Origin of the sequence: Cobetia sp. 1CM21F (assembly GCF_023161745.1) — a bacterium.
Lineage (GTDB): Bacteria > Pseudomonadota > Gammaproteobacteria > Pseudomonadales > Halomonadaceae > Cobetia > Cobetia amphilecti.
This window is the reverse complement of the sequence record NZ_JALNTQ010000002.1, coordinates 285511-400853: the sequence shown is the minus strand read 5'-3', so window position 1 is coordinate 400853 and position 115343 is coordinate 285511. Positions and strand designations below refer to the sequence as shown.

101 protein-coding genes, 2 pseudogenes and 1 riboswitch (2 of these 104 only partly in view) are annotated in these 115343 nt (G+C 59.8%); of the genes and pseudogenes, 55 read left to right on the top strand and 48 right to left on the bottom strand.

The features are described from left to right. A protein-coding gene (locus tag MSG32_RS07365; RefSeq protein ID WP_248379004.1) for a drug/metabolite transporter crosses the window boundary here: on the top strand, positions 1-139 show its 3' end. 758 nt of this gene lie to the left of the window's left edge; the window shows 139 of its 897 coding nt (coding positions 759-897); the start codon falls outside the window, past its left edge; the stop codon is at positions 137-139. A gap of 117 nt (positions 140-256) precedes the next feature. On the opposite strand, the gene MSG32_RS07360 is transcribed toward MSG32_RS07365, so the two are convergent. Both MSG32_RS07360 and MSG32_RS07355 read right to left on the bottom strand, forming a co-directional pair. Beyond that, positions 257-1738, bottom strand: a complete 1482-nt coding sequence (locus tag MSG32_RS07360) for a mannitol dehydrogenase family protein (protein WP_248379003.1) — start codon at positions 1736-1738, stop codon at positions 257-259. Positions 1739-1877: 139 nt separating this feature from the next. Beyond that, positions 1878-3638 (bottom strand): hypothetical protein, encoded by a 1761-nt coding sequence (locus tag MSG32_RS07355; RefSeq protein ID WP_248379002.1) that lies wholly within the window; start codon positions 3636-3638, stop codon positions 1878-1880. 823 nt (positions 3639-4461) lie between these two features. Between MSG32_RS07355 and MSG32_RS07350 the strand changes: the two genes are divergently transcribed. From MSG32_RS07350 to MSG32_RS07325, 6 genes are all read left to right on the top strand, one after another. Beyond that, positions 4462-4857: an RcnB family protein gene (locus tag MSG32_RS07350; protein WP_043334027.1), complete on the top strand. Its 396-nt coding sequence runs from the start codon at positions 4462-4464 to the stop codon at positions 4855-4857. Between the two features lie 281 nt (positions 4858-5138). Further along, on the top strand, positions 5139-6233 hold the full coding sequence (locus tag MSG32_RS07345) for an ADP-ribosylglycohydrolase family protein (protein WP_248379001.1): 1095 nt from the start codon (positions 5139-5141) through the stop codon (positions 6231-6233). 837 nt (positions 6234-7070) lie between these two features. Then, on the top strand, positions 7071-7415 hold the full coding sequence (locus MSG32_RS07340) for a hypothetical protein (RefSeq protein WP_043334022.1): 345 nt from the start codon (positions 7071-7073) through the stop codon (positions 7413-7415). A gap of 66 nt (positions 7416-7481) precedes the next feature. Then, positions 7482-7820: a hypothetical protein gene (locus MSG32_RS07335; protein ID WP_248379000.1), complete on the top strand. Its 339-nt coding sequence runs from the start codon at positions 7482-7484 to the stop codon at positions 7818-7820. Positions 7821-7889: 69 nt separating this feature from the next. Then, a complete protein-coding gene (locus tag MSG32_RS07330; RefSeq protein ID WP_043332307.1) occupies positions 7890-8228 on the top strand; it encodes a hypothetical protein in 339 nt (112 codons plus the stop codon). 77 nt (positions 8229-8305) lie between these two features. Further along, positions 8306-8653 (top strand): hypothetical protein, encoded by a 348-nt coding sequence (locus MSG32_RS07325; RefSeq protein ID WP_043332305.1) that lies wholly within the window; start codon positions 8306-8308, stop codon positions 8651-8653. A 379-nt stretch (positions 8654-9032) separates the two neighbouring features. On the opposite strand, the gene MSG32_RS07320 is transcribed toward MSG32_RS07325, so the two are convergent. From MSG32_RS07320 to MSG32_RS07295, 6 genes are all read right to left on the bottom strand, one after another. Continuing rightward, positions 9033-10997 carry an ABC transporter ATP-binding protein gene (locus MSG32_RS07320; RefSeq protein WP_248378999.1) on the bottom strand — a complete coding sequence of 655 codons (1965 nt, stop codon included), beginning with the start codon at positions 10995-10997 and terminating at the stop codon, positions 9033-9035. Between the two features lie 23 nt (positions 10998-11020). Then, positions 11021-11920 (bottom strand): ABC transporter permease, encoded by a 900-nt coding sequence (locus tag MSG32_RS07315; RefSeq protein WP_248378998.1) that lies wholly within the window; start codon positions 11918-11920, stop codon positions 11021-11023. 7 nt (positions 11921-11927) lie between these two features. After that, complete coding sequence (locus MSG32_RS07310) at positions 11928-12872, bottom strand: ABC transporter permease (protein ID WP_054555884.1); 945 nt, start codon at positions 12870-12872, stop codon at positions 11928-11930. Position 12873: 1 nt separating this feature from the next. Further along, the gene (locus MSG32_RS07305) at positions 12874-14151 is read right to left on the bottom strand and encodes an alkaline phosphatase family protein (RefSeq protein WP_248378997.1); all 1278 of its coding nucleotides are present in this window, start codon (positions 14149-14151) and stop codon (positions 12874-12876) included. Next, positions 14151-15650, bottom strand: a complete 1500-nt coding sequence (locus MSG32_RS07300) for an ABC transporter substrate-binding protein (protein WP_248378996.1) — start codon at positions 15648-15650, stop codon at positions 14151-14153. The genes MSG32_RS07305 and MSG32_RS07300 overlap by 1 nt, the downstream gene beginning before the upstream one ends. 279 nt (positions 15651-15929) lie before the next feature. Then, positions 15930-16967: a LysR substrate-binding domain-containing protein gene (locus tag MSG32_RS07295; protein WP_052384372.1), complete on the bottom strand. Its 1038-nt coding sequence runs from the start codon at positions 16965-16967 to the stop codon at positions 15930-15932. Positions 16968-17220: 253 nt separating this feature from the next. Between MSG32_RS07295 and MSG32_RS07290 the strand changes: the two genes are divergently transcribed. Then, the gene (locus MSG32_RS07290; RefSeq protein WP_248378995.1) at positions 17221-18318 is read left to right on the top strand and encodes a TauD/TfdA family dioxygenase; all 1098 of its coding nucleotides are present in this window, start codon (positions 17221-17223) and stop codon (positions 18316-18318) included. Continuing rightward, positions 18315-18890, top strand: coding sequence for an HD domain-containing protein (locus tag MSG32_RS07285; protein WP_248378994.1), 576 nt, complete (start codon positions 18315-18317; stop codon positions 18888-18890). The genes MSG32_RS07290 and MSG32_RS07285 overlap by 4 nt, the downstream gene beginning before the upstream one ends. 16 nt (positions 18891-18906) lie before the next feature. Here the strand turns inward: MSG32_RS07285 and MSG32_RS07280 are convergent, their stop codons facing one another. After that, the gene (locus tag MSG32_RS07280) at positions 18907-19809 is read right to left on the bottom strand and encodes a LysR family transcriptional regulator (protein WP_043332286.1); all 903 of its coding nucleotides are present in this window, start codon (positions 19807-19809) and stop codon (positions 18907-18909) included. 226 nt (positions 19810-20035) lie between these two features. Here MSG32_RS07280 and MSG32_RS07275 point away from each other — a divergent pair, with 226 nt between their 5' ends. Next, entirely contained in the window at positions 20036-21022 is a 987-nt protein-coding gene (locus tag MSG32_RS07275) for a zinc-dependent alcohol dehydrogenase family protein (protein ID WP_248378993.1), read from the top strand. Between the two features lie 174 nt (positions 21023-21196). Next, positions 21197-22006: an SDR family NAD(P)-dependent oxidoreductase gene (locus MSG32_RS07270; protein ID WP_248378992.1), complete on the top strand. Its 810-nt coding sequence runs from the start codon at positions 21197-21199 to the stop codon at positions 22004-22006. A gap of 129 nt (positions 22007-22135) precedes the next feature. Here the strand turns inward: MSG32_RS07270 and MSG32_RS07265 are convergent, their stop codons facing one another. Beyond that, entirely contained in the window at positions 22136-23386 is a 1251-nt protein-coding gene (locus MSG32_RS07265) for a PAS domain S-box protein (RefSeq protein WP_248378991.1), read from the bottom strand. A gap of 475 nt (positions 23387-23861) precedes the next feature. Continuing rightward, entirely contained in the window at positions 23862-24854 is a 993-nt protein-coding gene (locus MSG32_RS07260; protein ID WP_248378990.1) for a LysR substrate-binding domain-containing protein, read from the bottom strand. A 210-nt stretch (positions 24855-25064) separates the two neighbouring features. Here MSG32_RS07260 and MSG32_RS07255 point away from each other — a divergent pair, with 210 nt between their 5' ends. From MSG32_RS07255 to MSG32_RS07215, 9 genes are all read left to right on the top strand, one after another. After that, positions 25065-26282 (top strand): aromatic ring-hydroxylating dioxygenase subunit alpha, encoded by a 1218-nt coding sequence (locus MSG32_RS07255; RefSeq protein WP_248378989.1) that lies wholly within the window; start codon positions 25065-25067, stop codon positions 26280-26282. Between the two features lie 400 nt (positions 26283-26682). After that, a complete protein-coding gene (locus MSG32_RS07250; RefSeq protein WP_248378988.1) occupies positions 26683-27858 on the top strand; it encodes a glycine betaine/L-proline ABC transporter ATP-binding protein in 1176 nt (391 codons plus the stop codon). Between the two features lie 33 nt (positions 27859-27891). Continuing rightward, complete coding sequence (gene proW / locus MSG32_RS07245; RefSeq protein WP_054555896.1) at positions 27892-28845, top strand: glycine betaine/L-proline ABC transporter permease ProW; 954 nt, start codon at positions 27892-27894, stop codon at positions 28843-28845. Between the two features lie 61 nt (positions 28846-28906). Further along, positions 28907-29932 carry a glycine betaine/L-proline ABC transporter substrate-binding protein ProX gene (proX, locus tag MSG32_RS07240; protein WP_209443776.1) on the top strand — a complete coding sequence of 342 codons (1026 nt, stop codon included), beginning with the start codon at positions 28907-28909 and terminating at the stop codon, positions 29930-29932. 298 nt (positions 29933-30230) lie between these two features. Then, complete coding sequence (locus MSG32_RS07235) at positions 30231-31568, top strand: MmgE/PrpD family protein (RefSeq protein WP_248378987.1); 1338 nt, start codon at positions 30231-30233, stop codon at positions 31566-31568. A gap of 268 nt (positions 31569-31836) precedes the next feature. Beyond that, a complete protein-coding gene (locus MSG32_RS07230; protein WP_248378986.1) occupies positions 31837-32727 on the top strand; it encodes a dihydrodipicolinate synthase family protein in 891 nt (296 codons plus the stop codon). 82 nt (positions 32728-32809) lie between these two features. Further along, complete coding sequence (locus tag MSG32_RS07225) at positions 32810-34081, top strand: FAD-binding oxidoreductase (protein ID WP_235506979.1); 1272 nt, start codon at positions 32810-32812, stop codon at positions 34079-34081. A 38-nt stretch (positions 34082-34119) separates the two neighbouring features. Beyond that, positions 34120-35625, top strand: coding sequence for an aldehyde dehydrogenase (locus MSG32_RS07220; protein WP_043332259.1), 1506 nt, complete (start codon positions 34120-34122; stop codon positions 35623-35625). Positions 35626-35715: 90 nt separating this feature from the next. After that, positions 35716-36828 (top strand): hybrid-cluster NAD(P)-dependent oxidoreductase, encoded by a 1113-nt coding sequence (locus tag MSG32_RS07215; RefSeq protein ID WP_248378985.1) that lies wholly within the window; start codon positions 35716-35718, stop codon positions 36826-36828. Between the two features lie 247 nt (positions 36829-37075). Here the strand turns inward: MSG32_RS07215 and MSG32_RS07210 are convergent, their stop codons facing one another. From MSG32_RS07210 to MSG32_RS07200, 3 genes are all read right to left on the bottom strand, one after another. Next, the gene (locus MSG32_RS07210; RefSeq protein WP_248378984.1) at positions 37076-38488 is read right to left on the bottom strand and encodes an amidase; all 1413 of its coding nucleotides are present in this window, start codon (positions 38486-38488) and stop codon (positions 37076-37078) included. A 135-nt stretch (positions 38489-38623) separates the two neighbouring features. Continuing rightward, the gene (locus tag MSG32_RS07205; protein WP_248378983.1) at positions 38624-40150 is read right to left on the bottom strand and encodes a sodium:solute symporter family protein; all 1527 of its coding nucleotides are present in this window, start codon (positions 40148-40150) and stop codon (positions 38624-38626) included. A gap of 10 nt (positions 40151-40160) precedes the next feature. Next, on the bottom strand, positions 40161-40400 hold the full coding sequence (locus tag MSG32_RS07200; RefSeq protein ID WP_107335026.1) for a hypothetical protein: 240 nt from the start codon (positions 40398-40400) through the stop codon (positions 40161-40163). A gap of 268 nt (positions 40401-40668) precedes the next feature. Here MSG32_RS07200 and MSG32_RS07195 point away from each other — a divergent pair, with 268 nt between their 5' ends. After that, entirely contained in the window at positions 40669-42861 is a 2193-nt protein-coding gene (locus MSG32_RS07195; RefSeq protein ID WP_192838066.1) for an OsmC domain/YcaO domain-containing protein, read from the top strand. Positions 42862-43010: 149 nt separating this feature from the next. On the opposite strand, the gene MSG32_RS07190 is transcribed toward MSG32_RS07195, so the two are convergent. Next, a complete protein-coding gene (locus tag MSG32_RS07190) occupies positions 43011-43952 on the bottom strand; it encodes a LysR substrate-binding domain-containing protein (protein ID WP_248378982.1) in 942 nt (313 codons plus the stop codon). 169 nt (positions 43953-44121) lie between these two features. Between MSG32_RS07190 and MSG32_RS07185 the strand changes: the two genes are divergently transcribed. Beyond that, positions 44122-44826 (top strand): SDR family oxidoreductase, encoded by a 705-nt coding sequence (locus MSG32_RS07185; protein ID WP_248378981.1) that lies wholly within the window; start codon positions 44122-44124, stop codon positions 44824-44826. 258 nt (positions 44827-45084) lie between these two features. After that, entirely contained in the window at positions 45085-45768 is a 684-nt protein-coding gene (locus tag MSG32_RS07180; RefSeq protein ID WP_054555908.1) for a type 1 glutamine amidotransferase domain-containing protein, read from the top strand. Between the two features lie 214 nt (positions 45769-45982). Here the strand turns inward: MSG32_RS07180 and MSG32_RS07175 are convergent, their stop codons facing one another. The 9 genes from MSG32_RS07175 to MSG32_RS07135 form a co-directional block, all read right to left on the bottom strand. Continuing rightward, entirely contained in the window at positions 45983-47038 is a 1056-nt protein-coding gene (locus MSG32_RS07175) for an ABC transporter substrate-binding protein (RefSeq protein ID WP_248378980.1), read from the bottom strand. 142 nt (positions 47039-47180) lie between these two features. Further along, a complete protein-coding gene (locus MSG32_RS07170) occupies positions 47181-49376 on the bottom strand; it encodes a TonB-dependent siderophore receptor (protein WP_248378979.1) in 2196 nt (731 codons plus the stop codon). A 398-nt stretch (positions 49377-49774) separates the two neighbouring features. Continuing rightward, positions 49775-51607: an allophanate hydrolase gene (gene atzF, locus MSG32_RS07165; protein ID WP_248378978.1), complete on the bottom strand. Its 1833-nt coding sequence runs from the start codon at positions 51605-51607 to the stop codon at positions 49775-49777. Further along, a complete protein-coding gene (gene uca / locus MSG32_RS07160; protein ID WP_248378977.1) occupies positions 51607-55446 on the bottom strand; it encodes an urea carboxylase in 3840 nt (1279 codons plus the stop codon). Before uca ends, atzF begins: the two co-directional genes overlap by 1 nt. A 220-nt stretch (positions 55447-55666) precedes the next feature. Further along, a complete protein-coding gene (locus MSG32_RS07155) occupies positions 55667-56377 on the bottom strand; it encodes an urea amidolyase associated protein UAAP2 (protein ID WP_248378976.1) in 711 nt (236 codons plus the stop codon). A gap of 90 nt (positions 56378-56467) precedes the next feature. After that, the gene (locus tag MSG32_RS07150) at positions 56468-57238 is read right to left on the bottom strand and encodes an urea amidolyase associated protein UAAP1 (protein WP_248378974.1); all 771 of its coding nucleotides are present in this window, start codon (positions 57236-57238) and stop codon (positions 56468-56470) included. Further along, positions 57222-58088, bottom strand: a complete 867-nt coding sequence (locus tag MSG32_RS07145; protein WP_248378972.1) for an ABC transporter ATP-binding protein — start codon at positions 58086-58088, stop codon at positions 57222-57224. Before MSG32_RS07145 ends, MSG32_RS07150 begins: the two co-directional genes overlap by 17 nt. After that, positions 58085-58909, bottom strand: a complete 825-nt coding sequence (locus MSG32_RS07140; protein WP_043332237.1) for an ABC transporter permease subunit — start codon at positions 58907-58909, stop codon at positions 58085-58087. The genes MSG32_RS07145 and MSG32_RS07140 overlap by 4 nt, the downstream gene beginning before the upstream one ends. Positions 58910-59017: 108 nt before the next feature. Further along, complete coding sequence (locus MSG32_RS07135) at positions 59018-60070, bottom strand: putative urea ABC transporter substrate-binding protein (RefSeq protein WP_248379660.1); 1053 nt, start codon at positions 60068-60070, stop codon at positions 59018-59020. A 149-nt stretch (positions 60071-60219) separates the two neighbouring features. After that, positions 60220-60328, bottom strand: a riboswitch (guanidine-I (ykkC/yxkD leader). Positions 60329-60641: 313 nt separating this feature from the next. Between MSG32_RS07135 and MSG32_RS07130 the strand changes: the two genes are divergently transcribed. The 3 genes from MSG32_RS07130 to MSG32_RS07120 all read left to right on the top strand — a co-directional run bounded on the left by MSG32_RS07130 (position 60642) and on the right by MSG32_RS07120 (position 63358). Next, positions 60642-61088: a hypothetical protein gene (locus MSG32_RS07130; protein WP_248378970.1), complete on the top strand. Its 447-nt coding sequence runs from the start codon at positions 60642-60644 to the stop codon at positions 61086-61088. 45 nt (positions 61089-61133) lie between these two features. Then, the gene (locus tag MSG32_RS07125) at positions 61134-61823 is read left to right on the top strand and encodes a hypothetical protein (protein ID WP_213114922.1); all 690 of its coding nucleotides are present in this window, start codon (positions 61134-61136) and stop codon (positions 61821-61823) included. Between the two features lie 296 nt (positions 61824-62119). After that, positions 62120-63358 (top strand): histidinol-phosphate transaminase, encoded by a 1239-nt coding sequence (locus tag MSG32_RS07120; RefSeq protein WP_248378968.1) that lies wholly within the window; start codon positions 62120-62122, stop codon positions 63356-63358. A gap of 79 nt (positions 63359-63437) precedes the next feature. Here MSG32_RS07120 and MSG32_RS07115 read toward each other — a convergent pair whose 3' ends face one another. Beyond that, on the bottom strand, positions 63438-63851 hold the full coding sequence (locus MSG32_RS07115) for a DUF6691 family protein (RefSeq protein WP_043332231.1): 414 nt from the start codon (positions 63849-63851) through the stop codon (positions 63438-63440). Then, positions 63848-64315, bottom strand: coding sequence for a YeeE/YedE family protein (locus tag MSG32_RS07110; protein WP_348983965.1), 468 nt, complete (start codon positions 64313-64315; stop codon positions 63848-63850). Before MSG32_RS07110 ends, MSG32_RS07115 begins: the two co-directional genes overlap by 4 nt. Positions 64316-64445: 130 nt before the next feature. On the opposite strand from MSG32_RS07110, the gene MSG32_RS07105 reads away from it, so the two are divergent. Further along, complete coding sequence (locus MSG32_RS07105; protein WP_043332228.1) at positions 64446-65357, top strand: LysR family transcriptional regulator; 912 nt, start codon at positions 64446-64448, stop codon at positions 65355-65357. A gap of 142 nt (positions 65358-65499) precedes the next feature. On the opposite strand, the gene MSG32_RS07100 is transcribed toward MSG32_RS07105, so the two are convergent. The 10 genes from MSG32_RS07100 to cadR all read right to left on the bottom strand — a co-directional run bounded on the left by MSG32_RS07100 (position 65500) and on the right by cadR (position 72759). After that, the gene (locus MSG32_RS07100) at positions 65500-66249 is read right to left on the bottom strand and encodes a 2OG-Fe(II) oxygenase (RefSeq protein ID WP_225347925.1); all 750 of its coding nucleotides are present in this window, start codon (positions 66247-66249) and stop codon (positions 65500-65502) included. Between the two features lie 263 nt (positions 66250-66512). After that, positions 66513-67301, bottom strand: coding sequence for a CmcJ/NvfI family oxidoreductase (locus MSG32_RS07095; RefSeq protein WP_156961859.1), 789 nt, complete (start codon positions 67299-67301; stop codon positions 66513-66515). Between the two features lie 183 nt (positions 67302-67484). Beyond that, the gene (locus MSG32_RS07090) at positions 67485-67805 is read right to left on the bottom strand and encodes a multidrug efflux SMR transporter (protein WP_043332225.1); all 321 of its coding nucleotides are present in this window, start codon (positions 67803-67805) and stop codon (positions 67485-67487) included. A gap of 14 nt (positions 67806-67819) precedes the next feature. Next, on the bottom strand, positions 67820-68272 hold the full coding sequence (locus tag MSG32_RS07085) for a multidrug efflux SMR transporter (protein WP_084589279.1): 453 nt from the start codon (positions 68270-68272) through the stop codon (positions 67820-67822). A gap of 189 nt (positions 68273-68461) precedes the next feature. Continuing rightward, entirely contained in the window at positions 68462-68878 is a 417-nt protein-coding gene (locus MSG32_RS07080) for a hypothetical protein (protein WP_248378964.1), read from the bottom strand. Then, positions 68879-69871 carry an NAD(P)/FAD-dependent oxidoreductase gene (locus MSG32_RS07075; RefSeq protein ID WP_248378962.1) on the bottom strand — a complete coding sequence of 331 codons (993 nt, stop codon included), beginning with the start codon at positions 69869-69871 and terminating at the stop codon, positions 68879-68881. Positions 69872-70046: 175 nt separating this feature from the next. Further along, positions 70047-70934: a PAS domain-containing protein gene (locus MSG32_RS07070; protein ID WP_248378960.1), complete on the bottom strand. Its 888-nt coding sequence runs from the start codon at positions 70932-70934 to the stop codon at positions 70047-70049. Next, entirely contained in the window at positions 70931-71860 is a 930-nt protein-coding gene (locus MSG32_RS18090) for a response regulator transcription factor (RefSeq protein ID WP_348983964.1), read from the bottom strand. The genes MSG32_RS07070 and MSG32_RS18090 overlap by 4 nt, the downstream gene beginning before the upstream one ends. Further along, positions 71857-72258: an ATP-binding protein gene (locus MSG32_RS07055; protein ID WP_248378958.1), complete on the bottom strand. Its 402-nt coding sequence runs from the start codon at positions 72256-72258 to the stop codon at positions 71857-71859. The genes MSG32_RS18090 and MSG32_RS07055 overlap by 4 nt, the downstream gene beginning before the upstream one ends. A gap of 93 nt (positions 72259-72351) precedes the next feature. Further along, the gene (cadR, locus tag MSG32_RS07050) at positions 72352-72759 is read right to left on the bottom strand and encodes a Cd(II)/Pb(II)-responsive transcriptional regulator (protein ID WP_007148576.1); all 408 of its coding nucleotides are present in this window, start codon (positions 72757-72759) and stop codon (positions 72352-72354) included. A gap of 95 nt (positions 72760-72854) precedes the next feature. Here cadR and MSG32_RS07045 point away from each other — a divergent pair, with 95 nt between their 5' ends. From MSG32_RS07045 to MSG32_RS07010, 8 genes are all read left to right on the top strand, one after another. Next, positions 72855-73751, top strand: a complete 897-nt coding sequence (locus MSG32_RS07045) for a cation transporter (protein ID WP_004364974.1) — start codon at positions 72855-72857, stop codon at positions 73749-73751. A 3-nt stretch (positions 73752-73754) separates the two neighbouring features. Next, positions 73755-74267, top strand: coding sequence for a signal peptidase II (gene lspA, locus MSG32_RS07040; RefSeq protein WP_003821921.1), 513 nt, complete (start codon positions 73755-73757; stop codon positions 74265-74267). Positions 74268-74288: 21 nt separating this feature from the next. Beyond that, positions 74289-75578 (top strand): ISL3-like element ISPpu12 family transposase, encoded by a 1290-nt coding sequence (locus tag MSG32_RS07035; protein WP_248378957.1) that lies wholly within the window; start codon positions 74289-74291, stop codon positions 75576-75578. Between the two features lie 27 nt (positions 75579-75605). Further along, positions 75606-75959 carry a glycine cleavage T C-terminal barrel domain-containing protein gene (locus tag MSG32_RS07030; protein ID WP_248378955.1) on the top strand — a complete coding sequence of 118 codons (354 nt, stop codon included), beginning with the start codon at positions 75606-75608 and terminating at the stop codon, positions 75957-75959. 351 nt (positions 75960-76310) lie between these two features. After that, positions 76311-77669, top strand: coding sequence for an ammonium transporter (locus MSG32_RS07025; protein WP_107335007.1), 1359 nt, complete (start codon positions 76311-76313; stop codon positions 77667-77669). 136 nt (positions 77670-77805) lie between these two features. After that, the gene (locus MSG32_RS07020; RefSeq protein ID WP_153635554.1) at positions 77806-77973 is read left to right on the top strand and encodes a hypothetical protein; all 168 of its coding nucleotides are present in this window, start codon (positions 77806-77808) and stop codon (positions 77971-77973) included. Positions 77974-78156: 183 nt separating this feature from the next. Beyond that, a complete protein-coding gene (locus tag MSG32_RS07015) occupies positions 78157-79089 on the top strand; it encodes a phosphodiesterase (protein ID WP_248378953.1) in 933 nt (310 codons plus the stop codon). Then, entirely contained in the window at positions 79086-79742 is a 657-nt protein-coding gene (locus MSG32_RS07010) for an HAD family hydrolase (protein ID WP_248378951.1), read from the top strand. Before MSG32_RS07015 ends, MSG32_RS07010 begins: the two co-directional genes overlap by 4 nt. A 258-nt stretch (positions 79743-80000) precedes the next feature. Here the strand turns inward: MSG32_RS07010 and MSG32_RS07005 are convergent, their stop codons facing one another. Beyond that, positions 80001-81410: an NAD(P)/FAD-dependent oxidoreductase gene (locus tag MSG32_RS07005; RefSeq protein WP_248378949.1), complete on the bottom strand. Its 1410-nt coding sequence runs from the start codon at positions 81408-81410 to the stop codon at positions 80001-80003. Positions 81411-82370: 960 nt separating this feature from the next. Between MSG32_RS07005 and arfA the strand changes: the two genes are divergently transcribed. Next, positions 82371-82550, top strand: a complete 180-nt coding sequence (gene arfA, locus MSG32_RS07000) for an alternative ribosome rescue factor ArfA (RefSeq protein WP_107335003.1) — start codon at positions 82371-82373, stop codon at positions 82548-82550. A gap of 64 nt (positions 82551-82614) precedes the next feature. On the opposite strand, the gene MSG32_RS06995 is transcribed toward arfA, so the two are convergent. Then, positions 82615-83814 (bottom strand): oxidoreductase, encoded by a 1200-nt coding sequence (locus tag MSG32_RS06995; RefSeq protein ID WP_248378947.1) that lies wholly within the window; start codon positions 83812-83814, stop codon positions 82615-82617. Positions 83815-83960: 146 nt separating this feature from the next. Here MSG32_RS06995 and MSG32_RS18085 point away from each other — a divergent pair, with 146 nt between their 5' ends. The 9 genes and pseudogenes from MSG32_RS18085 (at position 83961) to MSG32_RS06950 (ending at position 93613) form a co-directional block, all read left to right on the top strand. After that, entirely contained in the window at positions 83961-85169 is a 1209-nt protein-coding gene (locus MSG32_RS18085) for a site-specific integrase (RefSeq protein ID WP_248378945.1), read from the top strand. Next, positions 85162-87237: a hypothetical protein gene (locus MSG32_RS06985; RefSeq protein WP_248378943.1), complete on the top strand. Its 2076-nt coding sequence runs from the start codon at positions 85162-85164 to the stop codon at positions 87235-87237. The genes MSG32_RS18085 and MSG32_RS06985 overlap by 8 nt, the downstream gene beginning before the upstream one ends. Then, positions 87234-87854 (top strand): hypothetical protein, encoded by a 621-nt coding sequence (locus MSG32_RS06980; protein ID WP_248378941.1) that lies wholly within the window; start codon positions 87234-87236, stop codon positions 87852-87854. Before MSG32_RS06985 ends, MSG32_RS06980 begins: the two co-directional genes overlap by 4 nt. Beyond that, a complete protein-coding gene (locus tag MSG32_RS06975; RefSeq protein ID WP_248378939.1) occupies positions 87848-89920 on the top strand; it encodes a hypothetical protein in 2073 nt (690 codons plus the stop codon). Before MSG32_RS06980 ends, MSG32_RS06975 begins: the two co-directional genes overlap by 7 nt. Beyond that, on the top strand, positions 89920-90435 hold the full coding sequence (locus MSG32_RS06970) for a hypothetical protein (RefSeq protein WP_248378937.1): 516 nt from the start codon (positions 89920-89922) through the stop codon (positions 90433-90435). The genes MSG32_RS06975 and MSG32_RS06970 overlap by 1 nt, the downstream gene beginning before the upstream one ends. Positions 90436-90458: 23 nt before the next feature. Further along, positions 90459-90929, top strand: a complete 471-nt coding sequence (locus MSG32_RS06965; protein WP_248378935.1) for a flavodoxin family protein — start codon at positions 90459-90461, stop codon at positions 90927-90929. 357 nt (positions 90930-91286) lie between these two features. Further along, positions 91287-91658 (top strand): hypothetical protein, encoded by a 372-nt coding sequence (locus MSG32_RS06960; protein ID WP_248378933.1) that lies wholly within the window; start codon positions 91287-91289, stop codon positions 91656-91658. 314 nt (positions 91659-91972) lie between these two features. Then, positions 91973-92179: pseudogene (locus tag MSG32_RS06955) on the top strand (transposase); the annotation flags it as partial. A gap of 687 nt (positions 92180-92866) precedes the next feature. Further along, complete coding sequence (locus tag MSG32_RS06950) at positions 92867-93613, top strand: SDR family NAD(P)-dependent oxidoreductase (RefSeq protein ID WP_248378931.1); 747 nt, start codon at positions 92867-92869, stop codon at positions 93611-93613. Between the two features lie 291 nt (positions 93614-93904). Here MSG32_RS06950 and MSG32_RS06945 read toward each other — a convergent pair whose 3' ends face one another. Next, positions 93905-94366: a hypothetical protein gene (locus MSG32_RS06945; RefSeq protein WP_248378929.1), complete on the bottom strand. Its 462-nt coding sequence runs from the start codon at positions 94364-94366 to the stop codon at positions 93905-93907. 630 nt (positions 94367-94996) lie between these two features. Here MSG32_RS06945 and MSG32_RS06940 point away from each other — a divergent pair. After that, on the top strand, positions 94997-95905 hold the full coding sequence (locus MSG32_RS06940; protein ID WP_248378927.1) for a LysR family transcriptional regulator: 909 nt from the start codon (positions 94997-94999) through the stop codon (positions 95903-95905). 335 nt (positions 95906-96240) lie between these two features. Here the strand turns inward: MSG32_RS06940 and MSG32_RS06935 are convergent, their stop codons facing one another. Together MSG32_RS06935 and MSG32_RS06930 are read right to left on the bottom strand one after the other, a co-directional pair. Beyond that, complete coding sequence (locus MSG32_RS06935) at positions 96241-97482, bottom strand: MFS transporter (protein WP_248378925.1); 1242 nt, start codon at positions 97480-97482, stop codon at positions 96241-96243. Further along, positions 97475-98065, bottom strand: coding sequence for a 2-hydroxychromene-2-carboxylate isomerase (locus MSG32_RS06930; RefSeq protein ID WP_248378923.1), 591 nt, complete (start codon positions 98063-98065; stop codon positions 97475-97477). Before MSG32_RS06930 ends, MSG32_RS06935 begins: the two co-directional genes overlap by 8 nt. Before the next feature lie 195 nt (positions 98066-98260). On the opposite strand from MSG32_RS06930, the gene MSG32_RS06925 reads away from it, so the two are divergent. The 4 genes from MSG32_RS06925 (at position 98261) to MSG32_RS06910 (ending at position 101494) form a co-directional block, all read left to right on the top strand. Continuing rightward, positions 98261-99145, top strand: a complete 885-nt coding sequence (locus tag MSG32_RS06925; RefSeq protein WP_248378921.1) for a LysR family transcriptional regulator — start codon at positions 98261-98263, stop codon at positions 99143-99145. Between the two features lie 224 nt (positions 99146-99369). Continuing rightward, positions 99370-100035: a TetR/AcrR family transcriptional regulator gene (locus tag MSG32_RS06920; RefSeq protein ID WP_248378919.1), complete on the top strand. Its 666-nt coding sequence runs from the start codon at positions 99370-99372 to the stop codon at positions 100033-100035. A 250-nt stretch (positions 100036-100285) separates the two neighbouring features. After that, entirely contained in the window at positions 100286-101023 is a 738-nt protein-coding gene (locus MSG32_RS06915) for an SDR family oxidoreductase (protein WP_248378918.1), read from the top strand. A gap of 159 nt (positions 101024-101182) precedes the next feature. After that, positions 101183-101494, top strand: coding sequence for an EthD family reductase (locus tag MSG32_RS06910; protein ID WP_248378916.1), 312 nt, complete (start codon positions 101183-101185; stop codon positions 101492-101494). A gap of 266 nt (positions 101495-101760) precedes the next feature. Here the strand turns inward: MSG32_RS06910 and MSG32_RS06905 are convergent. Beyond that, positions 101761-102777, bottom strand: a pseudogene (locus MSG32_RS06905) (IS30 family transposase). A gap of 286 nt (positions 102778-103063) precedes the next feature. Between MSG32_RS06905 and MSG32_RS06900 the strand changes: the two are divergent. Together MSG32_RS06900 and MSG32_RS06895 are read left to right on the top strand one after the other, a co-directional pair. Continuing rightward, positions 103064-103942: a LysR family transcriptional regulator gene (locus MSG32_RS06900; RefSeq protein ID WP_043332196.1), complete on the top strand. Its 879-nt coding sequence runs from the start codon at positions 103064-103066 to the stop codon at positions 103940-103942. Between the two features lie 111 nt (positions 103943-104053). Next, positions 104054-104833 carry an NYN domain-containing protein gene (locus tag MSG32_RS06895; RefSeq protein WP_248378914.1) on the top strand — a complete coding sequence of 260 codons (780 nt, stop codon included), beginning with the start codon at positions 104054-104056 and terminating at the stop codon, positions 104831-104833. 88 nt (positions 104834-104921) lie between these two features. On the opposite strand, the gene MSG32_RS06890 is transcribed toward MSG32_RS06895, so the two are convergent. The 3 genes from MSG32_RS06890 to MSG32_RS06880 form a co-directional block, all read right to left on the bottom strand. Then, positions 104922-105164, bottom strand: coding sequence for a YdcH family protein (locus MSG32_RS06890; RefSeq protein ID WP_054555932.1), 243 nt, complete (start codon positions 105162-105164; stop codon positions 104922-104924). 120 nt (positions 105165-105284) lie between these two features. After that, complete coding sequence (locus tag MSG32_RS06885; RefSeq protein ID WP_348983978.1) at positions 105285-106082, bottom strand: enoyl-CoA hydratase/isomerase family protein; 798 nt, start codon at positions 106080-106082, stop codon at positions 105285-105287. A 300-nt stretch (positions 106083-106382) separates the two neighbouring features. After that, on the bottom strand, positions 106383-107570 hold the full coding sequence (locus MSG32_RS06880; protein ID WP_248378910.1) for a CNNM domain-containing protein: 1188 nt from the start codon (positions 107568-107570) through the stop codon (positions 106383-106385). Between the two features lie 374 nt (positions 107571-107944). Here MSG32_RS06880 and MSG32_RS06875 point away from each other — a divergent pair, with 374 nt between their 5' ends. After that, positions 107945-109027 (top strand): AraC family transcriptional regulator, encoded by a 1083-nt coding sequence (locus MSG32_RS06875; RefSeq protein ID WP_248378900.1) that lies wholly within the window; start codon positions 107945-107947, stop codon positions 109025-109027. 125 nt (positions 109028-109152) lie between these two features. On the opposite strand, the gene MSG32_RS06870 is transcribed toward MSG32_RS06875, so the two are convergent. The 3 genes from MSG32_RS06870 to MSG32_RS06860 form a co-directional block, all read right to left on the bottom strand. After that, entirely contained in the window at positions 109153-111132 is a 1980-nt protein-coding gene (locus MSG32_RS06870; protein WP_248378898.1) for a tripartite tricarboxylate transporter permease, read from the bottom strand. A gap of 176 nt (positions 111133-111308) precedes the next feature. Further along, positions 111309-112442 carry a tricarboxylate transporter gene (locus MSG32_RS06865; RefSeq protein WP_225347941.1) on the bottom strand — a complete coding sequence of 378 codons (1134 nt, stop codon included), beginning with the start codon at positions 112440-112442 and terminating at the stop codon, positions 111309-111311. Between the two features lie 183 nt (positions 112443-112625). After that, the gene (locus MSG32_RS06860) at positions 112626-113741 is read right to left on the bottom strand and encodes a 4-oxalomesaconate tautomerase (protein ID WP_248378896.1); all 1116 of its coding nucleotides are present in this window, start codon (positions 113739-113741) and stop codon (positions 112626-112628) included. 134 nt (positions 113742-113875) lie between these two features. Here MSG32_RS06860 and MSG32_RS06855 point away from each other — a divergent pair, with 134 nt between their 5' ends. Further along, positions 113876-114766: a LysR family transcriptional regulator gene (locus MSG32_RS06855; RefSeq protein ID WP_043332186.1), complete on the top strand. Its 891-nt coding sequence runs from the start codon at positions 113876-113878 to the stop codon at positions 114764-114766. A gap of 261 nt (positions 114767-115027) precedes the next feature. Then, on the top strand, positions 115028-115343 hold the start of the coding sequence (locus tag MSG32_RS06850) for a dipeptidase (protein ID WP_248378894.1). The gene runs 1526 nt beyond the window's last position; 316 of the gene's 1842 nt are visible here — the first part of the coding sequence; the start codon lies at positions 115028-115030; its stop codon lies off the right edge, out of view.

Sequence of the window (115343 nt, the reverse complement as noted above, 5' to 3'; positions counted from 1 at the left end):
CGTCGTGGCGATGCGTCAACTGTCGATCCCGCTGGGCGTGATGCTCGGGGTGCTCTGGTTGCGCGAGCGAGCGGCCATCGCCAAGTGGATCGGCATCGTCATCATGCTGGCGGGACTGTGGACCGTTGCGCTGGTGTGAGGAAAGGCGTGGCATGAGGCACAAAAAAAGCGAGACAGGCGGCTGCCTATCTCGCTTTTGTCTTTCTGCGGGCGCTGGCGGGGCATCACGTTGTCGTGAACCCCTTCACCGCCATGCTTACTTGGCGTCTGCCACCAGCATTTCCAGCGTGGCGCGCGCGCCGTTGTCGTGCAGGCTCTTCAGCGCTGCCAGGTAGGCGTCGCGGAAGCGCGGCTGATCGACCAGATCACCGAACAGTTCACGGTTGTCCAGGAAGGCAGTCGGCTCTTCGCGCTGACGGCTGGCACGCTCCATCAGCTCGTCCTTCAGCGGGTCGACCACGTCGATGGTCTCGCCTTGCTCATCCACGCCTTCTGCATAACGTGCCCAGCTGGCCACGACGGCTGCGGTACGACGCAGTTCGCCGTCGGTCTTGAGCTGTGCGTGTGCCACCGGGATCAGGAACTTCGGAATGCGGTCGGAGGTCTCGGCGCACAGACGCGCGAGGGTGTCCTTGACTTCCGGGTTGGCGAAACGCTCGATCAGCGTGCGGCAATGGGCGTCGAGATCGATACCCGGCAGCTGGGCCAGCGTCGGGCGAGCTTCCTCGTTCATGTAGCCGAGCAGGAAGTCGACGATCAGCGGGTCGTTGCAGGCTTCATGCGCGTAGCGATAGCCGGCCAGGTAGCCGAAGTAGCACAGCGCCTGGTGACCGGCGTTGAGCAGACGCAGCTTCATCAGCTCATAGGGCTCGACATCTTCCACCGGCTGCACGCCGGCATCTTCAAAGGCCGGGCGGCCATTGGCGAAGTGGTCTTCCAGCACCCACTGGGTGAAGGGCTCGCAGACCACCGGCCAGGCGTCTTCCACGCCGAAACGTGAGGACAGCTCTTCGATGTCAGCCGGCGTGGTCACCGGCGTGATGCGGTCGACCATGGAGTTGGGGAAGGGCACTTCGGCTTCGATCCATGCCGCCAGTTCTGCATCACGTGCACGCGCGTAGGCAGTGAACATCTTGTGAGCGACGTTGCCGTTGCCTTCGATGTTGTCACAGGACATCACGGTGAACGGGGCGACGCCACGCTCGCGACGACGTGCCAGGGCTTCGGTGATCAGGCCGAAGCTGGTCTTGGCTTCCCCCGGGTTGGCCAAGTCGTGCTGGACGTCGGCATTCTCGAGATTGAATTCGCCGGTGACCGGGTGGAAGTTGTAGCCCCCTTCGGTGACGGTCAGCGAGACGATGCGGATCGCCGGGTCAGCCATCAGCTCGATGACGGCCTCCGGAGAATCCGGGGCAAAGCGGTAATCGATGATGGAGCCCACCACGCGCGGCTCATAGTTGCCGTCCGGGTGCTTGAGTACCACGGTGTAGAGGTGGTCCTGCGAGGCCAGGGCTTCCTGCATGCGGCGATCACCCGGCATCACGCCGACGCCGACGATGCCCCAGTCCAGCGCCTTGCCCTGATTCATCAGCTCGTCGAGGTACATGGCCTGGTGCGCACGATGGAAACCGCCCACGCCGAAGTGGACGATACCGGCGCTGACTGCAGTGCGATCATAGTTCGGAGTGGCTACCTTGGCGTCCAGCTGAGTCAGACTGGCATTGGAGAGACGGGTCATGGGAGGTCTCCTGCCGCGTGTCGCGGTCGAGTCGAGATGGGTAAAGAAAGGGTAGGTCGTAACGGCCAGCGGCGAAGGTCACCCGTGTGATTCAGGCTTCCTTCGCCGCTGGCATGGCAGGGGGCTAGCCCCTGCCGACTCAGCTAGCGGTGGCCGCTTGCTTCGGGGACTGCTTGTTGAACAGCGCCTTGCTGCGCTGCAGCTCCCAGTACGCGAAGATGAAGTAGATGATCGTCGACCAGATGGTCACGTCATAGAACATCTCACGATTCGCTTCATAGCTGGCCAGGTCCGGGCTGCCGAACAGTACGCGCAGCGCGAGGACCATCGGCACCGCCAGGCCCAGCACCATCCAGACGGCCTTGATGGCCTTGGTCAGACCCGAAGTGTCCTTGACCGGTGCGTGGTTGGTGGTCTCGGCCTGCTTGGCGTGCAGGGCTTCGACACGCTCCTGGAATTCCCGCTCGGCCGCTTCGGCTTTCGGGTAGGAGTCGGCTGCACCGGCAGATCTGGCCATCAGGGTGTAGAGGATGATGGAGACGAACCAGGTCGGCAGGAACAGGTAGTAGAACGGGATCACGTCGACCATCTCGAGGCCAAAGCCGAAGATCAGTGACAGCGCCCAGGTCGCCAGTGCCGGCGTGTTGTGCTTCACGCCCTTGTAGCGCGCCCAGTAACGGCTGAAGCCGAGTTTCGGGAACAGGTGATGCTCAGCGAAGATGATCCCGCCGACCGGTACCAGCACCAGACCCGCATAGGTCAGCAGCGGCAGCATGCTGCGATAGACGAACGGGAAGCAGCTGAGCACGGCAACGCAGATACCCACGGCCAGCGTCGCCTTGTTGCGCGACAGGTTCGGCATCGCCGACTGGGCGGCAAGGCCCGCGCGGTACAGGTTGGCATTGGCGGTGGTCCAGCCTGCGACGACCACGATCACGAAGCCAGCGGCGCCAAGAGCGTGCAACGCCACTTCGCCCGGTTCCAGCACATCGATGCTGATACCGGCGACGGCAGCGGTGGCCGCGCCCATCAGGCCGGCGGAGATCCAGGCGACATAGTGGCCGAACATCATGCCGGTGCTGGTCGCAAGGCCGGAGCGCATGCGCTTGGCATAGCGCAGCAGCGCCATGTCGATCAGACCGAAGTGGGAGAAGGTGTTGGCCGCCCAGGAGAAGCCGATGACTTCCCAGATGCCGATGCCCGCTTCGCCCTGGGAGTTGATCCCGGTGAAGACGGTACTGCCGGCGACATCAATGAAACTCGAGAAACTGTTCAGGCTGGTTTCACCGGTGACGGACTCTGCCAGTTCCGGCAGCAGAACCATGCCGCCGACGGTGAACATCAGCATCAGCCACGGGGCACAGATGCTGGCGAATTCGGTCAGGGCGTTGAAGCCATAGACCGCGACCAGTACCACGATGGCCGCCACGGCCAGTGCCAGCAGGATGAACTCGAAGCTGGTGGGGTAGGCCTGGGTCTGGGCCGGAATGTCGAACAGCAGCCTGACCGCCGTGGCGGAAACGGTGATCATGGCCGCCGATATGGCGGTGAATATGACCACGTTTGCCCAGTTGTAGAGCCGTGACATCGAATCACCGGCAATACGGTGAAGATAGGTGAAGAGGCTCAGACGGGTCTCGATCGCGATTGGCGTCGTGATCAACCAGAAGCTGAGCACTGCGAGGCCATTACCGATCAGCAGGCCCAGCAGGATATCCCAGATACCGGCGCCGAGCGCCACGAAGGTGGCACCGATGACGAACTCGGTCGCGGCAACGTGCTCGGCGGCATAGAGACCGGCAAAGTGCGGCCACCGGTGCAGTTTATGACGTGGCACCGGCAGTAGCTCATCGTCCATATGGGCGATCTGCCGATCCAAATCTGGCGCAGTACTGGCCATGATTGGCTCCTGTTTTTTTACGGCTTGTCTTGCTGCTCCTACCCGAGATGTCACGCAGCCGCCTTGGCGATCCTGTCGGCGATGACGAGGGTAGATCGTCTATTATCGATCAAATGACTCAGGTGTGGTGCAAATGATCGGTGAATGGTCATCAAAACGCAAAGCCCGCGTGCTTGAACTTTGGGCTATGACCTCGAGTGATCATGACTATGGAAGTCAGGAAGGCGCTGAAGGCCGCATGAAATCTGGGATTGCGCGGGGGTGTCTCGATTCAATGACACGATTCAGCAGAATGAATTTTTCCGTTCTCACACCCCGTTCGGCGCCTGAAGCATTGTGTCCTGGCTAAAACGGCCAACGATCCAGGGCCAGATATCTCACAATTCTGAGGGTGGTCTTGCACCGATGTGGTGCGATCGGCGTACCCGGCATCGTCGCTTTCTTGCCATGCCTCAGCAGTCTCCTGATCGAGGCTCGAGGCCCGGGAGTCGAAAGGGGAAAAGGGATAACGGGAAGGTAAGCGGGGAGGGCAGCGGAGAGGGCAGCGGAGAGGGCAGCGAAAGTCGGGTCGCTGCGAGAGAGCACTATAGAGAGCGCTATAGAGGTGGCGACATATAAAGGTGGGTGTTGGTCAGTGGCGACATCGGTTTCGGCACAATGCGACGGAAAGTGCATGAAATAACGACAAAGAACGAGAAAAATGAGACATCTTGCGGCGTTCCCCAGTTCTCGCTAAGGTTGCGCAACACTGTTTCCTAACCAGGAAGCCCCAACATGACTCCCGGCGCTTGATTGGCGACGGGGCAAGGCGAGGAGGCCAGCCATGCGAACGCGCACACTGACCATTCTGATGATGATATTCACGCTGCTGGGAGCCCCGCTGGCTCAGGCAGGACCGCACGATAGAGGCCATGGGCATCATGACCGTGGGCATGGCCACCATGACCGCGGCCATCACGGCAAACAGCACAAGAAGCACCACAAGCAGCAGCGCCACCATGAACGCCGCCGTCATGAGGCGCGGCGCCATCACCAGTGGCGCCGTGGCGACCACCTGCCGCGTCATTACTACTCCGACAGCCGCTACTGGGTGAAGGACTGGCACCATCGTCACCTCTCAAAACCGCCGCGCGGGCATCGTTGGCTGAACATCGATGGGCGCTATGTGCTGGCGGCGGTGGCGGGTGGCGCGATCACGGCCATCATTCTCAATCGCTGATAAAGCAGTCAGCACACCGCGGGAAGTCACACCTGCATGAAGAAGAACGGCCGCCCCTGGGCGGCCGTTCTTGTATGAGGGTCTCTATCGTCGGGCTTGTCATCGGCGTTGTCATCGGTGCTGCCAACCTCACGCCTGCCGCTACTGAGCGCCCATCCAGTTCTGCCTGATTATGCGCACCATAGGTTGAGCCTGCTTTTCAGCAAATGCGCAGATGCTGATAGCGTAAGGCGTATTGAGGGTGGCTGACGCCACCTGAAGGTCACGCAGGGGAGAGGCGCATGATGCTTGAGATGACATCGCGGTTTCGTGGTTGCCTGTTGGGTGGTGCGGTGGGCGACGCCCTGGGGGCGGCGGTGGAATTCCTGTCGCACGAGGAGATCCAGGCGCGCTTCGGCAGTGATGGAATAGCCGACTATGCACCGGCCTATGGTGGGCTGGGGCGGATTACCGATGATACGCAGATGACGCTGTTTACTGCCGAGGGCCTGCTGCGCAGCCATGTGCGTGGCTGCTTGAGAGGCATCACGACGCAAAGTGGTCTGGTCAGCAGCGCCTACGAGCGCTGGCTTTACACCCAGGGCGAACGCTCGCGGAAGGGGGCCGAGCAGGAATGGCTGGACAGTGGCTGGCTGATCAAGCAACGCGAGCTCCATTCGCGGCGCGCCCCGGGCATGACGTGTCTGTCCGCGCTCAAGCAGATGCGTGCCTACGGTGACAGGGCGCAAAACGACAGCAAGGGCTGTGGTGGGGTGATGCGTATGGCACCTGTCGGCTTGTTCGCACATGCGATGGGAGCCTCCCATGAGATGTGCTTCGAACTCGGAGAAGAGGTCTGTGCGCTGACCCATGGGCACGTGACCGGGCAGCTGACCGGCGGCGTGTTGGCGGTGATGATCCAGTGTCTGGTGGCAGGGGATTCGATGGCACAGGCACTCGCGCATGCTCTGTGTATTCTCGAGCGCAAGCCGGGCTGTGATGACACCCTGCAAGCCCTGGAACAAGCCTGTGCCCTGGCCGAGTCCGAGACGTCGGCACCGGCCGCAGTGGTATTGCTGGGGCTGGGGTGGATCGCGGAAGAAGCCTTGGCAATCGCTGTCTACTGCGCGCTCACTGCTCGGAATTTCCGCACTGCAATTCAGCTCGCGGTCAATCACGACGGGGATTCGGATTCCACCGGGGCCATCACGGGCAATCTGCTCGGGGCGCAATGGGGCGAGGAGGCGATACCGAGTGACTGGCTGGCGCCCCTTGAACTTCGTGATGTGATCGGCGAGATCGCCAAAGACCTGCACGACTGCCCCCGCTGGGAGCTCTATACCGAGGGTGGTGGCAAGGATGAAAAGTGGGCCTGGGAGAAATACCCGGGTTATTGAGGCGCGGTGCAGCAGCATGAAAAAACGCGGAGCCATCTTCCAATGGCTCCGCGTTTTCGTGTCTGGACAACAGTTTTCATCGCCCGTTGCGATGCAAGGGGAGCGCAGAAGCGCAGGGAGTGCTTGAAACAGGTGACTTGAGAGGGCGTCCACGGGCTTCGTAAGCGGTTGATAATACTATGCTTATTACCAAAGTCGTAGATGAGTGTCTGTCCAGCTGGTCAGGTGAGTGACGCATTGGTTCGTGATTGGAATCAATGCTGTTCCAGTGGAGGGATATCTCGCGTGGCGGGTTTCGTCCACAATGCGCTCATTCCACATTGCACGAAACGGCAGTCTGGATTCGGTCGATGGCTGGCGCCTGTCAAGACGCCTTCCACTTTTTTGAAGATGGCATGCATCCAACCCGTTGGCGCAATCGTAAGACTCTACAAGCACAACGGTGAGGGTTTCAGCAGGGTAGAAAGACATACTGCTGACGTATGCCTTCCTCATGATCGCGACCAAAGTTGAAGTGTCAGGCAGCGGTACCGGAGCAGACCTGAGTGACTGATCGACATTCGATCACTGGCGACATGCACCTTCATGGTTGTACAGAAGTGATGCAAAAAGCTTGCAAGGGTTTTGCGTGGTGAGGGACTTCACCACTTACGGGTACCGAGGCAATGACAAGGCATCGCAATCTGGTTCTTTGATGGAAACAGTGAGCTGCCAGCGACACGGCTAGTGTGATAGCGCAATAATCATTAGTCTGTTAACAAGTTAGACGGGTGCAGCCGAGACTGCACACGACATCACAAGGGCAACATCGCCCAGGACAAGCAAAGGAAAATCATCATGAAAACTCTGAACCTCAAGACTCTGATCGCCGCCGCCGCTCTCGCTACCGTGAGCACTGCCTCCTTCGCAGCGGATGACAGCCCGGCCGCACAGCGTGTTCAGCAGTCCGTCAGCCAGGACGTCGTCGTCGGCACTGCCCAGCAGGCACCGACTGCCCAGGCCACCTTCGCCGATACCGGCATGAGCGTTGCCGCAGGTCGTGTCGAGACTGCCCTCAATCAGTCCGCCATCGAAGGCAAGGGTGTTGCCACCGTCAGCCGCGAGCAGGCCTTCGACAATGACGCCGGCAAGAGTGTCGCTGCTACCCGCGTTCAGCACGCTCTGAGCGACAGCAACGTCTGAGCCATTCAGCCGTCTTGCCCGGGCACTCACGCCCACTGACCACTTTGTTCATCGAGGAGATTCATCATGAAAACCATCAAGACTCTGATCGCCGCCGCCGCTCTCGCTACCGTCAGCACCGCCACCTTCGCCGCGGATGACAGCCCGGCCGCCCAGCGTGTCCAGCAGTCCATCAGCCAGGACATCGTCGTCGGCACCGCTCAGTCAGCCGCTACCCAGCAAGCCAGCTTCGCGGAAACCGGCATGAGCGTCGCGGCAGGTCGCATTCAGCAGTCCATCAGTGCCGATCGCATCCATGGTCAGTCGCACACCGTGGCCACTGCCAGCCAGGCATTCGATAACGATGCCGGCAAGAGTGTCGCAGCGACTCGCGTCCAGCATGCCCTGAACGACAGCAACGTCTGAACCATCGTCAAGCCTGACCTGGATTGCCGGGTCTGATCATCGCTTTGCTTTTTATCGAGGAGATACACCATGAACACTCTCAAGACTCTGATCGCCGCTGCCGCACTCGCCACCGTCAGCACTGCATCCTTCGCCGCCGACGATAGCCCGGCTGCCAAGCGCGTTCAGCACAACGTCAGTGACAGCGTCATCCATGGCTCTGCCCAGCAAGCTCCGACCGCCCAGGCGACCTTCGCGGAAACCGGCATGAGCACCGCTGCTGGCCGTTTCCAGGTGGCATCCGGTGACGACGAGATCCGTGGCCACGATCGCTCCATCCATCTGCAGGAATTCGATGTCGCCAATGATTCCGGCGATAGCGTTGCCGGCACCCGTGTTCGTCACGCCGTGAGCGACGTCAACGTCTGAGACGCCCGACGTCTGCGTCAGGCGCTTGCAGGCCAGGTGTCTGCACTGACATGACCTTTTTCGACAGGAGAACCCCCATGCAATCCCTCAAGTCTCTATTTGCCATTGCCGCATTGTCCGTTGCCGCCACTGGCGTGGCCTCTGCCAATGACAGCGAAGCCGATGCCCGTGTCCGTGCCACCCTCAGTGATCGCGTGATCATGGGCCAGGCACAGCCGGTGACTCAGCAAGCCGCACTGCATCACGATGACGCCGTGGAAACCGGCATGAGTGTCGCTGCCAGCCGCGTCCAGAAGTCCATCAGCAACGCCGGCATCCAGGGCACCACCCGTGCACTGGCGAGCGATTCGGCTGATTACGTCAACGATGCCGGCAAGAGTGTCTCTGCTACACGCGTCGAGCATGCCTTGAACGAAAGCGCATGATCTCTCGTCGGCGGATGAACATCCTCCGACTCTGCAAGACAGCCAAGGATGCCGATATGCCATCGACTTGCCCCTGTCAGTTGCTGAATGGACCCACTGACCATCGTGTCGCGTCATGATGGTCAGTGTCCCAGAGAAGAATACGTGAGAGAGAAGAACGCTTGAGCAAGTGTTTTGGCTGAGTGGAAGCCAGTGTGGAAATGCGCACTCGTCGTCAACTGCAGAGCCCTTGCTCAAACGCTTTCCTGTCCTGAATGTCCTGTCCCGACATTCCCTGCCCGCCATTGGTGGGCTTTTTTCGTTGCATGAAGGTAATCAGCAGCGATGATCCGCAGCTGGGACAGGCAGCCGAGAGAGGCAGTCGGGACAGAAAGCCGGGTCATGCCGCGACCAGCTTGGCCTCCATCAGGGTTTGCACATAGGGCGGCAGGTCCCCTGTGGCGAGGCTTGCGACATCTCCCAAGTGCTCGGTGCGGCCATTGCGCAGCACCAGTACGCGGTCCGCGAAATGACTGACCAGCCCCAGGTCATGGGTGACGAAGACCAGGCTCAGGCCGCGCTCACGCTTGAGGCGTTGCAGCAGACGAATGATGGCCGCCTGTACCGAGACATCCAGCGCCGAGGTGATCTCGTCACACAGCAGGATGTCGGGCTCGGCGGCCAGCGCGCGGGCGATGGCGACGCGCTGCTGCTCGCCCCCCGACAGCTGGCTGGGCAGACGGTCGAGATAGAGCGCGGGCAGGCGAACTTCTTCCAGCAGCGACTGGGCACGCTGGCGGGCGCCATCCCCCTTGAGATCGAACCAGCGAGACAGCACCGGTGCGAGGGATTCGAACACGGTCAGACGAGGATTCAGTGCCGTGCTGGCATGCTGGAAGATGTACTGGATCTTCTGACGCTGCACCGGACGCCGCTCGGCGACCAATCCCGCCAAGGACTCCTGACGCAGACTGAGTTGTCCGGAGACGGGGGAGAGCAGGCCGGCCAGCGCCTTGAGGATCGAGGTCTTGCCGCTGCCGGATTCGCCGATCAAGGCCAGCGTCTCGCCTTGCTGGAGCGAGAATGCCACATCGCTGACGGTGAGCGCCGGCGTTTCACCGCGCAGGCGCGCCAGCCAGCCGGGCATGCGATAGCACAGGTTCAGCGACTCCACGGCCAGCAGCGGCGCGACGTCCAGCGACGTGGCTGACTGCGAGTCGTTCTTTACGCGATCCGCCCGCTCATCGGTCGATGCGTTACTTTCCGCACTTTTCGCACTTTCTCCGCTCTCCGCATGCGCTCTGCCCACTGATTCATGACCTTCCAGCGCATGATGACAGGCGTAGCGACCTTGCCAGCTCGGCACGCTGTCACGGCACGTCTCACTGGCGCGCGGACAGCGCGGTGCGAAGGCACAGCCCTTGATGGTGCTTCCCACCAGGGGCGGCGTGCCTTCCAGCGCGGCGTCAGGTCGATAGCACTGACTGCCCGGCGTCGCGGCCAGCAGCGCGTGACCATAGGGGTGGCGCGGGCCATTCAGGAAGTCGCGAGTCGCGGCGACCTCCACCAGTTGACCGGCGTACATCACCGCGACGCGGTCACACAGGTGAGATACCGCGCCCAGATCATGACTGACGAAGACGATGCTCATGCCCAGCTCAGCGCGCAGCGAGGCCAACAGCGCCAGAATCTCATTCTGGGTGCTGGCATCCAGTCCGGTGGTCGGCTCATCCATCACCAGCACTCGTGGGCGTTGCGCCAGGGCCAGCGCCAGACTGGCGCGTTGCTGCTGTCCGCCGGAAAGCTGGTGCGGATAGCGCTGCATCAGCACTTCGGGGTGAGGGAGATGGACGCGTCGCAGCCATGCCACGGCCTGCTGTTCGCGTGCCGCCTTGCCTTTCACGCCCTGTGACAACAGCGTCTCGCACAGCAGACTGCCGAGCGTGAGGTGGGGCGTCATCGCCTTTTCGGCATGCTGGGACACCAGCCCGAGCCTGAGTTCGCCCAGCCAGCGCCCCGGTTGATGATGAAAGCTCAGCTGTTGGTGCTCGTCGTGAAGAGGGGCATGACTCGTAGAAGTAGAAGTAGAGGCAGTGGCAGAAGTAGAGGCAGGAGTGGAGCCAGAGGAGGGCGCAGGTAAGGCGATACTCACCTCGCCAGTGCGCATCAGGCTGCCCCGACGCAACAGGCCCAGCATGGCCGTGGCCAAGGTGCTCTTGCCGCTGCCGGACTCGCCCACCAGACCCAGAATCTCGCCCTGGCCCAGGCTCAGGTCGATACCGCGCAGCACGGGTCGCCAGGTCTGCTGGCGATCATGAAAGCCGATGTTGAGATCGCGAACGCGGATCACGGCGTTGTCCGTCATGGCGTCACCTTTGGAGTTCGGAATCATTCGGGGCGCCCCGCACGGTCGATGCCCAGTGTCTTGGCCAGGGTGTCGGCGACCAGATTGATGGCGATGATCAGGCTGGAGAGCGCCACGATGGGCGGCAGCACGGCCCAGGGCGCAAACGACATGAAGCCGCGGCCATCGGCGACCATCAGCCCCCAGTCCGGGGTTGGTGGGGAGACGCCGAAACCGAGAAACGACAGCGAGCTGAAGGCCAGCAATGCCCAGGACCAGCGCATCGCCAGCTCGACGAGGATGGTGTCGAGCACGTTGGGTTTGATCTCGCGCCACAGCAGGCGCATCAGGCTGTCGCCGCGCAGTCGTGCGGCCTGTATATAGTCAAGACACAGCACTTCGCGGCACGCCGTGACCATCACGCGCACCACCGCCACGCCATAGAAGATGCCCAGAGTCAGGATGAAGACCAGCGGGCCGGGGCCCATCACGCCGATGACCAGCAGCAGGAACAGTAGCCAGGGAATCGACAGCAGGGCGTCCACCAGACGCATGGCGATGTTCTCGACTCGCCCGCCGATGATGGCCAGCAGCATGCCGCAGGCGCTGCCCCATACCACGGCCAGCACGGCGGCCGGAAGAGAGGTGTAGATGGCCTCGCGGCCCCCGGCCAGGGTGCGGCTGAGGACATCGCGGCCGAGCTGGTCGGTGCCCAGCCAATGTTCGGCACTGGGGGGCAGCAGTGAGGCGAGGCTGTCGCCCGCGGAGATGTCATGGGGCGCCAGCCAGCGGCCAGCGACGGCCAGCAGAAGATGCAGGCCGATCAGCACCAGGCCCAGGCGGCCCTGGCGATTGGCCCACAGCAGCGCCAGGGTGTGTTGACCCGGCAGGCTGGCCATGGCTAGTCGCGGGCCGCGCGCGGTCGTCGAGGAAGAAGCGTTCATGAGTGACTCAGGCTGTCTTGAGTTTGGGATTGAGCACGATGACCAGCATGTCGGCGACCAGATTGCACAGCACATAGGTGACGGAGAGCACCAGCGCGCAGGCCTGCACCACCGGCATGTCGCGGTCATTGATGGCCGAGATCATCAGGCGCCCCAGCCCCGGATAGTTGAATACCTGTTCGACGATCACCACGCCGCCCAGCAGCCAGGCGATGGTCATGGCGGCCAGACTGATGGTCGGCAGCAGGGCGGCCGGCGCCAGATGACGGATCACCAGACGCCAGCGCGGCAGCTGGCGGATACGCGCCATGTTCATGAAGTCGCTGTCCATCACGCTGATGGTGTTGGAGCGGGTCATGCGCATCATGTGTGCCATGGCCACCAACGCCAGCGTGATGGCGGGCAGCCAGACACCGGGTAGCAGGTTCCACAGGCTCTCGTTGGCGCCGGCCACGGTGATGGCAGGGAACCACGGCAGCCAGATGGCGAAGGCCAGGGTCAGCAGGGTGGCGCTGATGAATTCCGGCACCGTCATGGCGATCAGCACCAGGCTGGAGAGGCTGGAGTCGATCCAGCTGTCGCGCTTGAGCGCCGCGATCAGCCCCAGCAGGATGGCCAGCGGGATGGCCATCACGGTCGCGATGCCGCCCAGCAGCAAGGTGTTGGCCAGACGTGGCATCAAGGTATCGCTGACCGGTGCGCGACTGGTCAGCGAGGTGCCGAAATCACCACTCAGCAACTGCCCCCACCAGCTGACGAAGCGCGTCGTCACCGGCGTGTCCAACCCAAGTTCGGCGCGACATTGGGCGAGATTGATCGGTGTCATGCTGCGTCCCAGATAGTTGACGCAGAAGTCGCCCGGCAGCATCTCGATCACCCAGAACACCACGCAGGCCACGAAGACCAGCGTGAAGCCGCCATACAGGCAGCGCTGCAACAGCATTGCCCACATCTCAGTTCACCTCTTGAAGATCACGTGCCCGCTGTGGCGTCGAAGCCTCACCGAGGGGCGGCAGGCCCAGCACCTGACGCAGGCGCGGGTGGAGGGCCAGTGACTCGAGCTCAAGGCGCTCGCCCGCAGTGATTGACGGGCTGTGCAGAATGGCGAAGCGCTGGTCCGACGTGGCGCCGGGGCCGAAACCGTGCGTGGAGACATAGCCGGGCGCTGCAATCAGCTCTGCGTGATGGGCATGCTTGCAGGCGGGTTCGAAGCTCATGCCCGGCGGCGCCTGATAGAGCTGGATATGCTTCACATCCGGGGGCAGGAAGTCGGCCGCCGCGAGCGGCGTGACGCCGAACTCGGCCAGGCGCGCGGCCTGCTCGCGTTGGCGTTCGTCATCATCACAGGCCACCAGCAACAGGCCACCATCACATTGCAGCGCGACACCCGGTAGAAGGCGGTCTGCCACCAGCGCCCGCTGGACCGGGGCATGACCATGATCGCTGAAGACACACAGGTGATAGGCCTCGCGCTTGTTGATGGCTTCAAGGCCGGCCAGCAGGCTGCCGAGCTGGGCATCGACCATCATCAGGGCCCCATCGACCAGGGCGTCATCATTGCCATGCACATGCAGGCAGTAATCGGGGGTGTTGAGTTCGAGCAACACCAGCTCTGGCGTTTCGCGCTCGATCAGCGACAGTGCCTCGTTGAGCAGTTGCTGGTCATTGCTCATCGCGCGCATCAGGGCGTCATTGCGGGCGTCCCAGTGATTCAGACGCGGCGCGGTCATGCCCTTGGCGCGCAGGTCGCCGTCCTCCCACCAGGGCGACAGATACCAGTCACAGCTCTCGGGGCGGGCCAGCCCGAAGCCGAGGCTGGCCACCCGCAGTCCTGCCGCGCGCGCGGCCTCGAGCAGGGTCTCGCCACGCAGGTCCTCGACCGCTGCTGGACGAAAATGCCCTGCAGTGGCGCTGGCGTCTGAGGCGTGACTGTCGCGATCCGTCTCAGTCCCTGTAGCAGACGCAAACTCCGTCTCCGTCTCAGCACCGGGGCAATGGATGCCGTTGGAATAGATACCGTTTGAGTAGATGCCGTGCACCTGAGCCGGTTGCCCGGTCAGGATGCCCGCTCGCGCGGGCATCGAATTGGCATTGGTATCGGCACCCAGGCGCTCGATCAGCAGGCCGTCTCTGGCCAGGGCATCGAGATGCGGCAGGCGCGCCCGCGTTTCGGCGAAGCGCTGACTGCTGATGCCGTCCATCAGAATCAGGATCAGGCCAGGGCGGGACATCAGCTCTCTCCCTGCTTGTCGACCTGGTGCCAGCGAATCGCGAAGTGCTCGACCGCCGGGATATGCACCTCACGCTTCATGACGCGGTTGTTGTTGAGGTGGAAGGGAATCAGCGTCGCGCCGGTCTCGGTCAGCAGCGCCTGGGCCTGGTGATAGAGCTCGGTGCGAGCTTCGTCATCCAGGGTGGCGCGCGCCTTGGCGAGCAGGGCATCGAATTCGGGATTCTTGTAGGCCGACTCGTTCCAGTTGGCCTCGCTCTGGAAGATCTCGTTGAGCACCTGGTCGGTCGGGCGCTGGCCCCAGGCCGCGGTGAAGGCCGGCTTCTTCATCCAGGCGGTGTTCCAGTAATCCGCCGCGGGCACGTTGTGCACATTGACGGTGATGCCGGCCTCGGCTGCCTGACGCTGGTAGAGCTCCGTCATCGGGCGGAAGTAGTTGTCGACGCCGCTGGTGTAGACGTCGATCTCCAGCCCATCGGCATACCCCGCGTCGCTCAACAGGCTGCGAGCGGTGTCGAGGTCCTGCGGGCATTGCTGCGCCAGCTTGTACTGATCGCCATTCCAGACCGGATTGTCACAGGTAATGGTGGCGCCGCCCTTGCCGAACAGCAGGTTGACCATCTCTTCACGGTCGACCACCAGACGCAGCGCGCGGCGCACGCGCACATCCTGGAAGACCTCGTCGTCGGCGCGGAACACCATGCCACGCCAGTCGCCGGTGGCGATGGAGTCGTAGTGGTAGGCCGGGTTGCTGGAGAACAGGCGCAGCTGCTGGGCGTTGACGCCATTCCAGCCCGACCAGTCAATCTGGCCGGCCAGCAATGCCTGGGTGCGGGCGTTGTCATCGGGAATGCCGATCAGGTCCATGCCATCCAGCTTCGGTGCGCCTTCCCAGTAGTCAGCGAAGGCTTCGAAGGTGGTGGTGCCCTGCGGATCGAATTCGACCAGCTTGAAGGGGCCGGTGCCGATGCCCTGCAGTGAGGTGTCGTCATCAAAGCCGACCGGCACGATCTTGGCGCGGTAATCCATCAGCAGAATCGGCAGGTCAGCATGGGACTGGCTGAGACGGAACACGATCTGGCCGGCTTCATTGACGCTGACGTCCTCGATGACTGACAGCGCGGCACGTGCCGGGGCATCGCGCTCGGGGTCGAGCAGACGCGTGAAGCTGTAGATGACGTCATCCGCGCTCAGCGCCTTGCCGTTGTGGAAGCTGACCCCGTCACGCAGCGTGAAGGTCCACTCATCGGCAGCGGGATTGGCCTGCCACTCGGAGGCCAGGTCCGACACCGGCTCGCCCTTGCTGCCCTGACGGACCAGGCGGCTGTAGATCAGCTGGTTGGCCGAGTAGAAGCGCGTCGGGGAGATGGGGTCCAGCGACTCCTTGCCACTGAACTCGACCCAATGCGGGGTGCGCAGTGTCTCGGCATGGGCCAGCTGGGGGACGGCCAGTTGGGCGAAGGCGGCAAGGCCGATGGCGGCGATCAAGGGCTTCTTCATGTCAGGCTCCAGGCAAGGGCAACGGTCAGGGGCGGTCGTCAGGTACGGTCATCAGTGACAGCAAGCAGGTTCCGCAAGACCGGGTCAGGCCGACAGGCAGGCCGTTGGATGGCTCGTGGCGCAGCCCGTCGGGACGGTCGAACTGCGTCAACGCTGTCGTCTTGAGGCGTCATCTTTGGCGCAGATGATGACGTTTCCGTGACAGATGCCGGCCGTTGGCCGTAACAAAAACTGCGACTGTGCCTTAGAAATTCTGAGGCTCGCGTCTTCCTGCCCGTGCTAGCGGGGCTGGGAGGGCATCTCGCTGGTGACAGGATTGGCCTGAGAGGTGTGCATGGTGCTGCGCAACCAGGCACAGAAATCGTTGACCGCCGGGGCATGGCGGCGTTCTGGAGATACCAGCAGGTACTGGCTGCTGGTACTGGGCATGCGCAAGGCGTGGGCCAGTTGCAGGCGTCCGTTCTTGATCAGGTCCATCACGAAGGACTGGCGGACGAGCAGGAAGCCGTGCCCCTCGAGCGCCGCGGCAATCGCCAGACTGGCATTGCCGAACTTGAGGCCGGCCGGCGGGATGTGGCCGCGAAACTTCTGCAGGCGGAACCAGTCCAGCCAGCTTTCGCGGTAGCCGATGCACTCGATTCTGGGCGCGCGGGCCAGCTCGTCGAGTGGACTCGCGGGCGAGGCATTGGGGGCGAGGGAGTGATGCAGGAAGGTGGGGCTGGCCACGACGACCCACTGCTCATCGGCCAGTTTCTCGTACTCGCGCCCGCACCAGCCGCCGTAGCCATTGATGATCTCGATATCGACGTCGGGCTGCTCGTCCGGGAGTACCTGGTTGTGCGGCAGCACCGTGACCTGGATGTTCGGATGCAGGCGCTGGAAGTCCTTGAGCCTGGGGATCAGCCAGTATTCGACGAAGCTGTGATTGGAGCGCAGTGTCAGGCTCTGTTGCTCATCGTGCTGGAAGAGGGTGGCGGTACCGCGCTTGAGGGTCTCGAACACGCCACTGACCAGCGGCAGATAGGCATGCGCCTCGTCGGTCAGCTCGATACGATTGCCGCGGCGCACGAACAGGCTGACCGCGAGGAAGTCTTCCAGCTGCTTGACGCGCTGACTGACGGCGCCCTGGGTAATGCACAGTTCGGCGGCGGCGCGGGTCAGGCTGCCGAGGCGTGCGGTGGCCTCGAAGGCGGTCAGGGCATTGAAGGGGGGCAGGCGCTGAGCGAGGCGCTGGGAAGGGTGATAGGCAGGACGCGACATGCAGAACTCCAGCTTGACTGAGCCAGTCGCCGCATCGGCGGCTGGTGCTGAAGCCATGACTGCAGATCCTGCCGCGGCACGCGGCCGGGCGCTCATTCTTGCAGCCGTGCATGACGATGACGTGACAGTCTGCGCGCATAAAAACTAAGGCTCGCCGCCAGAAAGTCTCGCTATGGTCACGGGTCTGCGTTCACTAGCATGGCGGGCATCCACTGGCGGATCGCTCGTTTGACATGAGCGCCAGCCACACCCGTTCGTCATGCCGTGCCTTGCGGCTTGTGATCGCACTCGACAGACAGGAAGACTCTGCATGCCTCGCCTCGCGTTTGACGCCGAACAGCTTCACCTGACTCTGGATGATGGCCAGACCCTTGCCCAGCATGTGCTGTGGCTGCAAGACCATGACCCCGCCCGTCGCCATGCCAATGGCCAGCGTCTGGACAGTGTGCTCGACCTCGACTGGGACGCCGCCATCAGCGAGGCGGCGCTTGAGGAGGGCGACGTCCTGCGAGTGACACTGAGCAATGCACGCGAGATTCGCTACGGCGTCGATGAGCTGGCCGCCTTGAGCACCGGCTTCCCCGATGAGCGCAGCAGCGCGCACAAGACGCTCTGGCAGGGCAGCGAGTTCTCGGTCGCCCGGGTCGAGTGGGCCGATGTCGTCGCCGGGGGAGAGGCACGTCGCAAGGCACTGGCCTGGGTCCGTGATACCGGGGTGGTGTGCCTGCGTGGCGTGCCTGTCGAGCCGGGCAAGGTGCTCGAGGTGATCGAGCAGTTCGGGTATGTGCGCGAAACCAATTACGGCAAGCTGTTCGATGTCCGCACCGAGGTCTCGCCGAGCAATCTCGCCTTCAGCAATCTCGGGCTCGGGGCGCATACCGACAATCCCTATCGTGATCCGGCGCCGAGCATCCAGCTGCTGCATTGCCTGAGCAACGAGGTGGAAGGCGGCCAGACCCTGCTGGTGGATGGCTTCGCCGCCGCCGAGCGCCTGCGCGAGCTGGCGCCCGAGAGTTTCGCGCTGCTGACGCGCACGCGGGTGCCGTTCCGCTTCCATGACGCGGACCATGCCGATCTCAGAAGCTGGGTGCCGTTCATCGAGACCGACCACAAGGGCAACATCCGCCAGGTGCGTTACAACAACCGCTCCATCGCCTCGCTGCCGCTGCCGCTTGAGGCGCAACGCGCCTTCTATCGTGCCTATCACGACTGGGCGCGCGTGATCGGTCAGCCGGAGCAGGCCACGCGCCTGCGCCTTGCCCCGGGGGACTGCCTGCTGTTCGACAACAGTCGCGTGATGCATGCCCGTACCGCCTTCGTGGCCGGTGGCAATCGTCATCTGCAGGGCGCCTACGCCGATCTCGACAGCCTGTATTCCACCCTCAATCTGCTGGAGAACGCCCGATGATCACGCAGCCTGCCAACGCCGAGGGCATCGTCGGCCTGATCGAGGACATCTTCGCCCTGCACGGTGCGGACTCCTATCTGGGCGAGGAGGTGACCATGGCCGAGCACATGCTGCAGGCGGCGCATCTGGCCGAGCAGCAGGGGGAATCCGAGTCGGTGATTCTGGCCGCCTTGCTGCATGACGTAGGGCATTACGCCAATGCGCTGCCGCCGGAGGTCTTGATGAACGGCCAGGACAATCGTCATCAGGTCAGCGGTGCCGACTGGCTGGCGCGCTTCTTCCCGGCCGAGATTGTCGAGCCGGTACGCCAGCACGTGGCGGCCAAGCGTTATCTGGTCGCGGTGGAGCCGAGCTATCGCGCCTGTCTGTCACAGGCCTCGCTGGATAGCCTGGCCCTGCAGGGCGGGGCGATGGAGCCGCACGAGGCCGCGGCCTTTGCCCAGCTGCCCCAGCTTGCGGCCATTCTCAAGGTGCGGCGCCTGGATGATGCCGCCAAGGTGGCCGGCATGCAGACGCCGGGCTTCGCTCACTACAAGCCGATGCTCCAGCGCTGGGTGCTGGCGGCGGGATGACGGGCTTTCCGGTGCCTCAGCCCTGTTGGACATCCCAATAGGGCGGGCTGCCGAAGTATTCGGAGAAGTAGTCCAGGAAGGCGCGCACCTTGGGGGCCAGCTGGCGGTTGCTGGGATAGACCGCCCAGATGCCGGTCTCGCTGATCAAGGGCGTCTCGGGCAGCACCTCTACCAGGCTGCCTTCGGCCAGGTGGCGGTAAATGCTCCATGTCGAGGACAGGGTGATGCCCAGGCCAGCAGCGCAGGCGTCACGAACGGCTTCGCCATTGTCGGTGCGGATACGCCCCTTGACCCGAATCGGCTCGACGCCGTTCTCGCACTGAAAGCACCACTGGTCCATGCCGATCAGGGTCAGGCATTCGTGTTCGTGCAGCATCGAGGGGTGCGTCGGCGTGCCATGGCGCGCGAGATAGTCCGGCGAGGCGCACAGAATGCGCTTGTCCGGTGCCAGGCGCCGCGCGATCAGGCTGGAATCCTTGAGGGCGGAGTTGCGGATGGCGATATCAAAGCCGCCCTCGACCAGATCGACGATGGTGTCGGTCAGGCGCAGGTCCAGTTCCAGATCAGGGCAGCGCTCGAGAAAACCGGCCAGGCCCGGCACCAGGTGCATGCGCCCGAAGGAGGCGGATGCGGTGATGCGCAAGGTGCCGCTGGGGGAGGTCGTGCCGATGCCGACGGCAGCCCGCGCGGCCTCGGCGCTGATCAGTACCTCCTCTGCATGGGGGAGAAAGGCACGGCCTTCTTCGCTCAGTGCCACATGACGCGTGGTGCGATGCAGCAGGCGCACCCCCAGACTGTCCTCGAGCTTGCGCAGGTGAGAGCTGGCGACGGCGGGCGACAGCCCCAGATCCTCGCCGGCCTGACTGATGCTGTTCACGGCGGCCAGACGGACGAACAGCTTCAGGTGCTCAAGATTCATGCGGGTGTCCTCATTTGCGTCGACGTGCGTGGCTCCCGATGGCGAGAGGCACGCCAGCAACGGCTTGGCGCAACGTTCGTGACGTCCACTACGCCCAATACGTCCACTACGCCCAATACATCCAATACTTTCAATAAAACCAATAAACTGATTGTAGTTTATCGCCGTTTATCATTCAGGCCCATGACAATTATGCTGGCTCCACATCCACGCAGGAGACAGACTCATGAAAGCGATGCTCGTCAAATCATTCGGTGGTCCCGAGGTGTTCGAAGCGGCGGAAATCGCCAAGCCCCAAGCGGCGGCAGGTCAGGTACTGGTGCGCATCGCCGCCACCAGCATCAACACCGTCGACACCATGATTCGCGAGATGGGCCCTGAGCTGCCGCTGTCTCCGGCACTGCCGGCGCTGCTGGGCATGGACTTCGCCGGTACCGTCGAAGCCGTGGGCGAGGGCGTCGAAGGCTACGCCATCGGGGATGAAGTCTATGGTTGTGCTGGTGGCCTGGCCGACCTTCCGGGCACCCTGGCCGAGTATATCGCCGCCGATGTCCGCCTGATCGCCCACAAGCCGAAGTCCCTGAGCATGGTGGAAGCCGCGGCGCTGCCGCTGGTCGGCATCACGGCCTATGAAGGCCTCAAGCGCGCCAACATTGAAGCCGGTCAGAAGGTGCTGGTTCACGGTGGTGCGGGCGGCGTGGGTCACATCGCCATCCAGCTGGCCCGTCACTTCGGTGCTGACGTCGCCTCTACCGTCGGCCGTGATGAGCACGAGGCGCTGGTCGAAGGGCTGGGTGCCAGTGCCATCAATTACCGCAATGAGCAGGTCGCCGACTATGTGGCCAAGCACACCGACGGCAAGGGCTTCGACATCGTGTTCGACTCCGTCGGCGGTGCCAACCTGCCGACCTCCTTCGAGGCTGCCGCGCTCAATGGCCATGTCTCGACGACCGTGTCCTTCATGGAAATCGATCTGTCCACCGCGCACTTCAAGGGCCTGTCACTGCACGTCGTCTTCATGCTGATCCCGATGCTGCATGACTTCCGTCGTCAGCAGCACCACGAGATTCTCGCCGACATGGCGCGTATCGCCGATGCCGGCGCGCTCAAGCCGATCATCGATGATCAGGTCTTCCCGCTTGAGGAAGTGGGCCAGGCCCACGCCCGTCTGGGCAGCGGCAAGGCAACCGGCAAGGTCATCGTCGAGGTCTGATGCCGAGACCTGCTGCTGAGGTCTGATGCCGAGGTCTGTTAGCGAGACCCGCCAGCCATCCAGGCGGCAGCATTTTGACACTGCGCTGGCACAGATGAACGACAGGGTGTGGCCATACGGCACACCCTGTCGTTCGCGTCTCAAGCGTCGTGTGACATTTCAAGGAGAGAGCGCATGAAAACCATCCTCATCACCGGTTCTACCGATGGCATCGGCCTGGTCACGGCCAAGGCTCTGCTGGAGCGCGGCCATCGCGTGCTGATCCACGGGCGCAGCGAGCAGAAGGTCAATGGCGTCGTCGCCGAACTTGCGGCGCTGGCAGGGGCTGAGCGTGTCGCCGGTTTCGTGGCCGACCTGTCCGACCTGGCCGCCATCGATTCACTGGCAAGCGAAGTGCTGGCGGCCAACGCCAGTCTGGATGTCCTGATCAACAATGCCGGTGTCTTCCAGGCCCCCAGCGTCGTGACGGCTGACGGTCTCGACCTGCGCTTCGTGGTCAATACCCTTGCCCCTTATCTGCTCACCCAGAAACTGGCTTCGGCACTGCGTCCGGTCGGGCGGGTCGTCAACCTGTCCTCGGCGGCTCAATCCTCCGTGGACCTGAAGGCCCTGACCGGAGAGGTCGCGTTCAACGACCACTACGCGGCCTATGCCCAGAGCAAGCTCGCGATCACCATGTGGACCCGCATGCTTGCCCAGGACTGGGAAGGCCAGGGGCCGATCCTGATCGCGGTCAACCCGGGCTCTCTGCTGGCCAGCAAGATGGTCAAGGAAGGCTTCGGCGTGCCGGGCAAGGACCTGGGCATCGGTGCCGATATCCTGGTGCGTGCGGCACTGGATGAGGAATTCGCCGGCGCCAATGGTCAGTACTTCGACAACGACGCCCAGCGATTCGCACCGCCGCACGCCGACGCACTCGATGATGCGCTGTGCCGTGAAGTGGTCGCGACGATGGAGAAGACGCTCGGCTCTCTGGCTGGCTGAAGCGCGCCGGGAACCGCTGTCACGCTGCAATATGACGCCCCGCTCATGCTGATGACCTCTCAGCGTGGGCGGGGCGTCGTCGTATGCAAGGGCATGCAACGGCTGGCGGATGGATAGCGCAGGCTAGCCTCAGAGGCGATCGATCGCGGCGCTGACCTGCCGGGCACCGGCCAGGATCTCGGCGATGACCGCCTGGGTCTGATCGACGCTCTGCTGGCCGGCTTCACTGTGGATGACGACGGTGTTCATGCGCTCGCCCGCCTGGCGGATCAAGGCCGTGTTGTCGCGCAATACCTTGCTGATCTGCTCGGCGGATTGCGTAGTGGCCTGTGACAGACGCCGAACCTCGTGGGCCACCACCGCAAAGCCTCTGCCATGATCCCCCGCGCGGGCGGCTTCGACCGCCGCGTTCAAGGCCAGCAGGTTGGTCTGCTGCGCAATGTGGGAAATGCTTTCGGCCATCTGGTTGATGCTTCTCACATGATGATTGAGCGCCTCGATGACCTGCCGCGCCGTCGCGACTTCCGTGCCGGCACGGGCGACATCCTCCACGGCGGCCGCCAGTTGTGTCAGCCCGTCAGCGGCGATGGTCTCCGTCTGCTGGGCGCTGGTGCGCGCGGCAGTGACGGCGTCTCGCGTGGCCTGATGCTGCTGCATCTCGGCGGTGATATCGCTGGCGAACTTGATGACGCGCACCACCTTGCCGCGGGCATCGAGCACCGGGTTGTAGGTCGCTTCCAGCCAGATCGGGCTGCCATTGGCCGTGACGCGCGCAAAACGCCCCTGTTTGAAGCTGTTGTTGGCCAACTCGCGCCAGAAGTCGGGGTTTTCCTCATAGAAGCTGTCAGCGCAGAAGCGACGATGATGCTGCCCGATGACGTCATGGGCCTGATACCCCATCACCTTGAGGAAGTTGTCGTTGGTCTTGAGTACGGTGCCATCCGGCGCGAATTCGATCACTGCCATCGAGGTGTTGAGCGCGGTGAGAATGGCGTCCTGACTGCTGGCGCTCTCGTGACGCTCACTGACATCGCGGGCAATCTTGATGATGTAGCGCACACGTCCGCGGCGAGTCATGACCGGCAGGTAGGTCGCCTCCAACCACAAGGTCGCGCCTCTGGCATCGCGTCGCTCGAAGGTGCCACCGCGTGAATGGCCGGCGGCCAGCTGTTGCCAGAAGTGTTGATAGTCAGGGGCCTGATGAACCTCGCTCGAGCAGAACATGCGGTGATGCTGCCCCACGACCTGATCACGGCGATAGCCCGTCGCTGACAGAAAGGCGTCGCTTGCGCCAAGAATGCTGCCATCCGGGCGAAAGAAGATGCAGGCAGTGTGGTCTTCCAGCGCACGGCGCAGGGCCTGGGCACGATCGAGCAGCATGGGAGAGTTCCTGGCAAGAGAGGGGAGGCATCAATCCGTCATCGACTGCGGACATCCTTGATGCGATTGTGCTGAAGTAATGTTTATTTACTGTTGAGTCCTCTATCGACACTGCTGCGTCGATCTTTAGTATCAAATTCCTGATGATGTGGGTATCAGGGTTCTCATCAATACGCTTGCCCCGCACGATTGCTCGGGCGGAGCGGCTGTAATGAGGGGGGCGGCTGTAATGAGGCGGCGGCAATGAGACGGATGCGATGAGGCAGAGCGTGGTCAGAAGAGATAGCGGGAAGGAATGGTTGGAAGGAATGACGGAGAGGGATGACCGGTAGAGATAATCGAGAGGAATGGTCGAGTGCGAGGGGCAAGAGAGAAGGACGATTGAGGAGAGCGATTGAGGAAAGCGAGGGAAGCCACCTGATGCAAAGGTAACGCTTGCCTGAGAGTCACGTCGCCGCGGTATCGCCCCCCCCCTTCACGAAACCGTGTGCTTGACGGCCTGGGAAGCGTGGGTGCCACTTTCGAGATAGAACCATTCGAGAAAGAGGTTGAGTGCTTCATCGTCGCGCTTGTCTTCACGATAGGCGAGGTAGTGACGAGTCTCTTCAAGCACGACATTCTGGGCAACGGGTTTGACCAATCGCCCCTTTTCGACCAGCGGCCCGACAAGGTGATGCCAGCCCAAAGCGATTCCCTGGTCGTCCAGTACCATTTGCACCAGCATGTTGTAGTCGTTGGAATTGAAATACTGCTGGCTATCAATGGCGCGATCTTCAATATCGATATTGTGAATGGATAACCAGACACTCCAATCGACATGCTCAGCGACCTGAGAGCGCCCGTAAGGGCTCAGGTTCAGCAGTTTTCCATCGCGCAACCCGTGTAGCGATTGAATCTCAGGATGGGCTTCAAGATAGCTCGGCGTACATACGGGATAAATCACATCATGAAACAAGGGGGTGGAGAGATAACCCTCTCTTATTTTCGACAACTTGGTAATGAAGATATCGGGGTAGACGCCTGGCTCCATGCTGAGGAAGTTCTGCGTCATGACCAGGTTGAGTTCGATATCCGGATGCTGATTGAAGAAATCCGGTAAGCGATGCGATAACCACAGTGCCGAGAATGCCGGCGAGCAGCACAGTGTCAGCGTGCTGCGGTTGGCGGCTGGGTCCTTGCGGATACGTTCTGCTGCCTGCGCAATATTGATGAAGGACAGCTGGGCCGCGTCAAAGAAGATGGACCCTGAATTCGTCAGTTCCACCGATCGGCCAACCCGCCTGAAGAGTGGTGTCCCCAGATAACTCTCGAGCTCCCGTATCTGCCGACTGATGGCCGCCTGCGTCACACACAGCGCTTCTGCCGCGCGCGTGAAATTCTGATAGCGCGCTGCCGCCACGAACGATCTCACCGCCCGCAGGGAGGGCATCTTGAGTAGCATCTGATCAGGGTCGGTGTGCTTTGTCATAACGGGAGGTCATCAGTTGTCCAGAGAAAAAGTCAATATCGCATAGGGACTTGCGCGCCTAGACTCGAGTTCGAAAGGGGAATTGAGCAGGTTCTGTCAGATTACCCGAGTGAGACTGCCGGCGACAATCGAAAGCTGGCAGCCGTGTGGCACCATGCCAGGCGCCCCACAAGGCACGACCAACAACAAGACACTAGCAGGAGACAACCGGTGACTCACAAGGCTCAGACACTCGACTTCGTTCAGCAACGTAAAGCGCGCCATGCACTCCCGAGTGAGCTCTATAGTGACGCTGATGTCTACCGGGATGATCTTGCTCATCTCTGGCACAAGGAGTGGATCTTTGCAGGCCACTCCTTTGAGCTGGAAAAGGCCGGCCAGTATCTGACGCTGCAGGTAGGAGATTATCCGATCGTGGTGGTACGAGGGGCGGATGGCGAGCTGCGCGCTTTCCACAACGCCTGCCGTCACCGTGGCTCCAAGGTCTGCCATCAAGACAGCGGCAAGGCAGCCAAGCTGGTGTGCCCGTATCACAAATGGACGTTCGATCTCGACGGGAAGTTATTGTTCGCCGGCAATATGGGGCCGGACTTCGATACCCGCGATCATGGGCTGTTGCCGGCACATTGCGAGACGGTAGAGAGCTACATCTTTGTCTGTGTCGCTGAAAGTGCTCCCGATTTTGCTCCCTTCCGTGACGCCATGACACCTTTCGTGGCGCCGCATCATCTGTCTGAGTGCCGGGTAGCGCATGAGTCCAATCTGATCGAGAAAGGCAACTGGAAGCTGGTGTTCGAGAACAATCGTGAGTGCTACCACTGTGATGGATCACACCCGGAGCTGTTGAACTCGTTTGTGGAGAACCTCTCGGTGGCAGGCGTCAGGGGTACTGAAGACCCGCAACTGGAGGCGTTCTGGGATAAATGTGAATCCGCCGGCTTGCCAAGTCGTATGGCGATGGATGCCGCCGGACAGTTTCGCATGACACGTATCCCGCTGTCTGCCAATGCCTCCAGCTATACCATGGACGGCAAGCCAGCCTTGTCTTCACGCCTCGATGAAAGCGGTGTGGACAATATTGGCGCGCTGCTTTATTTCCACTACCCCAATACCTGGAATCATTTCCTGGGGGACCATGCACTCAGCTTCCGGATACTCCCGTTGGGCCCCCAGGAAACCCTGGTCACGACCAAGTGGCTGGTGCCCAAGGGGGCACAGGAAGGTATCGACTATGACCTGGAGCATCTGACGCGAGTCTGGCTGGCCACCAATGATCAGGATCGCCAGCTGGTGGAAGGGACCCAGGCCGGTGTTTCATCTCCCGCCTATGAGCCTGGTCCTTATTCAGAGCTGGCCGAGAATGGCGTGTGTCAGTTTGACGATTGGTATTGCGAAACGATGCAGCGCCGGCTCAAGGGCGAATCATGACGCCGTCGTGAGACATTGACCGTCATATCGGGTAGCACATGCATAGGCGTGGATGGCTGATGTCATCGTTGCCGATTGCATCGTCTTCCTGTGGCAATGTATTTCTTTGACATTGCCTTCTGGGGCATTGTCTCTCTGTTACATTGCCTCAATATTGCCAGTAATCCATCGTAGCCTCTCCGCATTGTTCGGGAGAGGCTTTTCTTTTTCCAGGACGATTTTCTGTTTTCATAGCGAATTTCACTGCCTGACACAATGATAACCATGGGTCATCGATTCCTGCGCCTAAATGTTGTTGGACGCTAGTGGAGGCGAGGGATAACGTGAATGGTATGTCATGACACCTTCACGATTACCTGCGAAGGGGTCAGCCATCATTAATTACAATAAGAGGTGGGTAATGAATGCTGACGACGAAATACTCTCCGTAAAGAATGTCTACAAAGTCTTCGGTCAGCAGCCTGATGCTGCCATCAAGATGCTGGAAGAGGGCAAGACCAAGGAGGATGTCTTTCAGGAGACGGGGCAGGTCATCGGTGTCTTCGATGCCACCTTCTCGGTCAAGCGAGGCGAGATCTTCGTCATCATGGGTCTGTCAGGGTCTGGCAAGTCGACGATGGTGCGCCTCTTCAATCGCCTGATAGAGCCGACGTCCGGCAGCATCTTCCTCAAGGGGAAGGAAATCACCGGCCTGACGGACAAGGGGCTGCTGGATGTGCGTCGCAAGGACATGAGCATGGTGTTCCAGTCCTTTGCCCTGATGCCGCACATGACAGTGCTGGACAACGCCGCCTTCGGGCTGGAGGTATCGGGAGTCGTCGAAGAGGAACGCTGTGCGCGTGCACGTGAGGCGCTGTCCCAGGTGGGGCTGGCGGGGCATGAATACAGCTATCCGCATCAGCTGTCCGGGGGTATGCAGCAGCGTGTCGGGTTGGCCAGAGCGCTGACCAATGACCCTACCATATTGCTGATGGATGAAGCCTTCTCGGCGCTTGATCCCTTGATCCGGACGGAAATGCAGGATGAATTGCTGCGTCTCCAGAAGGAGCAGCAGCGCACCATCATCTTCATCTCACATGACCTGGATGAGGCCATCCGCATCGGCGACCGTATCGCCATCATGGAAGGTGGCTGTGTCGTCCAGATTGGAACACCACAGGAAATTCTCAACAATCCCGCGACTCCCTATGTGGAATCCTTCTTCAAGAGCGTGGACTCCTCCAAGGTGTTGAGAGCCGGTGATGTTGCGCGTCTTGATGCCGATATCGTGGTTCACCATCAGCAGACGCCCACGCAGACACCCACGCAGACACCGCCTTCCATCCCCTATGCCTACATGATGGATGATCAGCAGCAATTCATGGGAATCATCGACAATAGTCGCCCCGATGGAAGCGGCAAGGCGCTCACGTTGTTGCCCAGTGATGTCGAGACCATCGCCTTTGATACTCCGCTTCATGAGTTGCTGGGGCTCTCCGCGTCGTTGCCCTATCCACTGCCCGTACTCAATGCCGATGGCACCTTGAATGGCACGATCAGCAGGCAATCACTGCTGCAATCACTGAGCCGACATTAATCCTCATCACAATGCGACAAGGAGGGCAGACTCATGTCTGAGTGGACGATTCTGGATCCTTTCCAGGTACTGCATATTCCGCTGGGCGAGTGGGTAGAAGATTGCTTGAACTATCTCGTCAGCAATTTCCGCGGCGTCTTTCGTGCCGTGCGCTGGCCTATCGATCAGGTGCTCAACGGTATCGAGGGGCTGCTTCAGGCGGTGCCGCCGACGATCGGTATATTGCTCGGCGCCTTGCTCGGGTGGCAGGTCGCAGGGCGACGCATGGGGCTCTTCTGTGCATTCACCTTGATCCTGCTGGGGCTGATCGGTGTCTGGTCCGAGTCCATGACCACCCTGTCTCTGGTACTCACGGCCGTGTTCTTCTGCGCCGTGTTCGGCCTGCCGCTGGGCATTCTCTGCGCGCGCCATGACCGCCTGGAGAAGATTGCCAGACCGATACTGGATGCGATGCAGACGTTGCCGGCCTTCGTCTATCTGGTGCCAGTCGTGATGTTGTTCGGGATCGGTAACGTGCCCGGCGTGCTGGTCACCATCATCTTCGCCTTACCGCCGCTGGTGCGTTTGACCAATCTCGGGATTCGTCAGGTTCCTGGCGACAAGATCGAGGCGGCGCGTGCCTTTGGCTGCACGCCCGGCCAGATGCTGCGCAGAGTGCAGTTGCCCTTGGCGACGCCCACCATCATGGCCGGCCTCAACCAGACATTGATGCTTTCCCTGTCGATGGTCGTGATCGCCTCCATGATTTCAGTGGGAGGGCTGGGGCAGATGGTGCTTCGCGGTATCGGGCGTCTTGATATGGGGCTCGCCACCGTCGGGGGCATGGGACTGGTATTGCTGGCCATCTTCCTTGACCGCCTGACGCAGGCGATGGGAGAGCGCAGTGCCGTCGCGGGAGATCACCGTCGCTGGTTCCAGAAGGGGCCGCTGGGCATCTGCCTGGGGGTGATTGGCATGGGGAAATGGCAAGCACGCACCCATCCCTGAGTTTCATCATTTGCTTGAACCATGAAGTCGTCAGATCATCAACAACAACAGGAATACTCTCATGATGCCTTTCGCTCATTCTCGCCGGCAGCTGCTGTCCCGCACTCTGGCCGCGTCTTCCCTGGCGCTGTTCACAGCGTCTATGGCCCATGCGGCTGGTGACAAGCCCGGAGAGGGCGTGACGGTCACGCCGATATTTCCGACGATTTCCGAAGAGCATTTCCGGGGGCAGGTCGCCGTCCTGGGGCTCGAGGAGCTGGGCTATGAGGTCGAGCAGCCCAAGGAGACGGACTACCCGACCATGATGATGGCATTGTCCTACGGGGATGCCGATTTCACCGTGCACCTGTGGGATAACCTGCATGCCAGTTTCTATGACCGCGCCGGTGGCGATGACACCATGGTCAAGGCGGGCAGCGTGATGGAAGGCGTCATCCAGGGGTATCTGATCGACAAGAAGACGGCTGACAAGTACGACATCACATCGCTTGAGGACCTCAAGGACCCCAGCATCGCTGCGTTGTTCGATACCAACGAGGATGGCAAGGCCGACATGACGGGCTGCAACCCCGGGTGGGGATGTGAGGTGATCATCGATCACCAGCTCGAGGCATATGGTCTGGAGGATACGGTGACACAGAACCGCGGTTCCTACTTTGCGCTCATGGCTGACACCATCACGCGTTACCAGCAGGGTGAGCCGATCTTCTATTTCACCTGGGTGCCGCAATGGATCACGGCTGAACTGGTGCCGGGAGAGGATGTGGTCTGGCTCGAAGTCCCGCACACGGACCTGCCCGATGGCAACAATGATGTGAATACCCAGTATGAAGGCAAGAATCTCGGCTTTGCGGTGGATACCATCAAAGCGGTCATGAACAAGGAGTTTGCCGAGGAAAATCCGGCCGCTCGAGAGTTCCTTTCTCATCTCTCGATGAGCCCGAATGATGAAGCCGCGCAAAACCTCAAGATGCAGAATGGTGAGAGCAGCAAGGAAGATATTCGCCGTCATGCCCAGCAATGGGTGCAAGAGCATCGTGAGCAATTCGATGCGTGGCTTGCCCAGGCTCGCGCGGTCGCCGAGTAACGCCTTGCGGGCGCCGGTCTTGCCGGCGCCTTTCTCAGGGCGCCAGCGGGAAATTTTTTCAGGGCTTCAGCGGGAGCTTATTCAGAGGCATCGCGTTGCCGCAAGCCCTAGGGGTAGACCACGGCAGACTGGCAAGTTGCGCCTCACGTCGCCCATCAAGTCGCCCATCAAGTCACCCTCGAGTTTTCCTCATGCTCTCTCGGACGCCTCGGTGATCGTTGCCGGGGCGTCTGAGGTTTGCATGAGGGTCCTGCGCGCGCGGCGCCCTGATCTTCTATGACACGTGGAGGGTAATGCCTTGTCCTCACTTTATGCCTTTCAGCGAGATACGCATTTTCGCTCACTCCCCACCGCTACACAGCACATCGTCAAGGCGAGCCTGATCGATATTCTGGGGGTGGCAGCGGCGGCGCGTGAAACGCCTGCCTGCCAGGCAGCCAGACGTTACGCCCTGGAACATCATCCGGCGTCCCGGCTTGCCAGTCGGACATTGTTCAATGGTCAGGCGACACATCCGCTGGGGGCCGCATGGGCCGGCGGTTTCTGTGTCGATAGTCTCGATGCTCACGAGGGGCACTTCACCTCCAAGGGACATGCGGGCGCCACTGTGGTGCCTGCCTTGTTGGCGCTGGTGGATGCGTATCGTGAGCAGGGGAGGACGATCAGTGGCGAGGAGTTTCTCAGTGCCCTGTGCGTCGGTTATGAAACGGCCCTGCGCGCGGGAGTGGCACTGATGGCGACGGCACCTGAATACCATGCCTCGGGAGCCTTTTCGGGGCTCGGGGTCGTCTGTGCGGGGGCGCGCTTGCTTGGGCTGGACGAGCAGACCTTCCGCCATGCATTGGGAATTGCAGAGTACTTCGGGCCACGCTGTCCCATGATGCGGCTGATCGATCACCCCAGCATGCTGCGAGATGCACACGGCGCTGGTGCCTTCAGTGGCGTGAACGCGTTGCTGTTGGCGCAGGCGGGCATCACGGGAGCGCCGGCCGAAACCGTCGAGGATGACAGGGTGGCAGCCTGTTGGTCAGATCTTGGGACGCGTTGGGAGATCGACGCACAGTATTTCAAGCCCTGGCCCGTCTGCCGTTGGGCTCAACCGGCCTTGACCGCTGCCAGCGACCTGATGAAGGCGCATGTCGCGCTGCGTGCCGACACTATCCTGCATATCCGTGTCGAGACATTTCATGAATCCATGCGGCTGCAGGGGCATGCCCCCACCAATGCTGACGAGGCGCAATATGCGTTGGCCTATCCCCTGGCGGCATTGCTTCTGCGTGGTCAGCTAGGCCCGGATGAGTTCGATGAACGGGCGCTGCGTGATGAAGAGATTCTGGCGCTGTGTCAGCGAATCGAGATTGTCGAGGCCGCCGATCTTTCCGCCAGATTCCCGGACGAGATTCTGTCGCGTGTCCATTTCCGCCTCAAGGACGGGCGAGAGATCAGCAGTGACATAACCTGTGCCAGAGGGGACCCGCAGATGCCGCTTTCCGCCGAGGAATTGCGAGATAAATTCCGACGTTACTCCCACGGCGCTCTGCATGATTCACGCAGTGACGACATACTGACCCTCGTGGACAGTCTGGAGCATTCCGTCGACTGTCATGCGCTACTTGAGCAGGTGCTGGTCGCCTGATGTGATGACGAGCGATAGAAAACAACAGGCAACTTGCCTGGCGACATGCGGCCTTTCAGCATCAGTGGAAGGTCGCATGTCGCCTTTTCATTTTCTGACATCGCTCTCTGAAAAAGGAAGCGTACTGACGACTCATAACATCCGGTCATGATTAGTCGGGAGAAAAGGTTTCTTTCGCACTTCACGGTGTCTGTTTAGGCTACAGATATGCTGATGTGGTGAATGAAGCATCCCTCCAATAACAACTTGATCATGACAAGGTGAAAGCATGAACTTTGACGGTATCTGGACTCCGGTAGTCACTCCTTTCTCTGACGATAATCGTATCGAATTCGATACCCTGAAAGTCGTGCTGGAAAGCCTGATTGAGCAACAGGTGCATGGCCTCATCATCGGTGGCACGACAGGCGAGTATTACGCGCTGACCAGGCAAGAGCGCAAGCAGGTCTTCGATCTGGTGGCGGAGCAGGTCAAGGGCCGTATCCCCATCATGGCCGGCATCAATGCAACCACGACGGAAGAGAGTCTGGAGCTGGGCCTGTACGCCAAGTCCGTCGGCTTCGATGCGATTCTGGCGGCAGCCCCTTATTACTGTCAGCCGGCGGAAGATGAGCTGCTGCGTCATATCCAGCGGGTCGATGATGCGCTGGACATGCCGATCATGCTTTACAACTTCCCTGACCGTACCGGTGTGCCGATGACGCTTGCCTTGCTGGACGCGCTGAGCGAGCGACCCAACATCCAGGCCATCAAGGAAAGCACCGGTTCCATCGAGCGCATGCATGCGCTGATCAATGAGTTTGATGATCGCATTCAGGTCAGTTGCGGCATGGATGACCAGGCGCTGGAGTTCTTCGTCTGGGGAGCGCGCAGCTGGGTGGGCGGTGCTTCCAACTTCCTGGCGGCAGAACATGTCGCGCTCTACAAGGCCTGTGTCATCGACCAGGACTTCGTGGCGGGACGTCAGCTGGCAGCACGGATTCTGCCGATGCTGAACCTGCTGGAGCAGGGCGGGAAGTTCTGTCAGTACATCAAATACGGCTGTGAGCTGGCAGGACTGCCGGTAGGCACTGCGCGCGCCCCCCTGGGCGAACTCACTGACAACGAGAAAGCCACCTTCACGCGCCATTACGAGGCGTTGGTCGCTTATCGCGGCTGATGCCCACGGAGGGGGAGCCACTTCCATGCAGCTGAAATGCAATATTCTGCCCCAGGATGATGGGAGATGTGGATGGTATGACATGCTGCCTTCCCCTCCGCCTGCCACGCCCTTGCGAGGTGATATCAAGGCTGACTGGGTCATCCTGGGGGCGGGGCTTGCGGGACTAGCGGCCGCCAGGCGGCTGGCGGAGCTCCAACCTGATGCCAGCATCGCTCTGGTGGAGGCGCGTCGTGTCGGCTTTGGGGCTGCCGGGCGCAATTCCGGTTTCATGATCGATCTGCCCCATGATTTGAATTCCCACGATTACACCGGTGATAGAACCAAGGATCTCCAGCAGATCCGGCTCAATCGGGGGGCGATCGACTATCTCCGGGACATCGTTCAGCGCCATTCCATCGACTGCGATTGGCGTGAACAGGGCAAGTTGCATGGCGCGGTGGAAAAGCACGGCATCAAGGCGCTCGAAGCCTTCGCCAAGGGGCTGTCAGGGTTGAATGAGCCCTATCGGACACTGGATGCGGCAGAGATGAAAGCCGTGACCGGCACGAGTTTCTATCAGGCCGGTCTGCATGCCCCGGGCGCGGTACTGGTGCAGCCTGCCGCCCTGGTACGTGGTCTGGCTGCCGCATTGCCCGAGAACGTTCAGCTGTATGAGGACACTGCGGTGCGCAGTATCGAGACGGGGGCACGGCATGTACTGGTTACCGATCACGGCCGACTCCAGTCGCCGCGCTTGATACTGGCCAACAATGCCTATGCCTCGCAGTTCGGGGCGCTGGGGTTCAAGGGCAGCATCCTGCCGGTCTACACCTATGGCAGCCTCAGCCGCCAACTGCGACCCGATGAACTCGAGCGCCTCGGTGGCGAAGAGAGCTGGGGAGTGATTCCCGCTGACCCCATGGGTACGACGGTCAGGCGTATGGGCTTCGGGCGTATCTGTATCCGCAACTCCTTTGTCTATCGTCCTGATATCACCGCCGGCCGGCAGCACCTGGCTCGCGTCAAGCTGGCACATCAGCGCTCATTTGATCGTCGTTTTCCGATGCTGCCGGGCGTGGACATGGAATACACCTGGGGCGGGGCCCTGTGCCTGACGCGCAATGGCGGCACACCCTTCGGCGAAATCGCCCCCGGGGTGTTCAGCGCGGTCTGTCAGAACGGGCTGGGGCTCACCAGTGGCACGACCTCCGGCAAGCTGATTGCGGAATATGCCGTGGGTATCGAAAGCGAGCTGCTCGATATCATGCGCCAGATCCCCAAACCGGCGTCCAATCCTCCCGAGCCATTGCTGGGGCTAGGGGTGCGGTCGACCCTTGCCTGGAAGGAATGGCACGCCGGCAGTGAACTCTGAACACTCGATTTTTCTCCCAAGACACAAGGACAACAACAATGTCTGAGACTCTGAGCCGAGACACGATCGCTGAACAGATCGAGCGTCTGGAATATCGTCATCTGGCCTTCATCGATGGCCGCTTCGTGGCTGCGCAATCCGGCGAGACGTTCGAAACCCTCAACCCGGCAACAGGCGAGCTGCTGACCCATGTTGCCGCGTGCAATGGCGAGGATGTCGATCTTGCCGTCAAGGCGGCACGTCGCGCTTTTGAAGCGGGTGTCTGGTCAGGATTGGCGCCTGCCGAGCGCAAGGTCATCATGCAGCGCTTTGCCGATCTGATCGACGCGAACTGCCTCGAGCTGGCGGTGCTGGAAGCCCTGGAGGCCGGCAAGCCGATCAGTGAGTGCTACACCGTCGATATCCCGGATACCGCCAATACGATTCGTTGGCATGCCGAGGCGGTCGACAAGCTCTACGATGATGTGGCACCGACCTCCGGTGATACCGTCGCGACCATTCGCCGCGAGCCCCTCGGCGTCGTCGGCGCGGTGCTGCCCTGGAATTTCCCGGCCATGATGGCGGGTTGGAAGCTGGGGCCTGCGCTCATCACTGGCAATAGCGTCGTGCTCAAGCCTGCGGAATTGACCTCATTGAGCACCCTGCGACTCGCGGAGCTCGCCTTGCAGGCCGGCATTCCCGCCGGTGTCCTGAATGTGGTGCCAGGGCTTGGGCATGTCGCCGGCAAGGCCATTGGCCTGCACCCTGACATTGATCTTGCCGCCTTCACGGGCTCCACCGAGATCGGGCGTCGCTTCCTCGAATACTCCGCTGCCAGCAATCTGAAGCGTGTCGTACTGGAATGCGGTGGCAAGAATCCTCAGGTCGTCATGCCCGATGTCACGGACCTCAAGGAAGTGGCAAGCAATGTGTTGGCCGCCGCCTTCTGGAACATGGGCGAGAACTGCTCCGCCGGGTCGCGCCTCATCGTGCACCACTCACTCAAGGATGATCTGCTCGAGGAGATGCTGCTGCAGCTCGAGAGAGACTGGAAGACCGGTGATCCGCTGGACCCGGATGTCCAGCTGGGCGCGCTCATCGAACAGGCACACATGGACAAGGTGATGTCGCACATCTCCCAGGCCAAGGAAGCCGGAGTGACGGTGGCGACAGGCGGCATGCGCCTGCATGAACAGAGCGGCGGGTATTTCGTCGCCCCGACCATCTTCGATGATGTTCCTGCAGATGCCGCTATCGCCAGTGAAGAGATCTTTGGTCCCGTCCTGGCAGTCATTCCCTTCGAGACGGAACAAGAGGCCATCGCCATTGCCAATGACACCTGCTATGGCCTGGCGGCATCACTGTGGAGCAATGATCTGAACACCGTCTATCGCATGTCATCCGCGATCCGCGCCGGCACCATCTCGGTCAACTGCTTCTCGGAAGGCGACATCACGACACCATTCGGTGGCTACAAGCAGTCGGGGTTCGGGGGGCGTGACAAGTCGATCTACGCACACGACCAGTACTGTGAGCTGAAGACCACCTGGATTCAGCTGGGATGATTCAATCGCTGTCCGCCTGATCCCTCATCACTCTCGAGCGCCATCCTTTTTCTCTGAAAGGGGATGGCGTTCTCGCGCAGGAAGCCCGCCATGACTGTTCCCGCTACTGAGTTTCTCAACCCCGTCAACACCCAGACCTGGGCCAATGGCCGCCATCTGGTGCGCTGTTTGAAGGTCATACAGGAGACACGGGATGTTCGAACCTACTGTTTCAGCATGCAGCACCCGGTGCTGTTCTTCTTCAAGCCCGGGCAATTCGTCACGCTGGAGCTGGAGATAGACGATGAACAGGTCATGCGGTCCTATACCATCTCCAGTGCGCCATCGATTCCCTACAGCTTTTCCATCACGGTAAAACGTGTGGCGGGTGGGCGCGTCTCGAACTGGCTGCATGACAACCTCAAGGAAGGGGCCCTGGTCGCGGTCCATGGCCCGGTAGGGCAGTTCAACTGCATCGACCACCCGGCAGACAAGGTCCTGTTCCTGTCCGGCGGTGTGGGGATCACGCCAGTGATGTCCATGGCCCGCTGGTTGTTCAACATCAATTCCGAAGTCGACATGGTGTTTGCCCACAGTGCCCAGACGCCCAGCGATATCATCTATCGTGCCGAACTGGATTACATGTCCACGCGCATCGAGAACTTCAAGCTGCATCTCATCAGCGAGCGCAGTGAAACCGGCCAGATATGGGGTGGCTACCGAGGCTTCCTGACGCGAGAGATGCTCCAGTTGATGGCGCCTGACTTAATGGAGCGTGAAGTCTTCTGCTGTGGCCCAGCCCCATACATGAATGCGGTGCGTCAGATCCTCACCTCTGCCGGATTCGACTTTACCCATTATCACGAGGAATCCTTCGGTGCGACGCCAACGGCGGATATCGCGACCGCCGAGGATCATGCCGCCCAGGCGTTGGAGCGTGAAGAAGAGTCCGTGACAGGTGAGGGGCACTGGGTGACCTTTCTGGATTCGGGCAAATCCGTACAGGTCATGGAAGGCACCACGCTGCATGAAGCGGCGGCAAGTACTGATCTGAATATTGCCAAGGCCTGTGGCATGGGAATCTGTGGTACCTGCCGTGTGCGCGTTCTCAGCGGTGAAGTGGACATGCAGCACAATGGCGGTATCAGCGAAGAAGAGATCGAAGAGGGCTATGTATTGAGTTGCTGTACTACAGTCGTTGGCGATGTGCAGATTGAGTACTGACCGCGCTCTGGTGCTTCTCTATGACAGAGGGGACTTGCGCCATGCACTGGCGCAAGCCAATGGGCGCATCATCGCCTTGGCTCCCGAAGAAGCCTCCATGATCAATGGCGCCGACCTGCTGGTCGATGGCGGCTACACCACAGTCTGATGATCCGGCAGTACCCAGCAAGATTGCAGTAGATGTGAAAAGGCACTGTCGATGACAGTGCCTTTTTTGTGCTTCGTATCTCTTCCCTCGGTTCCATTGCTAGGGCCTGGGGTAGACAAGTCCAGGAAGCATCTCCTCAAGCAACATGGCAGCATGCATCACTTTCATGTCCTGGAATTTTCCTCCCACCAGATGCAGTCCGACAGGCAGCCCATTGTCATCCAATCCGCAGGGGAGTGATGCCGCGGGTTGTTGGGTCAGGTTGAAGGGGTAGCTGAACGGCGTCCAGTCCATCCAGTCAGCGTATTTCTCGCCGGGTGGGACGTTGTGCCCAGCGGCAAATGGTGAAATGGGCAGGGTGGGGGTAACAAGCAAATCCCATTGCTCGTGGAAGGATTGCATGTGCGCGCAAAGTGCAGTCCGCTCTCGTCTTGCCGCCAGATATTGCGACAAGGAAATGTGGCTGCCTCGCTCTGCAATATCCAGCAAGCCCGGGTCCATTTGATCTCGCTGGCTGTCGGTCATCTTTTCGACCACCTGGGTGGCACCCGCGAACCACAAGGTATTGAAGATATCGAGGGGACAGGCAAACCCGGGGTCTATCTCGATGACGTCAGCGCCCAGTCTCGAGAGTAGAGCGACCGCTTCGTCCACTCGCAGGCGTATGTCCTGTGCAACGTCGACATACCCAAGCGTCGGGCTGTAAGCGATTTTCCATCCTTCAAGAGACAATGGGAGTGGCGCATTCCAATCAATGCCATGTGGATTGCCGAGCAATCCGTCTCGGGCATCCGGTCTTGCCATGCTGGCAAGCATCAGGGCGCTATCGGACGCCGTCCGTGTCATCGGGCCCAGGTGTGAGAGTGTCGACATGGCGCTGGTCGGCCATTGAGGTATCCAGCCAAACGTGGGTTTCAGGCCGAAGGTGCCGGTAAAGCTGCAGGGAATACGGATCGAACCGCCCGCGTCACTTCCTTGATGGAGCATGCCCAGGTTCAGCGCGGCCGCTGCTCCAGCCCCGCCTGAGGATCCACCCGACGTCAGTGCGGTGTTCCAGGGATTGCGCGTCACGCCATGCAGGGGGGTGTCCGTCACTCCCTTCCAGCCGTACTCCGGTGAGGCTGTCTTGCCGAGAAAGACGGCGCCTGCCTTGCGCAGGCTCGCGGCGACGGGAGCATCGACGTCACTGCCTCCGTCGGGTGATGTGGTGGCGGAGCCGTATCGGGTCGGCATGTCCCGGGACAGCGTCAGGTCCTTGAGCGTTGTCGGTACACCGTCCAGCGGGCCGCAGGGCGAGCCGTTCATCCAGCGGGCTTCGGCGTCTCTCGCCGCCTTCATTGCCCCATCATGGGCGATATGCACGAAGGCATTGACCTTGGGGTTGAGCGTGTCGATACGTTCCAGACAATCCCGGGTCAGCTCGACAGGGGATAGCTCGCCCTGGCGAAATAGCATCAGGGCGTCAGTGGCGGTCAATTCAGATAATTGCGTGGGAAGAGAGGCTGGGGTCATGTCAGATCCTGTCCATTGGCTATCAAGTACCGGCTATCAGGTACTGCAATCAAGTACTCGCACGGGGACGTTCTTGGCACGTGAGATGTGCTCGGCAATGAAAAGGGCCTGCGCAATGCAGGCCCTTGTCGCTGGTCAGCGGGCTTCGATCACCTGAGGTGAGGGAGCCACATCATCTTCCAGCTGCTCCGGGTGATATTCCGCGGTGTAATCCCGACGCGCCTGCGCGAAGCGTTCCACCACATCGGCATCCTTGCGCTGCAAGGCGAGGCTGATGATGACGAAGGCTGACGCATTGAGGATCAGGCCCCAGATGCCGGCATGCAGGCCAAGCGGGTTGCTGACACTGGCGCCGTAGGACAGCCAGAGGACGGTCACGATACCCAGAATCAGGCCCCAGAAGGCCGCTTGCGGGTGTGCCTTGCGCCAGGTGATGGCACCCAGTGTCGGCACTATCAGCTGAGCGGTGCCCGCCAGTGCCGCGATCCCGATGGTGACGAGCAGCCCCGGAACGGTCAGTGCCAGGATGTAGGCCGCCAGAGAGAAGCCGACCAGAGACAGGCGCCCGATGTGGACGATGCGCTTCTGATCCGCTTGCGGGTTCACGTAGCGCTTGTAGATATCCATGGTGACGACGGTCGATACCGCATGGATCTGGGAGTTGGCGGTGGACATCGCCGCTGCCGCGCCAGCCGCCATGATCAGTGATGCCAGCAAGTAGGGTGCATAGTTCATCAGCATGACAGGCAGGATCTGGTCAGCATTCTCCAGGCCAGGCTCCAGCAGTACACCGGTATACCCCGTGAGTACCGAGCCGAAATAGGCGAAGGCGGCGAGCCCCAGCAGGAAGGGCATCAACCCGAACAGCTTGCCGCTTTTCACCGAATACATGCGCAGCCAGATCTGGGGACCCATGAAGGCGCCGATGGCCACGATCACGAACAGAGAGAACCACATGGAGTAGCCCATGTTGCCATTCGGCCCCGGCAGCGTCAGATGCGCGGGCGAGTCACTGGCGAGCTGCGCGAACATGCTGGTCGGGCCACCTGCCTGGCCGGCGATGTAGTAGCCCGCATACATCATGCCGAAGAACAGCAGCGCCCCGTAGATCACATCTGTCCAGGCGATGGCGCGAATTCCGCCGACCCACACATAGACGATGATGATGAAGTAGAACAGCAGTGCGGCCAGCCAGAAGGGCACGACGCCACCGGAGGCGACCTCGATCAGGTAGGCGCCGCCCGTCAACTGGATCTGCAGGTATGGCACGGTAAAGATCAGCGTGATGACGGCAACGAGGACTCTGAGTGCTTCACTGTTGTAGAAATCGCCCATCAGGTCTGACGGCGTCAGGTAGTCAAAGCGCTTGCCGAGATACCAGACGCGCTTGCCCACCCAGTAGTACATGAAGCCGAAGAGCAGGTTCCACGCAAGCGCGGTGAGATAGATCGGGCCACTGGTGTAGAAGGTGGCATTCGATCCCAGGAAGGCAAAGGCGCTCCACCAGGTGGCCGCCACCGTGAAGAATACGGCAATGCTGCCCATGGCCCGCCCCTGAACGAAGAAGTCTTCGCTCGTCGTCTGGGACTTGCGGGCCGAGACGAGCCCGACGATCAAGGGAATGATCATGAAGGCCGCGATGATCAAGATGCTTCCAGTCATGGTGAGCTCCTCAGCGCTTGCCGCCGGTGGAAGGGGCTCTGGCGCTACCCCAGTTGGTCAGGTAGGCATACAGGAACACGGCGGTGAGGAAGCCCCACCACACCAGGTTCCAGACGAGGAAGAACGGAACTCCCATCACCATGGGCTCGATCTTGTTGGCCATCAGCATCAATGGACTCTCGAGCATCAAGAATCCCAGCAGCATGCTGCCGTAGATGGCGACCTTGCGGGTCGTGAAGCGCTTTCTCATTGCATTCCCCTTTATTGTGGTTGGTGGGGCGGGTTGTGACCTGTCGTGTCGATGGCAGGGAACCAGGCATGGCAAAGCATCAATTATTGTATTTATACGTATAAATTAACCAATAGGTGACAATCCCCCTACCGTCAAGGAAGACACGGCGTTTTCGCTTTTCGCCTCACCCGCGACGCAGGCCCCCAAAATCTGGATAATGGCGGCCATCGCGTAGCCGTCAGACTGGCGAGCTGGCGCCCACACTCTTCACAGCGGTGCATCGTTCATGGAAATCAAGGTCAACTTTCTCGACAACCTGAGGCTCGAGGCGAAATTCGACGACTTCACGGTCATCACCGATCAGCCCATCCGCTACAAGGGTGATGGGTCGGCGCCGAGCCCGTTCGACTACTTCCTGGCGTCGTCGGCGCTGTGCGCGGCGTACTTCGTGAAGGTGTACTGCGTGGCGCGGGACATCCCGACCGAGAACATCCGCCTGTCGCAGAACAACATCGTCGACCCGGAGAATCGCTACAACCAGATCTTCAAGATCCAGGTGGAGCTGCCGGAAGACCTCTCCGACAAGGACCGCCAGGGTATCCTGCGTTCCATCGAGCGTTGCACGGTGAAGAAGGTCGTCCAGACCGGCCCGGGCTTCGAGATCGAGACGGTCGACAACCTCGACGAGGACGCCCAGGCATTGCTGATGGCGGAGCCGCCAGAAGGGCAGAGCACCTGGATCGAAGGCAAGGACCTGCCGCTGGAGCAGACCATCGCCAACATGACGGGCCTGCTGAATGATCTGGGCATGAAGATCGAGATCGCCTCCTGGCGCAACATCGTGCCGCACGTCTGGTCGCTGCACATTCGTGATGCCGCCTCACCGATGTGCTTCACCAACGGCAAGGGCTCGACCAAGGAGAGCGCGCTGTGCTCGGCACTGGGCGAGTTCATCGAGCGCCTGAGCTGCAACTTCTTCTACAACGATCAGTTCTTCGGCGAAGCCATCGCTGACAGCGAGTTCGTGCACTACCCGAACGAGAAGTGGTTCCAGCCGGGCCCGAATGACGAGATCCCGGAAGGTGTGCTGGATGACTACTGCCTGGAGATCTTCAATCCGGATGGCGAGCTGGGCGGCTCCAATCTGATCGACACCAATTCCGGGCGTGCGGATCGTGGCATCGTGTCCCTGCCGTTCACTCGCCGTTCGGACGGTGAGACGATCTACTTCCCGTCCAACCTGATCGAGAACCTGTATCTCAGCAACGGCATGAGCGCCGGCAATACTCTGCCGGAAGCCCAGGTGCAGTGTCTGTCCGAGATCTTCGAGCGTGCGGTGAAGCGCGAGATTCTCGAGCAGGAACTGACCCTGCCGGACGTGCCGCAGGAGGTGCTGGCCAAGTACCCGGAAATCGTCGAAGGCATCGAGGCGCTGGAAGCCCAGGGCTTCCCGATTCTGGTCAAGGACGCCTCGCTGGGCGGCCAGTTCCCGGTGGCCTGCGTCACCTTGATGAACCCGAAGACCGGCGGTGTCTTCGCCTCCTTCGGCGCGCACCCGAGCTTTGAAGTCGCCATCGAGCGCAGCCTGACCGAGCTGATGCAGGGCCGCAGCTTCGAGGGGCTCAACGACTTCATGCCGCCGACCTTCAACTCGCTGGCCGTGTCCGAGCCGAACAACTTCGTCGAGCACTTCATCGACTCCTCGGGTCTGGTCTCCTGGCGCTTCTTCAGCTCGAAGACCGACATCGAGTTCGTCGAGTGGGACTTCTCCGGCAGCAATGAAGAAGAAGTCGCCAACCTGTTCGGCATCCTCGATGAGATCGGCAAGGAGTCCTACATGGCGGTGCATGAGGATCTCGGTGCGCCGGTGTGCCGTATCCTGGTGCCGGGCTATTCCGAGGTCTATCCGGTCGAGGACCTGGTGTGGGACAACACCAACATGGCGCTGGATTACCGCGAGGACATCCTCAATCTGCATCGTCTCGATGACGAGCAGCTGGCGGACCTGGGCGAGCGCCTCGAAGAGAGCCAGCTTGATGAACACATGGACATCAAGACGCTGATCGGCATCGAGTTCGACGAGAACACCATCTGGGGTCAGCTGACGATTCTCGAGCTGAAACTGATGATCAACCTCGCGCTGGGTCAGCACGAGGACGCGCTGGATCGCGTCGAGATGTTCCTGCAGTACAACGACAATACCGTCGTGCGCGGCCTCTATTATCAGGCCATGAAGGCGGTGCTGGAGATCACGCTGGATGACGAGCTGGAGCTTGAGGACTACCTCTACAACTTCCGCCGCATGTTCGGGGAAGACACCATGGCTGCCGTGGTGGGCTCCGTGCAGGGCGAGGTTCGCTTCCATGGTCTGGAGCCGACCAACATGCAGCTGGAAGGGCTCGATCGCCACCTGCGCCTGATCGAAAGCTACCAGAAGCTGCACGCCCATCGTGCTGCCCTGGCGGCCAAACAGGCCTGATGCTCGCCTGTTGAATCCCGTGGCATGACAAGAACGGCCCCTCACTGGATGGTGAGGGGCCGTTTTCGTAGCCGGGCGCTTATTTTCTGTGCTCATGGCACATGGCACATGGCACATGGCACATGGCTCAGGGCTCAGGGCTTCAGGGATCAGCGCAGCACCTGCTGCCCCTCCGCCAGACGCTGACAGCATTCAATGATCTGCTCGCGGATCCAGCGATGCGCGGGGTCCTTCTGATAGCGGCGATGCCAGCTCAAGTGGAAGGGGAAGGAGGCGAAGGCGATCGGCGGTGCCACACGGGTGACGGCGAATTGGCGGCAGAAATGCTGGCATAGCCCGGTGGGCAGGCTCGCGATCAGTGGCGAGCGCTCCAGCAGGGAGGGCACGGCCATGAAGTAGGTGACCGCCAGAGCCACCTCACGCTTGAGCCCCTGACCCTCGAGCTGCTTGAAGATGCCGCTTTTCAGGCGGGTATGGGGCTGTACCAGCACATGGGCGTGGTGCTCGAAATCCGCCTTTGTCATGCGGCCTTCATCATCCAGACGCTCCAATAGCGGATGCCCGTTGCCGACCAGACAGTCGATGCCTTCCGTGATCACTTCCCTGACCACCAGATTCTCGGGCGGATCGACCTGACGCCCGAAGGCGAGGTCCGTCGTGCCGCTCATCACGCCGGCTTCGCTCATGTCCTGCGAGAGACGGCGTACCTGAATGGTGATGCCCGGCGCCTGTTCACGCAGGATCGTCGCCAGTTGCGGCAGGATCAGCACCTCGAAGTAGTCGTTGGCGGCGATCTCGAAATGTCGGCTTTCGGTGGTGTGGTCGAAGTGCCGCTCGCTGTTGATCAGACCATCGAGGTCGGTCAGCGCCGCCTCGATGGTCGGGAACAGGTGATCAGCCTTCTCGGTAGGGCGCATGCGCTGGCGGTCGCGGATGAACAGCGGGTCATTGAACAGCTCGCGCAGCCTGGAGAGCGCCGCGCTCACCGAGGGCTGACTCAGGTGCAGACGCTCGCCGGCGCGCGTGACGTTCTGCTCGAGATACAGCGCATGGAAGGTGCGCAGGAGGTTGAGGTCGTAGTTGAGCTTCATGATGACTACCAGAGCAGGCGGAGTGTCGCGGCTGCACTCGGGCGAGTGAGCACTATTTGTCTGGATGATAGCAGCTATCTGTACTATCGATTATCACGATGGCAAGTTCAGGCGGTAGGGTAGTGATCAGAACACGACGAGTGATCCTAGCGACCTACAGGAGTGAGCCATGAGTGATGTGAAGCGGACGCAAGCCGAAGAGGAAAAGATCGTACTGATCACCGGTGCCTCGAGCGGTATCGGTGAGGCCACCGCGCGCACACTGGTGAAGGCCGGGCACAAGGTCGTCGCGACCGCCCGTCGCAAGGAGCGCCTCGATGCGCTGGTCGAGGAGCTGGGCAGCGACAAGGTGCTGGCGATTGCCGCCGATGCGACGGACTACGATCAGCTCGCCAAGGTCGTCGAGCAGGCCGTGGCCCAGCATGGCCGTCTGGATGTGGCGTTCGCCAATGCCGGTACCGGCGTCAGCCAGGCAGGCACCGAGAACGGTGATCCCGAGGAGTGGAAGCGAGTCATCGACATCAACATCAATGCGCTGCTGTGGACCGCCCACGCGACCCTGCCGCACCTGAGAGAGAGCAAGGGCCACTTCCTCCTCACCAGTTCCGTGGCCGGCCGCGCCAATCATGCGGGCTCCATCTACAGCTCCAGCAAGTGGTTCGCCTACGGCTTCGGCCAGAACCTGGCGATGGAAATGGCCGAGTGGCAGGGCCGCTGCACCACCATTACCCCGGGCATGGTCAATACCGCCTTCTTCGATGAGCCCAAGCCGGACAAGCTTGACCCGCAGGATGTGGCGGATGCCGTGCTCTACGCCATCAGTGCTTCGCCGCGTGCCAATATCCGCGAAGTGCATCTGATGCCGACCTATTGAGCCGGTTGCCGGCATGCGAGTTGGCAAGTGTTTGGGTCGATGTGCACGCTGGTGCAAGACAACTATTTGTGTGTGCGATAGTGGCTATCCGGACTATCGATTATGACGATGGTGGCGTGAGCAGTAAGCTTCATTCAACACAGGGCGAGCATCATCTGGTGACCATCACGTAGCGAGCATCACGTGGTGACCATCACGTCGCCGACATCTTTCGTGAAGTGACCGTTGCGGGCTATCCCGCACGTTGAGGAGAGCATCATGAGCAAGGTTCTGGTAGTAGTGACATCCCACGATACGCTGGGTGACACGGGCAAGAAGACAGGCTTCTGGCTGGAAGAGCTGGCGGCTCCCTACTACGTCATGAAGGACGCCGGCATCGAGGTGACGCTGGCCTCTCCCAAGGGCGGTCAGCCGCCGCTGGATCCGGCAAGCCAAGGCGAGGATTTCCAGACGGATGCCACGCGTCGTTTCGACAAGGATGCCGCTGCTCAGCAGGATCTTGCCACCACCGCCGTGCTGGCAGACATGAAGGTCGAAGACTTCGACGCCATCTTCTACCCGGGTGGCCACGGCCCGCTGTGGGATCTGACCAACGACGCGGATTCCATCCGTCTGATCGAGCAGTTCCATGCGGCTGGCAAGCCGGTCAGCTCCGTCTGCCACGCCCCGGCAGTGCTTTTGAACGCCCGCAAGCCTGACGGCACTCCCTTCGTGGATGGCGTGCGTGTCACCGGCTTCACCAATGGCGAAGAAGAAGGCGTTGGCCTCACCAATGTCGTGCCGTTCCTGGTCGAAGATGCTCTGCAGCAGAAAGGCGGCATCTATGAGAAGAAGGCCGATTTCACCTCCTTCGCGATTCAGGATGGCCTGATCATCACCGGTCAGAACCCGATGTCTTCCGAAGGTGTCGCTGAGCTGCTGATCGACAGCCTCAAGAAGTAGATCGGGCGAGTCAAGGCTCCATGAAAAACCCCGCGACCGGGTCACCGGTCGCGGGGTTTTCGTCTTTCAGGTGGCGGGTCTCATCTGCGCCTGCTTGGTTCAGTTGTTCTGAGTCAGTCGCCTGAGCCAGTCGCCTGTTTCAGTAGAACGAGTCAGTCGCCTGTTTCAGTAGAACGAGTCAGTCGCCTGTTTCAGTAGAACACGCCAGTCACCATCAGCCATTCGAGGCTTTCGCTGCCCGCGCAAGCTGGGTCACGTAGGCATCGAGCACTTCCGGCATCGAGAGCGGTGTCGGGTTGGCCGCCGTGCCCATCGGATCATTCTCCAGCAGGATGACCCTGTCGTTGCTGAAGGTGGGCAGGTCATTGTCCGCAAGATGCTGGTTGAGGCGCTCAATCAGCGCCTGGCCGCCATAGGTCAGGATGATATCGACGTCGGCCAGTTCCGCCAGTTGTTGCGGGGGCACTCGCCCGCCAATCTTGCCGTCGCTGGCACTCGCCGTCACGAAGGACGGGGAGGTCAGCCCCAGCTCGGCAAGGAAGCGCCCCCGGGCATCGTTATCGTTGTAGAAGGCGATCCGGGTCGGGTCTTCGGGATCGATATAGCGCAGGGTGATGGCCGACTTGCCCTTGATCTCCGGGTGGGTGGCGATGTTCTCGGCGACCTGGGCCTCGAGACGCTCGATCAGCGCTTCCCCTTCGGCGGCCATGCCCATGCCGGCACTGTCGAGGCGAATCATGTCGCGCCAGCTGGAAGACCAGCGCGGGCCGGGGCGCGCCACGACCGGCGCGATCTTGCTGAGCTTCGCGTAATCGCCTTCGCTCAATCCTGAATAGGCGGCGAGGATGACGTCCGGCTGGCTGGCGGCCACGGCCGCGAAGTCGATTGTCTTGCCCTGATCGAACAGGTTGGCCGAGTCGGCCCCCAGCGCTTCCAGGCGCGCCTTGACCCACGGCATCATGCCGTCGCCGTCATCATCCCCGAAGTCCTGACGGGGAAAGCCCACCGGCACCACGCCTAGCGCCAACGGCACTTCATGATTGGCCCAGGCGACGGTGGCGATACGTTGCGGCTTGTTCTCGATGACGGTAGTGCCGAAGGCATGTTCGATCGTGAGCGGATACTGCGCCGTTGCCTCGGCGGAGGCGGCAGATGTTCTGACAGATGACGTGTGTGCAGTCGCTGACTCGTGTGCCTGTACGGCCGGCGTGAGGCAGGCAGCCATGACGGTGGTCAGGCCGATGGCGCAGGAAAGTCGCGTGAGTCGCAAGGGAGACTCCTTATGTGATCGGCTGGCGGCAGACGCCGCTGGCCAGAGACGAGGTGACAGCCCCTGGCGGGGAGAGGCTGTCGGTGGGTAGGCAAGCGTTACGTGTGGAGACGAGTGTCCTGTCGGCAGGGCGGGCCCATGCTCAGAAGTCGTAGGTCATGCTCAGCAGCGCACTGCGCGGCGCGCCGTACAGGTACTGGCTGTAGAAGCCCTGCTGCGTGTAGTACTCCTCATCGAAGAGGTTGGACACGTTGAGCTGGGTGCTGAAGTTGTCATTGAAGCGATAGCGCGCCATGGCGTTGGCGAGGAAGACATCGCCCTGGCCGACCTTCTCGGTACCGGTGGGCGTGTCGGTATCCTTGTAGGTATCCCCCTGCCAGGTGCCACCAGCGCCCAGCGTCAGACGCGACCAGTCGCCGGGCAGCTGCCAGGTGGCGTAGACCTTGGCCTGCTGGCGCGGATAGCTGGTATTGAGCTGGGTGCCATCGGAGTCCTCGGCGTCCACCAGTGCGTAGCTGGCGGAGAGATTGATGCCCGGCGCGACTTCACCGGCCACTTCCAGTTCGAAGCCTTCGACCACGGCGCCGTCTGACTCGGTGTAGGCCTGATCGGTGGTGCCGGCGACATAGACGCCGGGGATCTCGACGGCCAGATTGTCCTGCTCGCTGCGGAAGACGGCGAAGGACACGTCAGCGCGGTCCTCGAACAACGCCGCCTTCAGGCCCGCCTCATAGCTGGTGCCCTCGAGCGGGTCGAGCAGGGCGCCATCGGGGGCACGTTCGCTCTGGGTATTGAAGATCTGCGTGTAGCTGGTATAGGCGGTGAGGTTGTCGGTAATGTCGACGATCAGACCGGCATAGGGCGTGAACTCGTCGTTGTATTCATAGCTGCGCTCGCCACGGTAGTCCTGGTCGATCTCCCAGTCGGTCAGGCGGGCGCCGATGATCAGGTGCACGGGGTCGGCCAGCGAGAAGCGCGTCACGGCGTAGAAACCGCTCTGCTCGGTTTCGGTGTCGTCGGTCAGGCCCCATTCGCCCCATTCCGGCTCGGCCAGCGCCGGGTCATCGCGATCGGTGAAGCTGCCCAGTGCCGGCACGGCGCCCGCCGGGGTGCGGCTCCAGATCTCGTACTCTTCCTTGAGCCGCATGTAGCCAAAGCCCAGCTGGTGCTCACGACCGAGCAGCTCGAAGGGCCCCTCGGCGCTCAAGTTGAGGTTCTTCTGGGTGCGATCACCGCGATAGTCGACCAGATACGAGGTCGTCGGTACCTGACGATTGCTGTCGTAGTAGAGGATGCCGTTGTCACGATCCACATAGCCGCCACGGTAGTTGTAGGTCAGCCCGTAGTTGGCATCGCCATGACTGTAGGCGGCGGTCGCCTTCCAGCCGTTGGCGAAGTAGTGGGTCAGGTCGGCGAAGCCACGCGTGTTCTCGGTGAAGAAGTGCGCCCATTCGGTATTGTTGGCGACCGACTGGTCGAAGTCGGTGCGCGTGCCGTCGGTGTAGTAGAGCGGCACGCCCAGATAGGCGCCATCCTGGTCATAGCGCTGATACTCGACCCCGACGTTCAGCTCGGTGTCAGGCGTCAATTCGGCGGCGATCACCCCGTAGAGGGTCTCGCGGTCATTCTCGACATCATCCATGAAGCTGTCGGAGCGGTCCTTGGCGGCCACGAAGCGCACGCCGACCTTGCCGGCATCATCCAACGGCGTGCTGACATCCACCACGCCACGCCGGCGGTCCCAGCTGCCGACTGCGCCTGTCACGCTGGCCGCGGCTTCGTCCAGCGGCTTCTTGCGCACGAAGTTGACGGTGGCGGACGGGTCGCCGACGCCTGTCATCAGGCCGGTGGCCCCGCGGACCACCTCGACGCGATCATAGATGGCGGTGTCCCACTCGGCGTCGCCGAACGGCCAGAAGCTGCTGGTGTTGCTCTGTTGGCCATCGAACTGGAAATTGCGGATGGTATAGCCGCGTGACTGGAAGCTGGCGCGGGTGCCGTCCAGGCGATTGGAGGACACGCCCGGCAGGCGGTTGATCGCCTCCGTGGTGCTGGTCAGCGCCTCATCATCCATCTGCTGGCGGGTCAGAAAGCTGACAGACTGCGGTGTCTCGCGTGGCGACAGGGTCAAGCCATTGGCGCTGGTGCTGGAGTCGACCGTATACGCCTGAGTCTCTTCCGTGGTGCCGCCTTGCGCCTCGCCGACGATGGTCATCGCCTCAAGCGTGCGAGTCTCATCCGCGATAGCGGTGGCACTGAGCAGTGACGAGGTCGCGAGCGCAATGGAGAGGGCGAGTGGCGAGCGAGTGAAACCTGGACGGCGGAGTGAGTGAGCCAAGACTGCGTTCCCTAGTTGTTTATAATAATCATTATTATTTACCCGCTGGCGGCACTTTTGTTTTGCGAAATGCCAGACACGCTTTGCGGGATGCCAAGAATGAAAATTTCGGGGAACTTCATGAGCCCGGCGTGGTGCTATCGGGCGATGGGTCTGGTCATGCGGCAGGCCTGAGACAGCCACCGGACCACTTATACAGGCCATGCATGCGGGCCGCGCGTTCCACACATTCAGGCCACGCACGCAAGCGTCATACTGAAACGCCCCGCGACCGTTCATCCGGTCGCGGGGCGTTTCGTTTCAGATCTGTTGCTCTTTGTCTTGTGGTGCAGGGCGGGCCAGGGGTTACGGGTCAGGGGTTACGGATCAGAGGCTACGGATCAGAGGTTACGGCGCGCTCACTCGCGCTCGACCCACGCCTTCCAGCCGCCGTACTCGCTGATGTCCGTCATCGGCACGCCGCTGTCAGCGGACACCGAGCAGATGAAGCCTGCGACCCAGCGGCCATCTTCGAGTTCGATCTGGCCCAGCCCCAGCGGGAAGGGGATGCCGGCGAGGAAGCTGCCGACGCTGCCGATGGGCAGAGACCAGATCTCCAGCGCGATGCTGGTGCCGTTCTGCGGGGCACGCAGCATGGCCGGTTTGGCGGGTGTCGCGTCATCCAGTTGATAGAGGCGGTAGCTGGGTGCGCTGTGAGTGCGCGCGACCAGACGGGCATCGCGCTGGGCGAGCTGATGATTGAGCGGCATGCCGCTGAGGTGTGCGCCGCAGACGGCGATCTCGAGTCGGCCATTGGCCGCCGCGGGCAGCTGGCTTTCCGCGAGGCGCGCCTGAGGACGGGCGACGGCGCTGGCACCCAGCGGCAGCGCGAATTCGTGCTCGAGCAGACGCGCGATGCTGAGCAGTTGCAGGTCTTCGAAGGCCGGCGCGAACAGCGTCACGCCCCCCGGCAGGCCCTGGCGATTGAAGCCCACCGGCACGGCCAGCGCGCTGAGATCCAGCAGGTTCATGAAGTTGGTCCAGGTGCCCAGCTCCGAATTGACCGCGATCGGCGCCTCGGCCAATTCCGCCTTGGTGGGCAGGCGCGGCGTGGTCGGCGCCAGCATCACGTCCACCTGCGCCAGCAGCGCCTCGGCCTGACGGCGGTATTCGGCCAGCTGATAGCGCGCATCGAAGGCATCGACGGCCAGCGGCGTGGCACCGCCAAGGGTGATCTCGCGGGTCACCGGGTGCAGCGCCTCGGGGGTGTGCTCGATCAGCTCGCGCACCGCGTGATAGCGCTCCGCCACCCAGGGGCCTTCATACAGCAGGCGCGCGGCGGCCAGCAGCGGGCTGCAATCCAGCTCGACCAGCTCTGCCCCCAGCGCCTTGCACTGGCGCATCGCCGCTTCCATGTAGCCGCTGTAATCGCTGTCGGTATGCCACTGAGCACGCGGCGGCACGCCGATGCGCAGACCAGTCAGGTCGGGCAGCACGCCATAGGCCTGGCCGTGAACGCTGAAGTCATGCTCGCGCGCCCAGCGGTTGTCGGCATCGAACTGTGCGGTGACGGACAGCACCTTCGCGGCATCATCGCAGCCCAGCGCGAAGATGGAGATGGTATCCAGCGTCGCGCAGGCCGGCACCACACCACCTGCACTGAGCAGGCCAAGCGTCGGCTTCACGCCGACCAGATTGTTGAAGCAGGCCGGAACCCGCCCGGAACCCGCCGTGTCAGTGCCCAGCGCGAAGCTGACCTGGCCCTGGGCGGTGACGACGGCGGAGCCACTGCTGGAGCCACCCGGCACATAGGCGGGGTCGAAGGCATTGGCCGGGGTGCCGTAGACCGGCAGGGCGCGTTCACCGACCAGCCCGGTGGCGAACTGGTCCAGATTGGTCTTGCCCATCGGAATCGCGCCTGCCGCGATCAACTGCTTGACCACGAAGGCATCATCGCTCGGCGTGTAGGCAAATTCCGGGCAACCGGCGGTGGTGGTCACGCCGGCGAGATCGATATTGTCCTTGATCGCGAAGGGAATGCCGTAGAGCGGCAGCGACTCGGGCGCCACGTCGTCCAGACGTGCCAGATAGGGTTCCAGCTGCTGTGCTGACAGGCGGGTGATCCAGGCGGCATCGGTCTCGGCCTGCGCGGCCAGCAGCTCGTCCACCAGTTGGCGCGGCGTCATCTCACCGGCCTGATAGGCCTTGCTCAGCGCCGTGATGCTCAGGTTGAGCGGGGTATGGGTCATCATCACAGCGTCTCCTCGGAGGACAGGGTCGATCGGGCGTTGTCTGATGCGCTGGCATCAGCGGAATCCGTGGTTTCCACGGCGGTCGACAGCACGATCAGTGGTTGGCCGGGGGCGACGCCGCTGCCTTCCTTGATCGGCAGGCGCACGACACGGCCAGCGGTGTGGGTGCGAATCTCGACTTCCATCTTCATCGACTCGACCAGCGCCACCACCTGGCCGGCCTCGACGTCATCGCCCTCGGCGACTTCCAGCTTCCACAGGCTGCCGGTGACCGGTGTCTCGATGCCCAGCTCGTCATCACTCAGGCTGTCGGCTTCCTGCACCTCGTTGATCTGATCCTCGAAGGTGAACTGGCCGCGCGCATGCCAGTCGTCGATTTCCTGCTGGAAGGCCGCCTGGCGGCGTTCACGGAAGGCATCGGTCTCGGCCTGGTGTTCGGCGATCTGCGCCTGATAATCGGCGAGACGGAAGCGGGTCTTCTCGATCTTGAGGTCGTAACGCCCCTGCGGATGATCACGACGGATCTGCTCGAGCGCTGCATGGCTGACCGGATGGAAGCGCAGCTGATCGAACACGCGCAACAGCCACGGGGTGGTGAAGTGTTCGGTGCGGCGATAGCGATTCCACATCTGCAGCGTGCGGCCGACGAATTGATAACCGCCCGGGCCTTCCATGCCATACACGCACAGATAGGCGCCGCCGATGCCCACCGAGTTCTCGGCGGTCCAGGTGCGTGCCGGGTTGTACTTGGTGGTCACCAGGCGCTGGCGCGGGTCCAGCGGCGTGGCCACCGGCGCGCCGAGATAGACATCGCCGAGGCCCATCACCAGATAGCGGGCGTTGAGCACTGTCTCGCGCACCGCCGCCTCATCGGCGAGGCCATTGATGCGGCGAATGAATTCCAGATTGCTTGGGCACCAGGGCGCGTCCGGGCGCACCGAGCGCTGGTACTTGTCGATGGCCTGCTGACACGCCGGGTCATCCCAGGACAGCGGCAGGTGCACGGTGCGGGCCTCGATCTCGATATCCTCGACATCCTTGAGCGCGACTTCGGCCTGTTCGAGATGCGCCATCAGCGTCTCGAGCGTCAGGCAGCGCGGGTCGTAATGCAGTTGCAGCGAGCGAATGCCCGGGGTCATCTCCATCAGGCCTGGCAGCGGGTGCTCCTTGAGCCACAGCATCCAGGCATGGGCGCGGAAGCGCAGCGCGATATCCAGCTCCATCTGGCCGAACTCGATCAGCAGGAAGTCATCCCCCGCGCGGCGATAGACGATCTGCTCACCGCCTTGCTCGGCGCTCAGGCGCTTGAGCACCGGCGAGTCATCGGGGCGCGGACGTTTTGCGGCGATGGCGCTCAGCGTGGCACCGCTGGTCTCCGTCAGGTGCTGTTCCAGAGTGCCGAGCTGGCCACTGGCGAGGGCGGTGATCACGGCGTCCTGTTGCACCTCGATGGTGCGGGATTCCTCCAGAGTCAGCGCGACGAAGCGGATGCGATCGCCGGCGGCCAGCTGGCCCAGCTTCCAGCGCTCAGCACGCACCACGGTGGCCGGACACACGAAGCCGCCCAGCGACGGGCCGTCCGGGCCGAGGATGACCGGCATGTCGCCGGTAAAGTCGATGGTGCCGAAGGCGTAGGCGTTGTCATGGATATTGGAGGGGTGCAGACCGGCCTCGCCGCCGTCGGCGCGCGCCCACTGCGGACGCGGGCCGATCAGGCGTACGCCGGTGCGGCTGGAGTTGTAATGCACTTCCCAGCGGTGGCCGAAGAAGGTGCTGATGTCGTCTTCGGTGAAGAAGTCCGGCGCCCCGTGCGGGCCGTAGAGCACGCCGATCTGCCATTCGCGGCCTTGTGTCCTGTCTTGAGCGTTCCCGCCTTGTTCATCCGCGACCAGGCCAGCGCCCTGCGGGATCAGCGCCTCGGGCAGCCGGGTCAGGGCGGGCGGGGGGCACTCGGCGAGATCGGCCAGCGGCAGGGTGTCGCCACTGCGCAGCGCACGGCCGGCATGGCCGCCGAACTGGCCCAGAGTGAAGGTCGCGCGCGAGCCCAGATACTGCGGGCAGTCGATGCCGCCGGCGATCAACAGATAGCTGCGCGCGCCGGCAGCCACCTTGCCCAGACTCAGGGTGCTGCCAGCGGCGATCTCATGCACCTGCCACAGAGCAAGCTCGTGAGTCGCGGCGTCATCAGCGCCGTCTTGCGGTGCTGAAACGGACAGCGTGGCGGGCAACGGCGCGCCGGCCAGCACCACGCGCGTGGCGCGGTGGAAGTGCAGCGTCGGGCCATTGAGGGTGATCTCGAGGCCTGCGGCATCGGCGGCATTGCCCAGCAGCGCATTGCCGAGACGGAAGGCGTAGTCATCGAAGGGGCCGGAGGGCGGCACGCCCACATCCCAGTGGCCCAGGCGACCCGGCATGTCCTGCACGGTGGTCAGGGTGCCGGGGACGAGTACCTCGAAGGTCGGCGCGGCCCACTCGAGGCCTTCCAGCCAGCGGGTGTAGATCTCGACATTGATGAAGCGCGAGTCTTCCAGCAGGTGCGACAGCCACTGACGGTTGGTCTCGATGCCGTAGAGGCGAGAGGCCGCCAATGCCTTGGAGAGATCGCCGCGCGCCTGCTCGCGGGTTGGGGCGTGCACCATCACCTTGGCCAGCATCGGGTCGAACCAGGCGGGGACCTCGAAGCCGGCCTCGATGGAGTGATCCACCCGCAGCTGGCTGTCGTCGGCGAGGGCGGCGGTCACGGCGTCATTGGCGAACTCCCACTCGGTGAGCAGGCCGCTGGAAGGGCGGAAGTCGTGCTGCGGATTCTCGGCATAGACACGTGCCTGCATGGCGTGGCCGCGGGGTGTGAGCGGCGCGACCAGCTCGCGCAGATTGCCCAGCTCACCGGCGCCCAACTTGAGCATCCAGGCGACGATGTCCACGCCCCACACCAGCTCCGTGACACCATGCTCGACCTGCAGGCGCGTATTGACCTCCAGGAAGTAGAAGGCCTGACGCTCGGCGTCATAGATGAATTCGACGGTACCGGCGCTGCGGTAATTGACGGCCTCGCCCAGGCGGATGGCGGTGGCGATCATGTCTTCGCGAACGTGCTCGGGCAGGTTGGGTGCCGGGCATTCCTCGATGACCTTCTGGTGGCGGCGCTGACTGGAGCAGTCGCGCTCGCCCAGCGCGATCACCGTGCCTTCTCCATCACCGAACAGCTGCACTTCCAGGTGACGGGCGCGGGCGATGTACGCCTCGAGGAAGACGCCACCATCACCGAAGTTGCGCTCGCCGAGGCCCTTGACCGAATCGAAGGCGCGGCTGAGAGAGGCTTCGTCGTCACAGACCTGCATGCCGATGCCGCCGCCGCCGGCGGTGGACTTGAGCATCACCGGATAGCCGATACGGGCGGCCTCGCTCAGTGCGCTCTCGACGTCGTCCAGCAGGCCGGTGCCGGGCACCAGTGGCACGCCGGCGTTCTCGGCGATGGTGCGCGCTTCGTGCTTGAGGCCGAAGGCGTGGATCTGCTCGACGGTCGGGCCGAGGAAGACCAGGCCGGCGGCGTCACAGGCCTGGATGAAGCGGGTGTTCTCGGACAGGAAACCATAGCCCGGGTGCACGGCCTGAGCGCCACTCTCGCGGGCGATGGCGATCAGCTTGTCGATGTCGAGATAGGTCTCGGCGGCAGCACCTTCGCCGAGGCTGTAGGCTTCATCGGCCTCGCGCACGAAGGGGGATTCACGGTCGGCTTCTGCGTAGACGGCGACACTCTGGACACCGAGGGCACGCAGAGTGCGCTGGATTCGGGTGGCGATGGCGCCACGGTTGGCAATCAGGACCTTGTGGAACATGACGGAGTCATCCTTCCGGCGGCGGGTCGTCCCGCCTTCAAACTGTGAGCTGCCGGTCGTCCGGTAGCCGGGCAGAGCCTGGAGGGCTGACGAGTGATGCAAGAGAGATGACATCGTCAGGTGGGGCTCGGCCGTTTCTTGTCGTATGCGTGTTCGAAAGCTTCGCTTTCAGCTCGGCGGCTCAGCTCGGCCGATCAGCTCGGCGGATCAGCTCGGCGGATCAGCCTAGCGGCGAGTCGCTGATGCGGATGGCGACCGGTGTCGGGTCGTAGCCATTGCAGGGGTTGTTGAGCTGCGGGCAGTTGGAGAGCAGCACGTAGACGTCACGCTCGGCGACCATCTCGACGTACTTGCCCGGGCCGGACAGGCCGTCCTCGAAGCTCAGGCCGCCATCGGCGGTGACCGGCACGTTCATGAAGAAATTGATGTTGTGGCCGATGTCGCGCTTGGTCAGGTCGTACTTCGGGTAGCGGGCGATGGCCAGCATCCAGTTGTCGCGACAGGAGTGCATGTGGCGCTTCTCCAGGTCGTAACGCACGGTGTTGGACTCGCTGGAGCAGGCGCCGCCCAGGGTGTCATGCCGACCGCAGGTATCGCCGGTGATGGTCAGCAGCGCCCGGCCACGCGTGGAGTAGAGCACCGTGCCGGTGGTCAGGTAGACCTTGCCCTGCTCGCGCACGGTGTCCATCGCGCTGTAGCGCTCGGCGGTGTCGTCGGCTGAGAAGAACAGGGTGTCGGCGGCCTGATTGCCGTGCAGGTCGGTGATGCGCAGGTGCTGGCCGGCGCGGACCAGGCCGATGAAGTGATCGCCGGCCTCGATGGTGCGCTCAAGCTCGCGCGGCTGCTGTGCGGGGTCGGCGTAGCTCAGCGGGGCGCCGTCCGTCGCGGCCGGGGTGTGGGCATGGGGGGGTTCAAGTGTCGAGGTGCACATTGGGATGTCCTTTGTCCTTGTCATCTGGGGCGTCGTTTCCAGTTGCCACGAGCCAGTCGGCGTGGCCTCCGTCTGCTGTCGGGGGACGCCTCAGCCCGCCAGGTGATAGAGCTGGTTGTTGGCGTAGGCGCGGGCATTCTCGGGGCGCGACAGATAGCAGGCGTCGTGCTCATCCATCGGCGTCGCGGTGCCGAAGGTCATGTCCACGCCGCGCAGCGGATAGTCCTCGGCGGGGTCCAGCGGATGCGGACAGGTGTGCAGCATGACGAGGGTGTCCATCTCGAAGCGCAGGGTGACGCTGTTGCCGGCGGCGCAGTGGTCCGCGACGTAGTGCAGATTGGCGTCTTCATCGGCGCGCACGCGGGAGAACAGGTTGAGGTTGGCGCACAGGTCGCGCTCGCTCAGGCCGTACTTGGCCATCTCGATCAGCAGGCTGTCGTGGCCGCTGGGCGTGAAGTCATTGAAGGCTTGCTGATAGGCCTTCTTGTGCCAGCCCTTGGCGGCGAAGTGATGCTCCATCAGGTTGCCGCTGGCGCTGTCATGCCAGCCGAGATCGTCCTGGATGATGGAGGCGAAGATACGGCCCATGTCGGAATACAGGCAGTGGCCTTCGGTGAGGCGGAAGGTGTGCTGACCCTTGAGGGTATCCGGCAGGTTGAGGCGCTCAAGCGTATCCAGCGGGTTGTACATCACCAGGCCGACATTGGCGTTGGCCTCGCTCGCGGTCAGCTTGAGCGCACTGCCACGCGGCATGCGCATCGACCAGTGATGGCCGCCGGGCAGATGGGTCTTGTACTTTGCAGTAAAGCTCGCGGTAAAGCTGGCGCGGGCGGCGGTTGCGGCATCAAGCGGTATGTTCATTGAATTGGCCTCCGGTGAGAGTGGCTTGGGAAACGGAGTGGGCTGGTGTCGTCAGCGCTTCGTGCTCGGGCGTCGGTTGGCCAGAGCCCGGTGGGTGAGCGCTCGGCTGCTGGGACGACGCCTTGGTCTTGCTACGCTCGGTGGGCAGGTCATAGGTGATGGTCGAGCCATAGGCCTGCGGGGCCTGCGCATCCACACGCACCTTGTCGAACACCCAGACGCGCGAGCCCAGCTCGAAGGCTTCCTTGAGGTCATGGGTGATCATGAAGATGGTCAGCTGCTGTTCTTCCCACAGGCGCAGGATCAGCTGGTGCATGTCCTTGCGGATGCCCGGGTCCAGCGCGCCGAAGGGCTCATCCAGCAGCAGGATGCGCGGCTTCATCATCAGCGCCTGGGCGATGGCGAGGCGCTGCTGCATGCCGCCGGACAGCTCATGCGGGTACTTGTCCAGTGCGTGGGACAGGCCGACTTCCGCCAGACGCGCTTCGGCGGCGACCCGGGCTTCACGGCGCTTGGCCCCGGACAGCTTGCCGGTCAGCGGGGCACGTGCCAGCTCCTCGGCCATGATCACGTTGCCCAGCACGGTGAGGTGCGGGAAGACGGAATACTTCTGGAAGACGATGCCGCGGTCCGGGCCCGGCTCGCCGGGGATGGGCTTGCCATCGAGCAGCAGCTCACCGCGCGAGACGCCCTCGGTGCCCAGCAGCAGCTTGAGGAAGGTGGTCTTGCCGCAACCGGAGGCGCCGACCAGGGTGATGAATTCTCCGGCCTCGACGGTCAGGTTCATGCGTTCCAGCACGACCTGCTGACCGTAGTGCTTCTCGAGGCCCTTGGCGTGGATCAGGCTCATGATTGGCTCTCCTCAGCGTGGTACCAGGGGAAGGCGCGGGTCGAGACGAGCACCAGCAGACGGTCGAGCAGGAAGGCCAGCAGCGTGATCCAGGCCACGTAGGGCAGGATGACGTCCATCGCCAGATAGCGACGCACCAGGAAGATGCGGTAGCCGAGGCCGTCTTGGGCGGCGATGGCTTCCGCGGCGATCAGGAACAACCAGGCGCTGCCGAGTGCCAGGCGCGTGGCGCTCAGAAGGCGCGGGGTCAGCTGGGGCAGCAGTACGCGGGTCAGCACCTGCCAGGAGCTGGCGCCCAGCGTCTGGGCCTTGATCAGCTGCTCATCGGGCAGGCGCAGGGCCTGATTCTGCAGGTCGCGAATCAGGAAGGGCGTGATGCCGATGACGATCAGCGCGATCTTGGCCAGCTCGCCGGTACCGAAGGCGATGAACAGGATCGGCAGAATCGCCATCGGCGGAATCAGGGACAGCACGGTAATCAGTGGTGACAGCTTGGCGCGCAGCAGCGGCAGGCCACCGGTGAGCAGGCCGACGGTCAGGCCGATCAGCGCACTGATCAGCACGCCGGCCAGCAGGCGTTCGAGACTGGCGAAGGTGTCGGTCCACAGCGGCAGATCGCCGGTGCGCACGTTGACCTCGGTGGCCAGTCGCGAGAACGACTCGCCCATGGCGGCGAAGGACGGCAGCAGGCGGTCATTCGGGTTGTCGAGCAGTCGCTGGTTGGACTGCACGATGTAAAGGATGGCCAGCAGCGCGAAGGGCAGGCCACCGAGCAGCCAGCGGCCACCACGGGAGGGTGTCAGATTGATCAGGCGTTTCATGCGCGGGCTCCACGGGTGCGAACGAGGGTGCGGTCGAGGGAGGCGGTCGGTTCACGTTCCGCGAGGCAGGCTGCCCCGCGGAGCGTGTGCGGCATCCACCGCGTGGCGTTACTGGCTGTCGGCCAGTGCGGCGGTGTAGCTCGGGTCGAAGCGCAGCATCACGTTGCCTTCATTGCCGATGACGCCGGCGGGGGTCTCGATACCGATGAAGCCGGCATCCGGGGCGCCTTCGCCCAACAGGCCCTGCGCGAAGCTGAAGTCGGCGATGTGCTGCATGGTGTCCTTGAGACTCGGCGCATTGAAGGCGGCCACGGCCTCGGCGGGGGTGTAGTACATGTGGGTCGCGGCCAGCTGGGACTGATAGCCGGCGAGGTCGGTGCCGGCGGCATCGGCCATCTGGGAGAGGGCGTCTTCGTCACCGGCCTTCATCTTCTCCATCACCTCATACCAGGCACCGACCAGCGCGTGGCCGAAGTCCGGGTTGTCCTTCAGCGTCTGGGTGTTGACGACCATCAGGTCGAGAATCTCGCCGGGAATGTCGCTGGAATTGAAGACTTCGGTGTAGCCGGGCATCTCCTTGAGGGTGGCCAGCTGCGGGTTCCAGGTCACCACTGCCTGGGTGTCGGTGTTGCTGGCCAGCGCCACGATGTCGGCATCGCCGGTATTGGTGGTGGTGAGATCGCGCTCGCTCATGCCGACGCTGTCCAGCGCGCGTGCCAGCAGGTAGTGGGAGACACTGAATTGCACCAGATTGACCTCGCGGTCCTTCAGGGACTCGATGGAATCGCCATCGCGGACCATCACGCCGTCGTTGCCATCGGAGTAGTCGCCCAGAATCAGCGCGGTGGAATCGACGCTGCTGGCGGCGGGGAGGGTGAGGGCGTCCATGTTGGTCATGGCGCAGCCATCGACATTGCCGGAGGTGTACTGATTGATGGACTCGACGTAATCGTTGACCTGCACCACATCGATATTGATGTCGTACTTCCTGGCCCACTTGTCGACGATGCCCTGGGTGTCCGCGTATTCCCAAGGCATCCAGCCGGCATACACCGACCAGCACACGCTGAAGGAATCCTGCGCCATGGCCTGCGGGCTCAGCGATGCGCCAAGCAGCAGGGCGCCGGCCAGCGCAGCACGTCTGGAAGCGTTTCTGGAAATGGCAGATGAAGCAGATGAGACAGCAGCGGATGACACCTGGGCGCTGGCATCCGAGGGGGAAGTCGCGGACTGGGAAAGGCGAGTGAGCTGGGGCATTGTCGTTATCTCCGGCGGAAAAAGTGAGAGGCGCCGACCTTTACAGGCTTTGCGTCTCCCGGGCTTTTGTCCCGCCGTGTAACCCCCAGCTTGGAGGTCGAGTGCTCTCGGACCAGTCGTGACGGCTATCAGCCAGTCACCGGAACCCTAGCGCTCCATTGGTGTAGATTTTCGATTGTTGTATGCCTATCGGTGCCTCGATGAATGTCTAGCAGGAAGTGTGCCGGAGAGATTTTTTCCATATAAAACAATTGCATATAAGATTTCGCGCAACACGGATATGCATATCGAAATCGTACGCTGCACCAATTTGATGAATTTCTCCGTCTCTTGCACCTTGGTGAAGTCAGTCGAGAGTGAGTGCTATCCAGTGGCCAGTGAGAGAAATCCAGAGATATTTTTAATACACAGTTGGTTGTTTTCAAAATATGGTAAATATAATATTTGATTACCTTGGATAATTGATGACTAAATCGTGGATAAAAATAAACTCAAAAGCTTGGTAGGCGACTTATATAATATTGTTAATGAGCTGGAAGAAATGTTCCCCGGGCGACATTTCACTCCGGATGGCCATATGGTAGGGAGTCTAGGAGAGTGTCTAGTTGCCAATGCATATGATCTAGAGCTTTTGACTGCTTCCAACAAAGGGTATGACGCTATCGCCAAATGCGGTACCAAGATCGAAATCAAGGCAACACAAGCGAAATCAGTTGCATTTCGCAGTGAGCCCGAGCATGCAATTGTGATTAAGATTTTACCCGATGGTAGCTTTGAAGAAATCTATAATGGCCCTGGGTCATTAGTCTGGCAGCAGTTTTCTGAAAAGAAATTACCTAGTAACGGGCAGTTTCAGATTTCTCTTGCAAAACTGAAAGTGATGAACAATTCAGTCCGTTTTGAAGAGCGTATAAGGCCGTAATATAAATGCATTATGCATATGTAAACCTTCTATGAGTAGTTGATCATGGCACTTTCACAGATGCAGATCATCCAATCCTTGGGTGAGGCAATGGCCTGGTTCGAGCGAGAACTGAACTGGGGCGTGCCGCCGACTGAGCTACGTCATCTTTGCGGACGCATTGGTGAGCTTTACGCTGCATTGATCACCAATGGTCAGATGGCGACCGAGGTGAATCAGCGCGGCTATGACGTGGTAAGCGGTGACGGTGAGCGAATCTCGGTCAAAACCACTGCGATGATGGGCGGTGGGGGCAATGTTGCTTTCAATCCCCGTTCGTTGGATGAAGTGGAGCGCATCATCATCCTGCGTATCAATACAGAAGAGATGCAGATCGAGAAGTTGCTGGATGCCACAGTGGAAGAGGCCCGGTCGCTGATGTCGCCGGAGCGCGCGGGCAAGCAGAGTATCTCGTTGTCTCGATTGGCCAAGACTACGAAGCCACGCAGCGAGCTGAAAGCCGTGCGTGAAGTCATGTTCGCGTCTTGTCTTGTTCGTGAGCTTGAGAACGGCAGCATCGAAGTCGAGCGTGATGATGGTCAGGGGATGCAGTCAGTGAGCCCTGTTCAGCCAGTGCTGCGTGAATTGGCAAAACAGTTGAATCTGCCGCTGGTGAATGGCAACGGCAATCCGCACAACACTCGTCAGCTGGGTAGCCTGGTCATCAGGGAGATTGCTCAGGAATCTACTGGATGATTCAGCTTTGAATGGGATTCAAGACGCCGGCCAATGGCCGGCGTCTTCGTGTCATGAGCAGTTTATTTATCTGCTTTACCGAGCGCTCACAATGCAGTGCGCGACTTCCCCGAGGGGTTGCCCTTGCCGCGGCGCATGGTTGCGCGATCCGGCGCGTCGTTTCGTTGTGCCTCTCACCAAAGTCTTATACGTTGGTGGTGCTTTATTAGCACATACAAAAACAACGGCTTGCTCCCGATTGCCCGTGTGGCTTCACACGAGGGGGAAGGGCAGCAGCGATAGACAAAGGACACACGATGACAGACGTAGTCGAGAAGGATCTGCAGGAGTCTTCTGTGGTTCAGGCGGTTGAGAAGGGCTCTCCATCATCGCGTTCGCGTCGTGGTTTCCTGGGCATGAGTGGGGCGGCAATTGCCGGGGCGGCGTTGGGTCAGTTCCTGCCGGGGATTCCCAGTGCCTTGGCCAAGGAGACGGCACCTGCGGCGGCGGTGCTCAAGCCTTCCGCCAAGTCTCCGGTGCGGCTCAACTACAACGAGAATGCGCTGGGTATGGCACCGTCTGCACAGCGTGCCGCAGCGGCATCCATCCCGCATTCCAATCGGTATCCCTTCGCCCTTCTGGGCAAATTGCAGTCCCTGGTGGCGACTCATCACAAGGTGCCGAGCGAGAGCATTCTGTTCACGCCGGGCTCCTCCGATGCGATCCGTGCCAGTGTGCTGGCCCATGCGACTCCCGATACCCAGCTGGTGATTCCCGAGCTGACTTATGGCGATGGCGCCCTGTATGCCGGCTTCTATGACCTCGCCATTCGCAAGGTGCCGTCCTCGCGCGAGGACTGGTCATTCAAGATTTCCGACATGAAGCAGGCCGTGGCCGACCACTCCGGCCCCTCCATCGTCTATCTGGTGAACCCCAACAACCCGACCTCGACCATCATTTCCAGTGATGAACTGGAGGCCTGGGTCAACGACAGCCGCGACGATACGCTGTTCATCATCGATGAAGCCTATGCCGAATTCGTCAATGACCCTGCCTTCCGCTCCGCCGATCATCTGATTGCTGGTGGCGCCAAGAACATCCTGCTGCTGAAGACCTTCTCCAAGATTCACGCCATGGCTGGCCTGCGTGTCGGCTACGCCGTCGGCGATGTCGATCGTCTCGAGCATGTCTCCCACTATGTCGAAGACGATGCCATGACGCTGTCATATCCTGGCGTGATGGCGGCGACGGCCTCCATGCAGTCACCGGAGTTTCTGGTCCACAGCAAGCAGAGCAACGATGAAGCGCGCGCCATCTTCACGGCGACGCTCGACGAGCTGGGCTGGGAGTATCTGCCGGGGCAGACCAACTTCGTCTTCCACCGTATCTCCAGGCCGCTGAAGGAATTCCAGACCGCGATGAAGGAACGCCACGTGCTGATCGGGCGTGCCTTCCCGCCGGCGGATGGCTGGTGTCGCATGTCACTCGGCACGCCGGAGGAGATGCACTATGTCGCTGCCGTGCTGCGCGAAATGAAGGCCAAGGGCATCGTCTAGTCGTGACGGACTCCCATGTAGGAAGACGCAAACGCCCGCCATTTGGCGGGCGTTTGCGTTTCAAGGCGGGGTTATCAGATCAGCTATTGCGCGTCAGGCGGGTGGCCAGCCACCAGCCCAGTAGCATCGTCACCAGAAAGCCCGCCAATGGCAGACTCATGGCGCTGCTGGAGACGATGGCAGGCCCGGGGCAGTAGCCGCTCAGCCCCCAGCCGATACCGAACAGCGCCGCGCCGAGCAGCAGGCGGCCATCGATATCGCGGCGCGTGGGCAGTTGGAAGCGCTCGCCCAGCAGGGGAGTGCCACGCCGCCAGACGAGTCGATAGCCGAGGAAGGTGGTGATGACGGCACCGCCCAGCACGAAGATCAGCGTGGGGTCCCAGTCTCCGGCCACGTCGAGAAAGCCGACCACACGTGCGGGGTCGGTCATGCCGCTGAGTGTCAGCCCGAGGCTGAAGACCAGCCCGGTGAGAAAGCCGATGACCGTTTTCATGGTGACTCCCCCAGCAGATGTTGGCTCACGAACACCGTCAGCATGGCCACAGTCACGAACACCACCGTAGCCACCAGCGAGCGGGGGGAGAGACGCGCGATACCGCAGACACCATGACCACTGGTACAGCCGCCGCCGATGCCTGTTCCGATACCTACCAGCAGACCGGCGAACATCATGCTCAGCACCCCGCTGGCGGGATTGCCGATCAGCGCATCCGTGCTTGCGGCCACATTGCCCCAGTCAAGATTGAGCAGCAAAAGCAGCAGCGGGCCGCTGATCAACCCGAGCACGAAGGCGAGACGCCAGCGGCGGACCTGGCCTGATTCCAGCAGCGCACCGCGCGTGATGCCACTGATACCGGCGATACGTCCCAGCAAGGCCATCAGCATCACTGCCGAGAGACCGATCAGGACGCCACCGGCGAGTCCTTTCATGCTGCTTATCATGTCCATGTCGTTCATCCTCGTGTCGCGGTCATCCTGCGGTGCGTCGATGATATGCTCGTGGCTGGCGAGCGCCAACCGGTTGTCTGGCCGCTTGGCTGTACGACAAGGACGCCGACCTTTCGATGGAGGGCACAGCAGGAGCACCATGAACGAACTGACCCAACGCCTGCGCACCTTTCTCAAGGTGGCGGAGCATCAGAGCTTCAACGTGGCGGCGCGGGAGCTGGATATCGCCAGTTCCACGGCGACGCGTCACGTCAATCATCTGGAGCGCCAGCTGGGCGAGCCGCTGCTGGTGCGCACCACGCGCCATGTACGGCTGTCGCCGGCCGGCGAGCGCGCCCTGATCCGCTTTCGCGCCATTCTGGCCGAGGTGGACCAGCTGGAGGATGAGCTGGAGACGCTGAGTGAGCGGGTCGCGGGGCCGCTGCGCATCTCGGTGCCGTGGCGCTATTCGCGCCTCTATCTGGCGCCGCTGGTGAGCGAGTTCATGCAGTGCTATCCCGAGGTGGCGCTGGATATCGTCAGCAGCGACCAGCGGGTGGACCTGGTCGAGGACCACTTCGACGTGGCCCTGCGCATCGGCCATCTGGAAGATTCGAGCCTGATCGCGCGCCATATCAGTGATCAGCGCTTCGTGCTGGCTGCCGCGCCGTCCTACCTCGCCGCCCAGCCGTCTATCCATCAGCCACAGGACCTGGAGCAGCACCGTCTGCTGACCTTCAGCTATACCACCGCCAATCATCACTGGCGGCTGGTGCAAGGCGATCGGGAGCATCGCATCTCGGTGCGCGCCCGCGCGCTGCGCACCAACAACGCCGACATTCTCACCCAGGCAGCTCTGGGGGGCGCCGGCGTGGTGGTGCAGCCGCTCTGGGCGATTAGGGAAGAGCTGGCAAGTGGCCGCCTGCTGCCGGTGCTGGAGGACTTTCAAGTCACTTCATCGGATTTCGACACCGGTATCCACGTCGTCTTCGCGCGCGAGAATCAGCACAACCCGCGCGTACGTGCCTGGGTCGACTTCCTGCTCGCCCGCCGCGAGCGGCTGTCCTGCTGACAAGCCCTGTGAACGACACGCAGGAAAACACGAAGGGCCCGGTCTCGAGAGATCGGGCCCTTCGTGTTTTCAGGCTGCGCGCTGGCTACTTACCAAGCAGCATCTACCAAGCGGTGCCTGGCCACTGCTCATCAGGCAGCCATCAATAGAGGATATCGCTGCGGATGATGTACTTGGCACCGTCGCGGATCGGCTCGCTGGCATGCACGCAGTGCTGCGGGTGCGAGCCATGCGGGAAGCACAGTACGCCACCCTTGGGCGTGGAGACCGATACCTTCTGGATATCATCCTGCGACTGGGCCGGCTTGCCGGGGTCGCGACGGCTGACCAGAAACTCGGTGCGCCCGCCGGTATAACCATCGCTGAGGAAGATGAGGAAGGTGTACTGGCTCATCAGGCCCGGATAGGCGTCCTGGACGATCTCGCCATTGATGACGCGACTGCCCGGCCAGGCACCATCGGTGTGCGGCTTGAAGAAGTCGCCGGCCTCGTAGCGATAGACGCGAAAGCGCGCATTGATGCCCTTGGCGCCTTCGCCCTGGATCTGCTCGGTCACCAGCGGCGCCGAACGCTGCCAGATGACCTGATCGACCGCTTCACTGACGACCCAGTTGACGTTGTGGTTGTGGCGTACCGAACGCGGCAGGGAGACGGGCGCATCTTCCTCGAAGCCCATTTCCTCCAGGGCGGCGACGAAGTTGTCGGCCTCGGCGGGTGTCAGCACATTGAGCAGCTGGAAGGCACCCGGGACACCCTCGACTTCCTGACGGACCACCTCTGGCGCCGCGTCGGCCTCGAAGAGATCAGACACGTCGCCGTTGTCGGTCCAGATGGGCAGGGGCGTGGGAGAGAAGCCGCGTTCGTGGCGGACGACATGGAAAGACAAGCTCATGGCAAAGCTCCTGAATGACGAAGAATGTGAGACGAGAATCTGGTGGCCGCCAAGCGGTGGCCGCCAGGCCTGCAAGGAGGGAGGCCTGGGCGACGGTCATCTGGTGGCGAGTGCCGATAAGGTCGGGCGAGGGGCGGGCGAGGGGCAGCAACCCGGATGGGCCAGGTGTCTGCCATCTCGACCGCGGCGCTCAGCCGCCACCAACCAGTCATTTTCAACCAGCCGCCACCGACCAGCCGTTATCAACCAGCGGCCGTGACACCTCAGTCGGGATAGCGGACCAATACCCGCGTCTCGAGACTGGTGCGTGTCGGCGCATCGTCGGGCGTATCGAGCAGCTCGGCCGCGGTATGCGCGACCGGCGGCTTGCCGGCGCTGTCGAAGGCATTGAAGACGATGGCTTCGTCGGGGCGCATCTGTGAGGCGAAGTACCAGCGGTGAGCCGGATTGTGCACGAGGCCCTGGATCTGGCCGCAGCGGTCCGGATAGAGGATGTCGATGTTGACCCAGTCCTCGTGTTGCACGCTCTGGGTATCGGCGAAGGCCAGCGGGTCACGTGCGACGGCCTGCTCGACCGGCTGCCAGACATTGACGATGCCGTAGTGGCCGCTCAGCCACTGCTCCGCCTGCTCGGGCGGGAGCAGATCGCGCACGCGCTGCGGTCCAGAGCGCGGCGAGTAGTCGACATGCACATGCTGCGCCGGCACGCGCTCACCCTCGAAGCCGCGCAGGGTGTGGTCGAACACCTGCACCTCACTGACGCCGAGCTGCTGCTTGAGCAATGCCTCGATGGCCGGTGTGTGCAGGCGATCGCGCACCTTGGCATCGCGCACATCGACGGCAAGTTCGGGCGTGTCGAGAAACAGCAGCCCCTGGCAGGCGAAGCTGGGCGGTGTGGCGCGCAGGTCCTGCAGCCTGACACCGCGGCGGTCATGCTCCGGCTCGATACGGCGACCGGTCTCGCCGTTCGGGTCCACCTTGATCTGCAGGCCTTCCGGGCGGTCGAGCTGATAATTGACGAACGCCATGCGGGTAGGGACGGGCGCTGACATGAACGAGACCTCCTTCACGATGGGTTGTCAGAGGATGCCGCAGGACAGGCACTCAGGCGGGTGCCTGCGGTGCCGAGTCCAGGAGGCTGGTTCACGAGGCTAGTGCACTGGCGCGGGCAGAAAAAGGCGCCTGTCGGCAATTGGTTATTGCACATATGGCAATAATCAAGCGCCGACCGACGCTCAATGCCCGCCGGACAGGTGCAGACCAGCGATGGACAGCACGATGACGCCGATGCAGGCCATGCGGCGAAACGAGAAGTGCTCGCGCCAGAACAGCACGCCGATGATGGCGCTGACCACGGTCCCGATGCCGGAGAACACGGCATAGGCGATGCCCAGACTGATGGTGTCCATGGCCAGATACAGCAGGCTCAAGGAGGAGCTGAAGCCCAGCGCGACCAGCAACACGCCCATGCGGCGGTGCTGATTGGCGTACTGGTTGAAACCGGTGACGCCGACGACTTCACAGCAGCCGGCGGCGATCAGATAGACCCAATCCATGACGTCACTCCTGGTCATTCACTGAGGGTGGTCTGCGGTGTGGCACTCGCGCGAGGCTGCTTGTCGGCAGGCGCGCTGGGGGCCGTCTTGAGCACGATGATGCCGATCAGCATCAGCACCACGAAGCCCAGCGTGGACCACTGGAATTCGAGATCGAAGAACAGCAGGTCAGCCACCACCGTCCCCACCGTGCCCAGGCCGACGAAGATGGCGTAGGTGGTGCTGGCGGGCAGTGTCTTGGCGATCTGGGTGACCAGACTCAGGCTGATGATGACCAGCAGCACCGTCAGTGCCCATTCCAGCGGACTGTCGGCGACTTTCAGGCCCGTGGCCCAGCCGATTTCGCACAGGGTCGAGATCAGGAAGTAGAGCGTGATGCGCATGGTGATCGGGTGTCCTTGTGGGGTGTCCTTGTGGGGTGTCGAGAAATACGGCGTTTCATTACCTGTGAGAGACCTGCGTTTCATCAATATCCAACAACCAATACCAGTCTATATGAGTTTTTGTTGATGTTTTGATGCAGGAAAAGGCGGAGGGAGCCCCTCCGCCTGTTGTCCCTCCACCTGCTGCCTGGCAAGTCGTTGGCGCAGCCTTGTTTGGCCAGAGCTCCTTTGAACAAGAGCCCCTTTGAACACGAGCCCTGGTGACCAGGAGCGTCAGGAGGCCAGCGGCGTGGTCGTCGCCTGAATGTCTGATTCCGCATCGGATGGTGTCGCGGCCTCGGCCGGCTGGGCCAGATAGGCTTCCAGCGAGTCATCCATCGCCTCCAGCCACGGCGTGTGATGCCTGGGCGCCAGAGTGCCGGTCATCAAGGAGCGATAGCCGTGATCGCGGAAGGTCATGATGTTCTCGTGCTTGTGATGCTCCCATTCTAGGAAGGTACGATTCACGCCATCGATATCGAAGCTCGGGTAGTCGGTCTCCTCGATCAGCGATTTCACGTAATCGCCCTGGAAGAGAATCATGTCCTCATCACTTTCCAGCGTTTCCTCGCGGGCCCGCCACGCCAGACTGTCTGCACGCATCGCGTCCAATGACGGCAGGGGCAGGGTGCCGAGAATCGCATCACGCACTCACCAGGCCTGGGCATCGAACATGTTGAAGGTGTACCACTGGTCCTGCATGCCGAGATAGAACAGGCGCGGATTCTCTTCCCACGCCACCCCCTTGTAGAGCCCCCGCGGCCACATGCGGTTCTGGGTCTTGAGGCGCAGCGACTCCTCGAGGAACGGGAAGTGGTGCAGATAGCCGGTGCACAGGATGATGGCATCGACGCGCTTGTGGCTGCCGTCACTGAAATAGGCGGTATCGCGATCGACCTTCACCAGCAGTGGCTTCTCTTCCCAGTTGTCCGGCCATTTGAAGCCCATCGGGGCGGTGCGATAGCTGGTGGTGATGCTGCGCGCACCATACTTGTAGCACTGCGAGCCGATGTCCTCGGCGGAATAGCTGCTGCCGAGCAACAGCAGGTCCTTGCCCTTGAATTCCAGTGCATCACGGAAGTCATGGGCATGCAGAATGCGGCCATTGAAGCTCGAGAAACCGGGGAATTCCGGCACATTAGGCGTCGAGAAATGCCCGGAGGCCACGATGACGTGATCGAATCTTTCGCTGGTCACCAGATCGAGCGCCTGGTCATGCACGCTGACCGTGAATTGCTGGCTGGCATCATCGAAGGTGACCTGGCGCACCGGGCAACCGAAGCGGATGTACTTGCGCACGCCGGCCTTCTCGACGCGACCCTTGATGTAGTCGAACAGCACCGCGCGCGGCGGATAGGAGGCGATAGGGCGCCCGAAATGTTCTTCAAAGGAGTAGTCGGCGAATTCGAGACATTCCTTGGGGCCATTCGACCACAGGTAGCGATACATGCTGCCGTGGACCGGCTCGCCGTGGGCATCCAGTCCGGTACGCCAGCTGTAATTCCACAGACCGCCCCAGTCATCCTGCTTTTCGTAACAGACAATCTCGGGAATCTCGATGCCCTTGTCGGCGGCGGATTGAAAGGCACGCAATTGAGCCAGGCCACTGGGTCCTGCACCGATGATCGCGATACGTTGGGTCATGGATACCTTCCTGTTCTTGTTGTGTCTTCATGCGTTATCCGAGGCTTCAGGACGTGGTGACGTCGTGAAACACTGACAACGAAACAGGCTAGCGAGATGTGCTCCGGCTGCACATTGCTCGGAAAGGGTAGCCATAAAGGGGTACATCAGTTCATGTCTCAGTTCATGTCTCATTTCATGCGTCAGTCGATGGCGGTACGCCTGGAATATCCGAGGTGTCGACGGCGAAGATGATGCCCTCCACCGCCAAGGGCGTGCCATCCTGTGAATAGATGCCATGGCCCTTTTCCTGCACCCGGATGACCTCGCCTTTGCGATGGCGAATGCGGTAGGCAAGGGTGAAGGGAGTGCGGGCCTCAAGGGCTGCCTGCACCTGATCCCACACGCGGTCGGCATCTTCGGGATGGATCATCTCGCCGTAGGTGAGGGAGGGATGGTCGAGCAGTTGCTGGGGGCTGAGGCCGGTGATGGCCAGGCAGCCGTCACTGATGTATTCCATCGACCAGTGGCGGTTGTTGCGCGCGCGATAGACCATCGCGGGCAGCCCCTTGATCAGCCGTGTCAGGCTGCGCAGGTTGGCGGCGTCGATCTGCTCCTGCTGCACGCGCTCGCTGATGTCATGCAGGGTGAGTGTGGCGGGCCAGGGCGAGGCCAGCGAGAGCGACTGGCTGCGCACTTCACACCAGCGATAGTGGTGGTCCGCCCCCATGATGCGCAATCGCCAGCAGTCAGGGCGTTCGCGGCGCGAAACGTGGCGGGCGAGCATGTCCCAGCGCGATTGATCCGCGGGGTGCAGGGCATCGCGCAGGCGCTGCGCTGCCGTGCCGTGCCCGTCCGCTCGAGTGGCGGGTGGCATGTCTTCCCGTGGGTCGCGCGATTCGTGTCCGCTCAGGGACTGCCAGCCGCGCGAGGCATACAGCAGCGTACTGTCGGCATTCACCACCAGCACGGCATCACTCAGCCCATCGAGAATCGCCTGTGCGCTGAAGGTCGAGGCAGTCGAGGCAGTCGAGGCGGGCGAGGCAATCGAGGCGGAGGCGAACTGTTCGAGAAAGCGTATCATCGCAGGCTCTCCTTTTTGGCCCGGGTCGTATCCTGTTCGGCGCCTGTCGCGTCCTCGGCGAGCGCTCGGCTGGCATCGCTCGCGGGCGTCAGCGGGTGAGCGTAGACCCAGGCGGCCAGCTCCAGTCGCGAATGCAGGTTCAGCTTGCGCAGCAGATTCTTGACGTAGACCTTCACCGTGCTGTCACTGATGCCCAGCTCGCGGGCAATCAGCTTGTTGCTGAGGCCGCGCCCGATCCATTTGAGGGTATCGCGTTCACGCTCGGTCAGGCCTTCGTACCATTCAGGTGCCGTGGGCCAGTCAGGTGTCGTGGGTCGGTCGAGAGCGGCGGCCCCGTCGAGCGTGGGGCCAGCAGGGGGATTCGCCACAGCTGGCAGCGCCTCAGTCTGCTCCTGCTCCTGTTTATGCTGCTGTTTATGTGTCTGTGCTTGCGAGTGTTGTTCGCGCTGGCGGTGGTCCTGCTGCAGACGCCGGGCGAGCAGCAGCAAGGTCTCTTCCTCCAGCCCCAGCTTGCCGTCGATCACGGCCTGCAGGCGCTCGAGAATGCGTTCGGGGTCGGTGTCCTTCATCAGGTAGCCATCCGCCCCTTGCTGGATGGCATCCAACAGGTGGCGGCTGTCATCGGAGGCGGTCAGCAGCACTACCTTGAGAGTGGCATCACGCTGCTTGAGATGGCGCATCAGGGTCAGGCCATCGAGCTGCGGCATCTGCCAGTCGACGATCACCAGCTCCGGGGCCAGGGTGGGCAGGGCGTCGAGCAGATCGGTGCCGTCATCGAAGTCGGCCACGACCTCGAACAGGCCACCTTCACTCAAAAGCTCAGCCAGCCCACGCCGAAACAGCGGATGGTCGTCGACGAGCACGACTCGTGTCGGGGGTGTCGAGGGTGTCTGGTGTGTCGAGGGCATCTGGCGAGTCACGGTCATGTGTCGTGGCGCTCCCAGCTCAGTGTCACGCGGGTACCGCCATGGCGGGGTTGGGTGATGGCGAAGTCGGCCCCGAGCTGGCGTGCGCGATCCTGCATGATGCCCAGCCCGAAATGGGCGGGGGCGACGTCGGCGGGGTCAAAGCCGCAGCCGTTGTCCTCGATGGTCAGCAACACCCGCTCCGCTGGCTGAGGCCCTGAAGATTGATGAGGCCCTGAAGACTGATATAGCAATTGCAGGCGCAGGTGGGGGGCTCGAGCATGGCGCACGCTGTTGGTCATCGCTTCGCGCACGATGAACATCACCTGCAGGGCCTGGGCATCGGGGAGGTGCAGCGACTGGATGCGGTTGTCGAGCTCGAACACCATGCTTGAGCGTGTCTCGAATTCCTCGATCAAGTTGTCGGGTAAGCGGATTAAATGGTTGATCTTACCTTTGCATGAGAGTGAGACAGACCGGCATCTCATCGGATTATCTGGTTGATGCTTCACCTACTGCTGGTGCATGTTTCCTTCGCTAATTCCAGCAAGAACCCCACACGCCTCAACTTCCCGGTCATCGTTGCAACTCGCTCTCAGTGAAACGAGTTGTTTCTCAAGCGCTTGCAGAGCGGTTATCTGCGACCGCACATGAGAGATGTGATCATCGAGCAAGGTGTTGACGGCGGTACAAGGCTGATGAGGGTCGTCCTGATAGCTCTGTAGTTCGTGAATCTCAGCCAGTGACAGGCCCAGGATTCTGCAGCGACGGATGAAGGCCAGCCCCTCACCATGCTTCTCGGTATAGACACGGTAACCGTTGTCCTGCCGATCAGGCGGCGGCAACAAGCCCTGCTGTTCATAGAAGCGGATCGTCTGTGTTTCGACCCCTACCAACTGCGCCAACTGACCAATGCGCATCAGCCTCCTCCCCAACGGATTCTTTACTCTATTGACCTTATAGTAGCTTTATAGTTTTAAATGGTACCACAACATTGTTCAAGTGGAGTCGTATCATGAGCAAATCCTGTGGTGGCGCCTGTGGCGGTGATGCAACGTCCGCAGCGGATACCGATATACAGGCCTCCTCCGAGGCGCCAGGGAGATGGGTCAGTGTTTATGCCGTGCCGAAGATGGACTGTCCATCAGAAGAACGAATGATTCGCCTAGCCCTGAACGGCTTTGAGGAGATTCGGGCGCTGTCCTTCGACTTGTCGAACCGCCGGCTGAAGGTCGTGCATGACGGCGAGGTCGAGCCCGTCACCTCGAAACTGAAGACCTTGGGGCTAGGCGCCTCGCTTCAGGAAACCGTCGCTGCAAATCCGGAGACCATCAAGGCCGCCGAGTTTTCGGCAGCTTCTGCTAAGCAAGAATCCGGGACCCTGCGCTGGTTGCTCGGCATCAATGCACTTCTGTTCGTGGTGGAAATGACTGCCGGTCTGATCGCCCGGTCCACCGGCCTGATTGGAGAATCCCTGGACAATTTTGCCGATGCGGCGGTGTACGGGCTTGCCCTTTATGCGGTTGGACATAGCGTGAAAATGCAGGTACGTGCCGCGCATCTTGCTGGTGTACTGCAACTGATCTTGGCTGTGGGCGTGCTCGTAGAGGTGGTGAGACGCTTTGTATTCGGTAGTGAGCCTGAATCGCTGGTGATGATGGCTATCGCATTCGTCGCATTGATTGCCAATACCAGTTGTCTGCTGCTCATATCCAAACATCGGGAAGGCGGGGCGCACATGAAGGCAAGCTGGATATTCTCGGCCAACGACGTGGTGATCAACCTGGGGGTCATCACCGCCGGCGCCCTGGTCGCGTGGACCGGTTCCAATTATCCGGATCTGATTATCGGCACCATCGCGGGGGGCATTGTACTTAACGGTGCCAGACGCATTTTGGCGTTGAAGGGTTAAATAATGCTCATTATTGGCAAAAAGCTCTCGCCGTATGCCCTATTGTCCATATCGGGCCTGCTGGCAGCGTCTGATCAGGCTGTAAAGTGGCTGGTGCAGCAATCAATGGCCTATGGCGAGTATGTTTCGGTGACCCCGTTCTTTAACTGGGTGCACCTATGGAACACCGGTGCCGCATTCAGTCTTTTTGCGAATGGTGGAGGCTGGCAGCGCTACTTTTTTATCGGAATCGCGGTAGTGGTCTCGATTTTTCTGATCAAGCTGATCCTTGAAAATCGTCATAAAGGAGAAGCCATCGCTTACAGTCTTATCCTCGGTGGCGCCATGGGCAACCTGATTGACCGGGTCTTTCGCGGCTATGTTGTGGATTCCTTTGATTTCTATTGGCGAGACTGGCATTGGCCGGCCTTCAACCTGGCTGATATTGCAATTGTCCTCGGTGCCTTACTTTTCGTTTCCAGCAGCTTGTTGGGTAAAAAAGCAAACACCAATGCCGAGTCGGATGGATCTGACTGACACCTACGCCTATACAACACCATGACCGAACTTCCCGACAACATCCTTCACCTGCCGCAATACCAAGTACTGGGCTGCAAATCAACCGACGACAAAATGCACTTCCAGGTGGACGTGCCCGATCCCATCGCCTGCGAGGAATGCGGCGTGCAGGGTGAGTTCGTACGGTTCGGCAAGCGTGACGTTCCCTATCGTGATCTGCCCATCCACGGCAAGCGGGTCACTCTCTGGGTGGTCCGCCGCCGATACACCTGCCGGGCCTGCAAGACAACATTCAGGCCCCAGCTACCGGAGATGGTGGACGGATTCCGTATGACACTGCGGCTGCATGAGTACGTGGATAAGGAATCCTTCAACCACCCCTACACCTTTGTGGCGGCACAGACCGGCCTGGACGAGAAGACGGTGCGCGACATCTTCAACGCCCGCGCCGAGTTCCTGGGGCGCTGGCACCGCTTCGAGACGCCCCGCATCCTGGGCATTGACGAGCTATACCTGAACAAGCGCTACCGCTGCATTCTGACCAACATTGAGGAGCGAACCCTGCTCGACCTGCTGGCCACCCGCCGCCAGGACGTGGTGACCAACTACCTGATGAAGCTGAAAGACCGGCAGAAGGTCGAGATCGTCAGCATGGACATGTGGACCCCCTACCGGGCAGCGGTCAAGGCTGTGCTGCCCCAGGCCCGTATCGTGGTCGATAAGTTCCATGTGGTGCGCATGGCCAACGATGCCCTAGAGAGAGTGCGCAAGGGCCTCAGAAAGGAGCTGAAACCGTCCCAGAGCCGGACTCTCAAGGGAGACCGGAAAATCCTGCTGAAACGCGCTCACGAAGTCTCAGACCGGGAGCGCCTCATCATGGAGACCTGGACAGGCGCGTTCCCGCAACTGCTGGCCGCCTACGAGCACAAGGAGCGCTTCTACGGCATCTGGGACGCCACCACACGGCTCCAGGCAGAAGCCGCCCTGGACGAGTGGATAGCCACCATCCCGAAGGGCCAAAAGGAAGTCTGGAGCGATCTGGTCAGGGCAGTGGGAAACTGGCGCGAAGAGACCATGACCTACTTCGAGACGGACATGCCCGTCACCAACGCTTACACGGAGTCCATCAACCGACTGGCCAAGGACAAGAACCGTGAAGGGCGCGGTTACTCCTTCGAGGTGATGCGGGCACGAATGCTCTACACCACGAAGCACAAGAAGAAGGCACCGACTGCGAAGGTCTCTCCTTTCTACAAGAAAACCATCGGTTACGGACTGCCGGACTTCGCAGAGGAACTCAACTACGGAGTCGATCTATCAACCATCTGAGGGTGGTATCAGATTGATGGGGTGAAGGTGCCCCATCAACCATTAAATCCGTATATCCATGATTTCGTCGGGAGGGCGGCGCTGCAACGCGAGACACCGGAATCACGCCACCGCGTGATGGGGCTGAAGATGCACAGCAGCGAGCTGGTCAGCCATGGCGACCTCGTCTACCACGGCCGCTATCCGGTGGGCGTGGTCACCAGTGCCACCCAGTCGCCGCTGCTCGATCGCTCCATCGCGATGTGCCGCCTGGCACCGGACTTCGCAAGCCCGGGAACCCAGCTTGAGATCGGCCAGCTGGATGGCCATCAGAAGCGCCTCGCCGCCGAGGTGGTGACATTGCCCTTCCATGACCCGGAGCGCCTCAAGGTACGTAGCTGATCTCACTGCAAGGCGGGGGGCATGAGAGATGAGTCGCGAGCAATGACTTGCGCATATGCAGCGCCCTGCAAGTCATCTCACGGTGCATGCCGTGGCCGGCATGCCTCAATAACGCCCATCCTCCTCGCAGGGAAGGCTTCATGGGCTTCATATCTGAAGAGGAGTCCTCGGTTTCAAGAATGATGCAGTAAAAACAACGAATTGCTGAGGGTGGCCAATCAGGGTCATCTGGCATGTCGCTTGCTTTATCCAGCAGGTCCCCTTGAAAAACAACAACAACCCCCGGACGGGCAGTGCCGCTTGCACAGTGAAGCGCGCTGATCCACAGGCTCCGGTAAAGGAGAAAAGACGATGGATGAAAAGACGTTGCAAAGCATATTGGATATGCATCAGGCGATGAACATCGAGGTGTTCTATTGGTGGTGTACCGCCATCATGTTCCTGATCCACGCAGGCTTCCTGGCCTATGAGATCGGTGCCTCACGTTCCAAGAATGCCTTGGCATCCGGCATGAAGAACGTGCTGACGCTGGCCTCGATCATCCCCGCCTTCTACTTCGTGGGCTGGTGGATCTACAACGCCTTCCCCAACGGGCTGATCCCCATCGAGGCGTCCGCCGCTCTGCCGTGGAGCGCGAGCATGCGTCCGGACGCCGATGACATGGGCACCGGCATCTTCTTCGCCGCCTTTGCCCTGTTCGGCGCGACCACCGGCTCCATCCTCTCGGGGGCGGTGATCGAACGCATCCGCCTGGGGGCCTTCCTGATTCTGGCGGTGATTCTCGGTGCCGGTGTCTGGATCATGGCGGGCGCCTGGGGCTGGCATCCGGATGGCTGGATGCTGCACAAGCTGGGCTACCACGATGTCGGCGCCGCCGGTGTGGTGCACGCCGTGGCCGGCTTCTTCGCGCTGGGCGTGCTGCTCAATCTGGGCGCGCGCATCGGCAAGTACAGTGACGATGGCAAGCCGCAGGTGATCGCGCCGCACAACATGCCGATGACGTTGATCGGCCTGATGCTGATCATCGTCGGTTTCTTCGGCTTCCTCGGTGGCTGCATCATCTTCAACACCGGTGACATCGGCTGGACCACCATCTACGGCAATCGCACCAACCTTTCTGCCTTCGCCTTCAATACCCTGATGGGCTTCGGTGGTGGCGTGATCGGTGCCTATCTGTCCTCGCGTGATCCCTTCTGGACCATGTCCGGTGCGCTGGGCGGCATCATCACCGTCGCGGCGGGACTGGATCTCTACAACCCGGGGCTGGCCTTCGTGCTGGCGGTCACCGGTGGCGCCCTGATGCCGAAGATCGGCGCACTGCTCGAGAAGCGTGGCCTGGATGACTCCGTCGGCGCCTTCGCGGTGCATGGCTTCTGCGGCTTCTACGGCGTGGTACTGGTGGGCATCTTCGCGGCCGGCTTCCCGAATGTCGGCGAAGGCGTGCCGGACGTTTCCTTCACCGGCCAGCTGACCGGCGCGGTGGTGATGGCACTGACGGGCTTCATTCCGGGCTGGGGCGTGGCCTATCTGCTCAAGAAGTTCAACCTGCTGCGCGTGCCGCCGCATGTCGAGGTACTGGGGCTGGACCTGTTCGAAGTCCCGGCCAAGGCCTATCCGGAAAGCCTGTCCTCCGAGACGAGCTCCAGCGTGCCGGCACGTTCCGGTGGGGTGGTCGCGGCGCCGATGGACAAGCGCCCGGACATCAGCTGAGCTCTGGTAGCTGAGCCCCGGCGCACATCCTGAAGGGGCCGGTCTGTCGAGATGATGTCGAGATAAGCGCTGACTGGCCCCGTTATTGCAGTACTGGTAGACCCAACCGATATCCGCTTTCGCAAGGAGTCTTGCAATGGAAACTGTCGATACTGTGGTACACGCTGGCAACTACGCCTTCTTCTTCAGCAACTCTGGTGCCGTGGCGGTGTGCCTGCTGGTTGCCGCTGGCGTCTGCATTGCGCTGAGCGCCAACATCCTGCGCCACGAGAAAGCGTCCTTCGAGAGCAAGAAGACGCCGTGACCCTCCGGGCATCAAGACCGGCATATCAAACGCCGCAGCGCTCAGCGCTGCGGCGTTTTTGATAGGTGCCATTGCACCCGATTGGCTTTGCGCGAAGAGAGTGTGGCGTGCGTCACGCAGTCGTCACCTGAGAGCTTGATAATGGCGGCCCCTCATGGTGGCACTCATGGAACGCGCGATAGCATGAAACTGATTCATCTGACCGACACCCATCTGGTCGCTCCTGACAAGCGACTTTACGGGCTGGACCCACGTGCACGGCTGGCGGCTGCCGTTGCTGATATCAATCTGCACCACGGCGATGCTCAGGGCGTGATCATCAGCGGTGACCTGACCGATCGCGGTGAGCCGGCCGCCTTCCAGGCGCTGCGTGAGGTACTGGAAGAACTGTCGATGCCGTATTTCCTCGGCATGGGTAATCATGATGCGCGTGAGGCTCTGCAGGCCGCCTTCCCGGAGCTGCCCTGCGATGACGGAGGCTTCGTGCAGTATGCGCATGCCTTCGGCCCCGGCGCTGATGATTGCGTGCTGGTGATGCTCGATTCGGCGGTCGCGGGGGAGCATGGCGGTCTGCTGTGTGAGTCCCGCCTGGCGTGGCTGGATGCCTGTCTGGCGGCGCATCACGATCGCCGTATCCTGCTGGCGCTGCATCATCCGCCCATGGCCCTCGGCATCCGCTATATGGACGACATCCGCTTGCAGAATTCACAGGCGCTGCATGACGTGATCCAGCGGCATGGCAACGTCGAGCACTTGCTGTTCGGGCATGTGCATCGTCCGGCCAGCGGAGTCTGGCGGGGGCTCTCGTTCTCGACCCTGCCGGGCGTCAATCATCAGGTCGGGCTGGATCTGGTCTCCGCGGCGGATTGTCTCGCCGGCAGTCATGAGCCGCCGGCCTATGGCGTGCTGGTGATAGGCGAGGAGCAGATCGTCAATCACCTGCACCTCTACATGGATGACAGTCGCCGCTATTTCTTCCACGACACGCTCGAGGCCGCCCAGTCGCTGGAGGCGCTCGATGAATTGATCGCTCTGCAGCGCGATGAGCGGATTCCGACTCGCGAGCGCGAGCCGTTGAGCAACACCTTGCAGGCAGCTGAGGCAGCAAAAGAATGAACAAAGCGTTATATGTCTTTGATTTTGATGGTGTGATTGCCGACAGCCTGACACTGTGTCTCAAGGCCTGCGCACATGCGGCGCGTCTGGAAGGGCGGACGATCGTGCTGGAACGCGATAGCTGGGAGTCGCTGGACAACGTGACCTTCGAGGAGATGGCCCGTGTGCAGGGCTTCACGGGCGAGGCCGTCGCGCGCTTTGCCGCGCATGTCTTTGCCTACACCCGCCAGGCGACGCCGCCGGCGGTCTTCACCGGCATGCGCGAGGCCTTGTCGGCACTCGCCGAGCAGGGCGACGTCATGGTGCTGTCGGCCAATCACAGCGAGATGATTCGTGCCACGCTCGCCGCCGCCGGCCTGTCGGACTACGTGTCACAGGTGCTGGGCGGTGAGATCGCGGGCAGCAAGGGGGCCAAGCTGGCGGGTCTATTGGCAGCGCCGCAAGTGGCGGTGGAGCGCAGCTGGATGGTGGGCGACGCCGTCAGCGACATTCGCGCCGCGCACGAGGCAGGGTGTCGTGCCGCTGCGGTCAGCTGGGGATGGCAGAGCCCCGAGCGGCTGGCCAGCATGGCACCGGAGCGGGTCATCACGCAGCCTCAGGCGCTGATATCACTTTGCGATGTGCCAAGCAGCGACAGTCGCGAAGCGGTATAGAGCCTGAGCAGGGCCTGCCGCAAGTTTCAGGCCTTTGCGCACGCTTGCTCTGATTCACTCATGCTCTGGTTCACTCATGCACGTGTGAGCTGCTGCACGAGTGAGCTGCTGCACGAGTGAGCTGTTGCACGTGTGAATTGATAGAACGATGCCGCCGAGTCGTGTCACGACTCGGCGGCATCGTTGCCTGACGGATCAGGAAGCTCGTCGTCTCAGGCGGCTTGCTCGCTCAGACGGCTGCTGACTGAGACGGCCTGCTCAGGCGTCGTCAGTCGCGAGCTGCGCGGCGGTGGCTGTCTCGCCGCCTGCTGGTCTGGCGCTCTTGTCGGGCTGCGCCAGGAAGGCTTCCAGCGAATCATCCATCGCGTCGAGCCAGGGCGTGTGATGGCGCGGGGCCATGGTGCCGGTCATCAGCGAGCGGTAGGAGTAGTCACGGAAGGTCATGATGTTGTCGTGCTTGTGGTGCTCCCACTCGAGGAAGGTGCGGTTGACGCCGTCGATATCAAAGCTCGGATAATCCGTCTCCGAGATCAGTGACTTCACGTAATCGCCCTGGAAGAGGATCATTGATTCATCGCTGTCCAGTGTCTCCTCCCTGTCACGCCATGCCTGACTATCCGCCTGCATCGCCTCGCGGCTGGGCAGCGCGATCTCACCGAGAATCACGTCACGCACCCACCATGCCTGGGCATCGAACATGTTGAAGGTGTACCACTGGTCCTGCATGCCGAGGTAGAACATGCGCGGATTCTCTTCCCAGGCAGCGCCCTTGTAGAGACCGAACGGCCACATGCGATTGCCCGTCTTGAGGCGCAGTGGCTCATCCAGGAAGGGGAAGTGGTGGAGGTAGCCGGTACACAGGATGATGGCATCGATCTTCTTGCTGCTGCCATCGCGGAAATAGGCCGTGTCGCGGTCCACTTTCAGCAACAGCGGCTTCTCTTCCCAGTTGTCCGGCCAGGCAAAGCCCATCGGGGCGGTGCGATAGCTGGTGGTGATGCTGCGAGCGCCATACTTGTAGCACTGTGAACCGATATCTTCGGCAGAGTAGCTGCTGCCGATCAGCAGCAGGTCCTTGCCCTTGAATTCCAGCGCGTCGCGGAAGTCATGAGCGTGCAGAATACGGCCATTGAACTGCGAGAACCCCGGGAATTCCGGCACGTTGGGGGTCGAGAAGTGACCCGATGCCACGATGACGTGATCAAACTGCTCCTGAACGACCGCATCGGCCTGCAGGTCATGGACACTGACGGTGAACTGCTCGCGGGTGTCGTCAAAGCTGACGTGGCGCACCGGGCAGTTGAAGCGGATGTACTTGCGCACGCCTGCCTTCTCGACCCGACCCTTGATGTAGTCGAAGACCACCGCACGTGGCGGGTACGAGGCGATGGGATGGCCGAAGTGCTCCTCGAAGGAATAATCCGCGAACTCCAGACATTCCTTGGGGCCGTTGGACCACAGGTAGCGGTACATGCTGCCGTGGACGGGCTCACCATTCTGATCGAGACCGGTGCGCCAGCTGTAATTCCACAGGCCACCCCAGTCACTCTGTTTTTCAAAACAGACTATTTCGGGAATATCGATACCCTTGTCAGCGGCAGATTGAAAGGCGCGCAGCTGTGCCAGGCCACTCGGCCCTGCGCCAATGATCGCAATGCGTTTTGTCATGGATATTTCCTGTTGAGACTGTAATGAGACGTCATGTTCCGTGAACCCCGAGTTGCGGGATTTCGTGTTGACCAGGTGCTTTTTCCTATGTAGTGGAGCGCGATAATAATGAGCGTTATCCAGCGCTTGGGTGGCATGGAAAGGTAAGGAATCCAGTTGACTGGCCACCTGACATTTCGCTGAAACTGAACACGGAAGCCGTATTTTTCTTGCCTTGAGAGCAATCTACTGCTCGCGGAACGTGAGGCATCCTCGCAGAAATGATGCGCCATCTCAAATGTGAGGCATTGATTCTGAGTGTATGAAGTGTACACGATCACGAGGGTGTTTAGACTTTAGTGGTAAGATTATATCGGGTTGTGTCACTTTGGAAAGGCCAAGCGCAAGGGTGCGATTTATCGGCTCATGGCTTGGGTGGTTTTCTTTTAAGTTGTTGATTTGTATGTATGTTTTTGAAATTGTGGCGGTGGTTTGCCATGGCGTTATCTGGCTTGTTTCCATGTGGAAAGAAAAGAAGATTGCCGTGTTGCAATGTCGATTCGAAGGTGGATGATTTTCTGCCTGTTCAAGGCATGCTGAGTCAAGCGGATGGAGGGCTGAAATGATCTACTGGTCAAGCAGGTGGGGGCTCGTGATTTTGAGATTTTGCGTAAATAAGGGTGTGAGGAGGATGGAAAAGGGGTGTCACAGTAGTGAGTGGTGTGTGAATGGAGAAAGAGACGGGGTCAGGAGGGAAAAGGGCGCCAGATTATCGAATGATCCTCGCTGGAGGATTTGCTGGAGGTTCTTCTAAAGGAACTGCTGGGCTATTCGCAACTATACGCAGAACTATACGCAGAACTATTCGCGGGGCTATTCACTCACCAGGCCAGCGACGAGGGGGAAGCGGAGGTTGATCACTCTGCATGCCGAAAGGGCGTATACTGGGCCGGTGACAGAAAGTCCACAGGAGAAGACACCATGACCCACAAGCGCAAGGTGCAGGACAACGCGCTCAAGGCGGTGCTGCGTACCCCGATGTTCAAGCAACGCGTGGTAAAGGCGCGCAAGGGCAAGGGCAGCTATCAGCGCCAGGGCAAGTCGCAGGGAAACAGGGGCGGCAGTGAAGCGCCTTCAGTCAGTGTGCACAACGCTGCCTGAAGACGCTTCATTGGTGCGGTTTCCCACGACCTGACTTGCATCACCGCAAGGGACTGAAAGCGACTCAGTTCGAGAAGTGCGCGTTCCAGGTCTCTGCACGTGCGGCGTCGCGGGCTTCATAGTCGGCCAGCACCGTCTCCAGTTCGCCCAGTGATTCATGCTCACGATCCTCGCCCAGCTGGGTCAGGCGCAGGGTATACCAGGCTGTCACCCCGCCTTCAGGCGGCGTGCTGAAACGCGGGAATTCTGGCGCGGGGTATTCTCCGGCCTGCCAGAGAGCGGGCAGTGACGGGTGCAGCGCCAGTGGGCGGGCCAGGCCGACGAGGTCGACGGCGCCCTGTACCACGGCGTCTTCGGCCTCGGCGAGTGTCTTGAAGCCGCCGGTTGCCATCAGGGGCAGAGTCGTTACCTCGCGTGCACGCTTGGCGAATTCGACGAAGTAGGGGCCGCTGGCACTGGCATCCGACGCGGAGCTGGCGCCGGGGAAGTAGGTGCCGCCACTGATATCGATCAGATCGATGGGCAGCTCATCGAGCGCTGCTATCACCTGCAGCGCTTCGGCTTCCTCGAAGCCGCCTTGCAGTTGGTCGCTGGAGTTGAGCTTCACCAGTACCGGGTAGTCGTGGCCAACGGCCTCACGCACGGCAATGATCACCTCACGCATCAGGCGCATGCGCTTGTCGAGGCTGCCGCCGTAGTCATCCGTGCGCTGATTGAAGAGGGGAGACAGAAACTGGCTGAGCAGGAAACCGTGTGCCGCATGTACCTGTACCCCGCCAAACCCGGCTTCACGCGCCAGGCGAGCCGTCGTTGCCATGGCGCCAGGCAGTGCCTTGATGGCCGCCAGGCTCATGGCCTCGCAACGTAGCCCGGGAATATCCAGGGCACTGGGGCCGTGCGCCGTGCTGGTCGGTGGGTAGGCCATCGCACCGGCGTGGCCGAGCTGCAGCCAGAGGTCTGCACCATGCTGTTGACCGCGCTGGGCCAGTTGCGTGAAGGCCGCGAGATCGGATTGCGCGTTGAGCACCAGATTGCCCGGTTTCTCGGCATGGTGGTGGTCAGGCTGTACCTCACCGACCAGCGACGCCGCCACGCCACCCTCTGCCCAGCGCTCGTAAAGGCGCAGCTGTGGCTTACTGGGATGCCCCGTGCCATCGCCGAGAGAATCCGACATCGCAGCCTTGACGATTCGGTTGGCGAGCACCCGGCCGCTTGGCAACGTGAAAGGAGTGAACAGGGCGGAGGCTGTCGGCTGGTCTGTCATGGTGGCGATGTCTCTCTTGGTGCGCGTTAAGTAAAAGATGTGGCAAGGGATATGCCGAGCAATGTTTTCCTTATACACATCTATTCTTTGAAATTCGTTGCCCGCCTGCCTGGCTTGTGCTGTTATACAAAGAGACATTGAAAAATGTGGGCAATTATATGTCTCTTCGAGTCGAAAAATTGACCTTGAGCTATCACGGTCATTTGCTAGACCCGCTTTGGGTGATTCTTGACCAACAGTCCGCACCACCAATTCTGCCGTTGATGTTCTCGACTCACCTATCCCGGCATGGCGTCGTTTATGAGGCTCGAGAGATTTCTGATGAATCATCTCGTAGGCGAATCAGCTCGTTGATTGAGCGGGATGTTTCGGACACAACAATACGTTCTTACATTTACTGCCTGTCTACATTTCTTGGCTACTTGGAGGAATGTCGAGCTCATCAACAAAAACCGGGACTGCATGCCTCTCCAGCATGCAGCGAACGATTCGTAAATCATTACATAAACCAGGTTTTAGCAAAAAGGCTTGACTCATTTCACTCACTTAACGTTCATCGATCTGCACTGTCAGCTTACTACCACTGGTTAGACTACATGGGCATCTGTCCTCATTTAAAGTTAAGGATTGACAGAAAAACCCGGCAGTTAATGGCTGAAAAAAACAACAAACAGCATTATATACAGTACGTTCCTCGCTACAGGCGCAACGAATTGCTAAATACCTGTGAGACGTTGGCCGAAAAGCTGATGATGCGGATGGGCTTCGAGGTCGGACTTAGAACCTCGGAGCTGATGGGGCTACGCGTTGCCGGAAAAGACAGCCTTCTCTCATTATTCGAACAACTAAACAACAATGATTTCATCCACGTTAATCAGTTTCGCTATAGGCTGGCAGGACGATACACAAAGGGCTCCAAATCACGTTGGATCTATTTTGACCGACTCCTATTACAGGATATGAAGCGCTACTATGAAACGGAGCGCCAATGGCTCATCGACCAGACCGGTAGTGAAGACACCAGCTTTTTTCTGAGAACCGATCAACGATTTATCGGTACCGGTATTGGTGAAGAGCAGGCATCACGGGTATTCAAGAAACGTGCGAAATCGGCAGATCTGAATCCTCTCCTAAGCTTTCATGACCTGCGACATACCTTCGCCACCGAACTGTTTCACGCCGAGCTGGCCGGCCCCGATGGTCGGGAAACCCGCTCTGAGTCAGCAGCACTCATCGTGGTTGCGCAGCGGCTTGGTCATACCATTGGCAAGAGTGGGCAGGCTCCTTCAGTAACCACCTTGTATATTCGCATGCGGTTGCAGATGCTGGAAATGGAGGAAATGGTGTATGGATGACATCGACCCCGTAGTGAAAAACATGCAAGGCTATGCAGTTGAAAATAAATTGGTTTTTTTTGAAAAGATCATACCCCAACAATCTTGTAGACTATCACAACAACAAAAAAGAATCCCTTATAAAACTTACGCCGGAACGACCAAGATCATTGAGCTAAAAAAACAAAGCAAATACAGCAGAATTATTTTCAATGCATGTGCTTTCGGACTACAAAGTGACTGGTTCTCCAGACTCGGAGATCGTTCTAAACACAGGTACCACGATAACATTAGGCGTTTTTTTGACTGGATCAACGAATCAGGCTACAAAGCGGAAGGCAAAAACCGTTACAACGTGCTGAAAGATTATGAAGCTTATTTGATGAATGACAAAGAATTGAAGCACAGCACACTGAGCCTCATTAACACAATTCTCAGAGAAGCTTTGGCCTGCACCTCTTTAACAAGCGAAGATCACGATTACATTCGGACACTAACGTCATTATCTAAACCTTCAAAAAGCACTGAGCAACAATCGGTGACACTCTCCCGGTGGTTAAACTTACCATGGTTACGTGCTATTCTTGGAGAAGAAGCGTATTTACAGCTGGAAAGTCCGCGCCTGTTGTTTAATAGCTTTCGTGTAACTATCGCCACTAGCTTACTGTGGTTGCTGGAGCAGCGAGGCCGCTGGGAGAAATCGTGCCCGATTGACTTCGCCCCCTCTTACAAGTGTTGGTACTACGATTGGAATCGATTGCTGTTGAAACACATCGGAGAGTTCAATTCTCAAGATGAAGCCGAAGATGAGTTCTCCCAATTGCTACTGATAGATTTAATTGTGCCAAATGCACAAAGTGTTGTAAAAAACCGACTGGACAAATATGGCTCACAGGATCTTCCGAAAAGTATAACTTATGGAAAGAACAAAAACCCTCCCTGGCAAAGACCAGTATTCTTCCACCCAAGCTATCAGACACAATACTCACCTGTCGAGGAATTGCTTTGTGCTTGGTTGGTGGCATGTGAGGCAGTCCAACCTTCCGATATACCGAAGTTAAAAACCAGCAATTATGCCTGTGAACGCAACCGCTTCGGCCGATTAATCGCGATGGAGTGTACTTATTACAAGGGGCGAGCGGGCACAACCAAACAACCTGCCATACTCATGGGTAGCGACCCTTGGACGAAGGCAATGGATAATTATATGACTGGTTTGTCCATGCCATCCTTGTTCAGGACAAAAATCGCCGAACAACAAAAATTTCCAGCCTTAGATCACACACATAATGCCATGAGTCTTCTTGTGAAAGTCTGGAAATTACCAAGCTTCCAGAGGACACTCAACACCAAACTTGAATTATCCGACGCCACATCAGTTTTCTCTCGTGCCATGCTGGCACTAGAGCTGGGAAATGAAAACTACACCCAATTTTATAAACGGACCAGAAAGAGTGTGAATGAGTACTATAATTCAACACCGAAGCCATTACCAGCCAGCTGTTTTACGCTCACGCACATAAAAACCACAGCAGTGCATGCTAGATCCGACACTTACCGCGAATCAGACCTTATCAACCACCATTCGCATACATCACTAACAGAAAAAATATCCTATTTAACTGATGCTAACAAAGAATGGGTAAATCATGCCCACCGCATAACACGCCTAGTGTTACATGATTTACAAAACGTGGTGTTTCAGCCATCCATCACGGAAATCAGCCAGTCTGTGAAAGACTTGGAATTACGTACGCGAATAATAGAAGCCACTCATATGAATGAAGTTGTTACCCATTCGCTGAGATACAGTTCTATTGAAGATAGCAACGGCAGCAAGATCATCGTCTCGGACACTATCGATACTGCACTCTATTTCATTCACTACATCACTCAGGCCGAGGAGAACCTGTCGAAATTACTGTCGGTTCGTCCCGATTGGGTGGAACGCACCCTAATAGTCAAGCTCGAGTGGATGACTAGAACCCTCATGCGCATGAAAACTGCCGCGGCTGCACAAAAAGCCTATATCAAATTATCAGCTCATCTACCTCCGCTCTTTAGCCATGTTATGGAAGCAACGGAATGAGGAAAACTACATTTACATTGCAAGATATTAATTTCGATGAAGCACAAGCACAGTTGAACGCATTACCTGGATATACTGATAACGTATTTAAAGACAATAGATGGAAATTTAAAAAACAGCGCGGGAATATCATAAACATTGATTTCAATGACCTGTTGGACATAAGCATAAAGCATCCTGATTGGCCCTTGGCCAACATGGTCGACTGGGTTCTGCTAACCAAGCGGCTATGGCTCTCACTTGCTAATGTGACAACTCCCAACTTGTATGCAAGTCGTCTTGCCGGCATAAAGCTCTTTTGGGCTGCAATGGCACACTATAGCATTACCCAACTGAATCGGGATAACAGTTTCGAAATATTTACGTATCTTCTTACACACAGCTGGTGGATGGGAGGATCAAAAAATAACCCAACTATCAAATCATATACCCTTTTCTCAGTCACAGCTCAGATCAAAGCATGGAAGCAAGAGCTAGAGGAGCTTCGCTTAGACTTTATCTCGCGAAATTTAACAGAGGCGGTCGTCAACAGGCAATTAAAAAATTTAATACCAGAATTGACAGATAACGAGTTGACCTACCGCGATTGGACTCAGGGGGAAGTTACAACATGCTGACCCTGGACCATGGTCGCTATTATGTGGAGCACTGTTTATCCTTCTTTGAAAAGAATTATCCAATGGCCATTGCGATGGCTTCGGTAATTCGCGAAGTTCCAAAGTTAGCCGCGTCATTAGGCTACGAACTGTCCACTGTGAGCAATGTGTTACCTCAGATTCTGCGTGGAAGATCCCCTGATGAAATAAACCGGCGCTGGCCCACCTGGTCTGTCCGAAGTGTACGTAAAATTTACAAACAAGTGGCTTATCAGTATAAAGCTACCTACCAACAAGCACGATTTGAAGCCACGTTGCTTCAAGACAACACACTTAAATGCCTGGTAGTCGATTTAGGTTTACAGACCTCTCTCGAAAATATGGACCGGATGCGTGTTATCCTTTGGCATTGGATACGCAAAGAGGATATAGCAGAAACCCAGCGCCTCTTGAACGAGTGCCAACCATGCGTATCTATGGCACTCTTTCAAGTAGTATTGGGCACATTAAAATATCGCTGTGATCAGGTCCCTTGTCAGCTACCCTCTGACGAGGATTATTTGGCAATGGGGCTCGTTGAAAATAGATTTCGAGACAGCAGTAATACATACCCTCGACAGTTGGTACGCCTAGTTGCCTCCGCAGGACTCACCAGTGTGGTTGCTTTGACCGGCTGGCGGAAAAGTGAATATGGTTTTTCGCGTTCGGCGATCAATATTACGAGAAATGATGATAGGTTAGACCAGTACGCTTTTCCTTGGCGCTACAAAGTCAACTGGTATGTATATAAAACGAGTGGGAAGATTCTTGAACAGAGGGAAATTACTTTCAGCATTTACGTAATTGCCGAGAGGCTTAGGTCATTGTTCGGTGCAACCGGTGATCAAGCTTGTTTGTATGAAGTTAACACAACAAATCGTGACCCGTTTGATTCAGGAGTTATTGTACAAAGAGCCGTTCGCGTCCTCTGGGCTCACTTCGTTAAGAATTATTCAGGCTTCAAGTTTATGGATGATTACACAAAATTTAAGTCATTGCAGATGGCCTGCAACACTGGAAAATCATTGACTCCGTCAGAAGAACAAGAGCGAAATCGATTACTTGCAAAACACTCTGCAGAGGAGTGGGAAAATCTCTTGATAGATATCAATCTGAAAGAGTCCTGGCGACGAGTGCGTGAAGAGTGGCCTCGCATAGAATTTTATTTTCTGAGATCCAACAATAAAAGAAAAAAGAACTGGCTAATACGCTACCGTGACGGAACTCTAGCAGCCGATTGGCTTACTTTGTTAGAAGCACATCTTTCAGATGAGATGAAGGACTGGATTCAATCCTTACCGCAAGAAGAACTACGCTCCAGGCATGTAACAAGAATGGTTACTAGTAGCATCATAGAAAGTGCAATTTATCCAAGCCCACATGCCTTTCGTCATATGTGGGCAGAAGCCGTCTATCGACGTTTTGATGGGGATGCCGGCTGGATGATTCGCAGTCAATTCAAGCATATCTCACGAGTCATGTGGCTGTCCTATATCCGCGATAAGGACAACCGCCTTAGCCATGAGAAAGCCAAGGCCCAGGTCATTAGTTCGTTGGTTCACAATTATCTTAAGCACCAAGGAGAAGGTTATGTCGGTCAACTACATACTTGGCTGCGTAGATTGTTCAAAAAAACCTCCATCCTTTCCCCCGAGGAACAAGAACAACTAGCCGAACGTCTGGCTACCGTCGAGATTGAAAACATCAAGTCAAACCCTTGGGGATATTGCCTGCTCAAACGCAGAACCCGAAATAAAGCAAAATGCGCGGAAATGGGCGAACCCATGCGCCACAATGCATCTCCAGACCTCTGCTTAGGCTGCGTCCACAATCTCATGCAGACGGAAAATATCGAGTGGGCCTTGTTCCATGTTGCGTCCCATGTGGAGGCGCTAAAAAACCCAGTCGTTCCCGAGGTTTTCAAAGCATCTTCCTATAACTTGGTTAAAAATGTGACGCGACACGTACGAACCCTAAATCCTCAGCATGAGGCGCTTTCCGAGCTGCAAGAGGTATTGGATCATTACAATGCATCGAGGGCTTCCTGATGGTTATGAACTACCTTAAAAAACGAGTCGAAGAAGCGGCAATTGAAAAAGAAATAGAGCGCCCTGACTGGGTATCCGAGAAAAATGCCAGCCTGCAAGCCTGGGAGTATGTCGAGCAGCTCAAAAAAGAAAAGGAACTGTACATTAAGCGTCATCACAAAATCACAGATTTCCTAGCGCAGAAGACCTATCAAATTAAGGGTTCGGATGTCGCCATCGCTTTAAAAATAAACCGCGCCTCATTAATGAACACGTCCAGTTACTCACCGCATTTCAGAAAATATCTGGATAGCGTTAACGCGGAATTAATGGCATCGAAAAAGGCCAAGGTTCAAAAGGCAAAAAATACACCTTCTCGCGGTTCCATTCGCAGCAGCAAAGATGAACTGGTTCAAGCTAACACCGAACTAAAAAACCTAGTATCTAAACTAGAGGAACAAAAGACCGAAGAATTGGTACGTTATGCTTTTGATCAGCTACCTTTACCTGTAAAGAAAAAGCTTGGTATTGACTGATGGGAAAAATATTGGAGTTGATTATGACCAAACGCAAGACATTACTACTGATTGCGCACGCGCCATCTGAAAATACAAAAAAACTGGTCAATGCAGTCATCAAAGGAGCTACGCATCCTGATGTAACTGACATTACTCTTGTTTGCCGCTCACCTCTTGATACTCAACCTGAGGATATAATCTCTGCTCAAACCGTAATCATTGGAACAACGGAAAACCTGGGCTATATGGCGGGCTTGATTAAAGACGTATTCGACCGTTGTTACTACCCGTGCCTAGATAAGACTCAGGGCATGCCATTTACTTTTTATGTTCGTGCCGGTCACGATGGCACTGGAACACGCAGGGCAATTGAGTCAATCACTACAGGGTTACGCTGGAAGTTGGTTCAAGAACCTTTGATATGCAGAGGAGAGTTTCAGCCAGAATTCATTGATCAGTGCGAAGAGCTCGGTTTATCCATGGCCGCCAGCCTAGATGCCGGTATAATATGAATACCGATGACTTACACCTTAGCTTAGGGTCTCGAGCGATTAATCACCCGGGGATCGACACCTATCCCGCAGTGACCCTGAGGTTTAGCAGATGGAAACCGTACCTATTTACAATATAGGTAAGGGCCAAGCTGTTTTCCTGCCGCTGACATAGCCTATGAAAGAGCGGAAAGGCTAAAAATCTCTCGGGATGGGGACATGATCATCCTACGCCCTGTTCGCCCATCCTGGGCTTCCTTCCCAGAGCTACGAAAGGTTGATGACGAGTTTCTTCAAGAGCGCCCCGTGATCATTGGCAATGGCAGGAAAGGGAACAATCTTCATCCCGGCATTTCCTAAAGCCCTAGGAATGCCCCCATGGCAGAACTAAGCACGACTGAAAAACATGCAACGGCAGTGCTGGATGAAGCCGAGCGGGTTTGCAGCTCCAAGGCTCAGGCTTGCCATTGGTTTCACAATGAACCGATTGACGTATTCGTTCACCTGACTGCCGAACAGCTGATGAGCGCTGGGCGCGCCGACGGACGATCTGCTGTGCTATCTGCAATCACTGGAAGCAGGCCCAGCCGGCTAAAGGCGTCACGAATTCAAAGCCATGCCATTGTCAGGCTCGGATCAGGTGTACACCCCATGTTCTATCCTGGCTACCAGATCAAGTACCTGCTGAGGTTCTTCTTGCATGAAATCGATGGGGCGCATCCATCCAAGCCCCATTGCCTCATGGTGTAACCAGCGATCTACCGCTGCTCGATCACCCTCAAACAATTCTATAGCCGCCCGCCAGACTGCAATTGCGATGTGCTCTTCTGGCGCATCAGTGCCGAGCATTGCCCAATCCTCTTCTTCTGCAGCTGGCTCCAGCGTGGCCTCATTCTTGATAACCTTTCCCCATTATGGAAGGAAAAAAGGGCGGTCTCAAGTTTCAAGCTCAACGCTAATAAAGAGTGCTCAGGCCAGCGACCGATTTCTTGAGCGCCTCGGCGTAAACTTCCAGCGGCGTGCGCCAGTCCAGTGTCTTGCGCTGCCGCGTGTTCAGTGAGTTGGCGATGACGGAGCTTGCCGAACTCAGTGACATCAGCCGTTTGGACTCGCCCGGTCAACTGATGGCCTACCTGAGGCTATTCCCCAGCGAGCATTCCAGCGGCGACAGCCGGCGCGAGGACGGCATCACCAAGTCCAACATCGGGCATGTGCGACGCGTGCTGATGGGGGCCGCCAGGAGTTACCGCTCCCCGGCACGCAACACGCGCACCATTCAGTTGTGATCATAGTTGCTAGGGGTACTGGTATGGATACGGCCCACAACCCAATCTTTTGGGGGCTTTCAGGCATTTCTGTGAATGTCCGCATGGATACATGATAACAGGTGGACATATGCGCCCTAACTTGTCCATACCCAAGCTCTGAGCCGAACGAGCTGATACGACCGACCCGCTGTCCCTTCTCCACTCATTTTCAGGGCATCCGGATTAAGTGGTTGATGCCCCCCTTCTGAGCCACCAAAACCTTTATCGTCCCAGAAGGTTGGCGGTCTCAATGACCAAGTGCAACACCGTACCTGATGGGTCAGGCGTTGCACTTGGTCATTGAGACTGCCTATTTGCCTGGCTCAATTTACTTGCCTATCCCTACAGAAGTCATAGCACCGCTACGCTTATGGCAAATAGGCAGTGCCGCTCCAGACTCACTGCCTCTCCACGCGATCCATGTGCAAAGAACGGGACGCGAGGCATGCACCGGCGGCATGCTGCGGGTGAAGCCACTCTATTCGGGAGCAGCCAGAAACAGACGTCACTGCTGCTTTGCCATAAGGCGCCCAGACTCAGGCGAAACGCCATAAACAGTAGGCGCCGTAAATATAAAATCTATTGATTTTAATTATATCAAAATCCCTTCTATCATGGTTCTCATCGCCAGAGCTCAGTCAGGAGACAGTCATGAGCCAGGAGACAGCCAGAAGCCATAATGCCCCAATCGTCCTGATTGTCGGTGCGGGCGACCACTTGGGTTCCGCCATTGCCAGACGCTTCGCCCATGAGGGGTACCACATTGTGGCCACGCGGCGTCGCGGCGACCTCAGTCGTCTCGTGCGCGAGGTCGAGAGTCTCGGTCCCAAGGCGACGGCTCTCCACTCGGATGCGCGAGACGAACAGCAGGTTTGCGACCTCGTGCAACAGGTGGAAGCAACGCTGGGCCCAATCGAGGTGGCAGTCTTCAACGTAGGAGGCAATGTCCGCTTTGGCATTACCGAGACCACGACGCAGGTTTACCGAAAGGTCTGGGAAATGTGCGCCCTGGCAGGCTTTCTGGTTGGCCGAGAAGTGGCCGCCCGGATGCTTGAGCGAGGCCACGGCACCCTGCTGTTCACGGGGGCGTCCGCCAGTGTGAAAGGGAACAGCGGCTTCGCTGCTTTTGCAGGAGGCAAGCACGCCTTGAGAGCGTTAGCACAAAGCATGGCTCGGGAACTCGCGCCACAGGGCATTCACGTTGCCCATGTCATTGTCGATGGTCTGATGAAAAACGACTCGACCCGGGAGTTCCTCCCGGAGCTCTTTGCCAGCAAGGGGGAAGACGGTGTCATCTCGCCGGATGATCTAGCCGAAGTCTACTGGCAACTCCACCGCCAACCGCGCAATGCCTGGACGTTCGAGCAGGACATCCGTCCGTTTTCCGAACCCTGGTAGCGCTCGGCTTGCACCTTTGACCCTGTGGATCAGGCCATGCCACGATATTTCGACTAAGACCAAGCTAGGCCGGCATCGTAGTCGGCATGGCCGCCGGATCGATCATCCGAGCGCACTGCCGACGCCATACGCGACTAGCCGGTTCTTCTCGGGTGACAAGTCAGTATGCAGGGCTCGAGCCTCCCTCTGAACGCGGCGAGCCTCGTTAGCCACGCGGCCATGAATGGCAGGCTTCCCCTGCTTTCAGCGCAGCACCGATTCGGGCCATTCCGGATGCCCGGGCCACAGCGGTTACTCGGCCCTCAAGCGTATACGTCGCAGGTAGGCCGTCAGCAGCAGCAGCAGCATGATGACCACAGTTAGTACCGGGGGCTTGGTCTGCAGTGGCAGAACGGCGGCCGGTACCGCGGGCGAGAGATGAACAAATATCGCCACGACCATGATCGCTAATGCCAGTAACACGGCGCTGGTGAAGAGTGTATTCACCTGTGCTTCGGTGAATTTTCTCGTGCCCAGCAACACGGCCAATAACAGCAGCCCCGCGGAAATTTCTCCGCCCTGGCCCGCCACCCGAGCAAGAGCCGGAAACGGTAAGCCACTGAGTTCGATCTGGGTGGCAAACATGGTTCGGAAGGGCTCAAAGAACTTCACCATCCCAGCCATCAGAAGAAAGGCGCCCAATACTCCCGTCAGCAGGAACTCGACGACGTGGGTCAAGGCGGCGCCTCGATGGCAAAAGCGAAACAGAAGCATGCCGGATCCTATCAACACGGTAGCGATGAGTACCAACTCTAGCCAGATTTGTGTATTCAATAGTTCTGTCTCTGAAAATAATGTTTAACCAGTGAATGCATCGTCGCTAGCTTGCCAGCCGCACTTGCGCCGGCACCCTCCACCTATCAAGTCGATAAGTCTCGAAAATATGCCAAAGCCGTCATCCGTTGTGCTACACGAATTTCCGCCATGGCCCACTCAGAAGGCGACGCCAAGCCTCAGCGTTGTTTAGCCCGCGATGCCTCGTTGGCAACGGATGAGACGCGACCCTCTGGCTCCAACAACAACTTCGTGACGACAATCCGAACCGTCGGGGCAACGACGGCCAACATTAGTAAGGCAGAGGGAACGATTTGTCCGATCAGGGACGCCCATGCACTCAGAAGAGAATCTCCGTCAGACAGAGTTCGATAGGCCATGATCCCAGGCATCCCGACCAGCATTGTCGGCATAACCATGGAGATCATCAGTGGGTACTGCCATCGACGTGAAAATTTTTTCATCTCTACTCTCAAGGGCGTATTTGGGTTGACTTAATCTAGCACTGGATCAAAAATTCAAAAACAGCCTAAAAAGAAATCCAAGCGTGCAATTATGAACGCAAAAGACATGACATCTCTCTACTGGTTCTGCCAGGCCGTGCTGTACGGCGGCTTTGCAGCCGCCAGTCAACACAACCGCATTTCGGCGCCCACTCTTTCTCGGGCTGTCGCCCAGCTGGAAGAGTCACTGGGAGAAAAACTGATTCATCGTCACGCCAAGCAGTTCCGCATGACCGCCGCAGGAGAGGACTGTTACCAACGCTTCTCCCCTCTCTTCGAGACGCTGGAACATCAATGGGGGCAATTGGCGAACGTTAAGACGGAGCTCAGTGGTGATATACACGTCTCCTGTCCAGAGCCCTTCGCCGATGGATTTCTACAGGCGGCCGCCCTCGAGTTCATGGGATGCCATCCCGGGGTGAGAATTCATATCACGCTAACGTCGGATACCGCGAATTTCGTTGATGATCGACTCGACCTCGCCATCGCCACCAACCCCTCACCGTCACCTCACCTTATCCAGCGCCAGCTGTTCGATATGAAGCTTGCCCTGGCGGCATCCCCGGAGTATCTAGCCTCCTCACGGTCACTCACCAATGTCGAGCAGCTTTCCGACCATAGCCTTCTGGCTGGAAACTCCATTCGCTACTGGGAGTTCCTTCAGGAAGACAAGAGTACTCGCGTCCCAGTCCATCCCAGGTACAGTATCGATAGCCTCCGCCTGGTGATTCAGGCCGCCTGCGCGGGAATGGGGATCTGCCTCCTTCCTCAGGCACTTCTCGACCCGCTGGTGCGACAGGGTAAGCTCTGCCCCATACTGCCAGAGATTGAGTGCGCTACGGGGGTGGTCTACCTGGTGTGGGCCGATCGCTATCTGATATCGAATCGTGTCAGTGCATTCCGCGACATGGTGCTTCGTCGCATGAGGGACCCTAAGCCGTTCATGGCATCATTGGAAAAAGCGCTCTTGAGGTAGTCAGGATTACTGACAGAGGCACCAATGATTCCGCCAGGACCTAACCCCTTGGCAACAATGTGTTGACTCATCGGACTCGTGGCTCAGGCGCGCGACAAGCTAAGACACGCAGTTTCATGCATGCCAGGCTGCGGCCGCCGAAAACTCGGCAAAAAGAGTGTGGCCTGATAGAGGTCTCAGAAGCGGGGGCAGCCCTTAGCGCCCGGCACAGAAGAGCATTGCCGGGCTGGCCGGTCACCGTACAGACATCAAACTGTCCACCCGTTCTCTGACACGTTTGCCGACGGTGGCCATTCTTGAGGCTCAGAACTCGGAAGCGCAAGCCCCAGACTGGGTCACTCAGCGGTACGTGGCGGGCGCAGGAAGAAGATCAGTCCCAGAGACACCAGCGCCGCTCCACTCGACGTTGCATAGCTCGATGCGAAGTCACCAGATCGCTCGGCCAGGAATCCTGCCACGACAGGTCCGGCGGCTTGACCGACCGAAAACCCCACCATCAGTGCGGCCAGAGCCGTAGCAGCAGCGGATGAGCCGAAATAGTCTCCCGCGGCGGCAGAGATGATCACCGGGATGCTCCACGCGGCCAGTCCGAACAGTACAATCGAGATATAGAGGCCAATTGTCCATGAGCCAAAGCCGACGAGGAAAAAGGAAAGACCTAACGCGGCGAAGGCCACAGCCATACCCGCCCGGCGCCCGATACGGTCGGACATACCTCCAAACAACACCCCGGAGAAAATGCTGAGAAACCCGAACAAGGACCACAAACTGCCAGCCTTTGCCTCGCTCATGCCATAGCTGTCAACCATGCTGGTCACGATGAACGTGACGTAGAGCATATAGGTGGCGCCATAGATGCCAAAGATCAGGCCCATATGGGCCAACAGCTTGAGCTTGCCTTGCCGCGTCAGCGCTGCCGTGTCCCTGCCAATCCCCGCAGCCGTCCGACCATAGGGGGCATGACCAACATCGCTCGGATGATTGCGAATGAAAGCGAAGGCGAGCAGCGCGACGAAAGCCGTGATTGCGCCAAAGATCAGCCATCCCGTCTGCCATGACATGATGCCGTGGAACGGCACGAGATTGGGCACCGCGAACCCACTCAGGATGATGCCGAAGCCGGGGCCCGCCATCACGATGCCGGAGGACAGCCCGCGATGGGATGGGGCGAACCATTTCGACATCACGCTCATCGACGGCAGGACTACGGCGCCGCTGCCAAAACCTGTCAGGAAGTAGAAGAAACACAGCGCAGTGAAGTCTATGACTACCACCATCCCGAACATGGACAATGCCATCACGATCAGGCCAAGCGTCGCAGTGGCCCGGGTCCCCAGTCGCGCCAGTAGCAGCGGGACAAGAGTAACGGCGACCAGATATCCCACCATGTTTCCGAAGCCGAGCATTCCGCCTTGGCCGTAGCTCAGCTCGAGCGAGGCGGACATCGAGGGCAACATCATTCCGAAGGCGAAACGCCCAAGGCCGAGTCCGCAGAAGACGGCAATGCCGCCGACAAGGGCCACGACCCAGGCGTAATGAAGCCTGGGCTGAGTAGTTAGCAATTGTGTATCAGCCATGAACTTTCTCGATGTCACCGAAACGATCGTCACCCCAGAAAGGTTCGTCGTCGATTATGATGAAGGGAGAGCCGAACACCCCCCGTTTGATGGCCGCTTCTGTCTCGCAGCGAAGCCTATCCTTGATATCGGGTTCGCTTGCGCCCGCTGCGGCGGCGTTTCGGTCCAGTCCGATGGATTGTGCCGCGTCCAGCGCGGCATCCGGATCGGCCGTGTCGCGGCCCTCGATCCAGTAAGCCCTATAGGCGGCTTTGACAAATTCGGCCATGTGCTCAGGCGCTTCGCGCTCGACCCAATAGGCCAGCCGCGCCGGAGGCACCGACCTTGCCGGGAAGTTTTCAGGCTTGCGCATATCCTCGACTCCATCGAGCCGCGCGCGGCGAAAGACATCCGTGAACATATAGGCGTTCTTTAACGGATGGCTGAGCGGCGCCCCGCCATGCTCCTTGTAGACAGCGCCGATCAGGAAGGGGCGCCAGTTGATCCTGCGCCCGATCGCTTGGGCAAGTGCCTCGACCTTGCGGCTGGCTAGAAACCCGTAGGGCGAGGCGAAATCGAAATAGAAATCGAATGTCTTCATCATGTCCAGTATCTTTCCGCGGCTCTCACCGCGGCTCCTTAAAAGGTCTCAGATCCAAGCCAACTCTGCCGCACTGGCCGGCAGAGGCGCCCGCGAACAGGATCATGCGTCCCCGCCTACCTGGGGTATTATTATCCGATTGCATTTCATCAAACAAATTTATAGATTTGATGCAATGTATACACTGGATGAATAAAAATGAACTTCCGACAGCTCGAGCAGTTCCTGGCCGTGGCCGAAACGGGCAGCTTTTCCCGAGGTGCGGCACGTGCGCATGTATCGCAACCGGCGCTGTCAACGGCCATCGCTAAACTCGAGGGCGACCTTTGTGTGCAGCTATTCAACCGACAGGCTCGCCAGGTGACCCTGACCGCCGAGGGGTATCAACTGATGTCCAGCGCCAAGCGAATCGTCGGAGAGTGTGAGGCTGTTCGCTCAGCGCTGAAAAAGACGGCAGAGCAGGAAACCCTGGCCATAGGGATCTGCGAGACGTTGGATCTGCCAGCGATCGCGGCCCTGCTTGAGCAGTTCCGGCGAATCCATGGAACGATCCGGCTCAAGGTGTTGGAACTGCCAAGCGGGGCGTTGATCGAAAGGTTGCAGGCAGGACGTCTTGATTTGACATATCTCGTGCGGACCGGAGACGAGACCATTCCTGCACAACTGGCAGAGCGCCCATTGAATACGGAAAAATACGTGATCGCCGCGTCAAAGGATCACCGCCTAGCCGGGCAGCGATCTGCGCCGCTCTCGGTGCTGAATGACCTTCCATTCATCGCCCGCAATCACTGTGAATACCGGACGATCATAAAGCAGCTCTGGTCGGAACAGAGCATTCGCCCCAAGGTGGTCTACCAGACGGCCCAGGACCAGCGCGCGCTGGAATTGGTGCGTGCGGGGCTTGGGGTCGGGATATTCCCGGAGAGCCTTGTGGCAGATGATTTAGCCATCGTGGACATCGAGGATCACAGCCTCAGCCGCCGTATAAGCTGTGTCTGGAAGCGGGAAAGCCAAACAGAAGCCGTCACCGCGTTTCTGAGATTTTCCCAATTGGAAAACGAACCGGAAGAAGCCACGCCTTAGCCGACCGTCAACCCATCCGTCCCGGCACGGATCAGATCCGCAACGCCTCGACCTCGCACGCCATATCCTTGGCCAATTCAGCAAGGTCGTCCTGTGCGGTTTTCTGGTGTAAAACAGGACATCACTGAAGCAGGGCGTAGTTTTCTGATTGGAGGCAGATCAGTTCACACAATAATTGGAAAAAGGCTGTTTATTTCCAGAAATGCAAGAGGAATCGCAATAGGTTGAATTTTTTCTTACCGCTTGGTAAAATATACGGCGATTTACTTACTTTAAATGGAAAAAAAATGGCAAGTGGCCGTAGGCGTGAGTTTGACGAGGATATTGCTCTGCGCAATGCAATGGAGGTGTTTTGGCTTAAGGGCTACGCTGGGGCTTCCCTCTCAGATTTGACGCAAAGTATGGGGATCAATAAAACCAGCATGTATAGTGCTTTTGGGAACAAATCCGCTTTGTTTGTCAAAGCGACCAAGCACTATATTGAGACGGAGATGCTTTCGCATCTTAAGATACTTCAGGAGGCTGGCGTTCCTTTAAAAAAACGTTTAAAAAACTACATGCTTTCAGTAGTGAGCATGCAGTGCGCTTCAGAGCAACCCAAAGGGTGTTTTCTAGTGCTCTGTCAATCAGAAATAGTCACTGGTGGCATTCCAGAGGATGCCGCGGAGCTGTTGAAAAAAGAAGATGAAATGGCAACACAGATGTTTACGAATCTTTTCAGCAGGGACCCAGAAGCAATATCACTGGGGTTAGATAAACATGCGCAGACCAACGCTCTGACAATTTACACGATTCTGAAGGGCACGGCTTCGATGGCACGTTCAGGTGTGCCTGCCTCCGAGTTGCATCAGGTGGTTGATAACGCCTTGCGTGGCATCGGAATTAATTAAGTCATAAATTAGTTTTTCTTTTTTTCCTACTCAACCCTTCCTGAGCACCCTCCTCAGCTCAACCATTTTTCGCAGAAACCGTTCAACACATCATCTGCAACCTATTGTTTTTACTGATTATTGTCGCACACTATTGATGAGTCGCTTTTTTTGCTTGCCTTTCTGTACCGGTTGGTTTAGCATCCATTCTGTACCGATCAGTACGCAATGTAGCAAAGGTCTTCGCAACAGGTATTCCAACAGGAGAAAGATGATGGGCTTTTCAGTAAAAGACAAAGTCGCCTTGGTGACAGGTGCCAACCGTGGTATTGGCAAAGCAATTGTAGAGTCATTCTTCAAGCATGGCGTCAAGAAAGTTTACCTAGCCGTGCGCAACCCGGAGTCTACTCAAGATCTACAGGCACAGTATGGCGAAAAAGTAGTGGCATTGCATGTTGATGTGACCGATGTCGCTTCAATCAAGGCACTGGCAAAGGAAACTAAGGATGTTGATATCCTAGTTAATAATGCCGGTGTGATGAACCTGGCTTCACCGCTGAGCGAAGAGGCTGAAGCTTCACTTCAGCATGAATTTAATGTGAATGTCTTTGGTCTGCTGCGTACCTCTCAAGCCTTCGCCGCGACGTTGGAAACAAATAAAGGGGCACTGGTTCAGCTAAACTCCATCGCTTCAATCAAAACATTCGGTGATATCACCACCTACAGTGCTTCCAAGGCGGCTGCTTACTCTGTCACCCAAGGCCTGCGTGAGAAGCTGGGCGAGAAGGGCGTGAGCGTGCTGAGTGTTCACCCTGGGCCCATCGCAACCGACATGGGGCAAAGCGCAGGGTTCAGCGACGCACCGGAAGCCACTATTGTCGCCGAGGGTATTGTCAGCGCCTTGGAAGCAGGCGACTTCCACCTCTTCCCGGACCCGATGGCCAGGCAGCTCGAAGAAGCCTACCAGAGCTACGCTGACAACATCATCTTGGGTGACCTGTCAGTCTGATGTTCAGATTTCATCTAGAGGTGACGCCCTCCAGAGAAGACGACTATCAATAGATGCAAACTCCTCCTCCAGGTTTATGCAGCAGAGGGGGGGGGGGTTAGCAGATCAAACTATTAACTTCAGATTAAATCATTTAGCGTTAGGCAGGAGAGTTATGTCATGATTAAAGTCAATGTGCTGTACCCAAACAGCCAGGATGCGACCTTCGATTTCGATTACTACATTAACACACATTTGCCTATGGTAGAGAAACTGCTGGGCGATGCGCTTAAAGGTAAAAGTGTTGATGCTGGGCTGAGTGTAGTCTATAAAAATGAAGCCCCCCTTTATATTGCGATCGGCTCTTTGTTTTTCGCATCAGCGGAGTCTTTCCAGCAAGCCTTTAGTCCGCATGCCGAAGAGATATTGGCCGACTTACCGAACTTCACCAACACCCATCCCATTGTCCAAGTGAATAAACAAAAATTGTAAAGTACATTTTTGACATTTTATTTCCTCCTTTTAGTTAATGATGCAGCTCTGTTTTGGGCAGAAGATATAGCCGGGTGTTGTGTATGGAGGACAGAGGGAAGGGGGGCTTATCCTGTTGATTGATCATGCCAGATCACAACCGGCACAGGATGGATACGGATACTCATGGCATCGCGAGGAACGAGGTCTTGTCACCATCGCGTACCGCCTATCTGCAGCCTTACGCGAAAAACGAAGGGCGGTCTCAAGCTCCAAGCGCAACGCTATTATAGGGTGCTCAGGCCAGCGACCAATTTCTTGAGCACCTCGGCGTGGACTTCCAGCGGCATTCGCCAGTCCAGTGTCTTGCGCGGCCGTGTATTCAGTGAGTCAGCGATCTCGTCGAGTTCTTCCGGGCTGTAGACCGAGAGGTCCGTGCCCTTCAGCAGCTACGGCATCAACAGCCCATTGGTTTTCTCGTTGGAACCTCGCTGCCAAGGGCTATGCGGGTCAGCAAAGTAGGTCGCCGTACCGGTCTTCTAAGTGATCTCGGCATGCTTCACCATCTCCCTGCCTTGGTCGTAGGTCATGGACTGACGCAGGGATCGCGGCACCTCATTGCGCTTGTCACTGAATCCGACGGCCGCCGCCGTGGCGGTGGTGCCATCCATTTTCGCCAGGATCACCAACCGTATGGTGCGCTCCACCTGCGTAGTGACGGCAGAGCAATTGTTGGCGCCCATGATGAGGTTGCCCTCCCAATGGCCAGGCATCAGGCGGTCTTCGATCTCAGGCGGCCGCATGTGGTTGCTGACCAGATCGGGAATTTGCTGACGTCGATCCTTGCCACGACTGCGTGAGCGACGCTTGCCGTTGCCCTGCCGCAGGCAGGCGGTGAGCTCTTTCTTGAGACTGCCGCGGGGCATCACATAGAGCGCGTTGTAAATGGCCTCATGCGAGGCCTGCCGACGTGAATCGTTGGAAGACATGCGCTTCAGTGTGCGGGCTATCTGTTGCGGTGACCAGTACTTGTGCAGTAGGTGGACCACCACCTCGAAGAGCTCCCCGTCTGGGTGCATCTTGGGACACTGACGTGGCCGATGTCGCGTCAGACGAGCCCGATAGCCCGCCAGGCCGGCATCGTAGCCCTTGATAGGGTCGACCGTATGGCGAGCCATCTCTCACGACACGGTGCTCGGCGCACGCCCCAGGTGTGTGGCGATGGCCCGGATCGAATGAGTCGCTCGCATTATCATGATGGCGGCTCGGTCTTCAGCAGAGAGATGGCGATAGCAGCGGTTCATGGCAACACCGTGCCTGATGGGTCACGTGTTGCACTTGGTCATTGAGACCGCCATGTATAAAGAGATTTTTCAGAAAATGTTGGAAAAAACTGTTGTCTAAAAATATTGTTAACCGATTGTTTAAATTAATATATATAGCTGACAGCAACATATAACCCATATTTCATATTCGTATAAGGCCAGTGGCACTGAATCTGTCATTTCAGGAACTGATGACAGGGTGACATGCCTTGCGGACGGTGATAATCCGTTGTGCGCGCACAGTATCCGTGAGCAAATGGAACATATGAAAACGCATACGGACCTCGACATCTTTCACGCCGTCGTCGACGCCGGCACCTTCACCGGGGCGGCGCGCCAGCTTGGCATTACCCACTCCGCGATCAGCAAGCGCATCGCGCAGCTGGAACAGCGCCTTGGTGCCCAGCTGTTGATTCGCTCCACTCGGCAGATGCGTTTGAGTGAAGCAGGGCAGCTCTATGCCCTGGAGACTCGCGAGTTGCAGGAGCGCCTGCGCAATGTGGAGCAGGAGATTGCCGAAGGCAGCGGCGCGCTCAAGGGGCGCATTCGCCTCTCGTGTTCCAATGCATTGGGCAAGCTGCAGGTGATGCCCCTGCTGTTGCGCTTCATGGAGCGCTATCCCGAGGTGATCGTGGACCTGACGCTGTCGGACGCGGTGGTCGACCTGGTCCATGAAGGGATGGATCTGGCGATACGCAGCACCGCACAGCCCGAGCTCGGCCTGATCGCCAGGCGGTTGGCCACCAATCATCGCGTCATCTGTGCATCACCGGACTATCTGGCAAGCCACGGCACGCCGCGCTCAGTGCCGGAGCTGGCGGAGCATGTCAGCCTGATCCTGAACCTCCCAGGCGGCTTCAATGCCTGGGGGCTCAAGTCACTGCCCGACATGCGTTGCGGCTTCCTCTCCAATTCCCTGGAAACCCTGCACGCCGCCTGTCTGGGCAGCCGCGGCATTGCCTGTCTGCCGCACTACCTGATCGCCGATGACCTGGCTTCTGGACGCTTGCTCCCGCTGCTGGAAGACATACGTGGGGACGGCGCAGATACCAGCATCTACATCGTCCGCCCGGAGACGCAGATTCTTCCTCGGCGAGTGAGGGTTTTGATGGATGCCTTGATAGAGGGATTTGAAACCGGCTAGGAGGCGTTTGCCAAGGGTATGACTTATCTGGTGATCATCAGGGTCATTACATGACATATTATCCCAAGGAGAGATAACAGGATTTCAGTGACGTACATCATGGAGCGATACATGTCACAGATAGGACGCAATAGATTGGCGGTACTTATTGATGCTGACAATGCGCAGGCTGCTATCTGCGAAGCGCTGCTGGCAGAGATTTCAAAACTGGGTGTCAGCACCATCAAGCGAGCTTACGGAGACTGGACGACGCCGAACCTTGCGCCATGGAAAGAGCATCTTCTGCGTCATGCCATTCATCCGGTTCAGCAGTTCAGCTATACCCAGGGCAAGAATGCAACTGACTCTGCGTTGATCATCGATGCCATGGACTTGCTGTATTCGGGGAACGTGGAGGGGTTCTGCCTCATCTCTTCGGACAGCGACTTTACGCGCCTGGCGGCTCGTTTGAGAGAGAGCGGCATGCTGGTGTATGGCTTCGGTGAAGACAAGACGCCTCAGCCCTTCGTGTCTGCCTGTGACAAGTTCATCTACAGCGAAGGGCTGCGCAAGGTGGCTGAGAAGCCCGTCCCGGCCATGCCCGTCAGCAAGCCGGCCGCTGAGCCGGTAGCCCTCGTCAAGCCGACCAAGGCACAGAGGCAGTTGAGGTCGCATATCTTGAATGCGGTGAATGAACTGCAGCAGAAAGATGGCTGGACTTCCTTATCAGCAGTAGGAAGTTATCTAAAGAAGAAGATGCCCGACTTGAAGCCGTCTGATCATGGTGCCAGCAAGCTTGGAGCGATGATTCAGAAACTGGATTATCTGGATGTATGTCGTAGGCCTATTAAAGGGGGAAGTATGCATTTCTATATCCGAAAAAAGGTTAGCCGGCCTGCAAAGGCCAGCTGATCAGGCAATCTATTGATAGAGGTAGTCAGTCACACAAGCCGATGAATAATAACCGGCCGCTATTTCCAGGTAATGAGCAGTCGTCGCTTTACTCAGCCGCCATCATTCGCTCGTACAGTCCATCCTTGAGCAGGCTGCGCTGGTGCTTGAGTTGGTGCATGGAGTCATCGCCGATCGGCGATTCATCGACTTCCAGGGCGTGAATCTCGATATCGATACGAGTATAGGCTTCCGCGATGCGGGCAAACTCTTCATTGCCATTGATCAGGCGCAGAATGAGTTCACGTTGCTGAGGGAAGTCGTTGCACAGGGAGTGGTCATCGATATGCATGGTGTGGCTCCGAAATAGGGTGGGAGAATCCAAAAAGAGAAAGGGGGTGGGAGAATCCAAAAAGAGGGAGTGTTGCCACTCCCCTAAAGGGCATCCTTGCTTACGTTGCAGGACGTATTCTCAAACGATGGACTGGACGTCGATCACGATCTGGTCCCAGTTGCGCTGGGCGGTCATGTCGTTTTCGACATCGCTGTCATAGGCATTCTGGAAGCGCTTGATGGCGGCGGTCTGGCTGGTGGCCTGATAGAGCCAATAGGCTTCTTCCTTCAAGGCGTCTTCGATGGGCTTGTCGATGGAGGCGTAGACGGCCTGTTTGCAGGCGTTGATGGCGGCTGATGGCCACAAGGAGATTCGCTCGGCCAGCGAGTCGACGAAGGGGCCGATCTCCTGTGGGTCCAGCGCACGATTGATGGTGCCGTATTCGGTGGCCTGATCGGCATCGAAGTCCTTGGCGCTGAGGATGATTTCCAGCGCTCGGCCAAGGCCTGCCTGACGTGCCATGCGTGAGGCACCACCCCCGCAGGGCAGAATGCCCATCGCGACTTCCATCTGCATGAAGCGGGCCTTGCCACGTGCGGCGAAGCGCATGTCACAGGCCAGGGCAAATTCGTGACCACCGCCGCGGGCAAAACCTTCAATCTTGGCGATGGTCGCCTGGGGCAGGCGGCTTACGCGCTCGAGAACCACCTGCAGGTCCAGCAGCTTGACCTCACCCTGGTGGACCGCATGAGTCGACATGTCCTTCAGGAAGTCCACGTCGGCATGGGCGACAAAGATCTCCGGATGGGCTGACTGGAAGACCACCACCTTGGTGTCGCTGTCACGCTCGAGCTTCTGCGACAGCATGGTCAGGTCGGCCAGCATGGGAATGTCCTGAATATTGACCGGCGGATAATCGAAGGTCACATACAGAATGGCGCCTTTCTGCTCAGTGCGGAACGTCGTAAATTTCTTTTATATCATTATGTTATCTCGGTTCGTTCGCTGCCCGTCGTGTGTGATTAACGTTAGCACCGAGTCCGGGGATTGATTACCGAGAGATTGGAAGAAAGAAATTATTCGATTGATTGAGAGTCGGGGTTCGCAAGAGGAATCAATGGGTTATCAGGCGGTATCAACAGCCGCCAATAAAAAAAGTCCCGCGATAGTCGTATCTGGCAACGACTTTCACGGGACTTTTGCCTTCGAGCGGGTCACACGCGTGGAGGGACGAACCTAGCCCTTGCTGTCATCGGCGCTCTTGGCAGGCCCTTTGGCAGAGTTATCGGCTGAGCCCGCATCTTTCTCGGTGTGCTCGTAGACGGGTAAAGCACCTTCACCAGAGCCAGCTTCATCGTCCGAGACAGCACCTTCACCAGCCGCCGTTGCAGCGGCAGGCTGGGTGCTTGAGGTGTTGGCACCGATACGCTTGGTCCAGCGCTGGCGGGCAAAGCGGCGCAGATTGGCCACGTTGTCCGTCTCGTCGATGATGTCCTCGCCCAGAATCGTCTCCATCACGTCTTCCAGCGTGATGACCCCCAGCCAGTTGCCGAGGTTGTCGTAGACCACGCACAGATGCTGGCGTTCGCGCTGCATGAGCCCAAAGGCATGTTCGACGTTGTCTTCGGCGTGCAGCTCGCTGATCGGGCGCATCAGGTCCTTGAGCGGAGTGGTGGGCTCTGCCTGATGAGCATCGGCGCGGTGGATCATGCCCAGCGTTCGCTCATCGTCGGTCATCACCGGGTAGCGGCTGAAGGGCCAGATCGTCAGCTGGTCATTGAACTCGGCCACGCTCATCTCGGGACTGACCGTCTGGCAGACAGGGCGCGGCGTCAGCACGTCACGCACCTTCATCTCATGCAGATTGAGGATGTTGGTGATGACGCGCTGTTCATCATTTTCCAGGGCTTTCTTGTCGAGACCCATCTGGGCCAGTGCCTTGATCTCGCCACGCACATCGATGTCATGAGCATCCTTGCCGATGCGCGAGGTGATCAACTCCGACAGCCAGATCAGTGGCTTGAGCGCGATGACCATGGCATTGAGCACGCCGGGCAGCATCGGCGACAGCTGACGCCAGTAGGTGGCACCGATGGTCTTGGGGATGATTTCCGAGGCCACCAGGATCAGCAGCGTCATCACCGCCGAGGCCACGCCGACCCAGGCTTCCCCGAAGACGACCGATACCTGCGCGCCCACCCCCGTGGCACCGACGGTATGCGCGATGGTGTTGAGCGTCAGGATGGCGGCCAGCGGCTTGTCGATATTGTCCTTGAGCTTGGCCAGTGCGGCGTGGCGCTTGGGGTGCTGGTCTCTCAGGCTTGCCACATAGCTGGGGGAGAGCGACAGCAGCGCCGCCTCGAGCACGGAGCAGATGAATGAGATGCCAATCGCGATGGCAGCAAACAGGATCAACAGAAACATGAGGCGTGCTCCTTGGGGGAAAGGCATCCATTAGTGACATAAGGCGCAGCACTGTCAAACCCGTGAATTCTCGCAGAGTTTTCAGCCTGCTGGCCAAGCTTGCCAGCCTGTGACGCAAAGTGCCGTTGACTCGAGGGATGCAAGAGGGCTGCAAGAGGGAAAAGGGCTTTACATGAGACAAGATGCAATACTTATATGATAATGAGATTGTTTTGCTTTCGTTAATCGTTGTATTTTGTGGTCGCCAGCCGTATTCGCAAGCCACGGCCTGGCATGGCCGCTGAGTGGCACCGTGCGTCCCTTCAGCCGTCAGTGCGACCCGCAGCAGGCGGCAGGCCTTCACCAGGATTCACCTTGCAGGGATTTGCAGCGTCATGTCACAGCCGCTTGGAGACATAGCCGACAGTCGGGCCACTCGCCGCGTCATGGCCTCACCTCAACAGCGCCCTTCATCGCTCAGCGAGCGGCGAGGCTGGCGAGCAGCGAAATATCCGCATTGCGAGGGGCAGGTGCAGAACCTGCACCCCTGGCGGGATGCGCATCTGACGCTGTGTGATCTAGAGGTGTCACGCGCCTATCACGGCCAGCATCAGTTTCACGAGGGTCTCTATCTCTGCCTGGTGCTGGAAGGGCGACTGACGCTATCAGGTGTGGACGGCGCGGGGATCGACTTGTCCGCGGGGCAAGGGGGGATCTTTCGCCCGGCGAGAACGCAGTCTGCGCCGCCGACGCTTAAGAGCTATCACCCTCAAGGCCGCCTGCGCTGTATCAGCTTGCATCTGGAGGGCGAGGCCAGCCAGTCCCTGCAGGTACGGCGGGGTCTGGCGAACTGGGATGCATTGCCGTGCGCGCGTCATTCCAGCCCGCTGAGCTGGACGCCGGGGCGCTGGCTTCATCAGCAACTGGATGAGCGTGTCAGAGCCCCTGATGGTGAGGGCCCACAACGAGAGTGCGAGACGCTAGCGACCCCCGCCTGCGAGGGGGAGATGCTGGAGTGGCAGGGGATCGCGCTGCAGTTGCTGGGGGCGGCACTCAAGCGCCGCGCTGGTGAGGCACAGGAGGTGTCGGCGTTCTCCGCAGCTCCTGCACCCCCTGCATCGCCATTGGCGCCCCCATCGCGACCCCACGGCGCCTGTCGACATCTGGAGGCGGTACGCCAGCGTCTTGCCACCGTGCCGCATGGCGCACACTCGCTGGAGGAGCTGGCGCGGCTGGCCTGCATGAGCCCCTCCGGCTTGCGCCACAAGTTTCGCCAGGCCTTCGGGCAGTCACTGGGCAGTTATCAGCGTGAATGTCGCATGCGGTGTGCCGAGCAGGCCCTGCGGCGAGGGGTAAGCATTCAGCAGGTGGCGCATCTGGTGGGGTATGCCCACGCCTGTAACTTCGCCACTGCCTACCGGCGTCATTTCGGGGTGTCGCCACAGGCGGCACGAGCCAGGTTTCATCGCGTCGAGTGAGTCGTGATGGCGGCGAGCACCTGACAATGGGCTTGGGGTTGTCACAATACGCAAGCGGGCACCCAATGGGTGCCCGCTTGCGTATGGCGTACTCGAGAGTCGAGTGCTGGTGATGCCAGCTGGCCTTACAGGAAGGGAATCATCGGTAGCACCACGTCATCCAGCAGACCCGTCGGGTAGTGCAGGTTCATCGCCGCCTGCATGCCGAGCAGGAAGACTGCCACGCCCAGCGCGAAGAGCCCTGCGAAGAGCGGCGACTTGCGCGCGATGGTGAGCTGGAAGCCCAGGCAGAACAGCACGGCGGTGGAGACGAAGCCCAGCAGCGCACTGACGCCGATCAGCACGAAGAAGCCGAGTACCACACCCACTGCCTTGAAGGCCGGTTGCTTGACGCGAATCATGCCGCGACGCCAGCCGTTGAAGACCACGGCGATCACCGAGAGCAGCGTGATGAAGGCGGCCAGCGTCGGGAAGGCCTTGCCCAGCGGCATCAGGTCCCTGACGTCATAGAGCGCCCACAGGGCGGCTGCGCCCATCATCAACAGCAGCAGGAAGTCGACGCCACCGAAGCCACGCGATTCCAGCACATCCTCTTCCGGCGACGGCGCAGTCTCGACCACTTCATGGGTCTGGCGGCGACGCATGATCGCCTTGCGGATCACCGGCAGGAAGAAGGCCAGCAGGATCAGGCCGAGGATGATCAGCACGCCCGGACGCAGGAAGGCTTCGGCGCCGTGGAACTGTATGCTCTGGTAGAAGTAGTTCTCGGCACCCGGTGCCAGCACGAAGCCGATCAGGAAGGCCGGACGCGACCAGCCAGCACTCTTGAACAGCACACCGATCATGCCGATCATGCCCAGCGCGGCCCAGTCACCCAGCGAGCGGCTGGCCTGGTAGGCAGCGAACAGGATCAGCACGGTGATGGCAGGGGCCAGAATGGCGAAGGGTACACGCGTCAGCTGCGCGACCGGACGCGCCAGCATCAGACACAGGCCCGCGCCCAAGATATTGGCCAGCGCCAGTGACCAGATGATGGTGTAGGTCATGTCCAGATTGGTGGTGATCATCGACACGCCGGGTTCCAGACCCAGCAGCAACAGCCCGCCCAGGAAGACCGCCGCCGTGCCGGAGCCTGGCACCCCGAACAGCAGTGTCGGCACCATGGCACCGCAGGCGCAGGCATTGTTGGCGGATTCCGGCGCGATGACGCCGCGGATGTCGCCCTTGCCGAACTGGCTCGGGTCCTTGGCGGTCTTGACCGCGAAGCCGTAGGTGATCCAGTCGACCACGGAACCCGCCAGACCCGGAATGGTCCCGATCAGGCTGCCGATACCGGCACAGCGCGCGACCAGCCACTTGTTCTTGACCACATCCTTGATGCCGGCAGACCAGCCCTTGCCCAGATCGGTGTTGCCGTTCTTGGCGATACTGCCACGTCCCAGCAGCAGCTCGACGATTTCCGGCAGGGCGAAGATGCCCAGACCCAGCACGATCAGCGGCACGCCGTCGTACAGGTAGTCGATATCCAGGTTCATGCGGTACTCGCCGGTCGCCGGTGCGGCGCCGATGGCACCGACCAGCAGGCCGAGGCCGCAGGCTGCGGTGCCCTTGAACAGGTTCTTGCCGGACAGCACCGCCACCATCGTCAGGCCCAGCAAGGTCAACACGAACAATTCGGCTGACGAGAAGGCCAGTACGAGGGGACGTGCGACGAGGATGAAGCCGGTCAGGATGATGGCACCGATCACGCCACCACACAGGGAAGACAGGAAGGCACTGGTCAGCGCGCGGGCTGCCTGGCCCTTCTTGGCCAGCGGGAAGCCATCCAGCACCGTGGCTTGCGACGCGCTGGAACCGGGAATGCCCATCAGGACAGAGGCGAAGGTATCGCCGGTAGGAATGACCGCGACCATGCCCATCAGCATGCCCAGGGCGTAACCCGGGTCCAGACCATAGAGGAAGGGCAGCAGCAGGGCTATGCCGGCGATGCCGCCCAGGCCGGGAATGATACCGACCAGCAGGCCGACGAAGATGCCGATCATCATGAACAGCAGATGCGTCAGCGTGAAGACGTGTCCAATGCTGGACAGGAGAGTGTCGATCATGGCGTTACTCAACCTCTTGTTCTTCTCTAGATGCTTCTCTAACACTCAGAGGCGGTGCCGGGGAGAGCATGGTGAGGCAGGGAGTGAAAGGCTCACGGGGCTGCTGGTCGGCAGCCCCGTGAGTGGGTCCCCATCACACCCGGGGGTTCAGACCGTTACGGGTGTGATTGCGCGCCTCAACGAGATTGCAGGCGGATATTGTGGCGTTCCATCAGCCAGTTCTTGACCCATTCGTGCTCGGCTTCGCTCAGCTGCATGGCTTCCTGAAGCTGGGTCGCGGCGGCCTTGCCGACCATCAGGCCATAGGGCCCGACCTTCTCGGCGGCCTCCTTGAGGAACTCGGGGTCCTTGGCCAGATCACGTGCGGCCTGGCGGTAAAGCTCCAGCAGTTCCGGGTCCACGTCCTTCGGCACCAGCAGCATCTTCTGCATGGCGTAACCGGAGGCGAAGAACTTGTGGAAGATCTGGTAGGCCTCGTCGTCACGTGAATGGCCTTCCTGGGCCAGATACAGTTCGGAGAAGGTCGGCAGGTCCGGGAAGGACGGATCGCGCTCGATATGGCCTTCGTCATCCATCACGCCAAGGCTGAACAGCGGTACGGCCTGGCCGGCGTCGACCAGCGGCGTGACGTTGCTCTTGTAGGCGGAGGTGGTCTGGAAGTCGAGGGCGACTTCGCCACGTTCGAAGGCCAGGCGGCCTTCACCACGGCTCTTCATGCCGAAGACCGGGTCGACCTGGAAGTCGAGCAGATCGAAGGCCATCAGTACCGGCATTTCGAGCCCGGTCGGGTTCTGGCCGGCGAACTTCACTTCCTGGGAGGCGAGGGCCTCGAGCGCACTGGCACTGTCCTTGCCCAGCGAGCTTGAGGCGTAGACGACACCCCCTGTCGGTGCAGCGAAGATCGGCTCCCAGTCGGCATAGTCATAGCGCACGCGACGGTCGCGCAGCATGGCCGGATACTGGGTAGAGGCCGAGGTGACGACCATCTCGTCGCCGTCATCGCCGGCACGCTTGCTGAACAGGTTGACGCCGGTGATGGAACCACCGCCCGGGACGTTGTCGATGACGACAGCCGGGTTGCCCGGCAGGTCCTTGGTCACCCAGTTGGACATGAAGCGTGCCCAGACGTCCGTGCCGCCCCCGACACCGAACGGGACGGTCCAGGTCAGGGTATCGGGGACTTCCGCCGCGGCGTGAACGGCTGAGGACAGTGGCATCAGGCCCATGACGGGCAGCATGAAGGCCAATGCGGTGGTGCGGGCATGACGCTTGAGGGTCTGGCGCTTGGGGGTAGACACGATGATGGACATGGTCTGACTCCTGATTATTGTTGGAATGCGTTGTCGATCAGTGATGCGCTATCTGCATGGCGGCGCAGTCAGGCTATTTCGTTTAGCGAAAATTCATTGAAAATCAATATACTGCAGTACCTGCTCGTTGCCTGTCGACGAACTCTTCGCCTCTGGCGCTTGCCAGCGCGGTCGTCTGGCGTGTCATGCACGCCCAGGCATCTCCACCGAGTCGGGGAGGTTCAAGAACACCTCGCCACTCATGATCTTGCGTGCCGTGCGCAGCAGAGACACGCGGCTGGGGGTCATCGGGTCGGCATTGGCATGCTCGACCTCGACATCCAGAAATCCGGCGGGATGTTCCAGATGAACGTTTGCCGCCAGGCTATCCGGTGCCAGAGTGCCGGCCGTGAGTGCCACACGATTGGCCAGGGTACCCGGGATGCTGGTCGCAACGGCCAGCGTGATGGCACCCGTGACGGCCAGGGCGCCATGGCAGCGATGCGGCACGAAGTAGCGGGCACATAGAGTGCCGTCCTGGGTGCGCGGGGCGGACAGAATCACCGGCTTGGGCAGCACCGAGCCGCTGACGTCGCCCATGCCCATCAATTCCCCCGCCTTGAGGCGAATCTGCTCGAGACGTGCCATCGCCTCGCGGTTGGCATCCATCTCGGCCGGCGCTTCGTTGCCCACCCAGCCCAGACTTGCCGCTTCGATCAGCACCACCGGTGTGGCGGAGTCGAGGCAGGTCACCTCGACGCCATCAATCACGTCGATGACCTGGCCGCTGGGCAGCATCTTGCCGGTCTTGGCGCCCACCGCGCCGAGGAAGCCCAGCTTGATGGCACTGCCGGCGCCGGGCACGCCACTGATGCGCGTGTCACCCTGGTAGGCCACCGCGCCGCCGGGCGTCGGCACCTGGCTGTCGATCAGCGTGCGGGTGTTGAGGTTGTGAATCCGCAGACGCGTAAGGTCGCCCTGCGGCGCAATCATGCCGGTCTCGATGGCGTAGGGGCCGACGGCGGCCAGCATGTTGCCGCAGTTGGGCGAGAAGTCGACCTTGTCGCCTTCTACGTCGACCTGAGCGAACAGGTAATCGACATCAGCTTCAGGATGACTGGGCGGCCCGACGAGGGCGACCTTGCTGGTCAACGAATTGCCGCCGCCCAGGCCATCGATCTGCAGTACGTGGCCGGAGCCCATGACCTGACGCAGAACTTCGCGTCGGCCTTCGTCATCGGCGGGGAGGTGATCCAGACGCAGGAAGGGGCCCCGAGAGGTACCGCCACGTAGGATCATGCAAGGAAGTGAATGCATCATGTTGGAACGCGCTCCTGTCTGTTTGCGCCTTCGTGAAGCATCACAGCCGATGATCTATGCATCAAATGCAAATAAAACCTATACTGTAATCATTGTGCGCATTAATCCGAAAACTGAAACAATAAGGTAGTTGCATGCATAGATTGGAGTTTCTGGATCTGTCGGCGTTCGTCGAGGTCGCCGAGAATCATTCCTTCAATGAGGCGGCAGAACGGCTGCATATTTCGCAGCCGGCGTTGTCGCGCCGCATCCAGAAACTGGAGGAAATTCTGGGCGCCAAGGTGCTCGAGCGCACCACGCGAAGAAGTCGTTTGACGCCCGTTGGGCGTGATTTCCTGCCCAAAGCCCGCAAGTTGCTCGAAGATTATGAGTCGTCTCTGGTCGGCGTTCGCGAGCTTGCCACCCACCGCAAGGGGGTGCTGACCATCGCCTGCCTGCCCACGGCAGCCTTCTACTTCCTGCCCAGCGTGGTGCGCGAATTCAATACTGCCTATCCCGGTATCCGGATTCGCATCTTGGATGTCAGTGCCAATGAAGGGGTCGAAAGGGTGGTTTCGGGGGAGGCAGACTTTGGTATCAATATGGTCAGTGCCCACCATCCGGCGGTGGATTTCACCTCCATCTATCGTGATCCCTTCGTGCTGGCCCTGCGTCGAGACCATCCTCTTGCACAGAAACAGCGCGTGGAATGGAGCGACCTGGACGATGTGCGCCTGATCACGGTCTCGCGTGACAGCGGCAACCGCATTCTGCTCGACAACACCCTGCTGTCTGCCGGCCTGCATCTGGATGGCTTCTACGAGGTACAGCACCTTTCGACGTCACTGGGTCTGGTCGAGAGCGGGCTGGGCGTCGCCATCCTGCCGTCGATGGCCATGCCGGGGCCGGAACACGAGGTGCTGTGTCAGCGTGAACTGCCCGAGCCGCGCATTGACCGCACCATTGGCCTGCTGCGGCGGCGCGGTGAGTCGTTGTCGCCGATCGCGGAACTGTTCATCGAGATTCTGCTCAAGCGCTGGAACTGAGTCGCTTATCTGAGGCGAGGGGGCCAAGGCCACAATGGAGAGCAGAGTGGCAGGCACCTCTCGCCAGGGTTGGCGTGGCGCGGCCTAGTACATAAGATGGTTGTGTATAAGACATTCATGTTTCACGGCAAGGCCGATGAAACCGTCTTGATGTCGCGTGGTCAGCTGCCGCCGGGTGGCGGTGAGGGTCTTCTCCTCATCCATTGTCTCTGCGGCCATTGACGACGTGGCGTCTTGCCTCACACAAGGATGTATATGCCCATGAGTACCCGCACAGCCACTCACGCTACTTCTCGTCAGACGGCCCTCGCGTTGGGTATGGCACTCGGGCTCGGCAGCGCGCTGCCTGTCAGTGCAGACGAGCCGATGGCAGCCGATGATACGGGCAAGCGCGCACCGCAGGGCGAACATACGCTCAAGCGTGCCCAGCTGGTCAGCTTGATCGAACAGGGCCGGCAGGAGCTGGCGCCGGACTTCAATGGCTTTTTGACCCAGGTTGCCGAACGCAATTCCCAGGATACGGCCGTCAGGGCTGCCATCGAGCAGTATCAGGCCGGTGAGACGCTTGAAGGCGATG

Excerpts from the sequence above, each read along its gene's own strand:
- MSG32_RS07360 (WP_248379003.1), bottom strand. The coding sequence starts at position 1,738 with ATGACCCGTCTCTCCAATGCCAGTCTGACTCAGCTGGACGCCAAGGTA.
- MSG32_RS07355 (WP_248379002.1), bottom strand. The coding sequence starts at position 3,638 with ATGGCCAGTACTGCGCCAGATTTGGATCGGCAGATCGCCCATATGGAC.
- MSG32_RS07350 (WP_043334027.1), top strand. The coding sequence starts at position 4,462 with ATGCGAACGCGCACACTGACCATTCTGATGATGATATTCACGCTGCTG.
- MSG32_RS07345 (WP_248379001.1), top strand. The coding sequence starts at position 5,139 with ATGATGCTTGAGATGACATCGCGGTTTCGTGGTTGCCTGTTGGGTGGT.
- MSG32_RS07340 (WP_043334022.1), top strand. The coding sequence starts at position 7,071 with ATGAAAACTCTGAACCTCAAGACTCTGATCGCCGCCGCCGCTCTCGCT.
- MSG32_RS07335 (WP_248379000.1), top strand. The coding sequence starts at position 7,482 with ATGAAAACCATCAAGACTCTGATCGCCGCCGCCGCTCTCGCTACCGTC.
- MSG32_RS07330 (WP_043332307.1), top strand. The coding sequence starts at position 7,890 with ATGAACACTCTCAAGACTCTGATCGCCGCTGCCGCACTCGCCACCGTC.
- MSG32_RS07325 (WP_043332305.1), top strand. The coding sequence starts at position 8,306 with ATGCAATCCCTCAAGTCTCTATTTGCCATTGCCGCATTGTCCGTTGCC.
- MSG32_RS07320 (WP_248378999.1), bottom strand. The coding sequence starts at position 10,997 with ATGACGGACAACGCCGTGATCCGCGTTCGCGATCTCAACATCGGCTTT.
- MSG32_RS07315 (WP_248378998.1), bottom strand. The coding sequence starts at position 11,920 with ATGAACGCTTCTTCCTCGACGACCGCGCGCGGCCCGCGACTAGCCATG.
- MSG32_RS07310 (WP_054555884.1), bottom strand. The coding sequence starts at position 12,872 with ATGTGGGCAATGCTGTTGCAGCGCTGCCTGTATGGCGGCTTCACGCTG.
- MSG32_RS07305 (WP_248378997.1), bottom strand. The coding sequence starts at position 14,151 with ATGTCCCGCCCTGGCCTGATCCTGATTCTGATGGACGGCATCAGCAGT.
- MSG32_RS07300 (WP_248378996.1), bottom strand. The coding sequence starts at position 15,650 with ATGAAGAAGCCCTTGATCGCCGCCATCGGCCTTGCCGCCTTCGCCCAA.
- MSG32_RS07295 (WP_052384372.1), bottom strand. The coding sequence starts at position 16,967 with ATGGCTTCAGCACCAGCCGCCGATGCGGCGACTGGCTCAGTCAAGCTG.
- MSG32_RS07290 (WP_248378995.1), top strand. The coding sequence starts at position 17,221 with ATGCCTCGCCTCGCGTTTGACGCCGAACAGCTTCACCTGACTCTGGAT.
- MSG32_RS07285 (WP_248378994.1), top strand. The coding sequence starts at position 18,315 with ATGATCACGCAGCCTGCCAACGCCGAGGGCATCGTCGGCCTGATCGAG.
- MSG32_RS07280 (WP_043332286.1), bottom strand. The coding sequence starts at position 19,809 with ATGAATCTTGAGCACCTGAAGCTGTTCGTCCGTCTGGCCGCCGTGAAC.
- MSG32_RS07275 (WP_248378993.1), top strand. The coding sequence starts at position 20,036 with ATGAAAGCGATGCTCGTCAAATCATTCGGTGGTCCCGAGGTGTTCGAA.
- MSG32_RS07270 (WP_248378992.1), top strand. The coding sequence starts at position 21,197 with ATGAAAACCATCCTCATCACCGGTTCTACCGATGGCATCGGCCTGGTC.
- MSG32_RS07265 (WP_248378991.1), bottom strand. The coding sequence starts at position 23,386 with ATGCTGCTCGATCGTGCCCAGGCCCTGCGCCGTGCGCTGGAAGACCAC.
- MSG32_RS07260 (WP_248378990.1), bottom strand. The coding sequence starts at position 24,854 with ATGACAAAGCACACCGACCCTGATCAGATGCTACTCAAGATGCCCTCC.
- MSG32_RS07250 (WP_248378988.1), top strand. The coding sequence starts at position 26,683 with ATGAATGCTGACGACGAAATACTCTCCGTAAAGAATGTCTACAAAGTC.
- proW (WP_054555896.1), top strand. The coding sequence starts at position 27,892 with ATGTCTGAGTGGACGATTCTGGATCCTTTCCAGGTACTGCATATTCCG.
- proX (WP_209443776.1), top strand. The coding sequence starts at position 28,907 with ATGATGCCTTTCGCTCATTCTCGCCGGCAGCTGCTGTCCCGCACTCTG.
- MSG32_RS07230 (WP_248378986.1), top strand. The coding sequence starts at position 31,837 with ATGAACTTTGACGGTATCTGGACTCCGGTAGTCACTCCTTTCTCTGAC.
- MSG32_RS07225 (WP_235506979.1), top strand. The coding sequence starts at position 32,810 with ATGCTGCCTTCCCCTCCGCCTGCCACGCCCTTGCGAGGTGATATCAAG.
- MSG32_RS07220 (WP_043332259.1), top strand. The coding sequence starts at position 34,120 with ATGTCTGAGACTCTGAGCCGAGACACGATCGCTGAACAGATCGAGCGT.
- MSG32_RS07215 (WP_248378985.1), top strand. The coding sequence starts at position 35,716 with ATGACTGTTCCCGCTACTGAGTTTCTCAACCCCGTCAACACCCAGACC.
- MSG32_RS07210 (WP_248378984.1), bottom strand. The coding sequence starts at position 38,488 with ATGACCCCAGCCTCTCTTCCCACGCAATTATCTGAATTGACCGCCACT.
- MSG32_RS07205 (WP_248378983.1), bottom strand. The coding sequence starts at position 40,150 with ATGACTGGAAGCATCTTGATCATCGCGGCCTTCATGATCATTCCCTTG.
- MSG32_RS07200 (WP_107335026.1), bottom strand. The coding sequence starts at position 40,400 with ATGAGAAAGCGCTTCACGACCCGCAAGGTCGCCATCTACGGCAGCATG.
- MSG32_RS07195 (WP_192838066.1), top strand. The coding sequence starts at position 40,669 with ATGGAAATCAAGGTCAACTTTCTCGACAACCTGAGGCTCGAGGCGAAA.
- MSG32_RS07190 (WP_248378982.1), bottom strand. The coding sequence starts at position 43,952 with ATGAAGCTCAACTACGACCTCAACCTCCTGCGCACCTTCCATGCGCTG.
- MSG32_RS07185 (WP_248378981.1), top strand. The coding sequence starts at position 44,122 with ATGAGTGATGTGAAGCGGACGCAAGCCGAAGAGGAAAAGATCGTACTG.
- MSG32_RS07180 (WP_054555908.1), top strand. The coding sequence starts at position 45,085 with ATGAGCAAGGTTCTGGTAGTAGTGACATCCCACGATACGCTGGGTGAC.
- atzF (WP_248378978.1), bottom strand. The coding sequence starts at position 51,607 with ATGATGACCCATACCCCGCTCAACCTGAGCATCACGGCGCTGAGCAAG.
- uca (WP_248378977.1), bottom strand. The coding sequence starts at position 55,446 with ATGTTCCACAAGGTCCTGATTGCCAACCGTGGCGCCATCGCCACCCGA.
- MSG32_RS07155 (WP_248378976.1), bottom strand. The coding sequence starts at position 56,377 with ATGTGCACCTCGACACTTGAACCCCCCCATGCCCACACCCCGGCCGCG.
- MSG32_RS07150 (WP_248378974.1), bottom strand. The coding sequence starts at position 57,238 with ATGAACATACCGCTTGATGCCGCAACCGCCGCCCGCGCCAGCTTTACC.
- MSG32_RS07145 (WP_248378972.1), bottom strand. The coding sequence starts at position 58,088 with ATGAGCCTGATCCACGCCAAGGGCCTCGAGAAGCACTACGGTCAGCAG.
- MSG32_RS07140 (WP_043332237.1), bottom strand. The coding sequence starts at position 58,909 with ATGAAACGCCTGATCAATCTGACACCCTCCCGTGGTGGCCGCTGGCTG.
- MSG32_RS07125 (WP_213114922.1), top strand. The coding sequence starts at position 61,134 with ATGGCACTTTCACAGATGCAGATCATCCAATCCTTGGGTGAGGCAATG.
- MSG32_RS07120 (WP_248378968.1), top strand. The coding sequence starts at position 62,120 with ATGACAGACGTAGTCGAGAAGGATCTGCAGGAGTCTTCTGTGGTTCAG.
- MSG32_RS07115 (WP_043332231.1), bottom strand. The coding sequence starts at position 63,851 with ATGAAAACGGTCATCGGCTTTCTCACCGGGCTGGTCTTCAGCCTCGGG.
- MSG32_RS07110 (WP_348983965.1), bottom strand. The coding sequence starts at position 64,315 with ATGAACGACATGGACATGATAAGCAGCATGAAAGGACTCGCCGGTGGC.
- MSG32_RS07105 (WP_043332228.1), top strand. The coding sequence starts at position 64,446 with ATGAACGAACTGACCCAACGCCTGCGCACCTTTCTCAAGGTGGCGGAG.
- MSG32_RS07100 (WP_225347925.1), bottom strand. The coding sequence starts at position 66,249 with ATGAGCTTGTCTTTCCATGTCGTCCGCCACGAACGCGGCTTCTCTCCC.
- MSG32_RS07095 (WP_156961859.1), bottom strand. The coding sequence starts at position 67,301 with ATGTCAGCGCCCGTCCCTACCCGCATGGCGTTCGTCAATTATCAGCTC.
- MSG32_RS07090 (WP_043332225.1), bottom strand. The coding sequence starts at position 67,805 with ATGGATTGGGTCTATCTGATCGCCGCCGGCTGCTGTGAAGTCGTCGGC.
- MSG32_RS07085 (WP_084589279.1), bottom strand. The coding sequence starts at position 68,272 with ATGAAACGCAGGTCTCTCACAGGTAATGAAACGCCGTATTTCTCGACA.
- MSG32_RS07075 (WP_248378962.1), bottom strand. The coding sequence starts at position 69,871 with ATGACCCAACGTATCGCGATCATCGGTGCAGGACCCAGTGGCCTGGCT.
- MSG32_RS07070 (WP_248378960.1), bottom strand. The coding sequence starts at position 70,934 with ATGATACGCTTTCTCGAACAGTTCGCCTCCGCCTCGATTGCCTCGCCC.
- MSG32_RS18090 (WP_348983964.1), bottom strand. The coding sequence starts at position 71,860 with ATGACCGTGACTCGCCAGATGCCCTCGACACACCAGACACCCTCGACA.
- cadR (WP_007148576.1), bottom strand. The coding sequence starts at position 72,759 with ATGCGCATTGGTCAGTTGGCGCAGTTGGTAGGGGTCGAAACACAGACG.
- MSG32_RS07045 (WP_004364974.1), top strand. The coding sequence starts at position 72,855 with ATGAGCAAATCCTGTGGTGGCGCCTGTGGCGGTGATGCAACGTCCGCA.
- lspA (WP_003821921.1), top strand. The coding sequence starts at position 73,755 with ATGCTCATTATTGGCAAAAAGCTCTCGCCGTATGCCCTATTGTCCATA.
- MSG32_RS07035 (WP_248378957.1), top strand. The coding sequence starts at position 74,289 with ATGACCGAACTTCCCGACAACATCCTTCACCTGCCGCAATACCAAGTA.
- MSG32_RS07025 (WP_107335007.1), top strand. The coding sequence starts at position 76,311 with ATGGATGAAAAGACGTTGCAAAGCATATTGGATATGCATCAGGCGATG.
- MSG32_RS07020 (WP_153635554.1), top strand. The coding sequence starts at position 77,806 with ATGGAAACTGTCGATACTGTGGTACACGCTGGCAACTACGCCTTCTTC.
- MSG32_RS07015 (WP_248378953.1), top strand. The coding sequence starts at position 78,157 with ATGAAACTGATTCATCTGACCGACACCCATCTGGTCGCTCCTGACAAG.
- MSG32_RS07010 (WP_248378951.1), top strand. The coding sequence starts at position 79,086 with ATGAACAAAGCGTTATATGTCTTTGATTTTGATGGTGTGATTGCCGAC.
- MSG32_RS07005 (WP_248378949.1), bottom strand. The coding sequence starts at position 81,410 with ATGACAAAACGCATTGCGATCATTGGCGCAGGGCCGAGTGGCCTGGCA.
- arfA (WP_107335003.1), top strand. The coding sequence starts at position 82,371 with ATGACCCACAAGCGCAAGGTGCAGGACAACGCGCTCAAGGCGGTGCTG.
- MSG32_RS06995 (WP_248378947.1), bottom strand. The coding sequence starts at position 83,814 with ATGACAGACCAGCCGACAGCCTCCGCCCTGTTCACTCCTTTCACGTTG.
- MSG32_RS06985 (WP_248378943.1), top strand. The coding sequence starts at position 85,162 with ATGGATGACATCGACCCCGTAGTGAAAAACATGCAAGGCTATGCAGTT.
- MSG32_RS06980 (WP_248378941.1), top strand. The coding sequence starts at position 87,234 with ATGAGGAAAACTACATTTACATTGCAAGATATTAATTTCGATGAAGCA.
- MSG32_RS06975 (WP_248378939.1), top strand. The coding sequence starts at position 87,848 with ATGCTGACCCTGGACCATGGTCGCTATTATGTGGAGCACTGTTTATCC.
- MSG32_RS06970 (WP_248378937.1), top strand. The coding sequence starts at position 89,920 with ATGGTTATGAACTACCTTAAAAAACGAGTCGAAGAAGCGGCAATTGAA.
- MSG32_RS06965 (WP_248378935.1), top strand. The coding sequence starts at position 90,459 with ATGACCAAACGCAAGACATTACTACTGATTGCGCACGCGCCATCTGAA.
- MSG32_RS06960 (WP_248378933.1), top strand. The coding sequence starts at position 91,287 with ATGGCAGAACTAAGCACGACTGAAAAACATGCAACGGCAGTGCTGGAT.
- MSG32_RS06950 (WP_248378931.1), top strand. The coding sequence starts at position 92,867 with ATGAGCCAGGAGACAGCCAGAAGCCATAATGCCCCAATCGTCCTGATT.
- MSG32_RS06945 (WP_248378929.1), bottom strand. The coding sequence starts at position 94,366 with ATGCTTCTGTTTCGCTTTTGCCATCGAGGCGCCGCCTTGACCCACGTC.
- MSG32_RS06940 (WP_248378927.1), top strand. The coding sequence starts at position 94,997 with ATGACATCTCTCTACTGGTTCTGCCAGGCCGTGCTGTACGGCGGCTTT.
- MSG32_RS06935 (WP_248378925.1), bottom strand. The coding sequence starts at position 97,482 with ATGGCTGATACACAATTGCTAACTACTCAGCCCAGGCTTCATTACGCC.
- MSG32_RS06930 (WP_248378923.1), bottom strand. The coding sequence starts at position 98,065 with ATGATGAAGACATTCGATTTCTATTTCGATTTCGCCTCGCCCTACGGG.
- MSG32_RS06925 (WP_248378921.1), top strand. The coding sequence starts at position 98,261 with ATGAACTTCCGACAGCTCGAGCAGTTCCTGGCCGTGGCCGAAACGGGC.
- MSG32_RS06915 (WP_248378918.1), top strand. The coding sequence starts at position 100,286 with ATGATGGGCTTTTCAGTAAAAGACAAAGTCGCCTTGGTGACAGGTGCC.
- MSG32_RS06910 (WP_248378916.1), top strand. The coding sequence starts at position 101,183 with ATGATTAAAGTCAATGTGCTGTACCCAAACAGCCAGGATGCGACCTTC.
- MSG32_RS06900 (WP_043332196.1), top strand. The coding sequence starts at position 103,064 with ATGAAAACGCATACGGACCTCGACATCTTTCACGCCGTCGTCGACGCC.
- MSG32_RS06895 (WP_248378914.1), top strand. The coding sequence starts at position 104,054 with ATGTCACAGATAGGACGCAATAGATTGGCGGTACTTATTGATGCTGAC.
- MSG32_RS06890 (WP_054555932.1), bottom strand. The coding sequence starts at position 105,164 with ATGCATATCGATGACCACTCCCTGTGCAACGACTTCCCTCAGCAACGT.
- MSG32_RS06880 (WP_248378910.1), bottom strand. The coding sequence starts at position 107,570 with ATGTTTCTGTTGATCCTGTTTGCTGCCATCGCGATTGGCATCTCATTC.
- MSG32_RS06875 (WP_248378900.1), top strand. The coding sequence starts at position 107,945 with ATGTCACAGCCGCTTGGAGACATAGCCGACAGTCGGGCCACTCGCCGC.
- MSG32_RS06870 (WP_248378898.1), bottom strand. The coding sequence starts at position 111,132 with ATGATCGACACTCTCCTGTCCAGCATTGGACACGTCTTCACGCTGACG.
- MSG32_RS06865 (WP_225347941.1), bottom strand. The coding sequence starts at position 112,442 with ATGTCCATCATCGTGTCTACCCCCAAGCGCCAGACCCTCAAGCGTCAT.
- MSG32_RS06860 (WP_248378896.1), bottom strand. The coding sequence starts at position 113,741 with ATGATGCATTCACTTCCTTGCATGATCCTACGTGGCGGTACCTCTCGG.
- MSG32_RS06855 (WP_043332186.1), top strand. The coding sequence starts at position 113,876 with ATGCATAGATTGGAGTTTCTGGATCTGTCGGCGTTCGTCGAGGTCGCC.